The organism is Streptomyces sp. O3 (assembly GCF_054788135.1).
In genome coordinates, this window is the sequence record NZ_JBTVYK010000023.1 from 1 (window position 1) to 95,928 (window position 95,928).

Sequence of the window (95,928 nt, forward strand, 5' to 3'; positions counted from 1 at the left end):
GCACCGTCAAGGGCCTGACCGCCGAGATCGGCGCCTCCCTCACCTCCGGCGCCACGATCTGCGACATCAAGGACTGATTCCGTTGGCAGCACTCACCTACACCGACGCCGTGAGCGAGGCACTCCAGCGACTGCGCGGCGTGGGTTTCGAGCACGGCGGGTCCTTCGTGAACCACGCGCCGATGGCCGCGGAGGCGCTGGCGCACATGGGGTACGCCGACGAGGTGCCCGGCTGGGTCGACCACAATCTGCGCGCCCGGCAGTACCACGACGTCCCCGAGCGCCGCTGGGACATCGACCCGGCCGACGAGGCGGACTGGCGTGGCGCGCTCGGGAGCTTCTCCCGCGTCGCCGACTGGACCGCCCTGTTCGAGCGGGAGCTGGCCGGGGCGCCGTGGACCGAGGTGCTGGCCCGCTGGTGGCCCCGGCTGCTTCCCGGCATGTCGGGGATGCTGACGCACGGAGTGATCCGCACGGCGCACGCGGTGCGGGCCGTCGCCGCGGCAGGCGAGGAGCACACACTGCAACTCGCCGAGCTGGCGCAGGGGCTGGGCTACTGGGCCGCACGGCACTCCACCGGCGGGGTGCGCGTCGACGACGGGCCCGCGCCGGCCGTGCCGCGAGGGAGCGACGGACGCGAACCGGTCGCCCGAGCGCTGGACGACCTGGTCGCCGAGTACTCCGGGATCTACGCCACCGTCGCCCAGCGGCATCCGATCCCGCTGATCCACGCGGTCACCGGGCCGGCCGCCGTACGGCTGGTCATCGCGCACCTGCCCGAGGAACAGCGGCTGCCGTCGTACCAGACGGCCCGAGCCGTCAGCCGCACGATGCTCGACTGGTTCCACATCACGCCCCGGCCGACGGCGCCGCTGCCCGAGGCGCGGGGCGTGGCCGAGGTGTTCGCCCGAGCCGTCGAGATCGGCGACGAGCACGCCATCAAGCTCGCGGAGGTCGCGGTGCGGCACGAGGCGCTGGCCCCCGATCCGCGGCACGCCGCCGCCGCCCACGCGGCGAACGTGGGGATCGGCCGCTTCTCCCGCTGAAGTGCCCGCCGGTTCCTGAGGTTTCCGGGCTTTCCCCCCTCATGTCCTTTTCCGCTCATGTCCTTTCCCGCCCGGGCGGCGGGCTGTCCCGAGGAGTGTCATGGACACGCAAGTAATCATCGTGGGCGCCGGACCGGCCGGGATGATGCTGGCCGGCGAGCTGCGGCTCGCGGGCGTCGACGTCATCGTGCTGGAGAAGCTGGCCGCGCGCACCGGGGAGTCACGCGGCCTCGGCTTCACCGCCCGCACCATGGAGGTCTTCGACCAGCGGGGACTGCTCCCCCGGTTCGGCGACATCGAGGTCAGCAACATGGGCCACTTCGGCGGCCTGCCGGTCGACTTCGGCGTGCTCGACGGAGCCCACCAGGCCGCCAAGACCATTCCGCAGTCGGTCACCGAGACGGTCCTGGAGGAGTGGTCGACGCAGCTCGGCGCGGACATCCGCCGCCGCCACGAGGTGCTGTCCGTCAAGGAGAAGGAGGACAGCGTCGAGGTCGAGGCGCGCGGACCCGACGGGACGCACCGGCTGCGCGCCGAGTACCTCGTCGGCTGCGACGGCGGCCGGTCCACCATCCGCAAGGCCGCCGGGTTCGACTTCCCCGGCACGGCGGCCACGCTGGAGATGTTCCTCGCCGACGTCAAGGGCATCCAGCTGGAGCCCCGGATGATCGGCGAGACACTGCCCGGCGGCATGGTGATGGTCGGCCCGCTGCCCGGCGGGATCACCCGGCTGATCGTGTGCGAGCGGGGCACCCCGCCGCAGCGCCGGGAGACCCCGCCGACCTGGGAGGAGGTCGCCGCCGCCTGGCAGCGGCTGACCGGCGACGACATCTCGCACGCCGAGCCGGTGTGGGTGTCCTCGTTCGGCGACGCGACCCGGCAGGTCTCCGACTACCGACAGGGCCGGGTCTTCCTGGCCGGTGACTCCGCGCACATCCACCTGCCGGCCGGCGGGCAGGGCATGAACACCAGCATCCAGGACTCCGTCAACCTGGGCTGGAAGCTCGGCGCGGTGGTCCGGGGCCGAGCGCCTCAGACACTGCTCGACACCTACCACGCCGAGCGGCACCCGGTCGGCAAGCGACTGCTGATGAACACCCAGGCCCAGGGGCTGCTGTTCCTGTCCGGACCCGAGGTGCAGCCGCTGCGCGACGTGCTGTCCGAGCTGATCGAGTTCCCGGAGGTCAGCCGGCACTTCGCGGCGATGGTGTCGGGCCTGGAGATCCGCTACGACCTCGACGGCGGCACCCACCCGCTGCTCGGCCGCAGGCTCCCCGACGTCAGGCTGACCGGGCACCGCCTGGTCTCCTCCAGCACCGAGGCGCTGCACGCGGGCCGCGGCGTACTCCTCGACCTCGCGGACAACGCGCGGCTACGCGACCGCGCCTGGGCCTGGCAGGACCGCGTCGACCTCGTCACGGCCCGGCCCGACCTGCCCGAGGGCAGCGACCTCGCGGATACCACGGCCGTCCTCGTCCGCCCCGACGGCTATGTCGCCTGGGCGGCTCCGGGCAGCCATGCGGACCTCTCAATGGCCCTGGAGCGCTGGTTCGGCCCGGCCCGCTCGTGAACGTACCGCTGAATGGAGAGATCATGCACAGCACCTTGATCGTCGCCCGGATGGATCCGGGCCACGGCCCCGAGGTGGCCCGGATGTTCCAGGAGTTCGACGACACCGAGATGCCGCACCGGATGGGCACCCGTCGCCGTCAGCTCTTCGCCTACCGCGGCCTGTACTTCCACCTGCAGGACTTCGACACCGACAACGGCGGCGAACTGATCGAGGCCGCCAAGACCGACCCGCGCTTCATGCGGATCAGCGAGGACCTCAAGCCGTTCATCGAGGCCTACGACCCCGCGACCTGGCGGTCCCCCGCGGACGCGGTCGCCACGCGGTTCTATCACTGGGGGGGCCGGGAGTGAGCGCGCGGCGAGTCGTCATCACGGGGGTCGGCGTCACGGCCCCCGGCGGTGTCGGAACCAAGAACTTCTGGAACCTGCTCAGCGAGGGGCGCACCGCCACTCGCGGCATCACCTTCTTCGACCCCTCCTCCTTCCGCTCCCGCGTCGCCGCGGAAGTGGACTTCGACCCGGAGGAGCACGGTCTCGGCCCGCAGGAGACCCGCCGGATGGACCGCGCGGCCCAGCTCGCCGTGGTCACCGCGCGGGAGGCGCTCGCCGACAGCGGCCTGGACCTGACCGGCGCGGACCCGCACCGGGTCGGCGTCACCATCGGCAGCGCGGTCGGCGCCACCATGGGCCTGGACCAGGAGTACCGCGTCGTCAGCGACGGCGGCCGACTGGACCTGGTGGACCACTCCTACGCCGTACCGCATCTCTACGACTACCTGGTGCCCAGCTCCTTCGCCGCCGAGGTGGCCTGGGCGGTGGGCGCCGAGGGCCCCGCGACCGTGGTCTCCACCGGCTGCACCTCGGGCCTGGACTCGGTCGGCCACGCGGCCGAACTGATCCGCGAGGGCTCGGCCTGCGCGGTGGTGGCGGGCGCGACCGACGCCCCGATCTCCCCGATCACCCTGGCCTGCTTCGACGCCATCAAGGCCACCACCCCGCGCAACGACGACCCCGAGCACGCCTCGCGCCCCTTCGACGGCACCCGCAACGGCTTCGTCCTCGGCGAGGGATCCGCGGTGTTCGTCCTGGAGGAGCTGGAATCGGCCCGCAGGCGAGGCGCCCGTATCTACGCCGAGATCGCCGGCTACGCCTCGCGCTGCAACGCCTTCCACATGACGGGCCTGCGCCCGGACGGCGCGGAGATGGCCGAGGCCATCACGGTCGCCCTGGACGAGGCCCGGATGAACCCGGACGCCATCGACTACATCAACGCGCACGGCTCCGGCACCAAGCAGAACGACCGGCACGAGACGGCCGCGTTCAAGAAGAGCCTGGGCGAGCACGCCTACCGCACGCCGGTGTCCTCCATCAAGTCGATGGTCGGGCACTCGCTGGGCGCGATCGGCTCCGTCGAGATCGCCGCCTCAGTCCTCGCCATGGAGCACAGCGTGGTGCCCCCGACGGCCAACCTGCACACCCCGGACCCGGAGTGCGACCTGGACTATGTGCCCCTGACGGCCCGTGAGCACCGCACGGACGCGGTGCTGACCGTCGGCAGCGGCTTCGGCGGCTTCCAGAGCGCCATGGTGCTCGCCCGACCGGAGAGGAGCACGGCATGAGCACGGCCACCCCGCGGACCGTGGTGACGGGGCTCGGCGTCGCGGCCCCCAACGGTCTGGGCGCGGCGGACTACTGGGCGGCCACCCGCTCCGGTAAGAGCGGCATCGCCCGCGTCACCCGCTTCGACCCGTCCGGCTACCCGGCCAAGCTGGCCGGCCAGGTGCCCGGATTCACCGCCGAAGACCATCTGCCGAACCGGCTGCTCGCCCAGACCGACCACATGACCCGGCTCGCCCTCGTGGCCACCGACTGGGCGCTGGCCGACGCGGACGTGGCGCCCGCCGAACTGCCCGAGTACGACATGGGCGTGGTCACCGCCAGTTCCTCGGGCGGCTTCGAGTTCGGCCAGGGCGAGCTGCGGAAACTGTGGAGCCAGGGCAGCCAGTTCGTCTCCGCCTACCAGTCCTTCGCCTGGTTCTACGCCGTCAACAGCGGCCAGATCTCCATCCGCAACGGGATGAAGGGCCCGAGCGGAGTGCTCGTCTCCGACCAGGCGGGCGGGCTGGACGCGCTGGCCCACGCCCGCCGCCAGATCCGCAAGGGCACCCAGCTCATCGTCTCCGGGTCGATCGACGCCTCGATCTGCCCCTGGGGCTGGGCGGCCCAGCTGGCCAGCGGCCGGCTGGCCACGTCCGACGAGCCCGACCGGGCCTATCTGCCCTTCGACGCCGCGGCGGCCGGGCACGTACCCGGCGAGGGCGGCGCCATCCTCATCCTCGAATCGGAGGAGGCCGCGGCCCGCCGCGGCACCCGGGCGTACGGCGAGATCGCCGGCTACGGCTCGACCTTCGACCCCGCGCCCGGCACCGGACGCCCGCCCGGACTGCGCAAAGCGATCGAACTCGCCCTCGCCGACGCGGGCGTGGACGCCGGCGACGTCGATGTGGTCTTCGCCGACGCGGCGGCCGTGCCCGAACTCGACCGGGCCGAAGCCGACGCGCTGAACGACGTGTTCGGACCGCACGGCGTGCCCGTCACCGCACCCAAGACGATGACCGGACGCCTCTACTCGGGCGCCGCCCCCCTCGACGTGGCGACGGCCCTGCTCGCCATCCGGGACGGCGTCGTGCCGACCACCACCAACGTGGACGCCGACGGCTCCTACGACCTGGACCTGGTCACCGGTCAGCCGCGCGGCATGGAGGTCCGCACCGCCCTGGTCCTGGCCCGCGGCCACGCAGGCTTCAACTCGGCCCTCGTCGTCCGCACGCCCTGACCCGCCCCGCGCCCCGGAACGCGTCCGGGGCGCGGATCCCATCAGACGGAAAGGACCCACCGTGGCCACTCAGCCCTTCACCCTCGACGACCTCAAGCGAATCCTCCTGGCGGCAGCCGGGGCCGACGAGAACGTCGACCTCGACGGCGACATCCTCGACACCGACTTCGAGGAACTCAGCTACGAGTCGCTGGCCATCCTGGAGACCTGCGGCCGGATCGAGCGGGACTACGGGATATCGCTCGACGACACCGTGGTGACCGAGGCCAGGACGCCCCGCGCCCTGCTGGAGCTGGTCAACGCCCAGCTGACCGAGGTCGCCGCCGCGGCCTGATCCGCACCCCGCACCCCGCCCCGCGCACCAGCCGCCGGCGCCCGCCCCGAGCCGGGCGCCGGCGGCCCGTCGTCCGGGCCCCTCCCAGCCCAGCCGCAGACACACGGCCACAAGCGCCTACGAAGGAGCACCAGACATGTCCGACAAGCAGCAGCGGGTCGCCCTCGTCTCCGGGGCCACCAGCGGAATCGGCCTCGCGGTGGCGCGGTTGCTGGCCGAGCAAGGCCACCGGGTCTTCATCGGCTCCCGCGACCCCGACAACGTCGCCAGGACCGTCAAGGAGCTGCAAGCCGAGGGCCTGGAGGCCGACGGCACCACCCTCGACGTGCGCTCGGCGCTGTCGATCGAGAACTTCGTCCAGGCCGCCGTGGACCGCTACGGCACCGTCGACGTCCTGGTCAACAACGCGGGCCGGTCCGGCGGCGGCGTCACCGCCGACCTCGAGGACGAACTCTGGTACGACGTCGTCGAGACCAACCTCAACAGCGTCTTCCGGCTCACCCGCGCCGTCCTCACCACCGGCGGCATGCGCCACAAGGACCGCGGCCGGATCATCAACATCGCCTCCACCGCCGGCAAGCAGGGCGTGGTACTCGGCGCCCCGTACTCCGCCTCCAAGCACGGAGTCGTCGGCTTCACCAAGGCGCTGGGCAACGAACTCGCCCCCACCGGCATCACCGTCAACGCGGTCTGCCCCGGCTATGTCGAGACCCCGATGGCCCAGCGGGTACGCGCCGGGTACGCCGCCGCGTACGACACCACCGAGGACGCCATCCGCGACAAGTTCACGGCGAAGATCCCCCTCAGCCGCTACTCCACGCCCGAAGAGGTCGCCGGGCTCGTCGGCTACCTCGCCTCCGACACCGCCGCGTCCATCACCGCACAGGCCCTCAACGTCTGCGGCGGCCTCGGCAACTTCTGATCCCGCCGCCACCGCGCACCCTCCGAGGAGTTCACACATGTCCGCATCCGAGCTGCGGGAAGTCGAGCACGAGATCACGGTCTCGGCCCCGGCCGCCGAGGTCTACCGGCTGATCGCCGACGTGGCGAACTGGCCGCGGATCTTCCCGCCGACCATCTACGTCGACCACCTGGAGCGCTCCGGAGACGAGGAACTGATCCGGATCTGGGCGACGGCCAACGGCGAGGCCAAGAACTGGACCTCGCGCCGCGTCCTGGACCCCGAAGGCCTCAGGATCACCTTCCGGCAGCAGGTCTCCACCCCGCCGGTCGCGAGCATGGGCGGGACCTGGATCGCCGAGCCGCTCGACGAGCACACCTCGCGCGTGAGGCTGCTGCACGACTACACAGCCGTCGACGACGACCCCGCGGGCCTGGCCTGGATCGACGAGGCCGTGGACCGCAACTCCCGCTCGGAGCTCGCGGCCCTGAAGACCAACGTCGAACTCGCCGCCGGCTCCGCGGAACTCACCTTCTCCTTCGAGGACACGATCGAGGTCGCCGGGTCCGCCAAGGACCTCTACGACTTCGTCAACGAGGCCGGTCTGTGGTCCGAGCGGCTGCCGCACGTGGCGACCGTACGGCTCACCGAGGACACCCCCGGCCTGCAGACCCTGGAGATGGACACCCGCGCCAAGGACGGCTCCACCCACACCACGAAGTCGTACCGGGTGTGCCTGGAGGGCGAGAAGATCGCCTACAAGCAGACCACTCTGCCGGGCCTGATGAGCCTGCACACCGGCTACTGGACCTTCCGCGAGACGGAGACCGGCAGCACCGCCTCCTCGCAGCACACCGTCGTGCTCCGCCCCGAGAACATCCAGAAGTTCCTCGGGCCCGACGCGGGCGTGGCCGAGGCCAAGGAGTACGTACGCACCGCGCTGAGCACCAACAGCCGTGCCACCCTGGGCCACGCGAAGGACTACGCCGAAGCGGGGCGCTGACCCATGGCCGGCGCCGACGCTGTCGATACGCACGTCGTCGTGGTCGGCGCCGGACCCGTCGGGCTGATGCTCGCCGGGGAACTGCGGCTCGGCGGCGCCGATGTGACCGTACTGGAGCGGCTGGACGCCCCGACGACCGAGTCGCGGGCGTCCACGCTGCACGCGCGGACCATGGAGATCCTTGAGCAGCGCGGGCTGCTCGACGGGCCCGGCGGCTTCGGCGACCCCCCGCCGCCGCGCGAGCCGAAGGGGCACTTCGGCGGTCTCCCGATGGACCTCACGCTGGCGAGTTCCCACCCCGGCCAGTGGAAGGTGCCGCAGGTGCGCACCGAGGAGGCACTCGGCGCCTGGGCGGACCGGCTCGGGGCGCGGGTGCTGCGCGGCCACGAGGTCGTGTCCCTGACGCAACACCAGGACCATGTGGAGCTGGTGGCCGAGCACGCGGGGAAGCGGGCGGTGTTCACCGCCCGGTACGCCGTCGGCTGTGACGGCGAGCAGTCGGCCGTACGGCGGCTGGCGGGCATCGACTTCCCCGGCGGCGACGCGGAACGGGAGCTGATCCGCGCCGATGTCGAGGGCATCGACATACCGGCACGGCGTTTCCAGCGGCTGCCGAAGGGGCTGGCGATCGCCGCCCGGCGCGCCGACGGCGTCACCCGTGTGATGGTCCACCGGTTCGGCGACCCGCCGCGCGGCGCGAGCGAGGCGGACTTCGCGGACATCACGGCGGCCTGGCGGGAGGTCACCGGCGAGGACATCAGCGGGGGCACCCCGCTGTGGGTCAACTCCTTCGGCGACGCGTCCCGGCAGGCCGTCCGCTACCGCGACCGGCGGGTGCTGCTCGCCGGCGACGCGGCGCACCAGCAGATGCCGATCGGCGGCCAGGCGCTCAACCTCGGCCTCCAGGACGCGGTCAACCTGGGCTGGAAACTGGCGGCGACGGTGCGCGGGCGCGCCCCCGACGGGCTGCTGGACACCTACCACGAGGAACGGCACACGGTCGGACGCCGGGTGCTGTCCCACATCCGGGCGCAGGCCCGGCTGCTGCTGGGCGGGCCCGAGGTGGAGGCCCTGCGCTCGGTGGTCGGCGAGCTGACGTCGTACGAGCGGGTGCGGGCGCATCTGGCCGGGACGATCAGCGGGCTGGATGTGCGGTACGGGGCGGGAGAAGGACCGGAGCTGGTGGGGGCGCGACTGCCCGAGGTGCGACTGGACTCGGGTACGACCGCCTCGCGACTGCTGCGGGACGCACGGGGTCTGCTGCTCGTGACGGCCCGCGACGAGGCACTGCGCGGGCGCGTCGCCCGGTCGGCCCGGCCCTGGTCCGGTGTCGTCGACACGGTGACGGCACGCCCCGCCGACGACGGCCCCCTGCGGGACCTGGCCGCCGTCCTCGTCCGCCCGGACGGCTATGTCGCCTGGGCGGGCGGCTCGCCGGACGGCCTTGAGGCGGCGCTCGCCCGCTGGTTCGCCCCCGACGAGCCAGCCGAGCGCCAGGCACCCGCCCCCGCCGACCGGCCACGCGCCGCCACGGACCACCGCGCCACACAGCACCGCGTCCCGCACCACCACGTCAGCACACACAACGGCTGGAGAAAGCACATGGGTAACCTGACCGGGAAGACCGCGCTCGTGACGGGCGCCAGCCGGGGCATGGGCCGGGCCACCGCCGAGCGGCTCGCACGGGACGGCGCGCTCGTCGCCGTGCACTACGGCACCAGCGAGGAGGCGGCGGCCGAGGTCGTCGCCGGGATCGAGAAGGACGGCGGGCGGGCGTTCGCCGTACGGGCCGAACTCGGCACGGCAGGCGATGTGCACGAGCTTTTCCTCGCACTGGAGGAGGGCCTGAAGGAGCGCACCGGCTCCACCGAGCTGAACATCCTGGTCAACAACGCCGGTGTGATGGGCGGGGTCAAGCCGGAGGACACCACGCCGGAGCAGTTCGACCGGATCGTCGCGGTGAACGCCAAGGCGCCGTTCTTCATCATCCAGCGGGCGCTCGCCAACATGCCCGACGGCGGGCGGATCGTGAACACCTCCTCGGGGCTGACCCGGTTCGCCAACCCCGACGAGGTCGCGTACGCGATGAGCAAGGGCGCCGTCGAGCAGCTCGCGCTGCACTTCGCCAAGGCGCTCGGCCCGCGGGGCATCACCGTCAACAGCGTCGCGCCGGGCATCACCCGGAACGGCAACCCGCTGTTCGACGTTCCCGAGGCCGTCGAGGCCATGGCCGCGCTGTCCACGTTCAACCGGGTCGGGGAGCCGCAGGACGTCGCCGACGTCATCGCCTTCCTGGTCTCCGACGACGCCCGCTGGATCACCGGTTCCTTCGTGGACGCCAGCGGCGGCACCCTCCTGGGATGACGCCGTGACCAGGACGCTTCCGACGCAGGTGGCCGACACCGCGAGCGGGCGGTGGAGCCTTCGGCTGTGGGGACTGCTGCTCGTCCTCGCCGGGAACATGCTCATCGACGCGCTCGAGGTGTCCGTGGCGGTCGTGGCGCTGCCCGCGATCGCCACGGACCTCGGGCTGCCGCTGACCGGCGCGCACTGGGCGATGACGGGCTTCGCCATCGGCTTCGGCGGGCTGATGCTCTTCGGCACCCGGCTGGTGAGCCTGCTCGGGCGACGCCGGGTCTATCTGGCGGCGCTCATCGGGTTCGCCGCGACCTCCGTGCTGAGCGCGCTCGCCCAGGAGCCGGGGCTGCTCGTCGCCACCCGGCTGGTCAAAGGTTTCTGCGCGGCCCTGACCGCGCCCACCGGGCTCGCCATCATCTCCACCGCCTTCCCGGAAGGACGCCCCCGCGCGCGTGCGGTGTCCGTCTACACCCTCTTCGGGGCCGGCGGCTTCACCGCGGGCCTGCTGCTGTCCGGCTGGCTGACCGCCTACTCCTGGCGGCTGGCCTTCGCCTTCACGGCTCCGGCGGTCCTGCTGCTCTTCGTCTTCGGACTGCGGCTCATCCCCGGCGAGGAGAGCACGGCGGGGAGCGCGCCCCCGGCCGCGCCCCGCCGCTTCGACGTCGCGGGCGCCGTCACCTTCGCGGGCGCGCTGCTCGCCCTCGTGTACGGCGTCAGCGCGCTGCCCGGACACGGCTGGGGCGACCCGCGGGCCGTCGGCGGCCTGGCCGCGGCGGCTGTGCTGTTCGGGCTGTTCTGGGCCGTGGAACGCGCCGCGGCCGAGCCGCTGGTGCGCGTCCGGCTGCTGCGCAGCGGGGCGCTGAGCCGCTCGGCGCTCGGCGCGGCCTGCTTCAACGGCTCCTATCTCGGGCTGCTGTTCGTGCTGATGTACCAGATGCAGACGGTCGCCGGCTGGTCGCCGCTGGCGTCCGCGGCGGCCCTCGTGCCCGCCGCGCTCCCGCCCGCGCTGACCGCGCTCAGCTCCGGTCGCATGGTCGCCCGGTTCGGCGCCCGCCGTCTCATCCCGGCCGGCGCCGCCTGCGCCTTCGCCGGCTACCTGCTGCAACTGGGCCCGTCCTGGCCGCTCGACTATCCGGGCCGGGTGCTGCCGACGCTCCTGCTGGTGGGGGCGGGCTTCGTGCTGTCCTTCGCCGCGCTGAACACCCAGGCCACGTCGGAGCTTCAGCCCGCCGACCGCGCTGCGGGCAGCGGGCTGTACCAGACGGCCGTCCAGGTGGCCGCGGCCGTCGTGGTCGCGCTCGTCGCCGCGCTGCTCGCCGGGGCGGACCCCGGCGCCGGCCCGGTCGCGGCGGTCGACGCCTGCCGACCCGCCCTGACGCTGGTGGCCGTACTCGGCGGGCTCGGACTCCTCGTCGGGCTCACCGGACTCACCCGGTCCGCCGCCATCGCCGCGGACGGCCCCTCCGTACCACGCACGTGATCCCCGTTCCTCCCTTTGTTCCCCTCCTTCTCTTCCCCTTACTCCCACTCCACGACGGGCACGATCATGGACCAGACGACGAAGAACTGGATCTTCGATGACCTGGACGAACTCGACGATCTGGACTACGAGTTCGAGCGCGACCAGGTCGTCGAGGTGGTCCCGCCGAGCCTCGCGCACCTGGCCTCCTGCGACCTGGCCGAGCGCACCCGGCTCATCGACGCGTACGTACGGGCCGAACTAGCCCGAGTGCTGCGCGTGTCGCCGGACACCATCGACACCGCGGGCCGTCCGATGAACAGCCTGGGCATCGGGTCGATCACCGGCCTCGAACTCCAGCAGCGGATGGAGGCCGCCCTGAAGGTCGACGTCAATCTCAACCGGCTGCTGCGCGCCAACAGCGCCGCCGAGCTCGTCGCCTGTCTGGCCGGTCAGCTCGGCCCGGAGGACGACGGCCCGCACACCTACGCCGGACAGGGTGGCCACCTGGTCTCGCACGACGTCCCGAGCGCGACGTGATCGGGGAGTTGCTCGTCGACGAGGAGCGCGGGACCGCCGCTCCGCGGCCGCCCGCACACGGGCGGCTCGATGTGTGGCTGGTGCGCCGCCCCCGGCTGGAGACGGCGGCCGAACTGCTGGACCTCTCCGAGCTGAGCGACGCGGAACGCCGGCGCACCGCCTCCTTCGTGCGCCCCGCGGACGCGGTCACCTACGCGTCCGCCCATGTCGCGCTGCGCCGGCTGCTCGGCGCTTATCTGGGGCTGCCCGCACGGGACGTGCCGTTCGTGCGGGAGCCCTGCCCCGAGTGCGTCGAGCCGCACGGCCGGCCGGCCGTCGCCCACCCCGACCCGCCGCTGCACTTCTCCCTGGCGCACAGCCACGGCATGGCCGTCGTGGCCGTCTCGCACACCGTCGTCGGCGTCGACGTGGAGCGGCTGCCGCGGGCCGAGACCGTCGAGGTGTGCGCTCCCTCGCTGCACGCGGGGGAGCAGACGGAGCTGCGGGGCCTGGCCACCGAGGAGCGGCGTGCGGTCTTCGGGCGGATGTGGACCCGTAAGGAGGCGTATCTCAAGGCGCTGGGCACCGGTCTGTCCCGCGACCCGGCCAAGGACTACCTGGGGTCCGATCCGCGCCGTCGGCCGGGCGGCTGGACACTGCTGGACCTGCACTGCGGCCCCCGGCACAACGCGGCCGTCGCCGTGCGCGGCGGGACGCCGGAGCGGGTCGCTGTGCGCTGGCTGCCGCCCGCCGGGCTGTACGCCGGCGGGACGGTGGACCTGGACGCCGACGGCACGACCATCCGAGCATCGGACGAGGGAGCGTGACTCACCCATGTCGATCGAGCAACAGACCGAACCAAAAGCCGATCATGTCGACCACGTCGATCATAGGGCTGACCGGCCGACTCCGCGCGAACGCGAGCACCGCGGCCAGTGGTCCGCCGCGGAGCGCGCCGAGGAACTCAGCCTGATCAAGCAGGCCGCCCGGCACGGCGATCCGCTGGCCACCCGACGCCAGCACGGCAAGGGCAAGCTCACCGCCCACGAACGGATCGAACTACTGCTCGACGAGGGCTCGTTCACCGAGGTCGAGATGTTGCGCCGACACCGGGCCACCGGCTTCGGACTGGAGGCCAAACGCCCCTACACCGACGGTGTGATCACCGGCTGGGGCACGGTCCACGGCCGTACCGTCTTCGTGTACGCGCATGACTTCCGCATCTTCGGCGGCGCCCTCGGCGAGGCCCACGCCCAGAAGATCCACAAGATCATGGACATGGCCATGGCGGCCGGCGCGCCGCTGGTGTCCCTCAACGACGGCGCGGGCGCCCGTATCCAGGAGGGCGTCTCCGCGCTCGCCGGCTACGGCGGGATCTTCCAGCGCAACACCCGAGCGTCCGGCGTCATTCCGCAGATCAGCGTGATGCTCGGGCCGTGCGCGGGCGGCGCCGCCTACTCGCCGGCCCTGACCGACTTCGTCTTCATGGTCCGCGACATCGCGCAGATGTTCATCACCGGCCCCGACGTGGTCAAGGCGGTGACGGGGGAGGAGATCAGCCAGAACGACCTCGGCGGCGCGGACGTGCACGCCACCACCTCCGGCGTCGCCCACTTCGCCTACGACGATGTGCGCACCTGTATGGAGGACGTACGCCACCTGCTGTCCCTGCTGCCGTCCAACAACCGCGACCTGCCGCCCAAGGACCCCGGCTCGGACCCGGCCGACCGGCGCACCGACCGGCTGCTGGAACTCGTCCCCGAGGACCCCAGCCGGATCTACGACATCCGCGCCGTCATCGAGGAGATCGTCGACGACGGCGACTACTTCGAGGTCCACCCGGACTGGGCGGCGAATGTGGTGTGCGTGCTGTCCCGGCTCGACGGCGAGGTGGTCGGCATCGTCGCCAACCAACCCGCGGCCTTCGCCGGGGTCCTGGACATCGACGCCAGCGAAAAGGCGGCGCGGTTCGTGCAGTTCTGCGACGCCTTCAACATTCCGCTGGTCACGCTGATCGACGTGCCCGGCTTCCTGCCGGGCGTGGACCAGGAGCACAACGGGATCATCCGGCGCGGCGCCAAACTCCTGTACGCGTACTGCAACGCCACCGTGCCGCGCGTCTCCCTGGTGCTGCGCAAGGCCTACGGCGGCGCGTACATCGTGATGGACTCGCGCTCCATCGGCACCGACCTGGCGCTGGCCTGGCCGTCCAACGAGATCGCGGTCATGGGCGCCGAGGGCGCGGCGAACGTCGTCTTCCGCCGGGAGATCGCCGCCGCGGACGACCCGGAGGCCGTCCGGTCGCAGAAGATCAAGGAGTACCAGGCGGAGCTGATGCATCCGTACTACGCGGCCGAGCGCGGTCTCATCGACGACGTGATCGACCCGCGGGACACCCGCAGCGCACTCGTCCGCGCGCTGGCGATGCTGCGCAGCAAGCAGGCCGACCTGCCGTGCCGCAAGCACGGCAACCCGCCGCAGTGAGCGGGGCCGACGGCGCGGGCGAGGCCCTGGTCATCCGGGTCGTGAAGGGCCAGGCCGACCCCGCCGAGATCGCCGCGCTGACCAGTGTGCTGCTCGCCCGCGCCGCCGCGCTCGCCGCGGCGGGCCCCGGCCTGCAGGAGCAGCAGCCCACCGCCCCCTGGCGTCGCCCGGAGCGCGTCCTGCGGCATCGCGACCCCCGCGGCTGGCGTATCGCGGGCAGCCGCGGGGCGTAGGCGTCGCTGGAGTCACGCACCGGACTCTCCCCAGAAACGGAGCCTCCCCCCATGACCTCCCCGCCCGCTGAACGCACCGCCACCGGCTCGGAGACCGTCACCGGTCTGGACACTGCCACCGGTCTGGACACCGTCACCGGTCCGGACATCGCCACCGGTCTGGACACCGTCACCGTCGCGCGGGACGAACTCGACGCCCTGCGCGCCCAGGTCCGCCTTCTCGCCGACCGGGCCGAGATCTCCGAACTGATAGACCGGTACATCACCTTGCTCGACACCCAGGACGACCACGGCTTCGAGGACACTTGGCCCCGCGCGGTCTTCACCGAGGACTGCCGCCTGGAGTTCCCCGTCGGCACGGTCGAGGGACTCGACAAGACCGCCGCGTTCCACTTCGACCGGAAGTCGCGCTTCGCCCGCACCCACCATCTGGCCTCCAACTACGGCATTCAGACGGACGGTGACACGGCCCGCGTCCGCATCCACCTCGTCGCCTCGCATGTGCACCACGACGACGGCCCCGATCCGGGCGGCCGCTTCGACATCGGCGGCTACAGCGAGGGGGAGGCGGTGCGCACCCCGGCCGGCTGGCGGATCCGCCGCTGGCGGTTCCACCTGATGTGGTCGGACGGGGCCGGACCGCGTCCGGGCCCCGACGCCCGCGCGCTGCGCGGCTCCCAGCCCCGCCCCCGCACGCGCCCCTGGCGCCCCTGACGGCCGGTCCACACACGCTCGACGAAGGGATGAGACATGTCAGGAACCCCAGCCACCCTCGACCCCGGTACGTTGCGTGACACACACGGCGATGCCCGCCTGCGGCTCCTTGAGACGTTCCTGTGCCGCCACCTGGCGAGCAGCCTCGACATTCCGCCGGCCCACCGGATCTCCCAGAGTCGGCCGCTGTACACCCAGGGGATCGACTCGCTGACCGCGCTGGTCCTCCAGCGCCGCCTGGAGTCCGTGCTCCAGATCCCCGTTCCGGCCCACCACCTGCTGCAAGAGCAGACGGTCGGCGAACTGGTCGCCACGCTCAGCGAGCTGATCGACCGGAACCGTGCCGCGTAGCCGTTCCGGCCTCGAACCCGCTGCCCGGACACAAGGGAGAACGGCATGCCCCACGCGGAGTGGATCACTGTGACGGCCGTCGGCTGCCTCGCCCTGATCTTCGCCGTCACCACCGCGTTCGTCCTGGTGCTGCGGCGCTTCGGGCAGCCCGCTGTGATCGGCGAGATCACGGCGGGCATCTGCCTAGGGCCGAGTGTGCTCGGGCTGCTGCCCGGCGGCCTGCCCGAGCGGATCTTCCCGACGGAGGTACGCCCGCACCTGGGCGTCGTCGCCCAGATCGGTCTGCTGCTGTTCATGTTCGTCATCGGCTGGGAGTTCGACGGCCGTGCCCTCAAGGGCCGGTTCCGGTCCGCCGGCGCCATCTGGATCAGCGCTCTGACGCTGTCCATGGCGCTCGGCGTCGGGCTCGCCGCGCTCCTGTACGGCACGCACGGCGTCGCCGCGGGCCGCGGCGTGCCGTTCGCCGGGTTCGCGCTGTTCCTCGGCGCGGCCATGTCCATCACCGCCTTCCCCGTGCTGGCCCGCATCATCGCCGAGCACCGGCTGCAGTACACCCGAGTGGGGGCGCTCGCGCTGTGCCTCGCGGCCGCCGACGACGTACTCGCCTGGTGCCTGCTCGCGGTCGTGGTCGCCCTCGCGGCCGCCGGCGGCGCGGGCGGCTTCGTCTCGGTGCTGGCCTGGTCCGCCGGCTATCTCGCGGTGATGATCTGGGGCGTACGGCCGCTGCTCGCCGCGGCGTTCCGGCGGCTGCCGGACGCCCTGAGGCCCTACGCGGCGATCCTGGCGGCCGCCGGGGCCTTCGGCTCGGCGTTCGCCACCTCGTACATCGGCATCCACGCCCTCTTCGGCGCGTTCGTGTTCGGCATGGTGATGCCCCGCGACAGTGGGCTGGTCCGGTTGGCGCTGCCGCCTCTCGAACACGTCGGCAAGCTGCTGCTCCCGGTGTTCTTCGTCCTCACCGGGCTCTCGGTGGACCTCACCTCGCTCTCCGGCGACAGCGTCCTGGTCCTGCTCGCCGTCATCGCGGCGGCCTGCCTCGGCAAGCTCGGCGCGGTGGCCGTCTCGGCCCGCGCCACAGGCCTGGCCTGGCGTGACGCCACCACGCTCGGAGTGCTGATGAACACCCGAGGCCTGACCGAACTGGTGTTGCTGAACGTCGGGTTGAGCCTGGGCCTGATCAGTGTGCAGCTCTACAGCTCGCTGGTGGTGATGGCTCTGGTGACCACCGCCATGGCGGCGCCGCTGCTCACCCGGCTGCTCGCCGCACCGCCCGGCGAGCCGCCCCCCTCCACGCCCCGCCGCGGGTCCCAGAGCACCGTGGTGGCCTCCGGCGGACCGTGAGCCGCCCCGGCGCGGCTGCCCCGGCGCGGCCCGCGGGACCGGCCGTGCGGGACCGGCCCGCTCAGGGCATCGGCCTGGTGAGGACGTGCAGGGTGCGGAGCACCACCGCGGCGGACAGGACGAGCAGGTGGTAGCCGAGCAGGCCGTACAGGGTCAGGGTGTCGGTGACGTCCGGGCCGCCTTCGGTGCCGAGCAGCTGGACGCCCAGGACGCCGAAGAAGATGCCGAGGCCGGTCAGGACGACGCGGCTGAGCAGTTCGCCGATGACGCGGCGCTCGCGCGGGTCCGAGAGGAGGCGTACGTTCACGGCGAGCCGTCCCTCCTCCAGAGCGCCGCCGATCCGGTCGATGCGCCGGGGGAGGCGCCGGAGCACCGGCAGCAGGGTCAGCAGCTCGTCGCGCGCGGCGTCCCGTACGGTGTCGGGCTCCAGCTGGCGCGCGAACCGGGTCGAGGCGTACGAGCGCGATGCGGCCAGGATGTCGAAACCGGCCGACATCCGGCCGAGCGTGCCCTCCATGGTGGCCAGCGCGCGGAACACCGCCGCGATCTCGGGCGGGATCGCCAGCCGGAAGTCGGCCACGAGCCGGAACAGGTCGGTGAACATCCGCACGTCGGGAGTCGAGCCGCGGCCGAGGTGGCGGCCGCTGAACTGGCCGAGCGCCCGCTGGAGCCGCTGTTCGTCCACGTCCTCGGGACGGTCGGTCACCTCTAGCAGGGCGTCGCGCAGCGCGGCCGGGTCGCCGCTGTCCACGGCGAGGAACAGCTCGGCCATCGCGGAGCGCAGGCCGCCGTCCAGACGGCCCACCGAGCCGAAGTCGAGCAGTGCGGGCCGCCCGTCGGGCGACAGCAGGATGTTCCCCGGATGCGGGTCCGCGTGGAAGACGCCGTCGTACATGATCTGGTCGAGGAGCGCGGTGAGCAGCGTCCGCGCCAGGTCCGCGCCCTGTTCGGGGCTGTCCGGGCGGGCCTGGCCCAGGGGGGTGCCGTCGATGCGGTCCATGACCAGGACCTGTTCGCCGCTGAGCTGCTCGTGCGGGGCGGGCAGGATGACGCTGTCGTCGCGGCGGGCCTCGGCGGCCTTGCGTACGGCCGTCAGATTACGCGCCTCCACCTGGAAGTCCAGTTCCTCGCGCAGCGCCACGGCGAAGCCGTCGGCCAGGTCGGTCAGGCCGAGGGTACGGCCCCACTCGGTGCGGTTCTCCAAGGTGCGGGCCAGCCGGGCGACGATGTCCAGGTCGCGCTCGACGGTCTCGCGGATGCCGGGGCGGCGCACCTTGACGATGACCCGCGTGCCGTCGCGCAGCTCGGCGGCGTGCGCCTGGGCGACGGACGCGGCGGCGAGCGGCTCGCGGTCGAACGCGGCGAACACCTCGTGCGGCGGCGCGCCGAGACTCGCCGTCAGCACGGTCTCGACCTGCGGCCAGGGCACCGGCGGCACCCGGTCCTGGAGCTCGCTGAGCTCGGTGATGTACGCCTCGGGCAGCAAGTCGCGGCGGGTGGACATCAGCTGACCCAGTTTCACGAACGTGGTGCCGCCCGCCTGGAGCGCCTCGCGCAGCTCGCGGGCGAGCTGGGTGTGCCGGGTGTACGGGGTGTGCGGGGTGGGCGAGACGCGTCCGGGGCCGCCGCTTCTGGCCCGGCCGGTGACGTACGGGCCCAGGCCGTGCCGTCCGAGGATCGACACGATCTGGGAGTAGCGGCGGGCGCGGGCTATCCGGCCCCGCACCGCACGCGCCCAGGCCAGCGGGCGGACCCGGACCGAGGGCACCAGCATGTCGAGGACGAACAGGCAGACCATCGCGGTGAGCAGTCCGACGCCGAGCATCAGCGAGAGCAGCACCGGACCGTTTCCGGAGCTCTGCAGCTGGGGGCCGATCAGCGTGCCCGACACCGAGACGCCGACCAGCGCGGCGAGCAGTACCCGCAGGACACCGGCGTCCATGCCGAGCAGTCGTCGTCCGAGCAGCGCGGGAAGAACGATGATGACGAAAGCGCCGATAACCCCTACAAGCCACATAATCCCGCAGGATAGTGAAGTCCGGTGTCAGGGGAGCGGGTTGCCCTCGAAGGTTACTTGAGGCGCTGGAGTGCGCCCTGAGCGCCTCTCGGATTCTTGAGCGCTTCTTGAGCTGTCGTCGAACGTGCGGTGTGAGCCTCCCCGTGCTCTGAGCCCAGCCCCTCGACGTCCCACGGAGAAGCCATGGCCGTCCCGACGCGACCGCCCACCGCCGCCGCCGACCAGCCGCCCGTCGACCCGCCCGTGACCACCGCCCCGCACACGGACGGCCCTGGCCCCGGACCCGGACCCGGTCCCGCTGGTGGCAGGCGACCCGGCCTGCTGGGGCGCCCGCGCTGGTTCACCACTCTGTTCGCCACGGACGTCTGGGAGCGGTTCAGCTTCTACGGGATGACCGCGATCCTCGTCCTGTACGCGACGGAGGACACCAGCCAGGGCGGGCTCGGCATGGCGTCGGGCGACGCCGCGCTGCTGTACGGCCTGTATATGGCCTCGGTGTTCCTGGCCTCCGTGCCCGGCGGCTGGCTCGGCGACCGGGTGCTCGGCGCCCGCCGCGCCGTGCTGTACGGCGGCGTACTGATCGCCGCCGGGCATGTGTCGATGGCGGTGCCCGTCGCCGGGGCCCTGTATCCCGGACTGGCCCTGATCGCCCTCGGCACCGGCCTGCTCAAGCCCAATATGGCCAGCTTGCTCAGCGCGTTCTACGACCGCGACGACCGGGCGGGGCGCGACGCGGGCTTCGCGGTGTTCTATATGAGCGTCCAGGTCAGCGCCCTGGTCGCGCCGATCGTGGTGGGCGTGCTCGGCGAGGCGGTCAACTGGCACATCGGCTTCGGCGCGGCCGCCGTCGGCATGGGCCTCGGCCTCGTCCAGTACGTGCGCGGCACCCGGCACTTCGGCGGCGTCGGCAGCGCGCCCGAGCGGTCCGCCACGCCCGTCGAGCGCGGGCGGGTGACCCGCGGCACCCTCGCCGCGCTCGCCGTGGTGGTCGTGGTGTACGGCGTCGACGCCGCGCTCGGGACCTTCCAGATCGTCCATCTGATGATGCTGGTAGGGCTGTTGTGCGTGGTGCTGCCGGTGGTCTGCTTCTGGCGGCTGCTGCGGAATCCCGTGCTGACCGCGGCCGAGCGGCTGCGGGTGCGGACCTATATCTGGCTGTTCTTCGCCTCGGCCGTGTTCTGGGCGCTGTTCCTGCAAGGGGGTTCGGCCTTCGCGCTGTTCGCCAAGCACGCGACCGACCGCGAGGTGCTGGGGCAGACCGTGCCCGCCAGCTGGTTCCAGGCGGCGATCCCGCTGTTTGTGCTGGTGGTCGCGCCGCTGTGCGCCTGGCTGTGGAACCGCGCGGGCGACCGGGTGCCGACGGCGGTCAAGTATGCGGTCGGCATGGGCGCCACCGCCGCCGCCTACCTGCTGATGGCCGTCGCCGCGACCCTCGCGGCCGACGGCGGGCGGGTCTCGCCGCTGTGGCTGCTGGGCTCGTTCCTGCTGCTGGCCGCCGGTGAGGTCGCGTTCGCGCCGGTGGGCATGAGCGCCACCACCGCGATCGCCCCGGCCACCTTCGTCAGCCAGATGGTGGCCCTGTTCTGGCTGGCCGGAGCGCTCGGCGGCGGCGTCGGCGGCAACGCCCTGAAGGTCTCGGGCGACCAAGTGCCCGGATCCGGCTACTTCCTGGCGCTGGGGGCCGTCGCGCTGGCCACCGGCGTGGCCCTGCTGCTGGGCCGCCAGGCCCTGACCCGCCGCCTGGGCGTCTGAGACCGGCTCACACGCGTCAGGCCGTACGAGTCACGCGTCGGATCGTACCCGTCGGACCGCACGAGTCGGACCGCATGAGTCGGACCGTACGTGTCAGACCGCACGAGTCAGACACGAGGCACAGATGTTGCACTCGGCCTGCGCCACCACCGCTTTTCCCGCCAATACCCGGCGCGTATCAGTCACATATCAGTAGTAGGAGGAACGATGGTCACCCGACGCCGCGTGCTCGGCACAGGACTCGCCGCCACGGGTGTGGGGCTCAGCGGGGCCTCGCTGCTGCCCGTACTGCACACCCAGCGCGCCGCCGCGCAACCCGCATCGAGCCAGGCCGCGGCGGTGCCGCGGTTCGAGGTGCCGATGCCCGTGGTGCCGGTGCTCGACCCGGTCTCCACCTGGGGCGGCATCGACCTGTACGAGGTCACCATGCGAACCGCGCGCAAGGAGATCCTGCCGGGCCTGCAGACCGAACTGCGCACCTTCGACGGGCAGTTCCCCGGCCCGACCATCAAGGCCCGCCGAGGTCGGCCCGTCATCGTCCACCAGAACAACCACCTGGACGTGGACACCTCCGTGCACCTGCACGGCGGCGAGGTGCCCCCGAACCACGACGGCGCCCCGATGGACACCATCGCGCCCGGCGACGACCGCTTCTACGTGTACCCCAACACGCAGCCGCACGCCTCGCTCTGGTACCACGACCACGCCCACCACCTGGAGTCCGAGAACGTCTACCGCGGACTGCACGGCAGCTATCTGCTCACCGACGACGAGGAGGAGGCGCTGCCGCTGCCCAAGGACGAATACGACGTCCTGATCGGGATACGTGACGCGCACTTCAACACCGACACCGGCGAACTCATCTACCAACAGGGCGACCGGGCCCGCACCACCCTGCTCGTCAACGGCGCGCCCTACCCGTACTTCCAGGTCGCCGCCCGCTCCTACCGGCTGCGCCTGGCGAACCACTCCAACATGTGCTTCTTCGAGCTGCGGCTGGAAGACGACAGCGACATGGTGCAGATCGGCTCCGACGGCGGACTCCTGGAGCGCCCGCACACCACCAAGTCGGTCTATCTGTCCTCCGGTGAACGCGCCGACGTCGTCATCGACTTCTCCCGCTACCCGGTGGGCACCAAGCTCGTCCTGAAGAACACCGGCTTCGGCCCCGTCGAGGACATCGGCGAGGTGCTGCGGTTCGACGTGGTGCGCACCGCCGAGGACGACAGCTCCGTGCCGTCCGTCCTGCGCACCCTGCCGCGGCTGCCCGAGCCCACCGCCGAACGCAGCGTCACGCTGCGGATGGACGAGGACGGGCGCGACAACCCGAAGGCGTACGTGGACGAGAAGGTGTACGACCACGAGCGGGTCGACGCGCGCGTCCGCTTCGGCGCCAGCGAGGTCTGGACGGTCACCAACGCCAACAAGTTCGTGCCGCACAACTTCCATATGCACCTGGTGCAGTTCCGGGTTCTGGAGCGCAACGGGGAGGCGCCGGGGCCCAGCGAGCAGGGCCTGAACGACACGGTGCGGCTGATGCCCGGCGACACGATCAAGGTCCAGGCCACCTTCGACACATACAAGGGCGCGTATGTGTACCACTGCCACATGCTCGACCACTCGGCCATGGGCATGATGGCGACGATGAAGATCGTCTGACCTCGGAGCGTCTCGGCGGCGAGTGCAGGGGGCGGGCGCACCGCGACACGGGGGTGCGCCCGCCCCTCCGCGCGCCTGGGCCGACCCGCCGGGCGGGGCGGGTCGGCCCAGGCGCGCGGATCCCTCGGGCGGGAGGTCTGGCCTCGGCGTTTCGAGCCGGTCTTGAGCAAGTTTCACGCGCCTCGACCGAGCCTGATCATGCCCTTTGGCTACCCCTTCGCCTACCGTCCGCTGACGGCTGCCGACCCGAGCGAGGCCACCATGACGCCCCCCGCCCGCACCGCCGCCCAGTCGGCCCTGCTGCCCGCCGACCCGAGGCCCGACGCCTGGCGCGCCCAGCCAGCCGCGCAACAGCCCGACTGGCCCGACCCCGTCGCGCTGCGCGCCGTCGCCGACGAACTGACCGTCCGGCCGCCGCTGGTGACCGCTCGGGAGTGCGACCGGCTGCGCGCCCGCCTCGCGGCCGTCGCCCGCGGCGAAGCGTTCCTGCTCCAGGGCGGCGACTGCGCCGAGACCTTCGACGCCGTCACCGCCGACCAGCTCGACGGCAAGCTCCGTACCCTCGGCGAGATGGCCGACGTGCTGGCCGCGGGCCTCCGGCGGCCGGTCGTCACCGTCGGCCGGATCGCTGGCCAGTACGCCAAGCCCCGCTCGCGGGACACCGAGACCCACGGAACGGTCACCCTGCCCGCGTACCGCGGCGACGCCGTCAACGGCCGCGCCTTCACGGCGGCCGCCCGCACCCCCGACCCTCGACGCCTCGGCCGCGTCTACGACGCGTCGGCCGCCACCTTGAACTTCCTGCGCTCGCGCGCCGCGAGCGGCGGCGGCCCCGGACCCGACGGCCGTGACGAGGAGCTGTTCACCAGCCACGAGGCGCTGATCCTGGAGTACGAGAGCGCCCTGGCCCGGCTCGACGACCGCACCGGCGGGCTGTACGCCACCTCCGGGCACCTGCTCTGGATCGGCGAGCGCACCCGCCAGCTCGACGGCGCGCACGTCGATTTCGCCCGCCAGGTGCGCAACCCGGTCGGCGTCAAGATCGGCCCGACCGCGACGCCCGACGAGGTGCTCGCGCTCGTCGACCGGCTCGACCCACACCGCGAGCCGGGCCGCCTCACCCTCGTCGCCCGGATGGGCGCGGCCGCCGTACGCGAGGTGCTGCCGCCCCTGGTAGAGCGGGTCACCGCGGCCGGGGTGCGGCCCGTGTGGGTCTGCGACCCCATGCACGGCAACACGGTCCGGGCCGCCAGCGGGCACAAGACCCGCCATGTCGACGCCGTACTCGACGAGATCGACGGCTTCTTCGCGGTCCACCGCGAGCTGGGCAGCCACCCCGGCGGCGTCCATCTCGAACTCACCGGCAGCGCCGTCACCGAGTGCGTCGGCGGTCGCGTCGCCCCGGTCGCCGACGCCGATCTCGCGCTGCGGTACGAGACCGCCTGCGACCCGCGCCTCAACCGTGACCAGTCCCTGGAAGTGGCCCGGCACCTGGCGCGGTCGGCGGCGTAGGAGCCGGCGGCGTAGGAGCCGGCGGCGTAGGAGCCGGCGGTGTAGGAGTCAGCGGCGTAAGAGCCGGCGGCGTAGGAGAGGAACCGGCACTGGTCGCGCCGCCAGCAGACCGGTAAAATAACGGCTGTTCGCTTTGTTACCGCGAGATGGCGTGAGGCGGTCATGGCTACCGAGCCGAAACAGGAACGAGCGGTACGCACCAGAAGAGTGATCATCTCCGCCGCCGCGGAAGTGTTCGACCAGCACGGTTACCGCGGCGCCAGCATGCGGGAGATCATGAAGCGGGCCGGAGTCACGCTGGGCGCCGTGTACTTCCACTTCCCGAACAAGGAAGACCTCGCCCGCGCGGTCATGTGCTCGCAGACCGAGACGATCAACCCCCGGCTGGCGTCCAGCGGTCTGCAGCGCCTCGTGGACGTCACGCTGGTCTGGTCCCATCAGCTTCAGGCCGACGCCGTGCTGCGGGCCGCCCTGCGGCTGGCCACGGAACGGGGCGGTTTCGACGGCCAGGACGTGACGTCCTCCCACCGGGAGTGGGAGGACGTCATGGCGCGCTATCTGGAAGACGCCCGCGACCAGGGGGAGTTGCAGGGCCATGTGGAGCCGCGCGCGGTCGCGGAGTTCGTGGTCGGCGCCTGTACGGGCATGCAGCTGCAGTCCGAGCTGGCCTGCGCCCGCCGCGACCTGCCGCGCCGCACGGTCGGCATGTGGCGGCTGCTCGTGCCGAGCATCGCGGTCGCCGACACGGCGAAGTCGATCGAGGTCAGCCAGGAGCGGGCGGCGGCGCTGGTCGCGTAAGCCGACAGGTACCTGTCTCTGCCCCTGCCCCTGTCCCCGTCTCTTTCCCCGTCTCTTTCCCCGTCTCTTTCCCCGTCCCCTCAGCCGTCCGTGAGCGCTTCTCAAGGGTCCGGCGCGACGATGGGCCGATCTGGAGGAGGCGACATGGACGAGAATGCCACGTTCACGACACTACTCACGGTCTGTGAGGACTTCGAGCCGTCCAGGCCCAAGGCGTGCCAGTTCCGGGACATCCCGCCGAACGCCCCGGTCCTGCTTCTGGCGGGCGCCGACGAGGACGAGATCCTCGAACCGCAGCTGGTGCGCGGCATCGACTGAGCGGCGCGCACCGGCCGCGTGACACACCGGCCGCGTGACACACAGCGCACGTGAGAAGAACGACCAGGGCGGCGCACTCCCTACGCTCGACCGCAGCCGCGCGGGAACGCCCGCGCGGCACGGCGGAACCGGGCGGCGGAAGGGGCCTGCCATGGCACGAACGGACGCGTTACCCAAGACCAGCGACCCCCAGGACGCCGAGCCGGTATCCCGTACTGCCGCTACCGCCGTGCCGCGCCGTGGGCGGATCCTGCTGCTCAGCGCACTCGCGGGATTCCTGCTCACCGTGGTGTGGTCGGCGCGGTTCGTGGACCGGACCATCGGCGGGACCATCACGGACACGGTCCTGGGCGAGGGAGCCGCGGAGGGCCCGCTGACCGGCGTGCTGTCCGGGATCGTCTTCGCCTTCACCACGGGGCTCGCCGGTACGTTCACGGCCTGCAACATCGCGGCCTTCGGGACCGTGGCCCCGCTGCTCGGCACCGTCGGCACCCGCTGGGGCAGGGTCGCGGCGGCGCTGAAGCCGCTGGGGTGGCTGTCGCTCGGCATGATCGTGGTCTCCGCCCTGTACGGCGCGGTCGTCGGCCTGGTGGGCACGTCGATGCCGCAGTTCTCGCAGGGCCGCTCCGCGCCGGGCGAGCTGTCCGGGCGCATCCTGCAGGCGATGGTCGTGTACGGGATCGTCGGACTGGCCATGCTCTGGATGGGGCTGGCCGCGCTGGGCTACGTCCGGGACCCCTTCGCCCGCGTCTCCCGGCGCTTCCCGCACGCCCGGATGGTGTTCATGGGCGCCCTCGTCGGCGGCTTCCTGATCGGGCGGCCCTTCTCGCTGTTCCGCCATCTCTTCCGGGACGCGGCGGAGAGCGGCAACCCCCTCTACGGGGCGGGGGCGTTCGTACTCCAGTCGCTCGGCAACATCGCGATCATGTCGGTGATCTTCCTCGCCGTCGTCTACTTCGCTGGCCACCGGCTGCACGCGTGGCTGACCGGCAGGCCCGGACGGATCGCGGCGTTCACCGCCGTGACGCTCATCGTCGCCGGGGTGTTCCTGTTCCTGTACTGGGACGTACGGCTGCTCGCGCGCAAGGACATCATCCCCTGGTACCCGATGGCGCCCTGGGTGTGATGACGCGACTCGTTGCCAGGGAGGAAATCGGGTATCCCCCTGTCAGGGAGACAACGGGTACTCCCTGACAGGTAGCTGCACAGGGAACCAGGGATTAACATAGCGAGTGTTCGGTTTGTTTTACGGAGAGGACGCTGTCGGCGCATGGTCGAGCTGAGGCAACAACGGGCCGTGAGGACGCGCGAGGTGATCCTCCAGGCTGCCGCCGAGGTCTTCGACGAACTGGGCTACAGCGGCGCCAGTATCAGCAAGATCATGGACCGGGCCGGGGTCACGCACGGCAGCATGTACTTCCACTTCAAGTCGAAGCAGGCGCTGGCGCTGGCCGTCATGGTCAACGACTGGCTCGCGGGCGCCGAGCTGCCGCCGGGCGACGACGGACTCGGCCGTCTGGTCCGGATCACCTTTCACCTCTCCGAGCAGCTGCAGACGAATGTCGCTTTTCGGTCGACCTTCCGACTGGCCGTGGAACAGGGGGAGTTCGGTCTGCGGCAAGAAGGCGCCGCCCACGAGCGGTGGGCGGAGGTGTTCCACCAGCAGCTCGTCGCCGCCAGACGGCGCGGTGAGCTGCTCGACGGCGTGGACGAACGGGAGTTCGCGCAGGTCCTGGTGGGCGCCTGCACGGGCACGCAGACGCTGTCGCGGATCGCCGTGGAGCAGACGGCCGACCTGCCCGACCGCATCGCGGCGCTCTGGCGCTACTTCCTGCCGGGCCTCGCCACGGACCGCGCGCTGGCCGAACTGCGGGAGCTGCCCGAACTGGGCAAGGCGCTCGTACGCGCGGCGAGTTGAACACCGTTGCGCGCGGGGGGCGGACGCGGGGTGCGCGGAGACGGACGAGAGGGTGCGCGAAGGCCGGGCACCGCGCTGACGCCCCGCGCGGCTCATCCCCGTACACGCGCCACACGCGCCCCGCCCCACCCGTGATGTCCGCTGGTCAACGGGGTGGCAAGGGGCTCGCCCGGCACCGGCGCGGTGGCGGACTCCTGTGCTTGGGTACACGTCGGACAGGCATGCTACTTGCCTAAGTCGCGCTGTCGCGGTGCTCTGGAGGAACAGTCCGGCTCGATGCCATGAAACAAAGAGGACGTTCGCTATTCTTTCTGGGTGGCCAACCGTAAGCCCGGCACAAGGAGGGAACGCACCATGGCACACCGCGACGTGACCCATCCTCAGGCGTCGGTCCCGATGTTCGTCGAGCGGCTCTTCGGTCACCTGCCTCGGGCCGACCAGCGCTACTGGGCGCAGGCGTATCTCACGGGTCTGCTCACCGCGGAAGGCAAGAAGTCGGTGCGGCGGCTGGCCGCGGCCGTCTCCGACTCGCCGACCGCCTCGCAGTCGATGCACCAGTTCATCAACGCCAGCCCCTGGGACTGGGGGCCCGCGCGGGCCGAACTGCTGCGCTGGGCCGAGGAGCGCCTCACCCCGCGTGCCTGGGCGCTGGACGTGGCCGTGCTGCGCAAGCGCGGCGACTACTCCTGCGGTGTGCACCGCCGCTTCGTCCCGGCCACCGGCAGGTCGGTCAACTGCCAGGTGGGCGTCGGCGCCTTCCTGGTCACCGAATCCGAAGCGGTGCCGGTCGACTGGCAGTTGCTGCTGCCCGGATCCTGGGTCAACGACGAGGAGCGCAGGGCTCGGGCCCGTATCCCGGACGGCGTGAGCACACGGGCCATCGACCACCACGCCCTGGACCTGGTGGACGCGCTGGGGTCCAGGACCAGCCTCCGCGACGTCCCCGTCATCGCCGACCTGAGCGCGTACGCCGCCACCAGCGCGCTGGTGCGCGGGCTCACCCGGCAGGGCAGGGCCTTCGTCGTCGCGGTGCCCGGCCGGATGCCGGTGGTTCCGGGAGGACCGCGCGCGATGGGCCGCCAGCTCCGCCAACTCCCGGCTCGGGGAGCGATGGCATCGGGATTCTCGGCGTACGGCACCGAATTACCAGCCCCCGTCGAGGCGCGGCGATTCTTCGAGCTGAAGCACCACGGCCAGCCGTCGTACGCCACAGAGATGCGCGAGGGCCAGCCGGGCCACGCCCCGGTGCTGACCGAACTGGTGCGGCTGCCCGAGGTGCGACGCGGCCGCCAGGAGTCCTACCGCACCTACCGGCTGTTCGCCGTGCGGCACAGCGCGGGACGGCGCTCGACCAAGCTGTGGCTCACCAACATGGTGCAGCGGCGCACCGACGAACTCCTCGCGCTCACCCAGCTGCGGCGCGGGGCGCGGGCCACCGTGCAGGGGATGGAACGGGACTTCGGACTGCTGGACTTCGAGGGCCGCTCCTATCCGGGCTGGCACCACCACATGACCCTGGTCTCGGCCGCACACGCCTTCAGCCGCCTGGAACACCCCGGCGCGCAGGCCCTCGCGGTGCCGGGGACGGCCTGACCCGGCCGCGTGCCGCGCCGCCGTGCCCCGCCCCTCCTCGGATAGCAGAACGCTCTGTGGCCACCGGATGTGAGGCGGGGCCGTTGACTTGACGCACCCGATTTCAGCCATCCTTGTTGAAGTGCGTGGGTCTACCCGCCTGGGTATGGTCACTTGCACTTATATTGTTTCTGCTGCGTGCGGCACGCAGAGGGGGGCAGCCAGTGACCCGGACGCTCTCCCGCTCGCTCCATTTGATCAGTGGGGCGCATATGAAAACGGACCACATGCTTCAGGGTCGGTCGCACACATGGGGGAGCGGGAATTGGACTCGCCTTCAGACGAATGCACCGTGGCACAGAGTCGTAGAGGGGCTTGTTGCGTTCTTCCTCATATACCGCGATGGGTGCATGAGGCAGACCTGTCCCTCCTGACCTTACGTGAACGTGAAGTCCTCGCTGCGCTTGGCGACTTCCTGACGAACATGGACATAGCCGCCCAGTGGTGTATTGCGGAGCGGACAGTAAAGAAGCACATCGCCAACGTGTTCATCAAGCTGGACATCTCCTCGCGGGCAGAGGCTGCCGTCATCGCGACGTACCGGAAGTGTGAGCTTCTTGTCGCAGAGTGTCCTTGCGGACACTAGAACCGTTTAGCAAGGGCCTGGCATCGTCTTCGGCGTCAACAGCAAACCGAAAGGGAGAACGACTGTGTCTGCGTCAACTCTGGTACGGGAACCTGGCACTGCTGTCGAGCCGGCCGAGGAAAAGACCGTGAGTGCGTTTACGTCCGCGTCCATCAACGCGTACACAGCCGCGACTACGGCACCCGCACGCGCTGCCCACTCGATCCAAGCGAAGATCGACAAGGGTCTTGTCCGCTACGACGGATGGTTCCTGGCGTTCACCGCAGTCATCCTTGCCCTGGGTGCCACTATCATCGCCGGGCTGTCTGTCTGGTGTGTGGTGAAGCAGAACAAGACCTTCAGCGGAAGCTGGTCCTTCAGGAACTTCGGCCTGAAGGTCCGCTTTGAATGTGTGTAGAGCCCTCCGGTAAATAGCCTTCTGACGGCTATGTTTCCAGGTGCTCAGGTAGTCCGCATCCCCCGATCATATCGGCGGGCTGCCTGAGCGCCACCGTCTGATTGGCGGAGTCGATAAAGGAACAGGCGATAGTGACCCTCTTGGATGTCAATGGCGTCAGCTATTCCTATGACGGAATCGTAAACGTTCTCCTGGACGTGTCCTTCACCGTCGAAGAAGGGACGATCGTCGGTCTCGTTGGCCCCAACGGATCTGGAAAATCTACACTGATCAGAAGTATTTTCGATCTCGTGCGCCTTCAGTCTGGGTCCATCAGTATCGGCGGTTACGAACACGCCCTATCTCAGGCCAAGCAGTTGGGTATGTATCTGTCCAGCAATGACTACCTGCCTGAGTTTCTCACAGCCCGCGAATACCTCACGACGATTGGCAAACTGTTTGACCTCGATGTCGACCACAATAGAGCTATGGTTCTGTTCCGCAAGTTCTCGATGGAGGGCCGCTATGATCATCTCATCGAGGACTTCTCGCACGGCATGCGCAAGAAGACGCAACTGGTGTCCGCGCTTATTATGCGACGGCCGCTGACCGTCATCGACGAGACCCTCAACGGCATTGATCTTGAGGCGCTGCACCTCAGTGAGAAGGAGTTTCGTCGGATCCGCGACGAAGGCCGCTCGATCCTGCTGTGTACACACGACTTCACCACACTGGAACGTCTGGCCGACCGGGTCGTATTTCTCGACCTAGGCCACGTGGTGTACGACGAGCCGACGAAGGATCTGGTCGATGAGCACGGGTCGGTGGCCTCCATGGTGTTCGACTATCTTGAATCGGCTCAGCGATGACTAGGCTGAAGCATTCCGCAGTCCTGGCACGGATGCTCCTGGTTTTTTTCCGGCGCAGAGTCTTGCGAGTCGGTGTGCTGAGGTCCACTCCAGTCAGAGTGTTTGTCGCCACGGCGACTGCTCTGCTTCTGGGGACTATGTGCGCCGCCGCCTACTTCTTCTTGCGGCCGCTCTCCGACGAAGCGGCCGTGTGGCGCCTCTTGTTCAACACTTCGACGGTTTCTCTTCTGCTGTGGGTGCAGATTGCGTTCCTCCTGGTGAAGGTATTGTTCATCAATGCTGAAGGGATGCTCCAGTTCAGCTATCAGCTTCCGGTCACCAACCGGGAACGCTCGGCGGCGTTCCTCATATATGAGGCGGCGATGACCGCCGTCGTGGCTGCCGCTGGAATAATCTCCCTCGCGGTCAGCGCGCTGATCATCCTGGGTCCGTCTGCGGTCGGGTACATCACAGCATCGGTCATCCTGCCAGTGGTCCTGGCCTATCTTTTACTGTCTGTCCTCTACCAGATACTGACCCGTATGTGGGGGCTGGTGGGGCTTAGTCGGATGGCAGGTATCCTGAATGTGCTGACCCTGTTTGCGGTGCTCGCGTACTATTCCGCGCAGATGACGCCGATGATTCGGGACATCTCCGACGCGTATCTGAAAAGGCGGACCGAGTACACGTGGGTCACGTCGATGTCCTGGGTGTGGAACGAACATGGTGCCTGGCTGGCTCTCACCGTCGTGATGGTGGCAGCGGCCGTGCTCATGATTCTCGCATTCGTGCTTGCTCCGAACCAGCATGTGCGCCAGTCCCGCTATCTGAAACTTCCGGGAAGCCTGCGGTTGCGTAACGTTCTGGGACCGTATGACTGGTGTCTGTTGCGCAGTGCGCAGACCGTGGCTGCCGCCGCTATGACGGTTGCTTTGTTCGTTTACCTGCTGGCCAAGCCCTCGGTGAACCCGATGTGGAGCTTCGCCGCCTTGTCCTTCGGCGGCCTATACCAGTTCACTGCCACCCAGCCGTTGCGGCTACTGCCCGGCGCACGAGTATCGGCCTGGCGGGTCTACGGCCGTCTCATGAGGGCGCAACTCGTTCTGCTTACTGTGTTCGCTGCGCCGGGCCTCGTTATCACAGTTGCGATCTACCCGAACCAGTTCCTTGCTAGTGGCACGGCCCTAGTGAGTTGCCTGGGCGGGGCAGTTATGACGACGTGCATTAGCATCGTGTTCCCGGCAGAGAAGGACAATCCGGTCTCCGTGTTCCTGGGGCTATCGGTGGTCGGGATCGTTCTAGGCTTGTCAATGATCGGGCTGGGCATGCTCAGCCTTCCGGCCTGGGCAATGATGGTATGCCTTGCAGGAGTGGCCGTTCTGTTCATCTGGTATGCAGTGCAAGGAATTCACACGAGTGAGTCGAGGAGAAGGAATGATCAAGGCGCGGTCGGTCGTGAAGTCCGCTCTAGGGGCAGCTCTGCTGACGCTGGTGACCGCGACGGTGATATTGCTCGCTCTCATGTTCTCAACGGGAACTGATGAGATAGTCGAACGGAAAGCCTTCTTTGGATCGTTGGTCTTCGAGACAGTGAAGAAGGATAGTGGGGCGCTGGGCATCACCATGGGTGTCGGGAACCCGACCGCACTCATTGTCTTTTTTTTCATACTCACCATCGTCCTGACAATGATCCAGGTCATCTACCGGGGGTTGAAGCAGCGCCGTGAGCACCTCCTCAAAGAGATGTCCGGCAACTGACCTGAAGATCCGCACCGTTATCTGGGCGGTGGTCACTCAGGTGTGGCCACTGCTGGTTGTCCTCGTTGCCTTCTTTGCTATGGCTCTGGTCTGGTCCGCACGCTCCGGTGACTGGGTGCTGACCGAGATGATCTGGGTATTGTTGGTCAAACCGACTTCCTTGGGTTTGGTAGCCTCGTTCGCTCTGCACGAGTCGACACATGTGATCGCCCTCAAAAAGATCCGTACCGTCACTCACATCGCGATAGAGCGGACAGTGTGGCGCACGTCGGTGATCCCGGAAGGGGTCATGACCGGGTGGCAGACGGTTGTGGTGGCCCTGGCCGGGCCGTCTTCCTGTGTCGCATTGGGCACCCTTCTATGGCTCCCCAATCTTGACCGTTCCCTGGCTTGGTGGTACTTCGCGCACATCGTGTTCCTCCTGCCGTTCTTCGGTGACGGCCGGAGCGTTCTCGAAGGCGTCCGAGCTGTACAGAAAGAACCACCGCAGCCTTCCTCTTGACTTGTCACACATTTCCTTGTGCTCAGGGTCTTTGCGTGATCGTGGTCTGTCCGGATCCATCACCGGTGAGGCCGAGAGCTGACATGAATGGTCGAGCTGGATGCCCAAGGCGTCGATCAGGGTGCGTAGGGTGACCGGGGTGTGGCGGCCGGTGCAACCGTCTACGTCGACCGCGAGATACGGGTACCGGCCGGTCAGTTCTGCGTCGGCGCCCATTCCGTCGAGATGATCAGCGGTCACGTCCCTGGACGTGGTGTACCAACCTCGGGTGTCGGATCGCCGACACCCGAGCGGACGTGCACGGAGGTCGGGACCCGCTCAGCGCCGTACACCACGTCCGTGGACGTGACCTGATCAGCCACCCATCGACTGTGCGCCGCCCGGTCACCGCTCGTAGCCGTTGGCCGGTGGCAGGATCACCGAGTACGGGTTGCCCTCAGCGGGGTCGGTCCGCCAGTACGTTTCGGTGGTCAGCTTGTACTCCCGGTGATCGGGGTGCTGACCGGTGTGGGATAGGGCCCAGTCCTGTTGCACCGTAGTCGAGTTGTCGGTGACCGGGGATTCCTGATGGCACGTCATGCACGCCAGTTGGAAGACTCCGGCCGGGACTCCGGGGCGGGTGTCGGCCGATACCGTCCACACTGCATACGCGAACCGTCTGCGCGGGCTCACCGGCCCCTCCTTCTGGCCGAGCAACGGGGACAGCGGCACGGGGGCCATGCCATCGACTCAGCGAGGCGTTCGGGGTCTGGGCTCCTGGTGACCGTACGGGGCTCGGAGACGCTCACCTGCCTGCCGTCGGGCGTGAGCCGGTAAGTGTGCAGCGTCATGCGTGAGGTGCCGCTAGGCGGGGTTCCGGCGTTCACCGAGCCCTCCGCTCTCCGGCGTTCGGCAACAGGGCCGACACGTCGGGCAGGGCCGGGAAGTGTCCCGCGCAGTCGGGGCAGGCGTACACGCTGAAACCGGGCCCGGAGTTCTGGTGCACCTCGGACACGAGTACCGGCTGGTCCGTCAGTTCGTTACAGCGGGTGCACGTGCATTGCCGTGCTCCCGCTGTTTGGCTGCTGGCCGTGTCCATCAGGCCACCCCCGCCGCGCCGACGAGATGCCGGTCAAGGTCGATGCCGAAGTCGGCCGCGAGCACCAGGGCGAGCCTCCGCCGACGCTGCTGGGCGCGTTCCTGGCGCTGCTCATGCTCCACCAGGTACGGGCGAACGAGTGCGGTGTCTTCGCCGTCCAGCGGCACATCCAGCCCGTACGGCGAGCGAGGCGTCATGCGAACTGGAGCGGAGTGCGAGGGAGCCTGGTCGGGCGTAGGCAGCGCGGCGGGTCGGGCACGGTGACGACCGCACCCCCGCAAGCCAAAGATCAGGCTCGCCCAGAGGATGAGCACGCGGATAAGGTCTGTCATGTTGACGCTCCTACTCAGCGTTGGCCACGCCCCCGGACGTTGGCTCGTCGCGGGGGTCTTACGTGCCAATTCAGAGTGCCAACATGCGATGGCCGGAACTATCAGACATCGCTGATAGTTCCAGCCATTGGTTAACACTACGTTACATGTGTAGCCAGGCACCGTAGTTGCTGAATGTGTCGGGCATCCGGCGCTTTGCTGCTTCCAGCCCGGCGTACGTCTCGCGCACCGTCGCGTGGTAGCGCGTCTGCTGCGGGGCGAGTTTGCGCGCCTTTAGCAGGCTCTTGAACGCAGCGTCTGTACGGCCCGTCCACATCTGGGCCCGTGCTACCTCTGAGTGATGGTGCGCGAGCCGGGACGCGGGCCAGTCGTCAGGAGTGTCGATCCCCTGCGCTTCTTGGACGGCTTCGGGATACAGGTCGAGCTCTGCCAGCACACTGACACGGTGCGCTCCGACGTTGGTCGGCCCGAACGACAGCCAATGGACCTTCTCGGCTGGGCCCGTTCGCTCAGCGATGCGTGCTGCTTCGCTGAGGTGCCCCTCGGCAGCGTCCTGGTCCTTGTCTCGTCCCGCCAGTACGGCGGCCCCGAGGTGCAGCTGCCCGGTGATGACGTCGAGTACCCGCCCAGCCTCTGCCTGCTTCAAGGTAGACATGCCCAGACTGACCAGGCGCTTGCCCGTCTTATAGTCGCTCGCCCGGAGGTAAGCGAGAGCCCGCAGATACTGACGCATCCCGCCGAGTAGTGGATCGGATGCCCGCTGCGCCGCCCAGTCCATACGGTCGAGCGCCACCGTGCACAGATCGGGAAACCCGAGCTTCGTCGTCACGTCATAAGCCGTCCGGTATGTACTCGCGAGCAACCGCCAGTTGCGGTCGACAGGATTCGTGTGCGCCGTCGCCGTGGCCTCATGGACCAGGCCGGGAAGGTCAGCGGCAACTTGCTTGATGCTCGTCGCGCGGACCATGGCACACAGCTTCTCCGCGTGCTCTTCCAGTTCGTCAACCGGGCGTGGGGCCACATCCGGATCGGGACCTAGGTCGTAGACGTTCAGAGCCTCACGAATCGGGTTGATCAGGCCGTCAAGCTGGTCTTGCCGTAGCTCATCAAGGTAGGGCTGTCCGGTCAGCTCTGTGACTGGCACCGACAGGGCTCGGGCGAGTGCCCCAATGACCGAAGGGCTCGCGGGCATGACGCCCTGCTCCAACTTGGTCACCGTGCTGTACGAGACATGTGAGAGATCCGCCAACTCGCGTTGCGTCAAATGGCGGACTTTGCGCGCATGCGCGATGCGTGCGCCTGCGTGCTTTTCAGCGTGCGGGGGCATACTGAGCTCCGTTCTGCTTCGACACCAGAACGGTACCCCTGGCTAGTTACGGGGGAACGGCGTCGGCCCCTGCCGTCGTCGGGGGCCGACACCGACGAACCCCGAGCAAGCGCCACCGAGGCACGCCACGCCGTCACCGCGTCTGCCGACATGACCGGCGAACGCACCGCCGACCGCTCCCGCCCCGTGCTGCGCTGGCTGCTCGACTAGGCCGACGTACCCGAGGTTCGGGAACTGCTCGCCGACCATGGACACCTACTGACCGAGGCCGGTGACCTGCGCACGGCTGGGTTCGCCTCAGCTACTTCACTCACAAGGCCACGAATCGCCTGCACACATCACGCTCCGTCTCCAGCTCACGGATGAGTTTGTCCTTCTCCTTGGCCTTGGCCCGCAGCCGATCCGCTCAGCGCACTCGCTCTCCCGTAGCCGACCGCCGGGAGACGGTTCGGCCGCCGGTCGGTCCGAAGACGGCGACCCTTGTGCCGCGCCCCGCGCCAGGATCTCCACCGTCTCGGCCTCGGCCAGCAGAGCTTTGGGCGGCAGATCAGCTGCGAGTTGCCTGACCCGTACGCGCCTTGCGCCGAGTGAACGACGATGATCTAGTACGGCCTAGATCGTTAACTCCAGCCCTTGGGGGGCCTTTTGCGTACGAAGCAGCGCACACTGCGTACCGGAGTCGTTGTCGTCACCGCTCTGGTGAGCCTGGCGGGCGTCACCCAGGCCCAGGCGGCATCGCCGGGAGCCACGACCGCGGCGGACTCGGCACAGAGCGAGACGGGCGGGGTTTCGACGAAGAGCGAGGGAGTCCTCGCAGCGGCACTCGGCACTGACTGGTGCTGCTAGGACGACCCGGCAGCAATAGGGGGAACCGCCCCGCACCATACGAGGCTAGAGCGGACCTGTGTCAGGGCGGAGTCGCCTCTCGTCAGCGCTCCGCGTTCCTTGTTTCGCAGTGCCTCGCGCTTTCAGCAGCTCGAACACGCTGGAGAAGCTGTCCTGCCCGTGGCCGTCGGCCGACCGCCTGTCGAGCAGGGCCTTCAGCGGCTCATGGACGTCGGTGGCGATGCCGCTGGCTCTGCTGAGCTGGATGAGACTGTCGACCCCGGCCCGGTTGAGGTCGACTGTGGAGACCCCGCCCGCATACGCCGATTTTCCTGCCTGGTGCGCCAGTTCAGGCAGGAACTCGGCCATCCCGTGCAGCCATCGGGCCGCCAGCGGGGCGAACACTTCAGGGGTGGTACCGACCGGGTCGAGCAGTGCCGCGGCGTGCAGAAACCCGGTGAGGGCCGCGTATCCCGTACCCAGCAGGGCTAGGTCGTGGACCTCCGCGGAGCCGGGGTCGGTGCCGAAGTAGTGTGCCGGCGCCATCACTTCCAGCTCGCGCCGGTACGTGGTGAACGCACGCGGGGAACCGCTGTAGAGGAAGAAGCCCTCGGGGGTGGCGACGGTCTCGGGGAGGGCCATCATGGCGCCGTCGAGGTAGTCGGCGCCGTGCTCGGCGGCCCAGGCGGCCAGTTCACGGGCGTGGTCGGGGGTGCTGTTGGCCAGGTTGACCAGGGTGCGGCCCTGCAAGTCGGAGGCGGTGGGACCGAGGGCCTGTCGGACCGCGGCATGGTCGAGGAGCGGGGCGATCACCAGTGAGCCGGCCGCGACCGCCTCGGCGGCGGTGGTCGCGCGGATCGCGCCTTGTGCGACGAGTGCGTCGGCTTTGGCCGCGGTGCGGTTCCATACGGTGATCGAGTAGCCGGCGTCGAGGAACGCGGAGGCGATCGGGGTGCCCATGCGGCCGAGGCCCAGGACCGTGACGTGGGGCTTCGTCTGTTCAGGCATTCCGCTCGCCCTTCGTGATCGTCTCGATGACGCTGGCGATGCCGCTGGAGCCGTGTCCGGTGGCCGCCGCCCGATCCAGCAGGCTCCCGATCAGTTCCGGCACGTCGGTGCCGAGGCCGCGGGCCCGGCTGGTGTCTAGGAGGTGCTCCATCGCTGCGGCGTGCACCTCCACGGTGCCGTCGTCGTCTGGGAAGTTGCCGTTCTCGATCTGGCGGGAGTGGTCGGCCATCAGCGAGGTGACGAACGGCATGTGTTCCGTCGCCACCGCCGCGAAGGCTGCCGGGCCGACGCCTGCCGAGCCCACCAGGGCGACAGCGTGGTAGAAGCCCGCCAGCGCACCCCAGGCCATGCCGAACAGCGCGGTGTCGTACACCGGGGCCAGTGCCGGATCGGCGCCGAGGTGGACAGAGTTGCCCAGACTCGCCAGCACCGTCCGGTGGGAGGCGAAAGCCTCCGGGGAACCGCTGAAGACGAACAGCGCCTCGGGCCGCCCGACAAGACGTGTACCGCTCATGGCCGCGCCGTCGAGGTAGTCGGCGCCGTGCCCGGCCGCCCAGGCGGCCATCCCGGCGGCATCCTCCGGAGTGCCGGAGGTCAGGTTCACCAGGACCCGGCCGCGCAGGCGCGGCGCCACCGGCCCAAGCAGATCGCTCACGGTTGCGTAGGCCGGCAGGCAGACCACGACCAGGGGACTCGCGGCGACCGCCTCTTCGACGACCGCCGCACGGACGGCGCCCTGGGCGACGAGTGCGTCGGCCTTCGCGGCGGAGCGGTTCCATACGGTCGTGGTGTAGCCGGCGGTGAGGAATGCTTGGGCGAGCCGGGTACCCATCTGTCCCAGGCCGATCACCGACACCATGGACTGCTCGTGGTTCTCGTTCTCCGACATGAAGTGACTCCTGGTTCTCTGCTTCTTCCGCTGACCGCACCGGACGGTTCGTTCGGTGTGTCCTCACTGTGCCGACCAGCGCTGGCGGAACCCTGTCGGTGCGCTGTCGGTCCCCGGACGGCGGCTGTCGGCCGGCCGGATACCGTGCAGCCATGTACTTCTCGGTGCTCGGCCCGCTGACTACCCGGACGACGGCCGGCCATGCGGTCGACGTCCCGGAGGCGAAGGTGCGCGCCTTGCTGGCCGCTCTGCTCGTCCACGCGGGACAGCCGGTCTCGGCCGACCGGCTTATAGACGATCTTTGGGGCGAGCGGACGCCGGAAAATCCTGCCGGTGCCCTGCAGACGAAAGTCTCACGACTGCGCCGCGCCCTGGCGCAGGCCGAACCCGGGGCCGAGACGCTGGTGGAGTCGAGACCTCCGGGATATCTGCTGCGTATCGGCCCCGGAGATGTGGACTCCCACCGGTTCACCGACCTGACCGCCACCGCGTACAGCACCGAGGACCCACGCACCAGGGCGGATCTGCTGACTGAAGCGTTGGAGCTGTGGACGGGGGAAGCCTTCGCCGGCCTGGGCGACCTGGAGTTCCTGGGCACCGCGGTCGAACGCCTTGAGGAGCAGCGCCTCACCGCCCTGGAAGCGCTCGCCGAGACCCGCCTTGAACTGGGCCAACATCACACGCTCATCGGAGAGTTGGGTGAGCTGGCGGTCCGTCACCCACTGCGGGAGCGGCTGCGCGCGGTCCAACTGCGCGCGCTGTACCGGGCCGGACGGCAGTCCGAAGCGCTGTACGTGTACGACGAGCTGCGCAAGCAGCTGGCCGACGAACTAGGAGTGGACCCGGGGCCGGAACTGACCGCCCTGCACCAGGCGATCCTCGCACACGACACGGCCCTCGACGCGCCCCCCGCCTCCCCGAAGAGAAGGTACGGCGACCTGGCGGCTCCGCTCACCGATCTCGTCGGCAGGAAGGAAGCGGTGTCCGCGCTGGGTGAACTGCTCGCCGCCCACCGGCTGGTGACGCTGACCGGCCCCGGCGGGGTGGGCAAGACCCGCCTGGCGGAGGAGGCAGCCGGCCGTGCGGCCGAGGGCTATCCCGACGGCGTACGGATGGTCGGGCTCGCCGGATCCACCGAAGTGGCCGAACAGCTCAGCGCCGCCCTGGGCATACGGGAAGAGGGAGCGATAGGCCTGGAGGACGCACTGCGTTCGAGGCGACTCCTCCTGCTCCTCGACAACTGCGAGCACGTCATCGACTCGGCGGCCGACGTCGTACGCCGGGTCCTGGCCGCCGCACCCGGACTGAGCATCCTGGCCACCAGCAGGGAACCTCTCGGCCTGGCCGCAGAGGTGGTGTGGGGACCGTACCACCGCTGCCGCAGGCCGACGCCGAGGAACTGTTTGCCGCGCGAGCAGCGGCCGCCGCACACGGATTTGCCGTCACGGAAGACAACGCGGAGGCCATCGCGACGATCTGCCGCCGCCTCGACCGCATACCCCTGGCCCTGGAACTGGCCGCCACTCGGGTCCGCGCGCTGGGAGTACATGAACTCTGCGCCCGCCTCGACGACAGGTTTCGCCTCCTCGCCGGCGGCCGGCGCGACGTGCCACCGCGCCAACGCACCCTCCGAGCGGTGATCGACTGGAGCTGGGAGCTGCTCAGCGACGACGAACGAAAGCTCCTGCGCCGTCTGGCCGTATTCGCCGACGGCTGCACCCTCGAAGCGGCCGAAGCGGTGTGCGGCAGCAATGGCCAGGACGTCCTCGACCCCCTGATCCGCCTGATGGACCGCTCACTCGTCACCGCGACCGACGGCCGTCGTTACCGGCTGCCGGAATCGATCGCGGCCTACGCCCATGAACGCCTGACGGAGACAGGCGAGTCCGGCGCGCTCGAACAGCGCCACCAGGCCTACTACACCGAGCTCACCGAACAGGCGGCAGCCCGACTCCACGGGCCCGAGCAGCAGAGCCGGCTGACCCGCCTCGACCACGAAAGCGCCAACCTGCGTACGGCCCTGGAACGCGCCGTGCGGCGGAAGGATGCCACCGGGGCCCTGCGCATGGCGCTCGCCTCGACCTGGTACTGGTTCCTGCGCGGTCGGCTGAGCGAGGCCCGACGATCGCTCGGGGAAGTCCTGCACATCAGCGGTCACGCAGACACGGCCCTCCGGTCCCGAGCTGCCGTCTGGTACGCCGGATTCACCCTGCTGGCCGGGGAGGGACAGAACAACACGGTCCATCCGCCCGACGTGACAGTCGGCAGCCAAGCGGGTGGCGCACGTGCCACATGGTTCCTCGGCTACGCCGCGCTCAACGCGGGTGACGATCTGGCCCGCAGCGAGACTCTGGTGGACCGCGCCCTGGCCGACTTCCGCACAGCGGACGACCGTTGGGGCATCGCCGCTGCACAGAGCATCCGGGCCACCCAGGCCCTGCTGCGCGGCGACCTCGCCGCACTGCGCCACAGCGCCGAGGACGGCCACGCGCTCTTCACGGAACTCGGCGATCGCTGGGGACAGTTGCAGACCACTTATCCACTGGCAGCACTGGCCGCGATCACCGGCGACTACACGCGCGCCGCACAACTACACCAGGACGGTCTCCACCTGGCCGAGGAACTGGGCTTCTGGACAGACGCCGCCGACCGGCTCACCGGGCTGGGCAGGGTCGCCCTTCTGACCGGTGACTTCCCTCAGGCCACCGAGCTCCACCGCAAGGCGATGAACCTGGCTGCCGAACACGGCTACGCGGCGGGCGAGATCCACGCCGAAATCGGCATCGCCCTCACGGCCCGACGCGAGGGCGACTTCGACCGCGCCGAGAAACACCTCCGCAGAACCCTCTCATGGCACCGTGAAGTCGACTTCGGCCCCGGCCCCGCACTCCTCCTCGCCGAACTCGGCTTCCTCGCCGAACAACGCGGTGACGCGTCTGCGGCCCTGTCCCTGCACCACCAGGGCCTCTCCGTCGCCCGTGACAGCGGCGACCCCCGGGCGCTGGCTCTCGCCCACGAGGGCCTCGCCGGGGCGTACGCCCTCGCGGACCAACCCGTGCAGGCCGCCCGCCTCCTGGGCACAGCTACCCGGGCCCGGGAGTCCTCCGGCGCCGCACTCCCGGAGGCCGAACGCGGCGACGTCGAACGCATCACCACCAAGGCCCTCGCAGCGCTGGGCAGAGAGAAGTTCGCCGCAGAGTTCTCTGCCGGCATCGATGACGCTCCCAACCCGCCGCCCTGACCGGGGCGACGAGTAGAGAGGGCTAGAGGGCTAGAGGGCTGAGGAGAACCTCGGCCGCGCGGCGGGGTGCCGGGCGGGTGCGGCCCCGGTCTCCGTACGGGCGGGACATGCCGCTCGACGGCGGCGGCTTCTTGCCCTTCGCGAGTCTGCCCGAGACGACCGTCTAGACAGTGCGGATGACAGGGACGGGTTTGGTTTTCTGGGTGCCGATGAGGGTGCGGATGCCGTTCGGGTCCGAGGTCCAGATGATCGCGCCGACGGACGGGACGTGGATGTCCCGGCCGTCTTCCAGGGCCAGGCTGTGGCGGGCCCACATGCGTCGGTCGTCGTTGTCGATGGCGATGAGTACCCCGGCGTCGTACAGGTAGGGGATGTTCACGCGGCCGAGGCTCCCGAGCTCCTGAGGTACTCGGCGTCGGCGGCGGCCAGATCCGCGCGGGCGGCGGCGAGCTCTTCCGGGGTGAAGGCACCGTGCTGGGTCGGTGCGCCGCGAGGCCGTGGCGACGCGGGGGCGCGACGGCGGGGCGGCCGACCGGGGGCGCGTCCGGTCGGCTGGCGTGGCGGCATCAGGTGGCGGAGGGCGAGCCAGGCGATGAGGCCGTATCCGGCGAGGAGCAGCAGGGGTGTGAAGATCCAGCGTACGGAGCCGCCGGGGCCGTAGACGCGGCCTGCCAGGCCGACGTCCACCGCGGGGGTCTCGTCGCCCTTGTCGAGGGCTTCGCGGTCGCTGCCGTACAGGGTGGTCGCCGTGCGCCGGACCGTGCCGTCGTCGGACTCGAAGGCGCCGCTCCACTCACAGACCTCGTGTCCGGGGTGGTGGCTGACACAGGTGAGCTGGCGCGCGGTGAACACCCCTGGTACGGCGTCGAAGAGGGCGGCCCGCGCCGCGTTGCCCACGTTCGGCAGGGCCACGTACAGCAGGAGGCAGGCCAGGGCGAGCAGCAGGCTTCCCACGAAGCCTGAGGGCCTGCGGGGCCTGCGGGGCCGGCGGGCTCGCGGCGTCGCGGGCATGAGGCTCACCCCCGGCGCTCAGTCGTCGGCGTGCTCGGCGCAGGCGCAGCGCACGGCCGGGTCGTCGGCCTTGGTGATCCGCGCGTGCAGGACCATGGCCACCACCATCGGCACGGTGACCAGGGTGTTGTAGAACAGGTGCAACTCCACGCGTGGCATGACCAGTTCGATCAGGCTCGTCGGCTTGTCCTCGCCCGGCAGGTAGGTGTCCGTGAGCGCCTGGATGAGGAGCAGGAAGTGTTCCAGGTGGTGCCACATCTGGATGCCGTAGGCGATGTTCCACCAGGTGCGGGACGTGCCCGTGAAGCCGGGCCGCAGCAGGGCGAATCCCAGCAGCATGATCAGGGCGTAGCCGTAGTGCATCCACTCCGATGTGACCAGCCAGGGGAAGGGGACGCCGAGCACGCCGCGCGCCTCGGGCAGCGGCCAGCCCAGGAGGTAGAGCTGCGCCGCCTGGGTGAGGTGCTCCGCCCAGTGGGCGAGGACGATCACCAGGAAGATCCTGAGCGCGTTCCTGTGCAGGGCGCTGTTCAGGGCGTCGACTCTGCCGCCGAGTCCTCGTCGGCGCTGGCGTTCCGGTTCCGCGCTGACCGCCATGGATATCCTCCCGATGGATGCCAGGGGCAGGCAGTCATTCCAGCGGTTCTCCGGCGTGCGGGCATCTCCTGAATTGCTTTTCCGGGACTTTCTGAGGGATTCCTGGTGTGACATCCCGAAGTCGTCGTGAGGGGTGCCCTGTTGGTTGTTTCACGCAACTCGAATTCGCTACGGTGAGGGCATGCTGCCAAACACATACGAGGGGCAGGATTGCAATCTCGCCCGGTCCCTGGAACTGATAGGCGAGCGCTGGACGCTCCTGATCGTGCGTAACGCGCTGCTCGGCGTGCGGCGCTTCGACGGCTTCCTGGGCAATCTGGGCATCGCCCGGAACGTCCTCACCAACCGCCTCGGCCGCCTCACCGACATGGGGATCATGGAGAAGGTCCCGTACCAGGACAGGCCGGTGCGCTACGAGTACCGCCTCACGCCCATGGGCCGGGACCTGACCCGCGCTGTCATCGCCCTGATGCAGTGGGGCGACCGCAATCTGCCGTCCGAGCAGGGGCCGCCGCGCCGCGCCGAGCACATCGGCTGCGAGGGCCATGTCCATGTGCACCTGGGCTGCGACAAGTGCGAACGGCCCATCCACGACGAGGAAGTGGCGGTACGCCGCATCCGCTGACCGGCGGCGTCCGGCCGCGGCGTCCGGTCCGCGTTCGACCGGCTCGACCCGCCGCGTTCAACGTCCGCCGCCCCGGCCAGCTGCGCATCGCGGAAGATGCCCGCCGCTTTCGCGCCGCCCGACGATGAGCCTCCGTACCCCCCACCACCACCACGGTGTTCGGCCAAGGAGGCGATTGTGGCGACGGCGATGGGCGCGCTGCGCAGACTGGTCATGGCTCCCTCTCTGAAGTCGGTCAGCTTCGCCGCGCGCGGCTTCCCGGTCAGCGAGACGGAGGCCACCCGGCAACTGGAGGCCATCCCGCAGGCGGTCGTCTGCGGCTTCGAGTGGGGCATCGACACGTCCGGACTGTGGGAACTCGAACGCAGACTGTCGATGGTCGACGCCGAGCTGCGGGGCTTCGCCTACGAGGGCGCCACCATGGCCTGCACCGTCCGCGACGTGATGGGGCCGCGCACCGGCACCCGTACCGCCGAGCTGCTGACCGGACACGGCAGCAGGCATATCTTCCTCAACTACATCGGCATCGGCTTCGCCATGGCCCGGCTGCCCCGCCCGCTGTGGAAGAAGGTCATCCCGCGTATCGAAGGCGACGCGCACTACCCGCAGATGAGCTGGCTCGCCGTGGACGGCTACGGCTTCGACCGCGCCTACTTCGACACCGGACGCTGGGTCGACGGCCAGTACAGGGACCGCCGCTACGCCTGGGAGGGCGACGCGGACTATTTCCCGCGCGCGCTCGACCAGGGCGTCGGCCGCGCCCTGTGGTTCATCCACGGCGCGCGCGTCGACCACGTCGACGCGGCGGTGCGCGCCTTCGCCGCCGACCGGCACGCCGACCTGTGGGCCGGGGTCGGCCTCGCCGCCGCCTTCGCGGGCTGTAGCACCGCCGCCGACCTCGGCGCGCTCAGGCTGGCCGCCGGGGAGCTGCGCGGCCACCTCGCCCAGGGCGCGGTGTTCGCGGCCAAGGCCCGCCACCACTCGGGCACGATCCCCGAGCACACCCGCACCGCGGCCGAGGCACTCGCCGGGCTGACCGTCGAGTCCGCGGCCGCCCTCGCCGACGACTTCTCCGCGCCCGCCGCGCCCGCCGCGTCCTCCAGCACCGGGCCCACCTATGAGCTCTGGCGCCGCCACGTACGTGAACATCTGCTCGTCAACTACCCAACGCTCTAAAGTGCTGGGCTTGCGCAACGGGCACCACTGGCGGTGGTGCTGCGTTCGCATCCAGCCCCGCCCCGCTTGCGCGGCGGTGGGGCTGGGGCCGTTGACAGGGCCCCGCGTCGCCACAACTCCCACGCTCTGGCGCGGATGTTGCGAGAGCTGTTGCGGTCTGCGTGATCAACGAATCCGCAGGACCGGCACGCGAACCAGGCCTGCGAGACCCGGTTCGCCTTGTCGATGTGCCCGCACTCGGCGCAGGTGTCGACGCCGAGAAAGTCATGTGGATCGGTGTTCGGCGCGCCCTCGGGAACCTCGCAGGTCGCCAGCAGGAACCACATGCCGTCCCGCACCAGCAGATCCGACTCTCCCCCCCGGCTCCCCCGGAGACGACACCCGGCCGCTCCGCGACCACGCACCCAGCAGCGATACCACCTTGAACACCGGCTCCTGAGCATTTCGGAAGTAGACGCTGACGCCCACACTTTGGCACCTTCCAAGTGTTCCCAGTGGTATGCGAAAACCGAAGTCCAGGAATTGCAGGTATTTCCGACGAGGGGTTAGCCACGTGTCCATGTTGCGTGCACTGAGGCGTCGAATCCTCACACCGAACGTCCGCGAAACACAGCTGGCGCGGCGCGGCTTCCACGTGAAGAACGAAGAGGCGAAAAACCAGCTGGAAACCGTGGGCGTGTCCTTTCTCCAGGGATACGCCTATGCGGTCGAGGCACGCTCGGCGGCCGAGGCCGAGGAGTGGCTGGAGACCCTTCCCACGGCCTACCGCGGCTTCGCCTACGAAGGCGCCGGGATGGGCGCGGTCATGCTCGACACCCTCACCGGCAGCCAGAAGCGGCTCACCGGCCTGCTGTCCGGCGAGGGCCGCCACCACGAGTACATGATCCTGGTCGGCGTGGGCTGGGCGATGGCCCGCCTGCCGCGCTTCCTGTGGCCGGACGTCAGCGCGTACGACCCGCTGCTGCGCTGGCTGATCCTGGACGGCTACGGCTTCCACCAGGCCTACTTCCGCACCGACGCCTATGTGCGCGACCCCGCGCGCGAGCACCCCTTCACCTGGGACGCGGGCTACGACCACTACAGCCCGCGCGCCGTCGACCAGGGCATCGGCCGCGCCCTGTGGTTCGTCGGCGGCACCGACCCGGACGTCGTCGCGGACCTCATCGCCGCCTACCCCGACCACCGGCACCCCGACCTGTACGCCGGTGCGGGCCTGGCCTGCACCTACGCGGGCGCCGCCGACGAGAGCGAACTGCGGCGCTTCGCCGAGCACGCCGGAGCGCACTTCCCGCAGCTGGCCCAGGGCTCCGCGTTCGCCTGCGAGGCCCGGCAGATGGCCGGGCTGACCGTCGAGCACACCCATGTCGCCGCGCGCGTGCTGTGCGGCGGCCGCACCCCCGAGGAGGCGGCGCGGGTGTGCACCGAGCTGGTCCCCGCCATCCGCGAGCGCGGAGACCAGGGCGACGTTCCGGCGTTCGAGACCTGGCGACAGCGGATCGCCGCCGGTATTTCCGCCACCCCATACGTCCCGTACAGCCAGAACGCCGAGAAAGGTGCCGTGGCATGACGCACCCCCTTGCCTGGCTTCGCAAGCAGGCTCCCGGAGTTGTCGCACTCGCGCTGATGGTGACCACCTTCTACGTGGTCAAGCCCGCCGACTCGTCCGCCGCCGACAACGCGGAACTCGCGACGAGTTACGGCTTCGAGCCGATGTCGATCTCGATGCCCGAGGGATACCGCCAGCAGACCGTCCGCGAGGTGAACAAGGCCTACAAGCACATCGAGGCCTGGATCTCGTCGGTCGGCGCCGGTATCGCCATGAACGACGTCGACGGCGACGGCCTGCCCAACGACCTGTGCGTCACCGACCCGCGCATCGACCAGGTCTATGTGACCCCGGCCCCGGTGGCGAACCGGCCCAGCGAGTCCTACAAGCCGTTCGTCCTCGACCCGGCGCCGCTGCCCAAGAGCGAGACCTCGGCGCCGATCGGCTGTATGCCCGGCGACTTCAACGAGGACGGCGCGCTCGACCTGCTCGTCTACTACTGGGGCCGCACCCCCGTCATCTTCCAGGCCGAGAAGGAGCAGCGAGACCAGCCGTTGACCGCCGACCGCTTCACGCCCGTCGAGTTGGTGCCGGGCCAGGGCGGCGACGTCTACTCCGGGCCGCTGTGGAACTCCAACGCCGCCGCCTTCGCGGACTTCGACGGAGACGGCCACAACGACCTCTACATCGGCAACTACTTCCCCGACAGCCCCGTCCTCGACTCCTCCAAGGACGGCGGCGTCGAGATGAACGACTCGCTGTCGCAGGCCCGCAACGGCGGCGGCGGCCACCTCTTCCGCTGGACCCCGAACGGGTTCGAGGAGCAGAAGAACGCGCTGCCCAAGAACCTGTCGAAGGGCTGGACCCTCGCGGTCTCCGCCAACGACCTGGACGGCGACCAGCGCCCCGAGCTGTACCTCGCGCACGACTTCGGCACCTCGGCGCTGCTCTACAACGAGTCCCGCCCCGGCACGTTCAAGTTCTCCGAGGTCAAGGCCAAGCACTCGCCGTTCGTCCCCAAGTCCAAGGAAATGGGCCGCAGTTCCTTCAAGGGCATGGGCGTGGACTTCGGCGACCTCGACAACGACGGGATGTACGACGCCTTCGTCTCCAACATCACCACGTCCTTCGGCATCCAGGAGTCCAACTTCGCCTTCATCAGCACCGCCGATGACAAGGCCGACCTGCGGGCCCGGTTCAAGAAGGGCGAGGCCCCCTACAAGGACCGCAGCGCCCCGCTGCGCGTCGCCTGGTCCGGCTGGGGCTGGGACGCCAAGATGGCCGACTTCAACAACAGCGGCACCCTGGAGATCGCCCAGGCCACCGGCTTCGTCAAGGGCAAGCGCAACCGCTGGCCGCAGTTGCAGGAACTCGCCACCGCCAACGATGAACTGATCAAGCACCCCTCCTTCTGGCCCAAGGTCGAAGAGGGCGACGACCTCGCGGGCGACCAGCGCCTGCGCCTGTTCGCCAAGGACGCCGACGACCGCGGCGACGCCTACAGCAACCTCGCGAAGAACCTCGGCCTCGACGTGCCCGTGCCCACCCGCGGCATCGCCACCGGCGACGCCGACGGCGACGGCCTGCTCGAACTGGCCGTGGCCCGGCAGTGGGACGCCCCCGTCTTCTACCGCAACACCGCCGAGGACCCCGGCGCCTACCTGGGGCTGAAGCTCTGCGACGAGAACGGGTCCGACGTGGTCGGCGCGCAGGTCACGGTGACCCTCTCCGACGGGAGCACCCGTATCGGACGCGTGGACGGCGGCGGCGGCCACTCCGGCAAGCGCAGCACCGACGTGCACATCGGCCTCGGCCACGACACCGACGGACCGGTGGCGGTCCGCCTGACCTGGCGGGACCGGTCCGGCCAGGTGCGCAATGAGGATCTTCAGCTGAGCCCCGGCTGGCACACGCTCCAGCTCGGCACCGAAGCCAAGGAGAAGTGACCGTGTCCACCACCCAGCAGCCCCCGGCGGGCTCGCCCGACAAGACCGCGGCCGCGCCGAAGGCGGCCGCACCGCCCCGGCACAACGCCAAGGTCATCACGGCCCTGCGCCGCTTCGCGATCTCGATCAGCGTCCTGAACATCGCCGGATACACCTTCCTCGGCTTTGAACAGCCCTGGCTGTGGCCCCTCATCGCCATCGCCACCGCGTACGTCGTGGAGATCGGCCTGGAGGCGATCGCGGCCCGGACGGAGAAGCGGGCGCCCCGCTACGCGGGCAACGGCCCGCGCGGCATGGTGGAGTTCCTCTACCCCGCGCACATCACCGGACTCGCGGTGAACATGCTCACCTACGTCAACGACCGCGTCTGGGTCATGATGTTCGGGGTGGTCGTCGCCGTCGGCACCAAGTGGGTGCTGCGCGCCCCGCTCAAGGGCCGGATGCGGCACTACATGAACCCGTCGAACTTCGGCATCGCGATCATCCTGCTGCTGTTCCCCTGGGCCAGCATCGCGCCGCCCTACCACTTCACCGAGCACCTGCACGGACCGGGCGACTGGGTGCTCCCGGCGATCATCATCGTCCTCGGCACGATGCTCAACGCCAAGCTGACCAACCGCATGTGGCTGATCGGCGCCTGGCTCGTCGGCTTCGCCCTCCAGGCCGTCATCCGGGGCCTGTTCCTGGACACCTCGATTCCCGCCGCGCTGGGCATGATGACCGGCGTCGCCTTCGTGCTCTTCACCAACTACATGGTCACCGACCCCGGCACCTCGCCCTCCAAGCGCTCCTCGCAGATCGCCTTCGGCGGCGGCGTCGCCGCCATGTACGGGCTGATCACCGGCCTGGGCATCGCGTACGGCATCTTCTTCGCCACCGCCCTGGTCTGCCTGATCCGCGGCGGCTACCTGTGGCTGCTGCACTACCTGGAGAAGCAGCGCGCGGCCGAGGCCAAGACGGCCACGGCGGCCCCGGTCACCCTGAGCGCCGTCACCGACAAGCCCGCGCCCCAGTCGCCCGCGCCCGTCAAGCCCGTCACCGCCTGTGAGGCCGGAGCCTGCGGCCACGGCAAGTGCGCCGCGGACCGGGCCGCCGCGCAGAAGAAGGCCAAGGAGAAGGTGGCGATGCCCGTATGAGCCGGATAGCCATCGTCGGGATGGCGTGCCGCTATCCCGACGCCGCCACCCCACGCGAACTGTGGGAGAACGCCGTGGCCGGACGCCGCGCGTTCCGGCGGCTGCCCGACGTCCGGATGCGCCTGGAGGACTACTGGGACCCGGACCCGGCGGCCCCCGACCGCTTCTACGCCCGCAACGCGGCCGTACTGGAGGGCTACGCGTTCGACCGCGTCGCCCACCGCATCGCGGGCAGCACCTACCGCTCCACCGACCTCACCCACTGGCTTGCGCTGGACACCGCGGGCCGGGCCCTGGCCGACGCCGGGTTCCCGGTGGCCGACGGGCTGCCGAAGGAACGTACCGGCGTCGTCGTCGGCAACACCCTCACCGGCGAGTTCTCCCGCGCCAACGTGATGCGGCTGCGCTGGCCCTACGTACGCAGGGTGCTCGCCGGGGCCCTCAAGACCCAGGACTGGGACGACGACCGCACCGCCGAGTTCCTCGCCGGAGTCGAGGAGGCGTACAAGCAGCCCTTCCCGCCCATCGACGAGGACACCCTCGCGGGCGGCCTGGCCAACACCATCGCCGGGCGGATCTGCAACCACTTCGACCTCAACGGCGGCGGCTACACCGTGGACGGCGCCTGCTCGTCCTCGCTCCTGTCGGTCACCACGGCCGCCACCTCGCTGCTCAACGGCGACCTCGACGTCGCCGTCGCCGGCGGCGTCGACCTGTCCATCGACCCGTTCGAGATCATCGGCTTCGCCAAGACCAGGGCGCTCGCCCAGCGCGAGATGCGGCTCTACGACCGCGGCTCCAACGGCTTCTGGCCGGGCGAGGGCTGCGGCATGGTCGTCCTGATGCGCGAGGAGGACGCCGTCGCCGCCGGGCACCGCGTCTACGCGAGCGTCGCGGGCTGGGGCGTGGCGTCCGACGGCCAGGGCGGCATCACCCGCCCCGAGGTCAGCGGCTACCAGCTCGCCCTCACCCGCGCCTACGACCGGGCCGGGTTCGGCATCGGCACCGTCCCGCTGTTCGAGGGCCACGGCACCGGCACCCAGGTCGGCGACGCCACCGAACTCCAGGCCATCATGGGCGCCCGCGCCGAGGCCGCTCCCGACGCGCCCACGGCCGCCATCAGCTCCATCAAGGGCATGATCGGCCACACCAAGGCCGCCGCCGGGGTCGCCGGACTCATCAAGGCCGCCATGGCCGTGGACGCCGGAATGCTGCCGCCCGCGATCGGCTGCGTCGACCCGCACGAACTGCTCACCGACGACCAGGCCACCCTGCGGGTGCTGCGCAAGGCCGAAGCCTGGCCCAAGAACGAGGCCCGCCGCGCTGGGATCACCGCCATGGGCTTCGGCGGCATCAACACCCACGTCGTCCTCGACAAACAGCTGCCGGGCAAGCGACGCACCCCGCTCAGCCGCCGCGCCACCACCCTGGCCAGCTCCCTCCAGGACAGCGAACTGCTCCTGCTGGACGGCGAGTCGCCCGCCGCGCTGCGCGAGCGGATCAGCCAGGTCGCCGACTACGCCGAGCAGCTGTCGTACGCGCAGATCTCCGACCTCGCCGCCGTACTCCAGCGCGAACTGCGGGACCTGCCGCACCGCGCGGCCGCCGTGGTGACCTCACCCCAGGACGCCGTGACGCGGCTGCGCCAGCTGACCGACGCCATCGACGCGGACGAAACCGCCCCGCTCACCGCCGGCTCGCTCACCGCCGACGGGCGCGTGTTCCTCGGCACCGCCGAGCGGGAGGCCAGGATCGGCTTCCTGTTCCCCGGCCAGGGCTCGGGACAGGGCACCGGAGGCGGCGCGCTGCGCCGCCGCTTCACCGAAGCCGCCGAGGTGTACGACCGCGCCGGGCTGCCCACGACCGGCGACATGGTCGCCACCGACGTGGCCCAGCCGCGGATCGTCACCGGCTCGACGGCGGGCCTCGCGGTCCTGCGGGACCTGGGCCTGGAGGCGGACGTCGCCGTCGGCCACAGCCTCGGCGAACTCTCCGCCCTGCACTGGGCGGGCGCGCTGGACGCCACGACCCTGCTGGAGGCCGCCCGCGAACGCGGCCGGGCCATGGCCGAGCACAGCGCATCCGGCACCATGGCGTCCCTCGCGGCAGGGCCCGAACGGGTCACCGCGCTCACCGACGGGCTGCCCGTCGTCATCGCCGGATACAACGGCCCCGAACAGACCGTGGTGGCCGGACCCGTCGACGACATCGAGACGGTGACGGCCAGGGCCGCGCGGGCGGGCGTCACCTGCACCCGGCTCGCGGTCTCGCACGCCTTCCACTCCCCGCTGGTCGCACCGGCGGCCGACTCCTTCGGCCAGTGGCTCGCCGACACGGACTTCCAGACCGTGGAGCGCCGGGTGCTGTCCACGGTCACCGGCGCCGAGCTACCGGACGACGCGGACCTGCCCAAGGTGCTGCGCCAGCAGATCACCGACCCGGTCCTGTTCACCCAGGCCGTCCAGGAAGCGGCCGCCGACGTCGACCTGTTCGTCGAGGTCGGCCCCGGCCGGGTGCTCACCGCACTCGCCGCCGCCTCCGCCGACGTACCGGCCGTCGCACTCAATTCCGATGATGAGTCGCTTCGGTCGCTGCTCGGTGTGGTAGGAGCCGCCTACGTCATCGGCGCACCGCTGATGCACGAGCGGCTGTTCCGCGACCGGCTGACCCGGCCGCTGGAGATCGGCGCCGAACTGAGCTTCCTGGCCAGCCCCTGCGAGTCGGCCCCGACCGTCGACCTGCCCGCCGCACGGCCGCGGACCGCCGACGCCGACGCCACCGCGGACCCGGACGCCGGGGGGCAGACCGCGGGCGACTCGGCGGACGGCTCGCCGCTCGACGTGCTGCGGGCCCTGGTCGCCGAGCGCGCCGAACTGCCGCCCGAGCTGGTCTCCGTCGACAGCAGCCTCCTGGACGACCTGCACATGAGCTCCATCACGGTCGGCCAGATCGTCAACCAGGCCGCGACCAAGCTCGGCCTGGGCGCCGCGCATGTACCGACCAACTTCGCCACCGCCACGGTCGCCCAGCTCGCCGAGGCCCTGGAGTCGCTGGCCGACACCGGCCAGCCGGGAGGCTCAGCGCCCGCCCTGGTCACCGGGGCCGCCGCCTGGGCGCGCGCCTTCTCCGTCGACCACGACGAACTGCCCGTCGGACCGGCCGCGGGAGGCCAGGACAACGGCGGCTGGGAGCTGTTCGCCGACGCCGCCCACCCGTTCGCACAGGACCTCAAGCAGGCCCTGGAGAGCGCGCGGGTCGGCTCCGGCGTGCTGGTCTGCCTCGCCGCCGACTGCCCGGCGGACCACATCGAGCGGGCCCTCAGCGGCGCCAAGGACGCCCTCTCCGGCGACCGCGACCGCCGCTTCGTCCTCGTCCAGTCCGGCCGCGGCGCGGCCGGACTCGCCAAGACCCTGCACCAGGAGGCACCCCACCTGAAGACGACCATCGTGCACACCCCGGCGTCCGCTGACGCCGTCGGCCGGGTCGTCGCCGAGGTCGCCGCGACCACCCGCTTCACCGAGACCCGCTACGACGCGGACGGCGTGCGCACCGTGCCGACCCTGCGGGCGCTGCCGGTGGCCGCCGCGCGCACCGAACGCGCCATCGGCGCCGACGACGTCCTGCTCGTCACCGGCGGCGGCAAGGGCATCACCGCCGAGTGCGCGCTCGCCGTCGCCCGCGACAGCGGCGCGCGCCTCGCCGTCATCGGCCGCTCCGACCCCGACCGGGACGCCGACCTCGCCGCGAACCTCACGCGCATGGCCGACAGCGGCGTCACGGTCGCCTACGCCAGCGCCGACGTCACCGACCCCGACCGGGTACGCTCGGCCGTCGCCGAACTCACCGACCGGCTCGGCCCGGTCACCGCGCTGCTGCACGGCGCGGGCCGCAACGAGCCAGCCGCGCTCACCGGCCTCGGCATGGACACCGTCCGCGCCACCTTCGCCCCGAAGGTCGACGGGCTGCGCACCGTACTCGACGCCGTCGGCGAGGACCGGCTGAAGCTGCTCGTCACCTTCGGGTCCATCATCGGCCGCGCCGGACTGCGCGGCGAGGCGCACTACGCCACCGCCAACGAGTGGCTGGCCGACCTCACCGAACGCGTCGCCCGCGACAACCCCGGCTGCCGTGCCCTGTGCATGGAGTGGTCGGTCTGGTCCGGCGTCGGCATGGGCGAGAAGCTCTCCGTCGTCGAGTCGCTGTCCCGCGAAGGCATCGTCCCCGTCACCCCCGACCAGGGCGTCGACATCCTGCTGCGCCTGGTCAACGACCCGGACGCGCCGGTGATCTCGGTCATCAGCGGCCGTACGGAAGGCATCGAGACCGTACGCCGCGACCTGCCGCCGCTGCCGCTGCTGCGCTTCACCGGCACCCCGCTGGTGCGCTACCACGGCGTCGAACTGGTCACCGAGGTCGAGCTGAACTCCGGCACCGACCCCTACCTGGCCGACCACCTCCTGGACGGCAACCTGCTGCTGCCCGCGGTGGTCGGCATGGAGGCGATGACCCAGGTCGCGTCCGCCGCCACCGGCTGGAGCGGCGTGCCCGTACTCGAAGGCGTCGAGTTCCTGCGACCCATCGTCGTACCGCCGGGCGGCACCACCCGCGTCCGGGTGGCCGCCGCCGTCACCGGCCCCGACACCGTGGACGTGGCCCTGCACGCCGAAGAGACCGGGTTCGTCGCCGAGCACTTCCGGGCCCGCCTCGTCTACGGCGAGACCGCCGTCCCCGACGGCCCGCCCGAGCAGGTCGACCCCGCCGTCCCGGCCGCCCCGCTGGATCCGGCGACCGACCTCTACGGCGGCGTCAACTTCCAGGGCGACCGCTTCCACCGGCTGCGCCGCTTCCACCGGGCCGCCGCCCGGCACGTGGACGCGGACGTGACGCTGAAGGCCCCCGACGGCTGGTTCGCGGGCTTCCTGCCCGGCACGCTGCTGCTCGCCGATCCGGGCATGCGCGACGCCCTGATGCACGGCAACCAGGTGTGCGTGCCCGACGCCACCCTGCTGCCGTCGGGCATCGAGCGGCTCTACCCGCTCGGCGCGGACGCCGCGGCCGGTGACGAGCTGCGCTACTGCGCCACCGAGCGCTCCCGCGACGGCGACACCTATGTGTACGACATCGTGGTACGCACCCCCGACGGCACCCCCGTCGAACGCTGGGACGGCCTCACCCTGCACGCCGTACGCAAGACCGACGGCGCGGGGCCGTGGGTGCCGCCGCTGCTCGGCTCCTACCTGGAGCGCGCCGTCGAGGAGGTGCTCGGCGCGCACGTCTCGGTGGCCGTCGAGCCCTACGAGGGCGAGAGCGCCGAGGAACGCCGGGCCAGCACCCTGGCCGCCGTACAGCGCGCCATCGGGCAGCCCGACCAGATCCGCTACCGCCCCGACGGGCGTCCCGAACTGGCGGGCGGCCGACCGATGTCGGCGGCCCACGGCCTGGGCGTCACGCTCGCGACCGTCGCGGACACCGCCGAGCGGACCGTGGCCTGCGACGTCGAGGCGGTCAACATCCGCGCCGAAGCCGACTGGGCGGGCCTGCTCGGCGAACACGCCCCGCTCGCCGCGCTCGTCGCGCAGGAGACCGGAGAGACGCCGGACACCGCCGCGACCCGCGTGTGGAGCGCCGTCGAATGCCTGAAGAAGGCCGGACTCACCACCGGGACGCCGCTCACCCTCGCCCCAGGGGGCAAGGCCAACTGGGTGGTCCTCACCGCCGGCGAGCTGCGGATCGCGACGTTCGTCACCGCGCTGCGCAGCGCACTGGAACCGGCCGTGTTCGCCGTACTCGCCGACGACGGTACGACGACCTCGGCGAGGCGGGAGTAACCATGGCGGACTACACGGACCGCGCGGAATGCGCGGGAAACGCGAACTCCGGCAACTCCACAGGCCACGCGGACTACTTCGAGTACCGGCACCAGGTGTCCTTCGCGGAGACCGACCTGACCGGCGCGGCCGACTACGTGGACTGCCTGAGCTGGCAGGAGCGTTGCCAGGAGCTGTTCCTCAGCCGCCTGGAACCCGGCGCGCTCGACGCCCCGCAGGGCGGGCTGAACCTGCTCACGCTCCAGGTCGAGTGCGAGCTTTTCGCCGAAGTCACCGCACTCGACGAGTTGTCCGTCCGGATGCGTGTGGACCACCTGGGCCACACCGAACTCAGCCTCACGTTCGACTACGTGAAGGTCACGGACGGCGAAGAGACGCTGGTGGCGCGGGGCGGACAGCGGCTCGCCTGTATGCGCGGTCCGGAGTCGTCCGCCGTACCGGCCCTGATCCCCGACGCGCTGGCGCGGGCGCTGGCGCCCTACACAGCGGCCGGACCCCGGCCGCTGGCAGGGAGGCAGACATGACCCTACTGATCGCCCCGGCGACACATACCGTCGACCTGGAGGACAAGAAGCAACTGCGCGCGGCGTTCGGGACGTTCCCCACCGGGGTCACCGTGGTGACCGTCGGCGGGGGCGCCCCGCGGGGCATGACCGCGAACTCGTTCACCTCGGTCTCACTCGAACCGCCGCTGATCCTCATCTGCGTCGGCAAGGACGCCATCATGCACAGCAGCCTCGACCAGTCGCCCACCTTCTCGGTGTCGGTGCTGGCCGCCGGACAGGAGTACGTGGCACGGCACTTCGCCGACCGCTCACGCCCCATGGGCGCGGAGCAGTTCGACGCCGTCGGCTGGCTGCCGGGACGCGCGGGCGACGCACCGCTGATCGCAGGCGCCGTCACCCACTTCGAGTGCGAGCGGTGGCAGTCGTACGACGGCGGCGACCACACCCTGTTCCTCGGCAAGGTGCTGGCCGCCGACTACCAGCCGAAGCGCGACTCCGTGCTGTTCCACAAGGGCACGTTCCGGCAGGCGCCGCCCGAACCGGCCAAGGGCACGGCGGCATGACGGCGCACCCGCCGGGACCCCCGGCCAGGGCCCTGCCCGGACTGCTCAGGAAACTGGCGACGGACCGGCTGGCGCTGATGCGGGACGCGGCCGCGCTGGGCGACGCGGTGCGGGTCTCCATGGGGCCGAAGAAGCTCTACGTCTTCAACCGCCCCGACTACGCCAAGCACATACTCGCCGACCACGCCGCCGACTACCACAAGGGCATCGGCCTGGCGGAGTCGCGGCGAGTGCTCGGCGACGGACTGCTGACCAGCGAGGGCGAACTGTGGCGGGCCCAACGCCGCGCCGTGCAGCCCGCGTTCAAACCCGGCCGGATCAACCGGCAGGCCGACGTGGTGGCCGAGGAGGCGGCCAAGCTGGTCGCCCTGCTGCGCCGCTGCGAAGGCGGCGGCCCGGTCGACGTCCTGCACGAGGTCACCGGACTCACCCTCGGCGTGCTCGGCCGCTCGCTGCTCGACAGCGACCTCGGCGCGTACGACTCGATCGCCCACTCCTTCGAGGTCGTACAGGACCACGCCATGTTCGAGATGGTCACCCAGGGCCTGGTGCCGAGCGCGCTGCCCACGCCGGGACAGCGGCGCTTCAGGCGGGCGCGCCGGGAGCTGCACGCCGTCGCCGACCGGCTGGTGTCCGACCGGGCCGCGCGCCTGGCCGACGGCGCGCCCGGCGACGACGACGCCCTGGCCCTGATGATCCTCCGGTCGCGCGAACTGCCGGACCCCCGGCTGGCCCGCCAGCGGCTGCGCGAGGAGCTGATCACCCTGCTGCTCGCCGGGCACGAGACGACGGCGAGCACCCTGGGCTGGGTGCTGCACCTGCTCGACCGGCACCCCGAGGCGCGGGCGCGGGTCCGCGCGGAGGCCGTGGCCGTACTGGGCGAGCGCACCCCCGGCCTGGCGGACCTGCACGGGCTGACCTACACCACGAGGGTGGTGCAGGAGGCCATGCGGCTCTACCCGCCGGTGTGGGTGCTGCCGCGGGTCGCGCAGGTCGACGACGAGGTCGGCGGCTACCACGTGGCGGCCGGGGCGGACGTCCTGGTCTGCCCCTACGTCCTGCACCGCAACCCCGCGCTGTGGGACGACCCCGAGCGGTTCGACCCCGACCGGTTCGAGCCCGACCGGGTCGCCGACCGGCCGCGGTACGCCTATATCCCCTTCGGCGCGGGGCCGCGGTTCTGCGTGGGCAGCAACCTCGGCATGATGGAGGCCGTCTTCGTGACCGCCCTGCTCACCCGCGACCTGGAGCTGCGCACGGTACCGGGCCATGACGCGGTCGCGGAGCCGATGCTGTCGCTGCGGATGCGCGGGGGGCTGCCCATGACGGTGGCCCCGGTGACCTGACGGCCTGACTGACCGGGCCGACCACGCTGCTCCGTGGTCGGCCCTCGCCGTGCGCCGGGCGCGTCACCGTGTGAACTGGTCCCTCTGGTTCCTCTGATACCTCTGGTTCCTCTGGTTCTTCGCCGTGGCGGCGTCCACGTCCAGGAGGGCCAGCAGTACGGGCGGGTCCAGCGCGTCCTGGGGGCGCAGCGAGATCTCGGCGGGCTTCAGGAGCGCGCCGGGGCGGACCGTGACCGGACCACAGCGGCCGACGGACAGGACATCGGCGGTGCCCCGGCCGAAAAGCCCGCCCTCATGCCCGTCCTCGTGCCCGTACGGAACGGAGTGCGCCAGGATGTGCCAGGTGCCGTTCGGGGCGTCGCGCAGTTCAAAGGGTCCGGGGCCGTCGAGCACCGTCCAGCGCACCGGCCTGCCCTGGCGCACACAGCTCGGGAACAGGCCGACGAAGACCCGGCCGGGCGCCGTCTCGGGCGGCAACACGATCCGGCCGCGCAGCGAGAGACTCTGGGCCACCGCGGTGGACCCGGTGGACCCCACGGGGAAGCGCTGGGTGACGCCGCCGCGTTCGCGATAGGCGCTAGGGGAGAGACCGACGCACGCCTTGAAGCGGGAACTGAAGGTGCCGACGCTGCTGTAGCCGACCTGGCTGCTGATATCGGCGACGCTGAACTCCGTCTCGATCAACAGCCTTTTCGCTTCCTGGATGCGCAACGCGGAAAGAAAACGCCCCGGAGACGTTCCCGTCGTCTCCCGGAAGAATCGAGTGAAGTGAAATTTGCTGAACATGGCGGTGCGGGCCATGTCGTCGATCGTCAGATCCTGCCCGAGGTTGACGTGCATATAACGGATGACTCGGCGGACAGCATGCTCGATCGTGTTCGTGGTCACCGTATCTCCCTATCTCCCTGGGACGGCGGGGTGTCAACGCCGAGTTGGCTGAGTCGCCTCGATTTCGGTGAACTGGGCCGAGTCCGCGTGCTTGCGCCGGGCCATGTCGTCGGCGAACCGCCGCCAGGCGTCGGCGCAGTGCCGGGCGAGGTCGGCGACGGACTCGGTGGCGTGCGGGGGGACGGCGGCCACGCGTTTCTGCCAGGCCTCGTCGACGATGAAGTGGGTGTGGAACCAGCGGATGAAGTCCCGCCCGGAGTCGCTGTGCCGTAGCGAGGGGTCGTTGGCGAGGCGGCGCAGCGTGTCCAACGGCCCACGCGACCGCGGCAGCCCGGCCCCTCGAACCCGCCCACCTGCGCTCGCGTCGCCTGCGCCCGCACCGCGTACGCCCGCGCCGCCTATGCGGCCTGGGGAGGCCTGGGGGTCGGGTGCGCCGGGGGTGCCAGGGGCATCCGGTGCACCAGGGGCACTAGGAGCACCGAGGGAGCCGGGGGTACCGGGGGTGCCGGGGGTGCCGGGGGAGCCAGGAACACCAGGAGCGCCAGGGGAGCCGGGGACGCCAGGGGAGTCCGGGGAGCCGGGAGCGCCAGAGACCCCAGGTCCACCGTGGGCACTGGGAGCGCCAGGTACACCGCAGGCACCGGGCGCGCCGGGAGCGCCGGGCGCGCCGGGAGCGCCGGGAGCGCCGTGGGTACCGGGTGCCCCCGACGCTCCGGGTGCCCCCGACGTCCCGGCGCCCGCCGACCGCGCGGCACGCTCCGCGCGCCCCGCGTCGCGGTGCCGACTGGGCGGAACCGGGTCCTCACCACGCCTCAGCCGCCGCCGCACATCGTGCGCGGTGCCGAGCGAGAGCCCGGTCTCCCGCACCACAGCGCGCAGCGGCAGATCGGGGTTCCGCGTCATCAGCTCGGCCGCGTGCATCCGCTCGGCGGTGCGGTCCAGGGGATGCACCCTGCCGTCCGCCCCCTTACGGGCGTTCAGAGGGGGAGATCCCGCGGCTGAACACACCCGTACCGAGGCGACGGTCTTCGCGTCGATCCCCACATACGAGGCCACCGCCCGATCCGACAGCTCCGGCTGAGAGGCGAGGATGCGCCCCGCGGCCGTCTTCCGCTCGGCCACCGAAAGCGGCAGGCCATGCGTGATGTTCGCGGTCACCGAACGCAGAAACGCCTGCTCGTCGGTGCCGTCGAAGAACTGGACCTCGACCGTGTCGGCGCCCAGCAGCTGCGCGGCCCGGACGCGGTGCATGCCGTCGACCACGCGCAGCGTGGAGCGGTGCACGAGCACCGGCGGCAGAGCCGTGTGCACGGCCGCGAGCCGCCGCACATGCGCCTTGTCGATGCCGTGCAGCCGCGGTGAGTCCGCGGGCATCAGCGCGTCGATGCGCACGCGCTGCGTGAAGTGCTGTGGCCCGGCCTGTGAATCGCCCTCGCTTTTCAAGATTCCCCCATGCGTGAGACCGAGATGAGCTTCCGCATACGGATGTGTCGAAGGAGCGTCGGAAGAAAGATCAGAAGGAAGATCAGAACGTCGCGTTCGACTGTGTGAAACGAGTTCGGATACCGAGCCTAACGGCGTTGTCGCGACAGCGGAGTACCTCCCGAAAGCGACGCTTCGACTCTGGATAGTTCATGCCGTTCGCATGCCGACCTAGGCCAGTTGCTTGAACACGACACTGCGCCATAACGTTCTTTCACGCCGCAAGGGCGCCCCGCTTCAAACCAGCCGAATGGAGGTCGAGTTGACTACTCACAAGGAAAATGTGGCGCTCGGCGGCGAACACCGCACCATGACCCTGGAGGCGTACGCGGACACCATCGTTCCCGGAGAGAAGCGCTGGCCCGAAGACCGCGCGATCGCCGGTGTCGCCACCGGCGGCGGCGCGGTCCAGGCAGGCGCGCTGGACCTCATCGCCTGGGACGCCACCGGCATCCACGACGGCCTCGACGAACTGGCCGAGCTGCTCAACGGCCACACCGAGACCTACGCGGAAGACAAGGGCCTCGCCCTCGACCCGCGGGTGCCGCCCTTCGTGGCCCTCGACTACCCCGACCGGGCGCAGCTCATCCAGCGGCTGACCGCGCCAGGACACCCGGAGAAGGAGTTCTGGGTGATGCTCGCGCTCTTCTGCAACATGGCCTTCGACTCGGCGGCCCACCTGCCGACCGTGCAGGCGCTTGAGGACGGCCACCCCGGTCTGACGGCCATGGGGATCAGCAAGCCCGATCCGGACGGCCTGTGGCGCTTCACGGACTTCGGCTACGGGCGTCAACTCGCCCGCGTGCACCCCGACACGACGCCCACTGGGAGCCCGGCATGAGCAGCACCGTGGAACGTACCGACGTCCTCGTCATCGGCAGTGGCTTCGGCGGCGCGATCGCCGCGTACCACCTGGCCGCCGGCGGCGCGAAGGTCACGATCCTAGAGCGCGGACCGTGGCTGGCCAGCGAGGACTTCGAGCACGACTACCAGCTTGGCTCGTCCTACACCCGAGCCTTCGACTTCACGGTCGGCGACGGGATGAGCGTTCTGGGCGGCAACTGCGTCGGCGGCGGCAGCGTCGTCTACTTCGCCGCCATGCCGAGAGCGCCGCGCTTCGTCTTCGAGCGGCACGGCAGCATCGGACGGCGGATGTGGCCGTCGTCGGTCAACCGCGACACCCTCGACCCCTGGTACGACCGGGTCGCCGAGTCCCTGAACATCACCCAGCAGGAATGGAGCGACGTCAGCTACTCCGGCGGCCTGTGGGCAGCGGCCTGCGACCACGCCGGACGCACCGCCAACCCCCTGCCAGCCGCCATCGACAACGCCAAGTGCGTCAACTGCAACTTCATGATGGCCGGTTGCCGCTTCGAGGCGAAGCAGTCCCTGCTGCTCAACTACCTTCCGGCGGCACTCGCCCACGGCGCGCGCATACGCCCGCTGCACGAGGTGCAGCACATCGCACGCACACCGGACGGCGACTACCGCGTGCACTACGACATCGTCCACGACGAGGACTACCGCATCCACCAGGGCAGCGGCACGATCGAGGCGAAGGTCGTCGTGATGGCGGCCGGAGCGGGCGCCACACCGGTGATCCTGCAACGCAGCGAGGCCGCGCTCGGCACCATGCCCCGCGCGGTGGGACGCTACTTCTCCGGCAACGGCGAACGGCTCAACACGGCCATCATCAACGAGGGCAAGGCCGCCGAACTCCTCGGCCTGGACCGCGGCAACGGACTGGCCTACGCCGCCAACGCGATCGGCAAGGGCCCCACGGTCGCCAGCTGGGACCGGCTCGACGGCTCGCTTCCCGAGTACTCCCGCTACTCCCTGGAACAGCTCTACTTCCCGCCCGGCCTGGGCACGATACTCGCCCAGGCGCCCGACGCCACCGGGCCGACCTGGTTCGGCCGCCAGAAGAAGGAGATCCTCGAACGCTGGACCTCCTGGCTCACGATCTTCACGATGATCGAGGACGACAACGAAGGCGTCTTCGGACCGCCCCCCGCCACCGGCAACGCCCACCGCATCTCACAGCAGATGCTCGGCCGCGGCAGCCTCAGATACGACCCGACCCCCAACACCTGGAGCGCCTGGCACAAGTCCGACGCCGAGGTCAAGGAGATCCTGGAGAAGGACGGCCTGGCCAGGGTGATGCCCTGGACCAACGACCTGGTGGGCGCCTACACGGTGCACCCGCTCGCCTCCTGCCGCATGGGAGACGACCCGCACACCTCCGCACTCGACGACCGCAACGAACTGCGCGGCCACCCCGGAATCTTCGTCACCGACGGTTCGTCCGTCCCCGGTGCCCTGACTGTCAACCCGGCCATGACCATCGCGGCACTCGCCGAACGCGCCATCCCCGGCATCGTGCGCGCCGCCCGCGACCGAGGCGTCCCCGTGACCTACGGGGCGCCCGCACCCGACGGCGCCCGCAGCGCCCGCAGGAACGTCCTGCCGCTGGTGCCCCAGCTCGCCGCCAAGTAACGCGTACGCCAGCACGTCAGCACGACACGCCCCAGGTGGTTCCGACTCCTCCGAGCGAGGAACCACTTCGGGCTGCTCTTCAGCCCAGTGAGTTGCTTCATGAAACCCCGACCGAGAGGTGAGTGTGATGTCTGACTACTTCGAGTACCGCCACTGTGTGGGTTTCGAGGAGACGAATCTGGTGGGGAATGTGTATTACGTGAACTATCTGCGGTGGCAGGGGCGTTGTCGGGAGTTGTTCTTGAAGGAGCAGGCTCCGGCGGTGCTGGCGGAGGTGCAGGACGATCTGAAGCTGTTCACGCTGAAGGTGGACTGTGAGTTCTTCGCGGAGATCACGGCGTTCGACGAGTTGTCGATCCGGATGCGGCTGTCGGAGCTGGGCCAGACGCAGCTGGAGTTCACGTTCGACTACGTGAAGATCGACGGGGACGGCGGGGGCGGCGGGGAGACGCTGGTGGCGCGGGGCAGGCAGCGGATCGCGTGTATGCGGGGCCCGAACACCGCGACGGTCCCGGCGATGATCCCCGACGCGCTGGCCCAGGCCCTGGAGCCGTACGCGACACGGGTGCGCTCCCTGGCCGGACACACCGCCTGACCCCCTCTTCCTTTTCACGCCCAGTGAGTTGCGTCAAACAACCCAACCTCTCGCACGAAACCAGCTGAAGGAGAATGTGATGACTGCTGTGAACGACGTCCTCAAGGACCTGGCCGCTGACATCGACGAGGTAGCCGCTCTGGTCGCCGATCTGGACGAGACGGCGTGGCAGAAGGCGACCCCGGCGCCGGGCTGGAGTGTGGCTGACCAGATCGCGCATCTGACGTTCATCTTCGAGCTGGCCCGCAGCGCGGCCGCCGAGCCGGAGAAGTTCCGGGCGGTCACCGCCTCAGCCGGGCAGGACTTCGACGGGGCTGTCGACGCGGCCCTGAAGCAGTTCAACGCCTTCCCGCCCAGGGAGCTGCTGGCGCGTTTCCGGGCGCTGGGGGAGGCGTCGGTGCGGGCGCTGGGGTCGGTGCCGGAGGGGCAGGTGGTGCCGTGGCTGGTGAACCCGCTGCCGCCGGTGGTCCTGGCCTGCGCGGGCATCATGGAACTGTTCGGCCACGGCCAGGACATCGCCGACGCCCTCGGCATACGCCGCGAGCCCACCGACCGGCTGCTGCACCTGGTGAACTTCGCCGCGCTGACCCGTGACTTCGGCTACGAAGCCCACGGCGTCACCCCGCCCCGCGAGCAGTTCCGCTACGAACTGACCGCGCCCTCCGGCGAGATCTGGACGATCGGCCCCGCCGACACCGACCAGGTCATCACCGGCCCCGCACACGACTTCTGCCTCCTGGTCACCCGCCGCCGTCACCGTGACGACCTCGCCCTGACCGCCACCGGCCAACACGCCGACGCCTGGCTCGACATCGCCCAGGCCTACCGCGGCCCCCACGGCGAAGGCCGCACCCCCGGCCAGTTCGACCACACCCGCTGATGAGCGCCCGCACATACCGCGTACCCCGCACCCCCCGCACCCCCGCCCGTACAGCCCCGCTGCCGCCGCGATCCAGAAGTCCACCAAGGGAGACGCCGTGAACGACACCCTCCTCCGCCGAGTGACCGTGATCGGCTGTGGCCTGATCGGCACGTCCATCGGCCTCGCCCTGACCCGCGCCGGCGTCGAGGTCTTCCTCATAGACCGTGACGCCGACGCCCTGGCGCAGGCCCGGCTGATGGGGGCGGGCCGTGAGCTGGACCCGCGTCAGCCGCCCGCGGACCTCGTGGTGATCGCCACCCCGCCGTCCTCCGTCGTGGACGCCCTGGCCGAGGCGCAGGCCCGCGGACTCGGCTACGTCTACACCGACGTGGCCGGGGTCAAGGACCTCATCTGGGCCGAGGCGGAGGTACGGGGCAGCGACCTCATGGGCTATGTGCCCGGACACCCCATGGCGGGCCGGGAGCAGTCCGGGCCCGCCGCCGCCGACGCGGACCTGTTCGTCGGGCGGCCCTGGATCCTGTGCCCGTACCCCACGGCTCAGCCGGGGGCGCTCGAAGCGGTCGGCGCGCTGGTGACGCTCTGCGGGGCGCGCCGCCGCGACATGACACCCGAGGAGCACGACACGGCGGTGGCCGCCGTCTCGCACGCCCCGCAGCTGGTCGCCTCCGCACTCGCCGCGCAGCTCACCAGGGTCGACGCGGACATCCTCGCTCTGGCGGGCGGCGGCCTGCGGGACACGACCCGTATCGCGGGCAGCGACGCGCGGCTGTGGAGCGACATCTTCACCCAGAACCCCGAGGCCGTGGCCGACGTCGTCGAGCGCGTCGCGAGTGAACTCGCCGCGGCCGCACGGGAGCTGCGCGACTACACCAGCGACGGTTCGGCGACGGCGGACCGGCTGCTGCGCCTCGGCAACGACGGCCGCGCGGCACTGCTCGCGGCCCAGGGCCGCGCCGACGAGTACGTACTGCTCGCAGGCCAGGAGTACGCGGAGGGCATGACGGCGGTCGAGGGGCTCATCGCGGCGGTCGAGTCCGGTGTGGACCTCGGCGGCGCCGCCGACCCGGAGTGATCCGCCGGGTGGGCGACGGGGTCAGCCGCTACGCCGGTTGACCCCGTTGGCCTGAGGCCTGGCCGCGGCCATCGGCGGCGAACCGGCCGCCCACGCACACGGCGGCCGAGAGCGCGGCCCAGGACGTCAGCTCGACCAGTTCCCGGTCGTCGGGGTGCCGCTCCCGGAAGGCCGCGATGTCCGGGTCCGTGACCTGGTACGGAGCGAACGCGGTCAGCAGGGCGATCCGCGCGGTCGGCCGGTCGGCGGGCGGCAGGTCCGCGAGTGCCCCGTCGAGCCAGGCCCGGCCGAGACCGGGCGGACGTCCGTCCCACCGGTCGAGGCGCGCCTCGACCGACTCCCGTACGCCCGTGGGCACCCAGCGCGCACCGTCGGACACCGTCGCCACCGCCCGGCCGAGCGCGTCGGCCACGTGAGGGTTGCCGCGCGCCCAGCCCAGCTCGGCGGGCAGCCGCGCGGGCGGCAGCAGCGCGAGCGACGCACCCGGCGACAGGGGGCCTTCGTCCGCGGGCCGCATGGCCTTGGCCGCCGTACGCAGGATCGTGCCGCGCAGGAATCCGGGCGCCTGGTCGGGCACCGGGGAGTCGGCGAGGTACAGGTGGACCATGCGGTTGATGTAGTGGAAGACGAGCGCCACACCGTAGATCTCGGGCGCGGCATCGGCCGCGAACGGCGGCGGCGCGCTCAGCCCCTGCCTCTGCCCCTGCTCCTGCCTCTGCTCCTGTCCCTGTCCCTGCCCCAGCCCCAGCCCCGGTTCTGCTTCCGGGCGCAGGCCGCTCGCGCGCGCCCAGGCCGCGATGTCGGCGGTGGCGGCCGTGGCGGCGCTGCCGGACGCGTGCCGGGGCGGCGGCAGCGTACCCAGCGTCGCCTGGTGGACGTCGACGCAGTACGGGCAGTCGTTGGCGCGGGACACCTCGGTGGCCACCACCTCCTTGGCCCGCCGTGCCACGCGGCCCTCGACCAGCAGGGTCTCGCGCAGCAGCATCCAGGCCGCGGCGAGCGCCGGGGGAGCGGGCGAGTGCAGGGCCACCGGCGGCGCGAGGACGCCGAAATCCCGCTCCAGCTGCGCGTACACCCGCGACACCAGGCCGTCGGCGGAGTCCGGGGGAACGGCCCGCACATGCCGTACGTCCTTCAGCGCGCCGCGCAGTACCGCTCTGACGACAGGCTTCACCGTCACACCCTCCTCAGGCCGCGCGTGCCGTCGACGCGGCCCCAAGGCCGCGCGACAGGGAACGCACCGACGCGGACGGCCCCGCCGAGCCGACGATGTCGCCCATCAGCCGCACACTGGTGACGTCCGGCTCCCTCGTCGCCGCGCCTGACGTACGGCGCCGCTCCGCCAGGGCCACCGCGGAACGGGCCCGCTCCCAGGTGGTCGGCTCGGGGACCTGCGTCGGCGCGACGACGGCACCGGCACCGGCACCGGAACCGGAACCGGAACCGGAACCGGCACGGGCCTCGGCATCGGCCTCGACGGCCTCCGCCGCGGTCAGCACGTCGAGCCCGAACACGCCCTGCTCCATGAACATCCGCACCAGCGCCGTCGCGGCGCTCTGCGCGGCGGCCGCCGTGTACGCGTGCGAGGCCGACGCCGCGCTGGCGAGCACCGCCGCGGTCGGCGTCGTCTCGATGGGCTTGATGGGCTTGATGGGCTCGGCGGGCTCGGCGGGCGCGCCGCCGTCGCCTCCCGGCCGTGGACCGTCGTCTGGCCATGGGTCCCGTCCTGGCCACGGGGCTTGTCGGCGTGCCTCGCTCATGCTCTGCCTCCCTTTACTCATCGCCGTACGCCTGCTGATCGCGGTACGCCTGCTCATTGCCGTACGCCTGCTCACCGAGGTACGACGCCCCCGTACTGGGCGACCGCGCGCAGGAGTTCGCCACGCGACAGGGCCGCCGCGATCAGCTCGATGTCCCCGGCCATGGAACGGTCCACGCCGAGCGGCGGCACCAGCGACCGCACCGCGTCACAGGCCGCCTGCGCCGAGGGGCTGAGCTCGTCGAACCGCCGCGCCGCGTCCACCGCCTGGGCCGCCGCGAGCAACTCCACGGCGAGAATCCGGTAGTTGTTCTCCAGCACCCTGCGCGCGCCGCGCACCGCGACGAGCCCCATGCTGACCACGTCCTGGCCAGCGCCGGAACCGCCCGCCTGCGTGCTCGCCGGACTGATGGTGCGGTTCTCGGCCACCAGCGCGGCCGCCGGGTACTGGGCCCCGGCGAACCCGTGGTGCAGTACGGGATCGGTGAGGACGAGCTGTTCGGGCAGCCCGGCGCCAGGTCCCACGGTGAGCACATGATGCAGCTGCCGCTCCGCCAGGACGCCCAGCTGGACCAGCGAGATCGTCACGAAGTCCATGGCGAAGGCGACCGGCTGGCCGTGCCCGTTCGCCCCGTGGAACACCTGCCGGTCCTCGAAGAACAACACGTCGTCGCAGGCGGAGTTCAGCTCGGTCTCCAAGGTGGACACCGCCTGGTAGAGGGTGTGCCGTACGGCGCCGACCACCTGCGGGATCGCCCGCAGCGAGTACGGCTCACCGGTGCGCCGCCCGGTCACCGCGCGATCCGCGGCGGCGCCGCCCCGCAGCAGGTCCCGCAGGTTCGCGGCCGTGTCGATCTGCCCCAGGTGCGGACGGGCCAGATCGTGCCCGGCGGCGAGGAACGGCCCGGCGCCCGCGCCGATCGCCTCGGTCACCAGCGCGGCCGTGACCTCCGCCTGCCGCACCTGGTCCAGGGCGCGCCCCACCACGAGCGCGCCGAGCCCGGTCATCGCGGACGTGGAGCCGAGCAGCGCCCGGCCCTCCTTGAAGCGCAGGCTCAGCGGCTCGACGCCGAGTTCCCGCAGCACCCGCGCGGTCGACACCCGCTTGCCGTCCCGCAGCACCTGCCCCTCTCCGATGAGGGCGGCCGCGATATGGGCGAGCGGCGCCATGTCGCCGCTCGCGCCCAGCGAGCCGATCTCCGGCACCACCGGAGTGACACCGTGGTTGAGGTAGTACCTGAGGCGTTCGAGGACCACGGGACGCACCGCGGCGTACCCCTTGGCGAGGGAACTCAGCAGGGCGGTGACCACCGCCCGTACCTCGTCCTCGCGGAACAGCGGGCCCACGCCCGTACTGTGACTGCGGATCAGATTCACTTGCAGCTCGGCCTCTTCGGCGCGCGAGACCCGCGTGGACCGGCCGCCGCCCTGGTCTACGGAGTTGACCCCGCTGACGGTCTGGCCACGGCGTACGAACTGGTCGAGCGTCGCTCTGCCACGCCGGGTCCGGTCCAGCGCGCCGCCGGTGAGCCGGACGCCCGCGCCCTGCTCGGCGACGGTGCGCAGCGCGTCGATGGTCAGGGTCTCGCCGTCGATGACCACGGGTGTGGTGCCGGTCTGGAACACGGTCACGGTCCCACTCCGTCCTTGCTGCGGCCGCCTGTGGAGAGACTCCATTGTTGGACCCGCGCGGGCCGGAACGCGTCTTCTGACGTGCGCTGACGGTGCGCTGTCGGTGCGCGGAGGTGCGTGGGCGGTGCGCTGGCGGTGCGTGGGCGGTGCGTGGGCGGTGCGTGGGCGGCGCACTGACGCCGAAACCCCGGATACCTAGGCACGTTTCCCTGCCGTAGTCGGCACGTCACTGCTTGTATGGGGCAAGAGCAATGGAACTCCTGTGGTGTCCCCCTGGGCAGGTCCGTGTCGCGGCCTCGCCACGGCGTAGCGGACACATCGACGCGATTTCCCAGAGGAGCCGCTCGCATGGCTGGCAGGTTGTTCACGTCCGAGGCCCTGCCTCCGCGCCCGCTGACCTGGGGGGCTCCCTTTGGCCCCCTGGAACTGCCAGGCCCCGTACCCCACTTGTGGCTGGCGGACGCGGCGGTCGCGCCCGACGTGGTGGAACGGCTCGCCGCCGACGTCCTGGACCAGCGGGAGCGGCGCCGCGCCGACGCGCTGCGCAGGACGTCGGACCGCAGGTGCTATCTGACCGCGCACGTCGCTCTGCGAATGCTGCTCGGCGCGCAGTTGGGTACGACGCCGGGCCGGGTGCGCTTCCGGCGTGAGCCCTGCCCGTGCTGCGGCGGGCCGCACGGCCGCCCCGCCGCCGACCCCGAAGTGCCGCTGCCCCCCGAGACGCCACTGCACTTCTCACTTTCGCACAGCGGCGATCTGGCGCTGCTCGCCTTCGCGGCCACCGCGGTCGGCGTGGACGTGCAGACGACCGGGTCCCCGGCCACCGTCGAGGAGATGCGCGGAGTACTGCACCCCCGTGAACAGGAGGAGTTGGCGTCCTGCGCCGACGCGGACCGCCCGGACGCGTTCTCCCGCGCCTGGGTGCGCAAGGAGGCCTACCTCAAGGGCCTCGGCACCGGCCTGGCCCGCAGCCCGGCTCTCGACTACCTGGGCACGGGAGCGGCCTCGGTGACCAGCCCGCCCGGCTGGCGCGTGTACGACGTCGAGGTGCCGCACGGATACGCGGCGGCCCTGGCCGCCCGCCAGCGGGCAGCGGGCAGCGGGGCCCGGTAGGCGTCCGGGTCCGGTGGGCAGCGGGGCCCGGTAGGCGTCCGGGCCCGGCAGCCGTCCGGGCCCGGTAGGCAGCCGGTCAGTAGGCGGCCTCGGCGGCGTACTCACGGTCCGTGCCGATGTCCGCCAGCGCGCTCAGCACCATCGGCGGATGCTCGGCCAGCCGCTGCAACAGATGCAGCCACCAGTTCACCCCGTACGTGGCGTAGATGCGGCACGGCCGCCCGGCGTCCCGGTACTCGCGCAGCAGCCGTGGCTGCACGCCGTGCAGCATCTCGACCTCGGCGGCCCGGTCCAGCAGCCCCCGTTCGTCCGCCGTGGCCAGGACCACCGCGTCCTGCGTTGCCAGACTGAGCCGTACGCCATGGTCCACGAGGCGCTGCGCCAGGTCGAGATACCGCTCGTCGAGCGCCGGCCCCCGGCGCAGGGCGATCTCCGGCGGCTCGGGGAAAGCGCCCTTGACGAGCCGGACCCGGCGACCGGGCCGGGCCACGCGCGCCACGTCCTGCTCCGTACGGTGCAGATGCGCCTGGAGCGTGACGCCCAGGCCCTCGTACTGGGACACCAGTTCCCGGTGCACGGCGAGCACGGCGTCGACGCCGGGGAAGCGGTCCATGCTCAGGACGACGTCGCTGCCGTGCGCCGCGGCGGCCGCGGCGATCCGTCCGGCGTTGGCCAGGGCGAGGTCGGGGGAGACCCGCAGGCCCACGCTCGACAGGTCGAGCCCCAACTGGTCAGGGCGAAGGTCTTGTTCGAGCAGGCTCAGATACTCGTCGACGACGCGACCGATCCGCGCGGGGTCGCCGTGGCCCTGGCCCTGGCCCTGGCCGGGCGTGGCGAACTCGTCGGGCGCGGTGAACTCCGCGGTGACCCGGTACCCCTTGACCCGCAGCTCCTTCACCCGCTGGAGGAAATCCGCCTGGTTCGTGGCGAGTACGTAGCGCCGTGCCGCGGGCGAGAGGACGTCACGCAGCACCGACCCGGAGGCGTCGAAGGCCCTGCGGCAGCGCGGATCGGTGGCGATCTTGCGCAGGCCTTCCGCGGCCGCTTCGAGCAGGGCGCGCTGGGAGATCTCCTGGGTCATGTCCGCGCCTCGGCGATCTGCGCCCGCGGGGTGTCGACACTCCGTTTGGCAAAGGGGACGGGCAGCTGTCGGGCAGCGCCGTGGCACCCCGCGAGGACCGCCAAGGGCCGGACTCCGCTGGTCCGTTGGGTCATGGTCATCATCTCGCCCACCCCCTGGAGTCGGTCAACACAGCCTAGCCATAGTGCCAAACTTTCCAAATTCTGGCAAGAGATTGCCTACGTGCCGAGAATCCTGGCAACAAGACAGTCGTGCCACACCACTGCCGAAAACGGGAGAGCAGGGGAAGCCGGGCAAGCCGGGGGTGGGACGGGAGCTCTGGTCAGACCTGAGGATCGGGCGTCTTGCCGCGGGTCTTGAGCAGGGATTCGGTGGCGAGACGCCAGATCACCGCCGCCAGGTCGATGTTGAAGGACTCCTGGGCCTGCTGGGCCAGCTTCTGCAGCCCGGCCATGCCCTCGTCCTCCTTGCCCTCCAGGATGAGCAGCTGGTTGTCCAGGACGTCGAGGCGGATGCGGCTGCGGTAGGCCATCCGCAGCTCGGACCTGCCGAGCCGGTTCAGCAGAGCGCGAGCGTCCTGGAACCTGCCCTCATGGAAGGCGAGATGAGTCTTGAGCGAGGTCAGCTCCTGCTCCATCGACGGCGTGTCGGAGAACGGAAGCCCGGTCTCGGCGGCCTCGATATAGCGCTGGGCCGCCTCCGGCTCCGGCGGGAACATCTGGAGGTGCAGGTCGGCCGCGGTCAGCCGGAGACGCATCCACAGCGCGAGGTTCTCGCGGCTGCTGAACCGCTTCAGGGCCTGGTCCAGCAGTTCGAGAGCGGACCTGAAGTCGCCCTGACGCACCCGCACCACGGCCGCGGTCCACATGGCCTCGGCCCACAGGGTGTCGCCGCGCCCGTCGACCAGGTCGGTCAGTTCGTCGGCGTGCCGACGCGCGTCCGGCAGCCGCCCCGCCTCCGCCTCGACGGACACCAGCACCAGCAGCGCGTCCGCGGTGTCCTGTGCGGACAGGCCGTGCCGCCGGGCCATCTCGTACGCGGTGGTCGCGGCCTCCACGGCCGGGGCCATCTGGCCCGCGGTCCGCAACGAACGGGCCAGATGGGTCAGCGACCTGGAGCGCAGCTCGGGCAGGCCGATCTCCTCGCTGAGCGGGACCAGTTCGTCGAGGTAGGCGCGCTCGGCGGCGTGCTCGCCGTTACGGCGCTTGCGCTGGGCGAGCAGCCACAGCGCCTGCCAGCGCAGCATCGGGTCCGGGGCGTGCGCCGCCTCAAGGGCCTTGGCCAGCTGGTCACTGGTCTCGTCCGAATCGAGTGAGGCGGCCAGGGACAGGCTCTGCGCCAGAGATGTGGCCCTGGACTCCTCGAACTCGGCGGGGCTGATGGCGAGTTGGCTGGCCAGATGGGCCACCGCGCGCTCAGTGGGCTGCCGGGCGCCCGACTCCAGGCGCGACAGATAGCCGGTCGACATGCCGTCACCGGCGAGTGCGGCCTGCGACAGGCCCCGCTCGGTTCTCAGCTGCTTGAGCCGACGACCGAATGATGGCTGCTCCAGCACGTGATCGCCCCAACCGTTGCCAGCCGAACTGTTTGCCATCCGTTGTGTCAGATGTTCGCTTCTCCTGTGTCAGCAGTATAGCGAGCGCTCGAGTAGCTTGGCAAACCCCTATAGGGGTATAGCAGCGCCATGACCTGCACCTTCCAGCCAACGACGTGGCAAGCACAGAGGGTTGAGCTTGCCTCATGGGTTGGCAATGTATTGCCATATGAGTGTGGCCTGCCCTACGCTGCTGGTGGTAACGCACTGCGTAGCCCGCCTTCGCAGACCGTATTCGCACTTCGCCGATGCCCAGGAGTGGCGTACATGACCAGTGACCGCGCTGACGCCGTCCCCGGAACGTCCGCCCGGAACTCCGGGGTCGACGGCGCTCCCGTTTCGGACGCGGCGGACCAGCTCCGCGAGGTGCGGCAGTTCCTGCTGCGGGCGTGGGGCGAGCTGCTGCGCTGCTCCGGCCTCACCGACCACTCGGACTTTTTCACGCGCGGCGGCGACTCGCTTCTGATGGCGCGACTCGTGCGGCGTATCGGTGAGGAGTTCGGCGTCACCGTGTCGCTGTACGCGATGTCACGCAGAAGCCTCGGCGACCAGGCGCTCTTGGTCCACCAGCTGCGCTCCCGGATGCGGGCGCGCGACGCGACGCCGCTGGCCGCGACGCGGAACGTGGGGGCCTTCGTGCGGGCCACCTGGAGCGAGGTCCTGGGGTGCGCCACGCTCACGCGCACCTCGGACTTCTTCGCGCTGGGCGGCGACTCGCTGCTCATGGCGCGGGTGGTGCGGCGTCTTGAGCACGAGTTCGGGGTGAAGATGCCGGTGCACGACCTGCTGGCCGCGCCCACGCTGGGCGAGCAGACGCTACTCGTCAGGGCTCACGTCGAGGCGACCGCGCGCGGCGCGGCCCGCAGGCGCGGCCGTGCCGCCTGAACGTTTCATCTGACCCCTCCCGCGCGGCTTCGGCCGCGCATCTCTCATGCCCGCGTGTCGGTGTGCCCGCGTGCCCGCGTGTCGGGGTGCGGGCATACGGGCACACCCCCTGACCGGCACGGATGCCCCCACGTAAGCAAGTTGCCAAAGTCTGGCAATTGTTTGCCACCTGCCCGTCAGTCCCGCTAACTTCGTCGTGTGGCAACGGACGACAGCAAGCCCACCACCGCCCAACGCCACCCAACCCACGCTTCAGAGGAGACGCCATGCGCACCGCCACGCGTACCGCCCTGCGCTCGACCATAGGAGTCGCTCTGGGACTCGTCGCGACGCTCGCCGTCGTGACGCCTGCCGTCGCCGCGGTGCCCGGCAATGACTGGCCGCCGAAGACCGCCCAGACCAGCACGCTGACCGTGGCGCCTGACACCGACTGGCCGCCGAAGACCGCCTGACCGGGCGTCACCGGCCGCACCGCCCGCCCGCGAACCGCCGCGCCCGCCCGCGAACCCCGCCCGCCTCCCCGAGGAGCCCCCCGATGGGACCACAGCAGCAGTGGACGGAGGACCAGACCCCGGACCAGACCGGGCGTACCGCCGTCATCACCGGGGCGAGCTCCGGGCTCGGGCTCGCGACGGCCACGGCTCTCGCCCGCCGCGGCGCCCATGTCGTACTGGCCGTGCGCGACATGGACAAGGCCGCCGCGGCGGCGGCCCGGATCAAGGCCGCCGCCCCCACGGCCGACCTCGCGGTACAGCGACTCGACCTGTCCAGCCTGGCCTCGGTGCGCGAGGCGGCGGCGGAGCTCCGCGCCCGGTTCTCCGCCATTGACCTGCTGGTCAACAACGCCGGAGTGATGTGGACCCCGCAGCACCGCACCGCCGACGGCTTCGAGCTCCAACTCGCCGTCAACCACCTCGGCCACTTCGCGCTCACCGGGCTGCTGCTCGACCTGCTGCGCGCCGCACCCGGCGCTCGGGTCGTGACGATCAGCAGCTATGTGCACCGACTGGGCAGGATCGACTTCGACGACCTCAACTCCGAGCGCGGCTACAGCAGATACCGCGCGTACAACCAGTCGAAGCTCGCCAACCTGCTGTTCGCCCAGGAACTCCAGCACCGACTCACCGAGACCGGCGCGGACACCCTCTCCGTCGCCGCCCACCCCGGCATCGCCGCCACGGACCTCGCCCGGAACTTCCCCGCGGCCTTCCACAAGGCCGCCCCTGTGCTCGCGCCGGTCCTCGTACCGCTGTTCGTACAGAGCGCCGACATGGGCATGCTGCCGGGACTGCGCGCCGCCACCGACCCCGCCGTACGCGGCGGCGAGTTCTACGGCCCGCTCGGCCTGACCGAGACCAGGGGACACCCCGGCACGGTCCGCCCCGGCCGCCCCGCCCGCGACCCGCGGGTACGGCGTCGCCTGTGGCAGGAGTCCGAGCGCCTCACCGGGGTTCACTACGCCCTGGCTTCGCCAGCCCGCGCCGCGTAGTGCGCCCGATACGTTGTTCTGGGTGTTCGACGCGGAATTTCCTGCGGCTGAACACTCCGCACTCTTTTAGGCTTTCAGGCACCCACCTCAGGTCCATTGCTTGAACATCTCACTCCGGCATAACTTTCATTCCACGCCGCAAGAGCGGCCCGCTCCGAACAGCCGGAACGGCTCCAGCTCTTGGGCTGTTTCTCGTCAGAGTGAGTTGCTTCATAGGACCCGGATCGAAAGGTGAGCGTCATGTCTGACTACTTCGAGTACACCCACACCGTCGGTTTCGAGGAGACGAATCTGGTGGGGAATGTGTATTACGTGAACTATCTGCGGTGGCAGGGGCGTTGTCGGGAGTTGTTCTTGAAGGAGCAGGCTCCGGCGGTGCTGGCGGAGGTGCAGGACGATCTGAAGCTGTTCACGCTGAAGGTGGACTGTGAGTTCTTCGCGGAGATCACAGCGTTCGACGAGTTGTCGATCCGGATGCGGCTGTCGGAGCTGGGCCAGACGCAGCTGGAGTTCACGTTCGACTACGTGAAGATCGACGGGGACGGCGGGGGCGGCGGGGAGACGCTGGTGGCGCGGGGCAGGCAGCGGATCGCGTGCATGCGGGGCCCGAACACCGCGACGGTCCCGGCGATGATCCCCGACGCGCTGGCCCAGGCCCTGGAGCCGTACGCGACACGGGTGCGCTCCCTGGCCGGACACACCGCCTAACCCCCGCCCGGCCTTTTTCGGCCCAGTGAGTTGCATCAAACAACCCAACCTCTCGCACGAAACCAGCTGAAGGAGAATGTGATGACTGCTGTGAACGACGTCCTCAAGGACCTGGCCGCTGACATCGACGAGGTAGCCGCTCTGGTCGCCGATCTGGACGAGGCGGCGTGGCAGAAGGCGACCCCGGCGCCGGGCTGGAGTGTGGCCGACCAGATCGCGCATCTGACGTTCATCTTCGAGCTGGCCCGCAGTGCGGCCGCCGAGCCGGAGAAGTTCCGGGCGGTCACCGCCTCGGCCGGGCAGGACTTCGACGGGGCTGTCGACGCGGCCCTGAAGCAGTTCAACGCCTTCCCGCCCAGGGAGCTGCTGGCGCGTTTCCGGGCGCTGGGGGAGGCGTCGGTGCGGGCGCTGGGGTCGGTGCCGGAGGGGCAGGTGGTGCCGTGGCTGGTGAACCCGCTGCCGCCGGTGGTCCTGGCCTGCGCGGGCATCATGGAACTGTTCGGCCATGGCCAGGACATCGCCGACGCCCTCGGCGTGCGCCGTGAGCCCACCGACCGGCTGTTGCACCTGGTGAACTTCGCCGCGCTGACACGGGACTTCGGCTACGAAGCCCACGGCATCACCCCGCCCCGCGAGCAGTTCCGCTACGAACTGACCGCGCCCTCCGGCGAGACCTGGACGATCGGCCCCGCCGACACCGACCAGGTCATCACCGGCCCCGCACACGACTTCTGCCTCCTGGTCACCCGCCGCCGTCACCGCGACGACCTCGCCCTGACCGCCACCGGCCAACACGCCGACGCCTGGCTCGACATCGCCCAGGCCTACCGCGGCCCCCACGGCGAAGGCCGCACCCCCGGCCAGTTCACCTGATAACCCCCATGAACTCCCGCGATTCCCCGAACCGCCGGTCAGCCTGAAGCGTCCCCCGTGTCCACACTCCGGGGGACGCTGTCGGCGTACGCCCGAACGTCCCCAGGCAGCCCAAGATGAGAAAACCCCGGTCAGCGGTTGCTTTACCCGGCGCCGTCGAGTATCTCCCGCAGTCGATGAGCGAACTCGTCCGGCTTACCCGGATATCCGAACTCCCCGTCGAGGAACCCGCCGTGATGGCTCGGGAACACGGTCACCCGCAGCCCCAGGAGCTCGGCGACCGCGAGGGACGTACGTTCGGTCAGCACATTCTTGGATTCCTCGCCCACCGCGATCACCACGCGGGTCGGCGCGGCGGCGATCGCGTCGACGTCCGGCCGGTAGTCGGTGATCGCCCACGACCGGTCGGACAGCAGCGGATCGTCACGCGAACCGTCGTCCTCTACAGGCAGCCCGAACGCGGCGGGATCGGCCTGCGGCTGTGCGAAGTACGCGTCGGTGAACTCCCCTTCCCACGAGGCCATGGCGAGGAACGCGGCCATCCCCGCCCCCCACCCCCGTTTCTCGTACGCGTCCCGGACCGCGGCCCGCGCCCGCACGGCCGCCGAGCCGTCCGGTGTGAGGGTGATCAGCGGCGGCTCGTGCGCGACCAAGGTGGTCACGTCCGCGGGATACTTCGCCACGACCGCGAGCGCGGTGATCGCTCCGCCACTGCTGGCGAAGATCTCGACCGGCCCGGCCCCGAGCGCCTCGACGACCGCGTGCACATCGTCGGCCTGGGTCTGCGGTGTGTGGTCGACCCGCCCGTCCTTACGCGTGCTGCGACCGAGCCCGCGCGGGTCATAGGTGGCGACGGTCCGGTCGGGGAAGCGCGCGGCGAGCGCGGCGAAGCCAGCGGCGTCCATAGGCTGCCCGATCATGAGCAACGGCGGGCGTCCGTCTGCGGTCGGCAGCGACCCGCGAACGTCATAGACGAGGTCCGCGTCAGCTGTCTTGAGCGTGTGAGTCTCCATACCCATACAGACCGGCCCCATCCCGGAAACTCATCGGTGACCGAGGCCGCGCTGGCGAAACGGACTTCCAGTGGCCGTCGGGGCGCTGAGGGCGCGGCGCGGTCGCCGCGCCCCGCGGTCATGCGATGCCTCGCGGATCCGGTGTCGAGCCGTAGTCCTCGTGGTGGTCCTGGGTCAGTGCGGCCAGCAGCTCGGGATCGGAGTAGACCTCGGCGGTGTGCTGCCAGGCGATGAGCAACTGGGCGACGGACGCGCTGTTGCCGACTGAGTCGGCTGCGCGCATGGTGTCGACCAGTTCGACGGCGAAGGCGTGAAGATCGGGCTCGGGCAGGGGAGGAACTCGTGTCCTTGCAGTCGAGGCCGCCCGCTTCGGCCGTTCCGGTGACATCTGCTCGTTGAGCCTATGCGCGCAGTCCCTTCAGGCGACGCGGTGTTCCCACCGCAAGGCGGTTTCGCCGTCGATCCAGTAGGTGTGTCCCTTCGGGGTGACGTTCAGGCGGATGGTGCTGATGTCGGGGTCGTCGGCTTCGTGCCATGCGGTGATCGCGTTCTCGATGGCGTCCCAGACGGCGGTAGGGCCTCCCTGGCGGACGGTCCAGGTGTCGCCGTCCGGAGTGAGTGCGGCGAACGACTCGCGGTCGGCGTCGAACAGGTACACCGTTTCCCGGCCGCCGCTTGTGGTGCGTAGGAGCTGAGCTCCGGGGGATGCGAGTTGGGCGAGGAAGGCGGGCACCCACTTGTCCAGTTCAGTCGGTGAGATCGTCGCCTTCCGTTCGGTGTCGGCGTAGGCGGCACGGGCCGTGAGATCCCCTGTCAGAGGCATCACGGCCTCGGCGCGGGCGGGCATGAACGAGGCTCGGTCGATGATGCGGCCCTGCGCGGTGCCGTCCTCGTTCACGGTGAGTTTGGCCAGGCCGGTTCCGTAGGGCCAGGCGCTGGGCCCGACGGTGGCGAGGATGATGCCGCCAGGCGCGGTCTGTCTGACCCATGCGTACGGAATGCGGCGTACCGCGCATGTGGCGATGACGCGATCGTAGGGGGCGCGGTAGGGGTGGCCGAGCAGTCCGTCACCGGTGACGGTCCACGTCGAGTACCCGGCCGTCTCCAGGGCCGTGTCGGCCCGCCTGGCGACCTCGGGGTCGACTTCCACGCTGGTGATGTTGTCCTCTCCCAGGCGGTGGCACATGAGCGCGGTGGAGTAGCCGGTGCCGGTGCCGATCTCCAGCACGTTCATGCCGTCGGTGACATCGAGGGCTTCGAGCATCCCGACGACGGTCGAGGGCATCGTGGAGGACGAGGTGGGGAAAGCACCGATTACCGGAGCGTCGGCGTTCTCGGGGGTCAGGCGGCCGTCGAGCTGGGTCACCCTGGTGTCGTTCTCGTAGACCAGCCGCAGCCACTCGCCGGGCTCTCCGGTGTCTCGGCTGACCGGCACGTAGCGAGTGACTCCCTGCGGGCCGGGCTCATCCCTGAAGAACGCGGGGATGAACGTCTCGCGGGGGACGCCTTCGACGGCGGCCCGCCATGCGGGTGTCCTCAGGACGCCTTCGGAAGCGAGGCGCTCGGCCAGGGCCCGGCGGTGGCCAGTGGTGTCGGGGGGCGGGTTCAAGGTGTTGCTCCTCGCTCCAGGAGATCGGCGAATGCGGCGGTGATCGGAAGGCCGGTTTCTTCCTCGAGCCACCCCCATTGGCCGTTCGGGTTCAGCTCAAGGAAGTGCAGAGACTCGTCGCGGCCGATGGCGAAGTCGAAGCTACCGGTGCAGAGGCCGAAGTACTCCAGGTAGCGGGCGAGAGTGGTCGCGATGCTGTCGGGCAGGCTGACCACCTTGTAGGCGAGCGCGCTGTAGTCGGTGCGCCAGTCCAGCAGGCCGGAGTCGATGCGTACGGAGAACAGACGGTCGCCGACCACGACGACGCGCAGATCGGCGGCCTTGTCCACGCGGGCCTGAAACAGGTGTGGCGTCACTCGTACGCTGTCGTCGATCTCGGTGGCGGTGACCGGTTCTGTCCATGTCGTCAGGCCCACACCGTCCGGGCGGCGGTAAGGGGTCCAGCGCAGTGCTTTGTAGATCACCTGCTCGTGTGCGGCGATGAACTCTTGGGCGACGTGTGGGTGGTTGGAGATCAGCGTTGGAGGCACGGTGAGCCCGAACTGTTCGGCGGCGGCAAGCTGTAGCGGCTTGTGTTCGGCCCGGTGGTTGTGCAGAGGGTGGTTGACGTAGCGGCAGTTTGGCAGGGTGTAGAGGATGCCGCCGAGACCGTGGCGTACCTGTGCGACGGCGAAACGGGCGTCGGGACCGTCCAGGTGCTCGAAGTGGGGCCAGGTGGGGCGGCGCCAGTACACCGCCCGCACGCACTCCAAGCTGGAGTTTCTGGAGGGCGTGCGGAGGTGCCCGGTCGGTGAGGTGGCCGATGCGGTGCCGAACCAGGCCGAGACCGACAGGTACTCCCCGATGTCAGAGGGGTCGAACCGTACGACGGGAACGCTTCGCGTGTTCAGTTCGGTGATCACCATGTCGGAGGTGACATCGTCGGTCTCGGTGACGACCGCGACCGGTCCAGCAGGGGGCATCAGTCCTGCTCGCTGTCCTGGTCGTGGTCACTGTCGTTGCGGCTGTCCAGGTTGGTGGACTGCGGGGATGTCTCGGTGCCCTTGCTGGTGCCGTGCTTGCCCATCTCCACGACGCCGCCGCGCTCATCGCGGAAGACGGTGGTCTGGGTGGCGGGGTCGAGTTCGGCGGTGGCGTAGCCGGGCTGGTGCACGCTTGGGTAGGGGCGCATCCTGTCGATTCCCCAGGGGCGGCGCTGAGTTCCTGGTGCGGTGGCCTGCATGACTCTCCTCTGGGTTGGTGTGTCGGGTGAGAACAGGGACAGTGGTGTGTTGGGTGACACGCCGCGGCGGCCTCCCGCCCGCCCGGCGCTGAGTCTTGGTGCGGGGTGGGCGTCTTTATGCTCGTGGGGCGCGGCTTGCGTAGAGGGCGGTGTAGTGCACGGCCTTCGCCAGCATCCGCAGGTTCATGGCCGGGTCGGGGCCGGTTTCGGTCCTCCCAGCCAGGGCACGGGCGCGCCGGACCGTGTCCGTAGCGATGTCCTTGGGCCGCCCGTCGGCCAGGGCGGCGGTGTAGGCGTCGGCAGCCGGGGCCAGGATGACGATGTACCCGCGTAGCCGTCCGCGTAAGGCGTCGGCGGTCTCGCCGGTCGGCTGCCCGCCGCCGAGGACCAGGGCGAGCCGTACGTCACGTTCGATATCCGTCCAGGTCAGGGCATCCACGGTCTGGTCCGTATCGCCGGGTTGGTGGCGATCGCCGAGTGCGAGAGTGCACAAGCGTTCTGTCTTCTGCGAGTTGATGGGTCTGTTGCTCTGTGGCACCGTGCACGCTCCCCTTCAGCACGCCCAGGGCGGGGCGGGCGATCACTCCATTCGATGTGTATGCAGTAAGTAACCGTCAGTGCGCAGGTGCGGGCCATGTCGAAGACGCCGCATATTGCTTGCGTCCAACCTGTCGAGTTGACCCGCCCTTTGCCGAGGAGGGGAGGGGGGACGGTTCTACCGTGTACGTATGGAGCGCGAACGCAACGAAGCGCTGATCCAGTGGATGACCGAGTACAAGATGAAGACCCGTGAGTTCGCCGAGGCTCTCAACGAGTACATCGGTGAACTGACCGGCCGCTATGGACTCGTCACCGAGCGAACCGTACTCAAATGGCGTGCAGGCGAGACTCGTTGGCCCCAGGCCGTCCAACGTGCCGCGCTCCAGGCCGTCACCGGGCGCACCCCCGCCGACTTAGGGTTCACCGCCTCCCGACGGCGCACGACCAGCACCAAGGAGGAGCTTCCTGTGCAGCGCCGCCGCTTCCTTACCGCCGCCTCAGGAACCGCGATAGCCGCCGTCACCCCGCCAACCACTCAAGGCCCGCCCCCACGGGTCGGTATGAGCGACGTGCAGCGACTCACCAGCAAGCTCGCTCAGGTCGTGGCCTCTGACGACCGGCACGGCGGCACACAGAAAGTCGAGCAGCGCGCCCTCCAACTCGCCCGCCAAACCCTCGCTCTCCAGCAGAGCGGCACCGTCACCTCACGGGTACGCGGACAGCTTTACTCCCTCGCGGCGTCGTTCACCTCATCGGCCATGTGGGCCGCCATCGACGGTCACCGCTTGGACGACGCGCAGCGGCACATGCAGGAGGCCGTCACTCTCGCTGGCCTCAGCGGCGACCCTGCCGTCCAGTTCCGTGTCTGGGGTCACGCTGGAGCCCTCTACCGGCACCTCGGCCGTCGCACCGACGCCCTGGCTGCCCACGATGTAGCCCGGTCCACCAGCATCTTTCGCCGGGACCCTCTGTACGCCTCCCTCGCCCACGCCCGTGCCGCCGTCCACCATGGTGACCTCGACGACCACAAAGCCGTACGCCGTAGCATCGACCACGCCCACGACGCCCTCACCCGCGCCGACCTGACCGGCCCTCGCCCGCCGTGGATGCGGTTCTACGATCAGGCCGAACTCGAACTCCTTGCGCTGATCGCGCATTCCGCGCTCGGTGGATGGGCGGACGCCGAAGCCCACGCTCACCGCAACCTTGCCCTGCTCCGCCCCGACCTGGCCCGCAACCGCTCGCTTGCCCTGGCGCACCTGGCCCGAGCCCAAGCCGAACAGGGCGCTCTGGAATCGGCCGTCGCCTCGGCTGAGGAGATTCCTCCGGATGCCCGGCACGGACGCACCGGACGCCTACTGAGAGGCTTCACCATGCGTCTAAGCATTCTTGCTCCGAACAACTCATCGACTCGAGCATGGGTCGAATCCGTCCGAGAGAAAGGCACGCTCGCGTGACCGTTGAAATGCGTCACTACCGCGACGCCGAGGAAACCCGGCAGACCATCGTCGATATCCATGTCGAGGTACGACAGCGGGACTTCGGGCTCGTCGGTGACTTCTACAGTGCTGAGCGGTTCAACCAACGGCTCACCTCACACAGCGCGGCCTCGGGCTGGGAAACGGTCGTCGCCTATGTGGACGAGCAGGCGGTGGGTTTCGCCTACTGCGTTCCGCTCGGCCCCAACACTCGCTGGTGGAACGCGATGAGCACCCCGCTGCCCGACGGCTACACGGACGAGAACGGCGGCCGTACCCTCGCGCTCAACGAGATCGTCGTACGCCGTGCCTGGCGTGGAACGGGACTTGCCCACCGCATCCACGAAGACCTTCTGAAGGGTCGCACCGAGGAGCGTGTGACACTCCTCGTCAACCCGAAGGCCGGTGACGGCAAGGTCCAGGCCGTCTACGAACGGTGGGGGTACGAGAAGATCGGCGAGCAGCAGCCCTTCCCCGACTCACCCGTCTTCGCCTCCATGATGCGGCCCCTCCGCCTCGCCAGTGCCTAGCCCGCCCCATGACTGCACTGCGACATCGCCGCGAGAACACCGCACCAGGGGAGGCGCGTGTGTCCTTGGAGTCGACACCGCCCGTTCCGGCCGTTCCGGGGTACGTTCTGGAGCGTTCGTCGGTGCGAGTAGTTGAGAAGGCCGCTCGTCTGTGGGAGAGCGCCAACGCCTTGCGGGAGGGCCGTTCTGCGCCGGAGACTCCTGATCCGGAGCTCGTCTCCCTGCTGCGTGCCCGGATCGGCGGGGATGGCGCGGTCTTTCTGTGCGCACGGCTGGCGGGGGATGGCGAGCAGCGCATGGTGGGCATGGTTCTGGGGGAGCCGTCACGCGGCGATGGCGGCAGGGGGCCGGCCGTCGCTGGTCGGGCGCATGTGTCCTTTATGGCGGTCGAGCCGTCGTCGTGGGGGCGCGGACTGGGTGGGGCGTTGCTGTGCGGGATCACGGCGGCGCTGGCCGAAGCCGGGTTCGACAGGCTGGGCCTCGCCGTCGTCGCCGGAAACGACCGCGCGGCCGGGCTCTACCGACGCCGCGGCTGGCTGCCCGAAGGGCCGCCCCGGCGGGACTCGCGCAACGGCCTTCTGCTCCAGGACTATATGAAAGAGCTGGTCACATCCGCTCGTTGAAGGCCGCCGTCCCGCCCAGTGCGTGCTCCGCCCTGTTACGGCGTTCCAGGCGCACCTGCTCGATGAGTTGCAGCGCGCTGACCGACACCGTGGACCCGGCGCGAGCCCCGGCCGACACCAGCTCAGAGTCCGGGATGTCGCAGGACAGGCTGACGCTCGCGGTACCGTCGGTCAGCTGTACGGTGTACGGATCGCTGGTGCACTCTTCGGCGGCCTCGCCGTCGAAGAGTACGGTCGCTGTCAGGATGGCGGTGACGATGCCGTTGGTAATGCGGGAGTCGGCCCCCACGGCCGTGTCTCTGATGAACGTCTGTGTGACGGAGCAGCTGTCGACACCGCAGTCCACCTCTGCGGCGCCGTCCCCGACGAACACGACGCTCTCTTTCGCCACACGGTCGAAGCCATGGGCATACTTTTCCATGTGGCTGTACATTGCGTCGGCCCGCTCCTCGGCGATCGGGGTGAGCTTTATGCCTGGCGAATCCCCCAGGGAGAGGGGCCCCTTGGCCACCTTGTAGGGATCTTCGTATGGTTCCAGGCGCAGCACCCGGTAGGGTGCCTGCCTGGTGACTACCAGACGGCCTGCCATGGTGTCGGTGCGCAGTGCCTTGCCCTCGTCCACGATGAGCGGGTCATTGGAGTCCGGCAGCCTGTCCAAACTCCTGAGCGCGCTGCTGAGATGAGGGGCGAGGGCCCTCGGGGGCAGGTACTGGTCGAGTACCTGGTCCAGGGCGCGATGCGCACCCTGGAAGGGCTGCTTCGGCCCCGTGGAGTGTTGCGTTGGTCCCGGCGAGTGCTGCGGGGCGGCGTTCCCCCACGTAGAAGTGTCGTCACCGATGTGCAGTACGTTGAGCCTCTGCTCCTCCTCGTACTCGCCGTCGCCGTACGCCACGCTGCCGAACTTCGTGCCGAACTCGGTGACAGTGATTTCCTGGCTGGCCATTCCGGACAGCGTCGTGTACCGGATTCCGGCCGCCTTTTCCAGCTCCGCTACTGCGCGCTCGAACGGCTCACGGTTGTCTTCGGTCTGCGCACCGGGGGGCCTGGGATCGGGTCCGGGCTCCGGCTCGGACCCGCTGCCGAAGAGGACCAAGCGACCGGTCAGCAGGGCGAGTGCGAGGACGGTCGCACCGCCGAGGAGGAATAGAGCTCCCCATGAGTACGGCTGACGACCGCGGTCGGGCAACCGCTCCGGTGGCGGCGGAGGCGGTGCCGGTGGAGCCGTGGACGGAGGTTGCGGGGATCGTGCCGATGCCGTTTGCCGGGACGGCGAACGGCGCGTCCGTTGTGTACGTCTGATGGGTGCCTGTGCCGCAGCCTTACCTCTGCGGGACGGAGTCGGCGACTCGGGTGGGCGTCCCAACGGCGGAGGCACAGCGCGCGGAGTGTTCCGCCAAAGGGGCAATTCCGGCTTGCTGGATCTGTGCTTCCCGTAATGTGCGCCCACAGTGAATCCCCCGAACCGCTTTCGCCAGCCCCTGCACTTTGCGAAAATACGCCACCAGGATGAACATCCCCAGGGGTATAGGCGGGTTTCAGCCATTTGAGACGCGGTGAAGCCACTCGGGGCACGACACGCCGCTTAAGGCACGGAGCGAAACGGGGAGATGAGCTGACATGGCGGATACGAAGGGTGTGTTGCTGCCGGCCTATGTGCTGGCAGATGAATCGGCTTCGATGGGGCCGTATCGGGACGAACTCTCGGATGGGCTCATCTCGTTGTGTGAAGGCCTGCGGGCCGAGCCGATGGTGGCGGCGAAGCTGCGCCTGGCTGTCCTCGGATTCTCGGACGATGTGGAGGTCCGTCTTGCGGTGGCCGATATGCGTACCGAGACTACTCTGCCCCAGTTGACCATCCGGGGTATAACCAACTACGGGGCGGCTTTTGACGACCTGCTCAGCCGCATCCCGACCGATGTGCAGTGGCTGCGTGGCCAGGGGTACAAGGTGCACCGTCCCGTGGTGTTCTTCCTCAGTGACGGACAGCCCACGGATGGCCAGGTATGGCGTAATCCGCACGCTCAGCTGACCGACAAGGCACGGACGCCGACTGCCCCGAACATCATCGCCTGCGGCATCGGTGACGCCCAGGCCGCGACCATGGTCGAGGTGGCGACCCGGCAGGAGTTCGCCTTCGTGGCTAAGGAGGGAACCGACCTCGGCCGGGCGATCTCCGAGTTCTTTCACGCCCTCACAGCGAGCCTGGTGGCCTCAAGCCATGCGCTGAACTCGGACAATCCGCAACTCGTGGTCAACCGGCCCGATCAGTTCACCATGGCGATCGACGAGGTCTGACCGTGAGTCCACTGCACGGGGATACCTCCCCGACGACACCGCTCACCCCCGACCCGCCCGAAGCCGAGCCCTGGCGGCCGGTCACCGTGGGGACGCCAGGGCCTGAGTTCGAGGCCGGGCCGCCGGACCAGTACGCGTTCGACTTTCCGGACAGCGAGTGCGACGGCTGGTCGACGTCGGCGCTCACGCTGCGGTTCGCCTCGGTGCGCGGGGCCAAGCACCGCTACTACCGACAGCCGCGCCAGGACGCCGCTCGAGCGGCGGCGCACGAGGCCACCGGCAGCGTCGTGTTCGCCGTCGCCGACGGTGTGTCCAGCGCCGTGAACGCCGAGCTCGGGGCCGTCGAGGCGTGCCGCGCGGCCCTGGAGCGGATGCTCCACCTGCTGACCAAGGGGCAAGAGCAGCTGGACTTCCAGGATGTGGCTCAGCATGCCGCTCAACGACTGGGGCAGCTGGCGCGGTGGCGGCTGAGCGGTCGGATTCCCGAGGTGGGTGAGGTGGCCGCCCTGTATGCCACCACGCTGGTGGCTGGTGTCGTACGCCCCCACCCCGCCGGAAATGTGGTCGAGCTCTGCCGGATCGGGGACTCGGGGGCCTGGTCACTGGACCTGACAACCCGCCGATACCGGCCATTGTTCGGTCTCAAGACAGCCTCGGACGAGGTCCTGGTGTCCAACGAGGTGGCACCGCTGCCCCACGTACCCGAGCGTCTCGAAGCCACCGGCACGAGCCTTCCGCTCGATCAGGTATTGCTCGTCGGTACGGACGGCTTCGGAGACCCGCTCGGCGACGGCGATGGCCAGGTCGGTGCCCTGTTCGCCGGTCAACTCGGCGTGCCGCCGACACCGTTGTGGTTTGCACACCTACTCGACTTCTCCAGGGAGACCTTCGACGACGACCGGTCGCTGCTGGCGGTCTGGCCCCGAGACGCGTCCGGTCCGTCATGACGGCGGGCAATATACGGCGGGTCTCGTACGACTCGCTCAACCGGGGCAGCCAGCTCGGCCGAGGAGGTCAGGGCACGGTGTACCAGGTCACCAACAAGAAGATCAACGAGGCCGACGGCGGCGGCTGGGAGGTGGCCTACAAGGAGTACAGCACAGCCGTGCTGTCCCTACTCGACGCGGACGTACTGGCGTCCAGCGTAGCTCTGCCCGGCACCCTGAGCGCCGTCGACGGCCGGTGGCTGTGTGAGAAGACCGCCTGGCCGGCGGCTGTGGTCGAGAGCCAGGGCAGCATCCGCGGGTTCCTCATGCGCGCGGTGCCCGACCGCTTCCGGTTCACCTTCCAAAGTCTGGCCGGGGCGTCGACGGGAACCAAGCGCCTCGCAAATCTGGAGTACCTGCTCAACGAAGACTCCTACGTCGCCGGTGTCGGCCTGTCGATCAGCGACAGCGAACGGCTCGTTCTCCTTGCCGACATAGCGAGTACGCTCTCCCGACTGCACCGGATCGGCGTCACGGTCGGCGATCTCTCCCCGAAGAACCTCCTGTTCACCACCACGCCACGGCCTGAGTGCTTCCTGCTCGACTGTGACGCCATGCGGCTGGCGGGTGCCACCGCGCTGCCCCAAGCGGAGACACCCGACTGGGAGATCCCGGTGGGCGAGGAGCGGGCGACCGGCGCGAGCGATGTGTACAAGCTCGCGCTCCTCGCCATCCGGCTCATGGGCCGCGATCAGAGCGTCCGCGACCCCGCCGTTCTGGGCACATTCGGCGTGGCACTGGAGGGTCTGGCCAGCGCCAGCCTCGACACGGACCCATCCCGCAGGCCCTCGCCGACGGTGTGGGCCGAGCAGCTCAGAACGGCTAGTCATACGGCCTCCACCACCCGCATCACGGCGGCCCGACCCCGACCGGCGCACACGACAGCGGCATCGGGCGGCAGTGCCGGTACGCGAAGCCCCATGAGCAACGCCGCTCCGGCACAGCGCACCGCCCCAGGACAGCAGTCGACCACGACCGGGGTCCTAGTCGCCGCCGCCATCGTGGCCCTACTCCTTGTGGCCGCGCTCTGGCCCGACGGCAACTCGTCCGACACCGCGTCCGGCGACACCGTGTCCCGATCCTCCCCCACGGCGACCGATACCGAATGGACGCCCGACGAGACCACCGACGAACCGACGGACGACGATCCGGACGACGACTACAGGGACGAGCCTGACGACGACTACAGGGACGACGAGCCCACCGAGGAGGAGCCCACCGAGGAGGAGCCCACCGAGGAGGAAGATTCCCTGCCCCAGAGCCCGACGCCCACCCCGGATGCCACCGAGCGGGCCTTCAAGCGGGTCTCGCCCGGCGACTGCCTCCCGGTGTACGACACCGGCTACGGAGGCGAAGACGTCGTCAGTTGGAGCACCGAGGTGCCGCCAGCCCCGGTGTCCTGCGGCAGTGTCCGGGCCCTCGTGCAGGTCAGCCGGACCAATGCGAGCAGCTGTCCCATCGAGACCGGGAAGTCCTCTTGGAGCTACACATCCGTCAGTACCGGCGGCGACACCAGGAAGCTCTGCCTCACCCGCATCTACCACGTCAACTATTGCATGCTCGGCGAGCAGTCGGCCGACTTGATCTCGCTGGGCTCGCTGACCAGAGTGGACTGCGACCGGAACCAGAAGGTGCCCGCCCCGTACAACCAGATCATGCACATCACTGGTGTCTACAACACGAGTAAAGGCACCGACGCCAGCCTCTGCAGGCGCGTGCAGGGGGATCGGACGCGATACTGGGCTTGGGTGGTGGACGGCGGCCAGACCCTGCTGTGCACCACGATCTACCGGGGTGACTGACCGGCCTGGCGTGCGGGCCAGCGCACCTTGGCTGGGAGGCGCTCGGCCTGGAACTCCTGACCGATGAACGGCCGGGCTGTCGCCGGACTGTGCGGATTTCTTGTTCCCGTGTCGTTGCCCCCTACAACCCGCGGATCGCCTCGTCGATCGTCGCCGCCAGCGATGCCAGAGCCGCGAAGCCCGGTACCGCCTCCATGAGGCCCCTGGCGAACAGTTTCAGCTTGCCCTTGCGCGGCGCCTCAGCGGTGACCTCTTCGCGCGCATCCTCCGCGGCCTCGATCAGGTCGCTGCGGTCAGGGTGATCGGACCGGCCGAGTTCCTCGATCAGCCGGGCGAGCAGATCGCCGATTTCCTCGGGCGACAGTTGACTGCCGCCACTACTGTGGTCCGACTCGCTGTAGTGCACCTCGGCCTTCGCGTTCTGGCCGCTGGCGACAGCGTTGCCCGCGACGTGTGAGCCACCTGACGCGGTGATCCCGTAGTTGCTCGGCATGTGCTCTCCCTCATTCCGTTCCGTCGTCCGTCCAGTTTCACCAGGGGATCTTGTTGAGGATATTCATTGAGATCCGAGATTTCTCGCCGGTGGCGACCGAGCTGGATTCCACCTTTGCTCCATGGGTCGCAATGATGCCATTGTTGATGATGACCTCCTGGCGCTGAATCAGTTCGCTCACGTCGATGTCACGCGCCACAGCGAATTCCACGAGCGCGTCCAGTACCCGCTTCTCTACAGTCTTCAGGGCCATTCCGCTGTCGGCCTTCTGGAAGAAGCGGTGGTGTTTTCCGTCCGCCGCCCGCTGGCGCACGCTTTGCCGTGCCCCGTAATCGAACCTGCGTACCTGGTTGATGAGTTCGTGCTGTCGGCGCAGGCGCCAGAACAGACCATAGTCGGGGAAGAATCCCCTGACCGCGCGTACGGGCGAGGCCGCCAGCACGAACAGGGTACTGGCCAGTGTCTGCACGAACAGCCCCAGGACGTCACGTATCGGAGGGCGGGGCATGAGCGTGTCGACCATCCGGTAGCGGTCGAGCAGCGGACACAGCACTGTCTGGACGGCCTCCACGGAAAGGTTGGAGTCCGAACGAAAGAAGCGGAGGAAGAGTGAGGTGACCAACTCGCCGCCCCAGCCGCTGGAATGCACGACAAGATAGGGGCGGGCCCCCTCTTCGGGCGCCCGCTTCAGGTCGTCCATCCGGTCCGTCGAAATCGAGTCGACGGGTCGGCCGAGCGGATTCGGAAGGAATCGCTTGTCATCCAGAATGGTCGTACCATCCACGAAGACACGTTCTTCGATTTCCAGGCAAGGCAACGACAGTGCGCTGACTCGCTGGGATATATGGGCGTAGAGCTCCGTCACGTCAAAATCCTGCGCCTTCACTCCCGCCCCGCTCGAAGTCGTGACGTCGAACGACAAGGACCACGATTCGAGTTCGTTTCCGTACCCGATGAACGGTGAATAGCCGCTGTATGTCGTGACGTTCCCGTTGGCGTACCGGCCGATCTGCTGCAGGCGATCACGGATCTGGGGGCTGGGCGGCGGGGGCGCTGCTGCGGGGTCGAACTTATCTGGATGGAGACTCTGCAGGTGACGTCCGTACTTCGTCGAGAGCTCGAAGGAGAACGCCGTCACCCAGGCGAGGAGCAGTATCAGCAGGGTGATGGACGAGTTGCCGGCTGAGAAGGTGAAGATGAGCAGCAGGAACAGTGCGGCGAGCAGTAGATCTCGGCTGTGGCGGCGGGAGTTGGCCAGGTAGGCGTGCCGGAGGATGACGGGTATGTCGCATGCCGGGGCCGTCGCCACACCCAGATGGGGCTCGGCGGCGATCTCCTTGATGAGCGACTTGGCGTAGTCGCGATCGAGATACACGGCAGCGCACAGGTACCGGGTCAGATCCCGGCCACCGCCCCAGCGCGGCACGGTGGTGGCGCGGCGGACAGTGCTCGGCGCGAAGGTCGCCCCCTTGGACTGCGTGGTGGCGGGGCGATTCCCGCTGGCGGGGCTGAAAGTGGATCCCCCAGGCGGCCTCGGGGCGGCGGGGGCACCGCTCGCGGGGGCGTTTGCGGTGGGACTCGCGAATGTCGGTCGCCTCGCCAGGTGTGATGCCGGAGGAGCTGGGCCGGGTGACGGCGGCGGCGTTGCGGCTGGTCCGCCGGTCGCCATGGCCGTACCGCAGGTGCCGCAGAACGCGGAGCCATACGTCGCGCCCCCGCCGCATGAGGGGCATGTAGTCGAACGCGTCATCATTCCCCCGTACATGAGGCGGACTCGCGTGCCCCAAGTGCATCACAGGCGTGCCCTGAGGGAGCGTCAGAGTGGTCTTCGAGGCTGGACCGTTACATGGAGGCTTTTCACCTCAGGGAATTCCCTCGTGAGCCCCCGTCGAGAGGGGCGTGGTCGCGTGGCGAGGCGGCACTTCGGCGCAGGTCGCCCTCGACGCGGGGAAGCAAGTTGCCTAAGTATGGCAAAGCTTTGCCAAGCGTCGGCGGGCTTCGCTAGCTTCGCAGGACGAGGCAACTGGCCGCGGCTCCACCTGGTGCCCTACCGATCCACGCCGCAGAGGAGACATCATGCGTACGGCCACGCGCACCACCCCAGGTACCTCCCCACTGGCCGCCGCCCCGGCCGTCGTCGCGGTCGGGCCCGACGAGGACTGGCCCCCGGTCGCCCCCGCCCCCGTCGCCGCCTAGCACAGCACGCGCGGAGATGTGCCGGGAGCGGCGGCGGGCCGACCCTGGGGCCATGGATGACGTACTGGCCGACCCGGCGGGCATTGGCAGGCACTACGACGAGCGCTCGCCCATCGGCGGCGAGCTGCGCGACGGCCAACTGCACATGTGGTACTGGTATGACCGCGAGGACGACGCGTCGTTGCCCGAGGCCGTGCACCGCACCACCCGCAAGGTCACCGAAACCCTCGGTCTGCGCCCCGGTGAGCGGGTGCTGGACGCCGGATGCGGACCCGGCGAGACCGCGGTGTACCTCGCGCGGCAGTACGGGGCGCGGGTCACCGGCGTCACGGTGAGCGAGTTCGAGATCGAGACGGCGACCGGCCGGGCCGCCGACGCCGGGGTGGGCGACCGGGTGGGCTTCCAGTACGGCGACTACATGGAACTGCCGTTCCCAGACGGTTCGTTCGACGCCGTACTGGCCCTGGAGTCGCTCCAGAACGCCCCCGAACTGGACACGGTCCTCAAGGAGTTGCACCGGGTGCTCAGACCGGGCGGGCGGATCTCGTTCTCGGACTTCAGTCTGGAGTCGGACGCCGCACCCGAGCGGCTCGCGACGTTCATGACGACGCTGAAGCTGCCCGTGCTGCCGACTCTGCCGGAGTGGCTCGCGCACGTGCGCCGCGCCGGCTTCGACGTCGAGGAGTACACGCAGTGCGGCCCGCGGGTGTTCGGGATGAAGTCGAAGTACCTCGAAGTCGCCCTGCGGCAACGGGAGGAGATCGCCGACAAGTTCGGCGAGAGCGAGCTGGCGGAGTTCTCGCGGCTGCACCGCGGCTTCTTCGCGCCGCGGAAGGACCAGATCGGCTACGTGATCGTGGCGGCGCGCAAGGCGGCGCCGAGGAGAAGCGTGAGGGAGATGGCATGAAGCAGCGCACCACCATCGACGTCTGGGTCCCCGACTTCACCTTCCGGGGGATATACGAGCGGTGGCTCAAGCTGGGCGAGGAGTTCGAGAAGGCCCACCCGGAGTACCGCGTCAACATCGAGCAGTACGACTTCTGGTCCTTCCCGCACAAGGCGGCCGAGGTCATCGCCCAGGGACGCACCCCGGCGCTCGCCGAGTACTACTTCTACGTCGGCGAGGCGGCGCGCGACGCCCGCACCCGCGAGGGCGCGCCGGTGTTCACCTCGGTGGAGAAGGCCATCGCGGGCCGCACCGAGATCCTCGGCGAGCCCGTCGTCACCGACGACATCCTCTCCGCCTACCGCGACTACTACACGGTCGACGGGACGCTGGCCTCGATGCCGTACGTCGCCACCACGATGCTGCTGTACGGGAACGCGGAGCTGCTGGAGGCGGCCGGCGTCACCGAGATGCCGGAGACCTGGGACGAGGTCGAGGCCGCCTGCGCGAAGGTCACCGCGCACCAGGGCGGGCCCGAGCACGCCATCACCTGGTCCAACCACGGCCTGTTCTTCCAGCAGGCGGTCGCCAGCCAGGGCGGCCAGCTCGTCGACCAGGACGACGGCCGGTCGGGGCGGGCCACGACGATCGATCTCGCGTCCAAGGAGATCCTCGCCTGGGTCGAGTGGTGGCGCCGGCTGCACGCGGACGGCCACTACCTCTACACCGGCTCCATCCCGGACTGGGCGGGCACCCTGCGGGCCTACGCCGAGAAGGACGTGGCGTTCCGTATCTCCTCCTCCAACGACGTCAACTTCATGTTCCAGGCGGCGGAGAAGGGCGGCTTCACCATGAAGGCCGGCCGCTTCCCGCACAACGACCAGGTTCCGTTCGCGGGCAACTGCATCGCGGGCAGCTCCCTGTGGCTGGCTGACGGGCTCGACGAGGTCACCCAGGACGGCGCGCTCGCCTTCCTGCAGTTCCTGAACAACCCGCGCAACGTCGTCCAGCGGCACAAGGAGAGCAGCTTCGTCCCGCTCACGCACACCGCTCACCGGATGCTGGAGGACGAGGGCTGGTTCGACGCCCACCCGCACCACCGGGTGGCGTCCGACCAGCTCAGCTCGTACCCGAAGCGGGCGAAGGGCCAGCCTGCCGGCACACCGCCCGCGCACGGGGCGCTGTTCGGCAACTTCGCGGCCGTGCAGGACGTCATGACGCGCGCCATGCACGACGTGCTGGCCGACGGCGCCGACCCGGCCGGGCGGTTCACCGAGGCCACCGCCGAGGCGCAGGCGCTGCTCGACGCGTACCGGGCGGACTGCGCCAAGCCCACCGGGCCGAGCGACCCCGAGATGCTGCGGGTGGAGTTCTTCACCGGCCGCGCGGCGGGCCGGGACTACACCGGCGCCGACCTGGAGGACGTGGTGCGGGCCGACTCCTGAGCCGTGGCGCATAGGGCTGTTCACGGGTCAGCTCGTAGACGGTTGACGAAATCCCGCCCGATCACTTCGATCGGGCGGGATTTCGTCGTTTCTGGGGGTCGGGAGGCCGGGCCACCACCGCTGCCCTGCGCGCCCGTGCCGCGTCAGCCGTTCCGGTGGGCGGGGCGCGGGCCCGGCTCCATTCCGTGGCGGATCGCGTGGGCCGCGTCGATGCCGTAGAACACCTCGCGGAAGAAGCGCTTCAGTGCACGCATGTCCGTCCCTGCCTTTCTCGTCCCTGCGGTCTCACGTCGTGTCCGTGTCCGCGTTTCCGTGTCTTCAGAATGGCGCAGGAAGCCCTGCCGAAATAGTGGCGGTGATGACACTCTTCGCTAAGATTCCGCCATAGAGTGCCGATGGGTTCCCAGGGCCTGAAAGAAGAGGAGCGAGGGATGAGTCAGCGGCAGGAGCAGCCTCCGTACCGCGTCGCCGTGCTGGTGACCGACAGGACCTCGTCGTTCGAGGTCGGCATGGCCACGGCGGTCTTCGGCCCGTATCTGAGCGATCTCACGCCCGTGCGCTACGACCTGCGGCTCTGCGCGGAGCAGCCGTCGACGGTGCCCCTCGCGGGAGGCGCCGTGCTGACCACGCGATACGGGCTGCGGCAGCTGCGGACGGCGCACACGGTCATCGTGCCCAGCAGCACCGACCTGGACGCGCCGCCCTCCGACGCGCTCATCGAGGCGCTGCGGGCGGCGCACCGGGCCGGGGTGCGCATCGTCTCCACCTGCACGGGCGCCTTCACCCTGGCGGCGGCCGGACTGCTCGACGGGCGCCGGGCCACCACGCACTGGCGCTGGGCGGGTCTGCTGCGCAGCCGCCATCCCGAGGTCGCGGTGGATCCCAGTCCGCTGTACGTCGACAACGGGGACGTGCTGACGGGGGCGGGCAGCGCCGCCAGCATGGATCTGTTTCTGCATCTGGTGCGCAAGGACTTCGGCACGGAGTCGGCCAACGCGGTGGCGCGCCGTCTGGTGATCCAGCCGCACCGGGACGGCGGCCAGGCGCAGTACATCGAGGCGCCGGTGGCGGCGCCCGAGGAGGACGACGGGGTGTCGCGCAGCATGGTGTGGGCGCTGGAGCACCTGGCGGAGCCGGTCACGGTGGCGGCGCTGGCGCAGCGGGCCCGGATGTCCGAGCGCAGCTATCTGCGGCACTTCGCGAAGACTACGGGGAGTTCACCGATGCGCTGGCTGATCTCGCAGCGCGTACGGGCGAGTCTGCCGCTGCTGGAGACGTCGCAGGCGTCGGTGGAGGAGGTCTCGGCAGCTGTCGGCTTCGAGTCGCCGGTGACCTACCGGCACCACTTCGCCAAGATCATGCGGACCTCTCCGTCGGCCTACCGTCGGGGGTTCCGTACGGTTCAGGTCGCGCGGGAGGCAGCGCGTAGCATCGGCCGGGCGTCGTGACCTGTGCGGGTGCTCCGGGGCCCGCCGGGTGCACCCGCACCCGGCGGGCCCCGGAGCACCCGCACGGCGGTGACGTCAGCCCGAGTTCCTTGAGGAAGGCGAACACCGTGGCCGCCAGTTCCGCGGGCGCGTCCTCCTGCACCAAGTGGCCCGCACCCGCGAGCGTTCAGCCTATGACGGCCCTCCCGCCGCCTTCGGGTGCGGTGGCCATGGCGGCGGTGAGTGTCGTGCCGTCCGAGGGGTCGATGAGCAGGAAGGAGCCGGTGCGCCGGGAGTCCGCGTAGGCGTCGACCGCGAGGGGTTCGGCAGTGCGGACGACGATGCGGCCGATGTCGTTGGCGACCAGCTGTCCGGGATCTGGATGCTGGGACAGGTCGTCGAGGGCGAGCCGTGAGGGGATGTCTTTCACGATGGCCCTGACGGTGCGGGTGGCGTGTTTGAGGAGCACCCGCTGGCCGACCGAGAGCGGCTGGTCGGCGACATGGCAGGCGGTCGCCTCGATGTCCCGGTGCGCCGCGGGCGCGTCGGTCGCGGTGGCGATCAGGTCACCGCGAGAGACGTCCAGGTCGTCGGCGAGGCGCACGGTCACCGACTGCGGTGCGAACGCCTCCTGGACCGGCTGCCCCAGGACGTCGATGGCCTCGACGGTGCTGCGGCGGCCGGACGGAAGGACCGTGACCTGGTCGCCGACGCGCAGCACGCCGGCCGCGATCTGGCCCGCGTAGCCGCGGTAGTCGGGGTGCTCGGCGGTCTGCGGGCGGATCACGTACTGCACCGGGAAGCGGACCGGGCCGTGGGCGGGGGCATCGCGTAGGTGCAGGGTTTCGAGGTGCTCCAGGACGGTGGGGCCCGCGTACCAGTCCATGTACGCCGAGACGTCCACGACGTTGTCTCCGGCGAGCGCCGAGATCGGGATCGCGGTGATCTCTGGGACGCCGAGCGAGGCGGCGTAGGCGGTGAACTCCTCGGCGATCGCGGCGAAGACGGACTCCCGGTAGTCGACCAG

Annotated in this window: 86 protein-coding genes and 2 pseudogenes; 61 read left to right on the forward strand and 27 right to left on the reverse strand. The window is 70.2% G+C overall.

From position 1 onward, the window contains the following. Positions 1-82 precede the first annotated feature (82 nt). The 17 genes from ACX6XY_RS13610 (at position 83) to ACX6XY_RS13690 (ending at position 17,150) form a co-directional block, all read left to right on the forward strand. Positions 83-1,045, forward strand: coding sequence for a hypothetical protein (locus ACX6XY_RS13610; RefSeq protein WP_460329798.1), 963 nt, complete (start codon positions 83-85; stop codon positions 1,043-1,045). A 100-nt stretch (positions 1,046-1,145) separates the two neighbouring features. Then, positions 1,146-2,615, forward strand: a complete 1,470-nt coding sequence (locus ACX6XY_RS13615; protein ID WP_460329800.1) for an FAD-dependent monooxygenase — start codon at positions 1,146-1,148, stop codon at positions 2,613-2,615. Between the two features lie 23 nt (positions 2,616-2,638). Beyond that, positions 2,639-2,968, forward strand: a complete 330-nt coding sequence (locus ACX6XY_RS13620) for a TcmI family type II polyketide cyclase (RefSeq protein WP_460329802.1) — start codon at positions 2,639-2,641, stop codon at positions 2,966-2,968. Beyond that, positions 2,965-4,236, forward strand: coding sequence for a beta-ketoacyl-[acyl-carrier-protein] synthase family protein (locus ACX6XY_RS13625; RefSeq protein WP_460329804.1), 1,272 nt, complete (start codon positions 2,965-2,967; stop codon positions 4,234-4,236). Before ACX6XY_RS13620 ends, ACX6XY_RS13625 begins: the two co-directional genes overlap by 4 nt. After that, the gene (locus tag ACX6XY_RS13630; RefSeq protein WP_460329807.1) at positions 4,233-5,453 is read left to right on the forward strand and encodes a ketosynthase chain-length factor; all 1,221 of its coding nucleotides are present in this window, start codon (positions 4,233-4,235) and stop codon (positions 5,451-5,453) included. Before ACX6XY_RS13625 ends, ACX6XY_RS13630 begins: the two co-directional genes overlap by 4 nt. A gap of 61 nt (positions 5,454-5,514) precedes the next feature. Then, positions 5,515-5,787, forward strand: a complete 273-nt coding sequence (locus ACX6XY_RS13635; protein WP_460329809.1) for an acyl carrier protein — start codon at positions 5,515-5,517, stop codon at positions 5,785-5,787. A gap of 136 nt (positions 5,788-5,923) precedes the next feature. Next, positions 5,924-6,709 carry a 3-oxoacyl-ACP reductase FabG gene (gene fabG, locus ACX6XY_RS13640; RefSeq protein ID WP_460329811.1) on the forward strand — a complete coding sequence of 262 codons (786 nt, stop codon included), beginning with the start codon at positions 5,924-5,926 and terminating at the stop codon, positions 6,707-6,709. 37 nt (positions 6,710-6,746) lie between these two features. Further along, on the forward strand, positions 6,747-7,691 hold the full coding sequence (locus ACX6XY_RS13645; RefSeq protein WP_460329813.1) for an aromatase/cyclase: 945 nt from the start codon (positions 6,747-6,749) through the stop codon (positions 7,689-7,691). 3 nt (positions 7,692-7,694) lie between these two features. Further along, positions 7,695-10,055 (forward strand): SDR family oxidoreductase, encoded by a 2,361-nt coding sequence (locus tag ACX6XY_RS13650; protein WP_460329815.1) that lies wholly within the window; start codon positions 7,695-7,697, stop codon positions 10,053-10,055. Positions 10,056-10,059: 4 nt separating this feature from the next. Beyond that, complete coding sequence (locus tag ACX6XY_RS13655) at positions 10,060-11,529, forward strand: MFS transporter (protein ID WP_460329817.1); 1,470 nt, start codon at positions 10,060-10,062, stop codon at positions 11,527-11,529. Positions 11,530-11,595: 66 nt separating this feature from the next. Further along, a complete protein-coding gene (locus ACX6XY_RS13660) occupies positions 11,596-12,048 on the forward strand; it encodes an acyl carrier protein (RefSeq protein WP_460329819.1) in 453 nt (150 codons plus the stop codon). Next, the gene (locus ACX6XY_RS13665) at positions 12,045-12,854 is read left to right on the forward strand and encodes a 4'-phosphopantetheinyl transferase family protein (protein ID WP_460329822.1); all 810 of its coding nucleotides are present in this window, start codon (positions 12,045-12,047) and stop codon (positions 12,852-12,854) included. Before ACX6XY_RS13660 ends, ACX6XY_RS13665 begins: the two co-directional genes overlap by 4 nt. Before the next feature lie 7 nt (positions 12,855-12,861). Next, the gene (locus ACX6XY_RS13670; protein WP_460329824.1) at positions 12,862-14,511 is read left to right on the forward strand and encodes an acyl-CoA carboxylase subunit beta; all 1,650 of its coding nucleotides are present in this window, start codon (positions 12,862-12,864) and stop codon (positions 14,509-14,511) included. Then, positions 14,508-14,744 (forward strand): acyl-CoA carboxylase subunit epsilon, encoded by a 237-nt coding sequence (locus ACX6XY_RS13675; RefSeq protein ID WP_460329826.1) that lies wholly within the window; start codon positions 14,508-14,510, stop codon positions 14,742-14,744. Before ACX6XY_RS13670 ends, ACX6XY_RS13675 begins: the two co-directional genes overlap by 4 nt. Positions 14,745-14,795: 51 nt before the next feature. Beyond that, positions 14,796-15,458 carry a nuclear transport factor 2 family protein gene (locus ACX6XY_RS13680; protein WP_460329828.1) on the forward strand — a complete coding sequence of 221 codons (663 nt, stop codon included), beginning with the start codon at positions 14,796-14,798 and terminating at the stop codon, positions 15,456-15,458. Between the two features lie 36 nt (positions 15,459-15,494). Then, positions 15,495-15,809 (forward strand): acyl carrier protein, encoded by a 315-nt coding sequence (locus tag ACX6XY_RS13685; RefSeq protein ID WP_460329830.1) that lies wholly within the window; start codon positions 15,495-15,497, stop codon positions 15,807-15,809. Between the two features lie 45 nt (positions 15,810-15,854). Next, on the forward strand, positions 15,855-17,150 hold the full coding sequence (locus tag ACX6XY_RS13690; RefSeq protein ID WP_460329832.1) for a cation:proton antiporter domain-containing protein: 1,296 nt from the start codon (positions 15,855-15,857) through the stop codon (positions 17,148-17,150). 61 nt (positions 17,151-17,211) lie between these two features. Here the strand turns inward: ACX6XY_RS13690 and ACX6XY_RS13695 are convergent, their stop codons facing one another. Then, a complete protein-coding gene (locus tag ACX6XY_RS13695; RefSeq protein WP_460329834.1) occupies positions 17,212-19,167 on the reverse strand; it encodes an ABC1 kinase family protein in 1,956 nt (651 codons plus the stop codon). A gap of 183 nt (positions 19,168-19,350) precedes the next feature. On the opposite strand from ACX6XY_RS13695, the gene ACX6XY_RS13700 reads away from it, so the two are divergent. From ACX6XY_RS13700 to ACX6XY_RS13765, 14 genes are all read left to right on the forward strand, one after another. Beyond that, complete coding sequence (locus tag ACX6XY_RS13700) at positions 19,351-20,919, forward strand: peptide MFS transporter (protein ID WP_460329836.1); 1,569 nt, start codon at positions 19,351-19,353, stop codon at positions 20,917-20,919. Positions 20,920-21,126: 207 nt separating this feature from the next. Beyond that, entirely contained in the window at positions 21,127-22,578 is a 1,452-nt protein-coding gene (locus tag ACX6XY_RS13705) for a multicopper oxidase family protein (RefSeq protein WP_460329838.1), read from the forward strand. 261 nt (positions 22,579-22,839) lie between these two features. Further along, a complete protein-coding gene (locus tag ACX6XY_RS13710) occupies positions 22,840-24,090 on the forward strand; it encodes a 3-deoxy-7-phosphoheptulonate synthase (protein WP_460329966.1) in 1,251 nt (416 codons plus the stop codon). Between the two features lie 162 nt (positions 24,091-24,252). Next, on the forward strand, positions 24,253-24,888 hold the full coding sequence (locus ACX6XY_RS13715) for a ScbR family autoregulator-binding transcription factor (RefSeq protein ID WP_460329840.1): 636 nt from the start codon (positions 24,253-24,255) through the stop codon (positions 24,886-24,888). A gap of 144 nt (positions 24,889-25,032) precedes the next feature. Beyond that, on the forward strand, positions 25,033-25,206 hold the full coding sequence (locus ACX6XY_RS13720; protein ID WP_460329842.1) for a hypothetical protein: 174 nt from the start codon (positions 25,033-25,035) through the stop codon (positions 25,204-25,206). Positions 25,207-25,357: 151 nt separating this feature from the next. Beyond that, positions 25,358-26,332: a hypothetical protein gene (locus tag ACX6XY_RS13725; protein WP_460329844.1), complete on the forward strand. Its 975-nt coding sequence runs from the start codon at positions 25,358-25,360 to the stop codon at positions 26,330-26,332. Between the two features lie 144 nt (positions 26,333-26,476). Further along, the gene (locus tag ACX6XY_RS13730) at positions 26,477-27,124 is read left to right on the forward strand and encodes a ScbR family autoregulator-binding transcription factor (RefSeq protein ID WP_460329846.1); all 648 of its coding nucleotides are present in this window, start codon (positions 26,477-26,479) and stop codon (positions 27,122-27,124) included. Between the two features lie 354 nt (positions 27,125-27,478). Next, complete coding sequence (locus tag ACX6XY_RS13735; protein WP_460329848.1) at positions 27,479-28,717, forward strand: IS701 family transposase; 1,239 nt, start codon at positions 27,479-27,481, stop codon at positions 28,715-28,717. 385 nt (positions 28,718-29,102) lie between these two features. Continuing rightward, a complete protein-coding gene (locus ACX6XY_RS13740) occupies positions 29,103-29,342 on the forward strand; it encodes a helix-turn-helix domain-containing protein (RefSeq protein WP_460329850.1) in 240 nt (79 codons plus the stop codon). A gap of 64 nt (positions 29,343-29,406) precedes the next feature. After that, positions 29,407-29,739 (forward strand): hypothetical protein, encoded by a 333-nt coding sequence (locus ACX6XY_RS13745; protein WP_460329852.1) that lies wholly within the window; start codon positions 29,407-29,409, stop codon positions 29,737-29,739. Between the two features lie 131 nt (positions 29,740-29,870). Beyond that, positions 29,871-30,587 (forward strand): ATP-binding cassette domain-containing protein, encoded by a 717-nt coding sequence (locus tag ACX6XY_RS13750; protein ID WP_460329854.1) that lies wholly within the window; start codon positions 29,871-29,873, stop codon positions 30,585-30,587. A 98-nt stretch (positions 30,588-30,685) separates the two neighbouring features. Further along, positions 30,686-32,107, forward strand: a complete 1,422-nt coding sequence (locus ACX6XY_RS13755) for a hypothetical protein (protein ID WP_460329856.1) — start codon at positions 30,686-30,688, stop codon at positions 32,105-32,107. Next, positions 32,058-32,324, forward strand: a complete 267-nt coding sequence (locus ACX6XY_RS13760; RefSeq protein WP_460329858.1) for a hypothetical protein — start codon at positions 32,058-32,060, stop codon at positions 32,322-32,324. The genes ACX6XY_RS13755 and ACX6XY_RS13760 overlap by 50 nt, the downstream gene beginning before the upstream one ends. After that, positions 32,290-32,826, forward strand: coding sequence for a hypothetical protein (locus tag ACX6XY_RS13765; protein ID WP_460329860.1), 537 nt, complete (start codon positions 32,290-32,292; stop codon positions 32,824-32,826). The genes ACX6XY_RS13760 and ACX6XY_RS13765 overlap by 35 nt, the downstream gene beginning before the upstream one ends. Positions 32,827-33,210: 384 nt before the next feature. On the opposite strand, the gene ACX6XY_RS13770 is transcribed toward ACX6XY_RS13765, so the two are convergent. From ACX6XY_RS13770 to ACX6XY_RS13790, 5 genes and pseudogenes are all read right to left on the reverse strand, one after another. Further along, positions 33,211-33,498, reverse strand: coding sequence for a DUF7848 domain-containing protein (locus tag ACX6XY_RS13770; protein WP_460329862.1), 288 nt, complete (start codon positions 33,496-33,498; stop codon positions 33,211-33,213). A 405-nt stretch (positions 33,499-33,903) separates the two neighbouring features. Then, entirely contained in the window at positions 33,904-34,101 is a 198-nt protein-coding gene (locus ACX6XY_RS13775) for a hypothetical protein (RefSeq protein ID WP_460329864.1), read from the reverse strand. Positions 34,102-34,378: 277 nt separating this feature from the next. After that, positions 34,379-35,563, reverse strand: coding sequence for a helix-turn-helix domain-containing protein (locus tag ACX6XY_RS13780; protein WP_460329866.1), 1,185 nt, complete (start codon positions 35,561-35,563; stop codon positions 34,379-34,381). A gap of 891 nt (positions 35,564-36,454) precedes the next feature. Beyond that, positions 36,455-37,396, reverse strand: coding sequence for an NAD(P)-dependent oxidoreductase (locus ACX6XY_RS13785; protein WP_460329868.1), 942 nt, complete (start codon positions 37,394-37,396; stop codon positions 36,455-36,457). Continuing rightward, a pseudogene (locus ACX6XY_RS13790) lies at positions 37,389-38,297 on the reverse strand (NAD(P)-dependent oxidoreductase); the annotation flags it as partial. The gene ACX6XY_RS13785 and the pseudogene ACX6XY_RS13790, both read right to left, overlap by 8 nt. 140 nt (positions 38,298-38,437) lie before the next feature. On the opposite strand from ACX6XY_RS13790, the pseudogene ACX6XY_RS13795 reads away from it, so the two are divergent. After that, positions 38,438-41,552 (forward strand): annotated as a pseudogene (locus ACX6XY_RS13795) (BTAD domain-containing putative transcriptional regulator). A 137-nt stretch (positions 41,553-41,689) separates the two neighbouring features. Here the strand turns inward: ACX6XY_RS13795 and ACX6XY_RS13800 are convergent. From ACX6XY_RS13800 to ACX6XY_RS13810, 3 genes are all read right to left on the reverse strand, one after another. Beyond that, positions 41,690-41,905, reverse strand: a complete 216-nt coding sequence (locus tag ACX6XY_RS13800; protein WP_460329870.1) for a hypothetical protein — start codon at positions 41,903-41,905, stop codon at positions 41,690-41,692. Then, positions 41,902-42,480 carry a hypothetical protein gene (locus ACX6XY_RS13805; protein ID WP_460329872.1) on the reverse strand — a complete coding sequence of 193 codons (579 nt, stop codon included), beginning with the start codon at positions 42,478-42,480 and terminating at the stop codon, positions 41,902-41,904. Before ACX6XY_RS13805 ends, ACX6XY_RS13800 begins: the two co-directional genes overlap by 4 nt. A 75-nt stretch (positions 42,481-42,555) precedes the next feature. After that, positions 42,556-43,134, reverse strand: coding sequence for a hypothetical protein (locus ACX6XY_RS13810; protein ID WP_460329874.1), 579 nt, complete (start codon positions 43,132-43,134; stop codon positions 42,556-42,558). Between the two features lie 181 nt (positions 43,135-43,315). Between ACX6XY_RS13810 and ACX6XY_RS13815 the strand changes: the two genes are divergently transcribed. Together ACX6XY_RS13815 and ACX6XY_RS13820 are read left to right on the forward strand one after the other, a co-directional pair. Further along, positions 43,316-43,759, forward strand: coding sequence for a winged helix-turn-helix transcriptional regulator (locus ACX6XY_RS13815; protein WP_460329876.1), 444 nt, complete (start codon positions 43,316-43,318; stop codon positions 43,757-43,759). Between the two features lie 177 nt (positions 43,760-43,936). Beyond that, positions 43,937-44,935, forward strand: a complete 999-nt coding sequence (locus tag ACX6XY_RS13820; protein ID WP_460329878.1) for a DUF1702 family protein — start codon at positions 43,937-43,939, stop codon at positions 44,933-44,935. Here the strand turns inward: ACX6XY_RS13820 and ACX6XY_RS13825 are convergent. Next, a complete protein-coding gene (locus ACX6XY_RS13825) occupies positions 44,932-45,378 on the reverse strand; it encodes a zinc ribbon domain-containing protein (protein ID WP_460329880.1) in 447 nt (148 codons plus the stop codon). The two genes, ACX6XY_RS13820 and ACX6XY_RS13825, sit on opposite strands and share 4 nt — an antisense overlap. Before the next feature lie 116 nt (positions 45,379-45,494). Between ACX6XY_RS13825 and ACX6XY_RS13830 the strand changes: the two genes are divergently transcribed. From ACX6XY_RS13830 to ACX6XY_RS13860, 7 genes are read left to right on the forward strand one after another with little or no spacing between them, the layout of a single operon-like run. After that, positions 45,495-46,502 carry a DUF1702 family protein gene (locus ACX6XY_RS13830; protein ID WP_460329882.1) on the forward strand — a complete coding sequence of 336 codons (1,008 nt, stop codon included), beginning with the start codon at positions 45,495-45,497 and terminating at the stop codon, positions 46,500-46,502. After that, complete coding sequence (locus ACX6XY_RS13835; protein WP_460329884.1) at positions 46,499-48,427, forward strand: CRTAC1 family protein; 1,929 nt, start codon at positions 46,499-46,501, stop codon at positions 48,425-48,427. The genes ACX6XY_RS13830 and ACX6XY_RS13835 overlap by 4 nt, the downstream gene beginning before the upstream one ends. A 2-nt stretch (positions 48,428-48,429) precedes the next feature. Then, entirely contained in the window at positions 48,430-49,563 is a 1,134-nt protein-coding gene (locus ACX6XY_RS13840) for an enediyne biosynthesis protein (protein ID WP_460329886.1), read from the forward strand. After that, a complete protein-coding gene (locus ACX6XY_RS13845) occupies positions 49,560-55,391 on the forward strand; it encodes a type I polyketide synthase (RefSeq protein ID WP_460329888.1) in 5,832 nt (1,943 codons plus the stop codon). Before ACX6XY_RS13840 ends, ACX6XY_RS13845 begins: the two co-directional genes overlap by 4 nt. Before the next feature lie 2 nt (positions 55,392-55,393). Then, entirely contained in the window at positions 55,394-55,915 is a 522-nt protein-coding gene (locus ACX6XY_RS13850; RefSeq protein ID WP_460329890.1) for an acyl-CoA thioesterase, read from the forward strand. Continuing rightward, positions 55,912-56,460, forward strand: a complete 549-nt coding sequence (locus tag ACX6XY_RS13855; RefSeq protein ID WP_460329892.1) for a flavin reductase family protein — start codon at positions 55,912-55,914, stop codon at positions 56,458-56,460. The genes ACX6XY_RS13850 and ACX6XY_RS13855 overlap by 4 nt, the downstream gene beginning before the upstream one ends. Beyond that, positions 56,457-57,806, forward strand: coding sequence for a cytochrome P450 (locus ACX6XY_RS13860; protein WP_460329894.1), 1,350 nt, complete (start codon positions 56,457-56,459; stop codon positions 57,804-57,806). The genes ACX6XY_RS13855 and ACX6XY_RS13860 overlap by 4 nt, the downstream gene beginning before the upstream one ends. A 63-nt stretch (positions 57,807-57,869) precedes the next feature. On the opposite strand, the gene ACX6XY_RS13865 is transcribed toward ACX6XY_RS13860, so the two are convergent. Both ACX6XY_RS13865 and ACX6XY_RS13870 read right to left on the reverse strand, forming a co-directional pair. After that, positions 57,870-58,694: a helix-turn-helix domain-containing protein gene (locus tag ACX6XY_RS13865; RefSeq protein ID WP_460329896.1), complete on the reverse strand. Its 825-nt coding sequence runs from the start codon at positions 58,692-58,694 to the stop codon at positions 57,870-57,872. Between the two features lie 33 nt (positions 58,695-58,727). Next, on the reverse strand, positions 58,728-60,086 hold the full coding sequence (locus tag ACX6XY_RS13870; protein WP_460329898.1) for a ParB/RepB/Spo0J family partition protein: 1,359 nt from the start codon (positions 60,084-60,086) through the stop codon (positions 58,728-58,730). Positions 60,087-60,426: 340 nt separating this feature from the next. Between ACX6XY_RS13870 and ACX6XY_RS13875 the strand changes: the two genes are divergently transcribed. The 5 genes from ACX6XY_RS13875 to ACX6XY_RS13895 all read left to right on the forward strand — a co-directional run bounded on the left by ACX6XY_RS13875 (position 60,427) and on the right by ACX6XY_RS13895 (position 65,222). Next, positions 60,427-61,017 carry a DUF5987 family protein gene (locus tag ACX6XY_RS13875; protein ID WP_460329900.1) on the forward strand — a complete coding sequence of 197 codons (591 nt, stop codon included), beginning with the start codon at positions 60,427-60,429 and terminating at the stop codon, positions 61,015-61,017. Next, positions 61,014-62,672, forward strand: a complete 1,659-nt coding sequence (locus ACX6XY_RS13880; protein WP_460329902.1) for an FAD-dependent oxidoreductase — start codon at positions 61,014-61,016, stop codon at positions 62,670-62,672. The genes ACX6XY_RS13875 and ACX6XY_RS13880 overlap by 4 nt, the downstream gene beginning before the upstream one ends. A gap of 127 nt (positions 62,673-62,799) precedes the next feature. Next, positions 62,800-63,267: an acyl-CoA thioesterase gene (locus ACX6XY_RS13885; RefSeq protein ID WP_460329904.1), complete on the forward strand. Its 468-nt coding sequence runs from the start codon at positions 62,800-62,802 to the stop codon at positions 63,265-63,267. A 79-nt stretch (positions 63,268-63,346) separates the two neighbouring features. After that, entirely contained in the window at positions 63,347-64,147 is an 801-nt protein-coding gene (locus tag ACX6XY_RS13890; RefSeq protein WP_460329906.1) for a TIGR03084 family metal-binding protein, read from the forward strand. A 97-nt stretch (positions 64,148-64,244) separates the two neighbouring features. After that, a complete protein-coding gene (locus ACX6XY_RS13895; RefSeq protein WP_460329908.1) occupies positions 64,245-65,222 on the forward strand; it encodes a prephenate dehydrogenase in 978 nt (325 codons plus the stop codon). Positions 65,223-65,250: 28 nt separating this feature from the next. On the opposite strand, the gene ACX6XY_RS13900 is transcribed toward ACX6XY_RS13895, so the two are convergent. The 3 genes from ACX6XY_RS13900 to cmdF all read right to left on the reverse strand — a co-directional run bounded on the left by ACX6XY_RS13900 (position 65,251) and on the right by cmdF (position 68,613). Continuing rightward, positions 65,251-66,396: a carboxymuconolactone decarboxylase family protein gene (locus tag ACX6XY_RS13900; protein WP_460329910.1), complete on the reverse strand. Its 1,146-nt coding sequence runs from the start codon at positions 66,394-66,396 to the stop codon at positions 65,251-65,253. Positions 66,397-66,409: 13 nt separating this feature from the next. After that, entirely contained in the window at positions 66,410-66,982 is a 573-nt protein-coding gene (locus tag ACX6XY_RS13905) for a hypothetical protein (RefSeq protein WP_460329912.1), read from the reverse strand. Positions 66,983-67,053: 71 nt separating this feature from the next. After that, a complete protein-coding gene (gene cmdF / locus ACX6XY_RS13910; protein WP_460329914.1) occupies positions 67,054-68,613 on the reverse strand; it encodes a tyrosine 2,3-aminomutase in 1,560 nt (519 codons plus the stop codon). Positions 68,614-68,961: 348 nt separating this feature from the next. Between cmdF and ACX6XY_RS13915 the strand changes: the two genes are divergently transcribed. Next, a complete protein-coding gene (locus ACX6XY_RS13915; RefSeq protein ID WP_460329916.1) occupies positions 68,962-69,726 on the forward strand; it encodes a 4'-phosphopantetheinyl transferase family protein in 765 nt (254 codons plus the stop codon). Positions 69,727-69,802: 76 nt separating this feature from the next. On the opposite strand, the gene ACX6XY_RS13920 is transcribed toward ACX6XY_RS13915, so the two are convergent. Continuing rightward, the gene (locus ACX6XY_RS13920; protein ID WP_460329918.1) at positions 69,803-70,807 is read right to left on the reverse strand and encodes a proline dehydrogenase family protein; all 1,005 of its coding nucleotides are present in this window, start codon (positions 70,805-70,807) and stop codon (positions 69,803-69,805) included. A gap of 322 nt (positions 70,808-71,129) precedes the next feature. Continuing rightward, positions 71,130-72,362, reverse strand: a complete 1,233-nt coding sequence (locus ACX6XY_RS13925) for a helix-turn-helix domain-containing protein (protein WP_460329920.1) — start codon at positions 72,360-72,362, stop codon at positions 71,130-71,132. Positions 72,363-72,668: 306 nt separating this feature from the next. Here ACX6XY_RS13925 and ACX6XY_RS13930 point away from each other — a divergent pair, with 306 nt between their 5' ends. The 5 genes from ACX6XY_RS13930 to ACX6XY_RS13950 all read left to right on the forward strand — a co-directional run bounded on the left by ACX6XY_RS13930 (position 72,669) and on the right by ACX6XY_RS13950 (position 76,356). Further along, complete coding sequence (locus ACX6XY_RS13930; RefSeq protein ID WP_460329922.1) at positions 72,669-73,286, forward strand: acyl carrier protein; 618 nt, start codon at positions 72,669-72,671, stop codon at positions 73,284-73,286. Positions 73,287-73,552: 266 nt separating this feature from the next. Next, entirely contained in the window at positions 73,553-73,738 is a 186-nt protein-coding gene (locus tag ACX6XY_RS13935; protein ID WP_460329924.1) for a hypothetical protein, read from the forward strand. An 83-nt stretch (positions 73,739-73,821) separates the two neighbouring features. Next, complete coding sequence (locus ACX6XY_RS13940; RefSeq protein WP_460329926.1) at positions 73,822-74,775, forward strand: oxidoreductase; 954 nt, start codon at positions 73,822-73,824, stop codon at positions 74,773-74,775. A 240-nt stretch (positions 74,776-75,015) separates the two neighbouring features. Continuing rightward, complete coding sequence (locus tag ACX6XY_RS13945) at positions 75,016-75,483, forward strand: acyl-CoA thioesterase (RefSeq protein ID WP_460329928.1); 468 nt, start codon at positions 75,016-75,018, stop codon at positions 75,481-75,483. Positions 75,484-75,564: 81 nt separating this feature from the next. Then, positions 75,565-76,356 (forward strand): TIGR03084 family metal-binding protein, encoded by a 792-nt coding sequence (locus ACX6XY_RS13950; RefSeq protein WP_460329930.1) that lies wholly within the window; start codon positions 75,565-75,567, stop codon positions 76,354-76,356. 143 nt (positions 76,357-76,499) lie between these two features. Here ACX6XY_RS13950 and ACX6XY_RS13955 read toward each other — a convergent pair whose 3' ends face one another. From ACX6XY_RS13955 to ACX6XY_RS13980, 6 genes are all read right to left on the reverse strand, one after another. After that, positions 76,500-77,369 carry an alpha/beta fold hydrolase gene (locus ACX6XY_RS13955; RefSeq protein ID WP_460329968.1) on the reverse strand — a complete coding sequence of 290 codons (870 nt, stop codon included), beginning with the start codon at positions 77,367-77,369 and terminating at the stop codon, positions 76,500-76,502. A 118-nt stretch (positions 77,370-77,487) separates the two neighbouring features. Continuing rightward, positions 77,488-77,652: a hypothetical protein gene (locus ACX6XY_RS13960; RefSeq protein WP_460329932.1), complete on the reverse strand. Its 165-nt coding sequence runs from the start codon at positions 77,650-77,652 to the stop codon at positions 77,488-77,490. 135 nt (positions 77,653-77,787) lie between these two features. Next, complete coding sequence (gene tgmC / locus ACX6XY_RS13965; RefSeq protein ID WP_460329934.1) at positions 77,788-78,978, reverse strand: ATP-grasp peptide maturase system methyltransferase; 1,191 nt, start codon at positions 78,976-78,978, stop codon at positions 77,788-77,790. Then, complete coding sequence (gene tgmB, locus ACX6XY_RS13970) at positions 78,975-79,940, reverse strand: ATP-grasp ribosomal peptide maturase (RefSeq protein WP_460329935.1); 966 nt, start codon at positions 79,938-79,940, stop codon at positions 78,975-78,977. The genes tgmC and tgmB overlap by 4 nt, the downstream gene beginning before the upstream one ends. After that, complete coding sequence (tgmA, locus tag ACX6XY_RS13975) at positions 79,940-80,200, reverse strand: putative ATP-grasp-modified RiPP (protein WP_460329937.1); 261 nt, start codon at positions 80,198-80,200, stop codon at positions 79,940-79,942. The genes tgmB and tgmA overlap by 1 nt, the downstream gene beginning before the upstream one ends. Before the next feature lie 115 nt (positions 80,201-80,315). Next, positions 80,316-80,639, reverse strand: coding sequence for a DUF6415 family natural product biosynthesis protein (locus tag ACX6XY_RS13980; protein ID WP_460329938.1), 324 nt, complete (start codon positions 80,637-80,639; stop codon positions 80,316-80,318). 289 nt (positions 80,640-80,928) lie between these two features. On the opposite strand from ACX6XY_RS13980, the gene ACX6XY_RS13985 reads away from it, so the two are divergent. The 3 genes from ACX6XY_RS13985 to ACX6XY_RS13995 are packed head-to-tail and all read left to right on the forward strand — an operon-like array spanning position 80,929 to position 83,371. Then, entirely contained in the window at positions 80,929-82,197 is a 1,269-nt protein-coding gene (locus tag ACX6XY_RS13985; RefSeq protein ID WP_460329940.1) for a Tat pathway signal protein, read from the forward strand. Beyond that, positions 82,194-82,748, forward strand: coding sequence for a GNAT family N-acetyltransferase (locus ACX6XY_RS13990; RefSeq protein WP_460329942.1), 555 nt, complete (start codon positions 82,194-82,196; stop codon positions 82,746-82,748). Before ACX6XY_RS13985 ends, ACX6XY_RS13990 begins: the two co-directional genes overlap by 4 nt. 59 nt (positions 82,749-82,807) lie before the next feature. Then, positions 82,808-83,371, forward strand: a complete 564-nt coding sequence (locus ACX6XY_RS13995) for a GNAT family N-acetyltransferase (RefSeq protein WP_460329944.1) — start codon at positions 82,808-82,810, stop codon at positions 83,369-83,371. Here ACX6XY_RS13995 and ACX6XY_RS14000 read toward each other — a convergent pair. Beyond that, positions 83,355-84,557 (reverse strand): hypothetical protein, encoded by a 1,203-nt coding sequence (locus ACX6XY_RS14000; protein WP_460329946.1) that lies wholly within the window; start codon positions 84,555-84,557, stop codon positions 83,355-83,357. The two genes, ACX6XY_RS13995 and ACX6XY_RS14000, sit on opposite strands and share 17 nt — an antisense overlap. 431 nt (positions 84,558-84,988) lie before the next feature. On the opposite strand from ACX6XY_RS14000, the gene ACX6XY_RS14005 reads away from it, so the two are divergent. Genes ACX6XY_RS14005 through ACX6XY_RS14015 form a run of 3 tightly spaced genes read left to right on the forward strand, consistent with a single transcriptional unit; the run spans position 84,989 to position 88,454 of the window. After that, positions 84,989-85,666 carry a vWA domain-containing protein gene (locus ACX6XY_RS14005; RefSeq protein WP_460329948.1) on the forward strand — a complete coding sequence of 226 codons (678 nt, stop codon included), beginning with the start codon at positions 84,989-84,991 and terminating at the stop codon, positions 85,664-85,666. Positions 85,667-85,668: 2 nt separating this feature from the next. Beyond that, the gene (locus ACX6XY_RS14010) at positions 85,669-86,613 is read left to right on the forward strand and encodes a protein phosphatase 2C domain-containing protein (protein ID WP_460329950.1); all 945 of its coding nucleotides are present in this window, start codon (positions 85,669-85,671) and stop codon (positions 86,611-86,613) included. Continuing rightward, positions 86,610-88,454 (forward strand): serine/threonine-protein kinase, encoded by a 1,845-nt coding sequence (locus ACX6XY_RS14015; protein ID WP_460329952.1) that lies wholly within the window; start codon positions 86,610-86,612, stop codon positions 88,452-88,454. The genes ACX6XY_RS14010 and ACX6XY_RS14015 overlap by 4 nt, the downstream gene beginning before the upstream one ends. 121 nt (positions 88,455-88,575) lie before the next feature. On the opposite strand, the gene ACX6XY_RS14020 is transcribed toward ACX6XY_RS14015, so the two are convergent. Together ACX6XY_RS14020 and ACX6XY_RS14025 are read right to left on the reverse strand one after the other, a co-directional pair. Further along, on the reverse strand, positions 88,576-88,947 hold the full coding sequence (locus ACX6XY_RS14020) for a hypothetical protein (protein WP_460329954.1): 372 nt from the start codon (positions 88,945-88,947) through the stop codon (positions 88,576-88,578). Between the two features lie 37 nt (positions 88,948-88,984). Continuing rightward, positions 88,985-90,322 carry a zinc ribbon domain-containing protein gene (locus ACX6XY_RS14025; protein ID WP_460329956.1) on the reverse strand — a complete coding sequence of 446 codons (1,338 nt, stop codon included), beginning with the start codon at positions 90,320-90,322 and terminating at the stop codon, positions 88,985-88,987. An 873-nt stretch (positions 90,323-91,195) separates the two neighbouring features. On the opposite strand from ACX6XY_RS14025, the gene ACX6XY_RS14030 reads away from it, so the two are divergent. The 3 genes from ACX6XY_RS14030 to ACX6XY_RS14040 all read left to right on the forward strand — a co-directional run bounded on the left by ACX6XY_RS14030 (position 91,196) and on the right by ACX6XY_RS14040 (position 94,922). Beyond that, complete coding sequence (locus ACX6XY_RS14030; RefSeq protein ID WP_460329958.1) at positions 91,196-92,050, forward strand: methyltransferase domain-containing protein; 855 nt, start codon at positions 91,196-91,198, stop codon at positions 92,048-92,050. Further along, positions 92,047-93,474, forward strand: coding sequence for an extracellular solute-binding protein (locus ACX6XY_RS14035; RefSeq protein ID WP_460329960.1), 1,428 nt, complete (start codon positions 92,047-92,049; stop codon positions 93,472-93,474). Before ACX6XY_RS14030 ends, ACX6XY_RS14035 begins: the two co-directional genes overlap by 4 nt. A 431-nt stretch (positions 93,475-93,905) precedes the next feature. Next, positions 93,906-94,922, forward strand: coding sequence for a helix-turn-helix domain-containing protein (locus tag ACX6XY_RS14040; protein WP_460329962.1), 1,017 nt, complete (start codon positions 93,906-93,908; stop codon positions 94,920-94,922). A 166-nt stretch (positions 94,923-95,088) separates the two neighbouring features. On the opposite strand, the gene ACX6XY_RS14045 is transcribed toward ACX6XY_RS14040, so the two are convergent. Next, positions 95,089-95,928, reverse strand: an 840-nt coding sequence (locus ACX6XY_RS14045; protein WP_460329964.1) for an elongation factor 1-alpha C-terminal domain-related protein, incomplete at its 5' end; no start/stop codon positions are given.

What these genes read in the sequence shown, in the direction of transcription:
- ACX6XY_RS13695 (WP_460329834.1), bottom strand. Translation starts at nt 19,167, where the DNA reads ATGTGGCTTGTAGGGGTTATCGGCGCTTTCGTCATCATCGTTCTTCCC.
- ACX6XY_RS13935 (WP_460329924.1), top strand. Translation starts at nt 73,553, where the DNA reads ATGCGCACCGCCACGCGTACCGCCCTGCGCTCGACCATAGGAGTCGCT.
- ACX6XY_RS13880 (WP_460329902.1), top strand. Translation starts at nt 61,014, where the DNA reads ATGAGCAGCACCGTGGAACGTACCGACGTCCTCGTCATCGGCAGTGGC.
- ACX6XY_RS13620 (WP_460329802.1), top strand. Translation starts at nt 2,639, where the DNA reads ATGCACAGCACCTTGATCGTCGCCCGGATGGATCCGGGCCACGGCCCC.
- ACX6XY_RS13715 (WP_460329840.1), top strand. Translation starts at nt 24,253, where the DNA reads ATGGCTACCGAGCCGAAACAGGAACGAGCGGTACGCACCAGAAGAGTG.
- ACX6XY_RS13960 (WP_460329932.1), bottom strand. Translation starts at nt 77,652, where the DNA reads ATGCGCGCAGCCGACTCAGTCGGCAACAGCGCGTCCGTCGCCCAGTTG.
- ACX6XY_RS14040 (WP_460329962.1), top strand. Translation starts at nt 93,906, where the DNA reads ATGAGTCAGCGGCAGGAGCAGCCTCCGTACCGCGTCGCCGTGCTGGTG.
- ACX6XY_RS14030 (WP_460329958.1), top strand. Translation starts at nt 91,196, where the DNA reads ATGGATGACGTACTGGCCGACCCGGCGGGCATTGGCAGGCACTACGAC.
- ACX6XY_RS13955 (WP_460329968.1), bottom strand. Translation starts at nt 77,369, where the DNA reads ATGGAGACTCACACGCTCAAGACAGCTGACGCGGACCTCGTCTATGAC.
- ACX6XY_RS13710 (WP_460329966.1), top strand. Translation starts at nt 22,840, where the DNA reads ATGACGCCCCCCGCCCGCACCGCCGCCCAGTCGGCCCTGCTGCCCGCC.
- ACX6XY_RS13845 (WP_460329888.1), top strand. Translation starts at nt 49,560, where the DNA reads ATGAGCCGGATAGCCATCGTCGGGATGGCGTGCCGCTATCCCGACGCC.
- ACX6XY_RS13660 (WP_460329819.1), top strand. Translation starts at nt 11,596, where the DNA reads ATGGACCAGACGACGAAGAACTGGATCTTCGATGACCTGGACGAACTC.
- ACX6XY_RS13780 (WP_460329866.1), bottom strand. Translation starts at nt 35,563, where the DNA reads ATGCCCCCGCACGCTGAAAAGCACGCAGGCGCACGCATCGCGCATGCG.
- ACX6XY_RS13930 (WP_460329922.1), top strand. Translation starts at nt 72,669, where the DNA reads ATGACCAGTGACCGCGCTGACGCCGTCCCCGGAACGTCCGCCCGGAAC.
- ACX6XY_RS13945 (WP_460329928.1), top strand. Translation starts at nt 75,016, where the DNA reads ATGTCTGACTACTTCGAGTACACCCACACCGTCGGTTTCGAGGAGACG.
- ACX6XY_RS13685 (WP_460329830.1), top strand. Translation starts at nt 15,495, where the DNA reads ATGTCAGGAACCCCAGCCACCCTCGACCCCGGTACGTTGCGTGACACA.
- ACX6XY_RS13885 (WP_460329904.1), top strand. Translation starts at nt 62,800, where the DNA reads ATGTCTGACTACTTCGAGTACCGCCACTGTGTGGGTTTCGAGGAGACG.
- ACX6XY_RS13630 (WP_460329807.1), top strand. Translation starts at nt 4,233, where the DNA reads ATGAGCACGGCCACCCCGCGGACCGTGGTGACGGGGCTCGGCGTCGCG.
- tgmB (WP_460329935.1), bottom strand. Translation starts at nt 79,940, where the DNA reads ATGCCCCCTGCTGGACCGGTCGCGGTCGTCACCGAGACCGACGATGTC.
- ACX6XY_RS13700 (WP_460329836.1), top strand. Translation starts at nt 19,351, where the DNA reads ATGGCCGTCCCGACGCGACCGCCCACCGCCGCCGCCGACCAGCCGCCC.
- ACX6XY_RS13850 (WP_460329890.1), top strand. Translation starts at nt 55,394, where the DNA reads ATGGCGGACTACACGGACCGCGCGGAATGCGCGGGAAACGCGAACTCC.
- ACX6XY_RS13920 (WP_460329918.1), bottom strand. Translation starts at nt 70,807, where the DNA reads ATGACCCAGGAGATCTCCCAGCGCGCCCTGCTCGAAGCGGCCGCGGAA.
- ACX6XY_RS13775 (WP_460329864.1), bottom strand. Translation starts at nt 34,101, where the DNA reads ATGACGCCTCGCTCGCCGTACGGGCTGGATGTGCCGCTGGACGGCGAA.
- ACX6XY_RS14035 (WP_460329960.1), top strand. Translation starts at nt 92,047, where the DNA reads ATGAAGCAGCGCACCACCATCGACGTCTGGGTCCCCGACTTCACCTTC.
- ACX6XY_RS13860 (WP_460329894.1), top strand. Translation starts at nt 56,457, where the DNA reads ATGACGGCGCACCCGCCGGGACCCCCGGCCAGGGCCCTGCCCGGACTG.
- ACX6XY_RS13725 (WP_460329844.1), top strand. Translation starts at nt 25,358, where the DNA reads ATGGCACGAACGGACGCGTTACCCAAGACCAGCGACCCCCAGGACGCC.
- tgmA (WP_460329937.1), bottom strand. Translation starts at nt 80,200, where the DNA reads ATGCAGGCCACCGCACCAGGAACTCAGCGCCGCCCCTGGGGAATCGAC.
- ACX6XY_RS13670 (WP_460329824.1), top strand. Translation starts at nt 12,862, where the DNA reads ATGTCGATCGAGCAACAGACCGAACCAAAAGCCGATCATGTCGACCAC.
- ACX6XY_RS13985 (WP_460329940.1), top strand. Translation starts at nt 80,929, where the DNA reads ATGGAGCGCGAACGCAACGAAGCGCTGATCCAGTGGATGACCGAGTAC.
- ACX6XY_RS13650 (WP_460329815.1), top strand. Translation starts at nt 7,695, where the DNA reads ATGGCCGGCGCCGACGCTGTCGATACGCACGTCGTCGTGGTCGGCGCC.
- ACX6XY_RS13615 (WP_460329800.1), top strand. Translation starts at nt 1,146, where the DNA reads ATGGACACGCAAGTAATCATCGTGGGCGCCGGACCGGCCGGGATGATG.
- ACX6XY_RS13830 (WP_460329882.1), top strand. Translation starts at nt 45,495, where the DNA reads ATGTTGCGTGCACTGAGGCGTCGAATCCTCACACCGAACGTCCGCGAA.
- ACX6XY_RS13680 (WP_460329828.1), top strand. Translation starts at nt 14,796, where the DNA reads ATGACCTCCCCGCCCGCTGAACGCACCGCCACCGGCTCGGAGACCGTC.
- ACX6XY_RS13810 (WP_460329874.1), bottom strand. Translation starts at nt 43,134, where the DNA reads ATGGCGGTCAGCGCGGAACCGGAACGCCAGCGCCGACGAGGACTCGGC.
- ACX6XY_RS13855 (WP_460329892.1), top strand. Translation starts at nt 55,912, where the DNA reads ATGACCCTACTGATCGCCCCGGCGACACATACCGTCGACCTGGAGGAC.
- ACX6XY_RS13835 (WP_460329884.1), top strand. Translation starts at nt 46,499, where the DNA reads ATGACGCACCCCCTTGCCTGGCTTCGCAAGCAGGCTCCCGGAGTTGTC.
- ACX6XY_RS13915 (WP_460329916.1), top strand. Translation starts at nt 68,962, where the DNA reads ATGGCTGGCAGGTTGTTCACGTCCGAGGCCCTGCCTCCGCGCCCGCTG.
- ACX6XY_RS13950 (WP_460329930.1), top strand. Translation starts at nt 75,565, where the DNA reads ATGACTGCTGTGAACGACGTCCTCAAGGACCTGGCCGCTGACATCGAC.
- ACX6XY_RS13905 (WP_460329912.1), bottom strand. Translation starts at nt 66,982, where the DNA reads ATGAGCGAGGCACGCCGACAAGCCCCGTGGCCAGGACGGGACCCATGG.
- ACX6XY_RS13825 (WP_460329880.1), bottom strand. Translation starts at nt 45,378, where the DNA reads ATGCTCAGGAGCCGGTGTTCAAGGTGGTATCGCTGCTGGGTGCGTGGT.
- ACX6XY_RS13890 (WP_460329906.1), top strand. Translation starts at nt 63,347, where the DNA reads ATGACTGCTGTGAACGACGTCCTCAAGGACCTGGCCGCTGACATCGAC.
- ACX6XY_RS13705 (WP_460329838.1), top strand. Translation starts at nt 21,127, where the DNA reads ATGGTCACCCGACGCCGCGTGCTCGGCACAGGACTCGCCGCCACGGGT.
- ACX6XY_RS13815 (WP_460329876.1), top strand. Translation starts at nt 43,316, where the DNA reads ATGCTGCCAAACACATACGAGGGGCAGGATTGCAATCTCGCCCGGTCC.
- ACX6XY_RS13645 (WP_460329813.1), top strand. Translation starts at nt 6,747, where the DNA reads ATGTCCGCATCCGAGCTGCGGGAAGTCGAGCACGAGATCACGGTCTCG.
- ACX6XY_RS13735 (WP_460329848.1), top strand. Translation starts at nt 27,479, where the DNA reads ATGGCACACCGCGACGTGACCCATCCTCAGGCGTCGGTCCCGATGTTC.
- ACX6XY_RS14005 (WP_460329948.1), top strand. Translation starts at nt 84,989, where the DNA reads ATGGCGGATACGAAGGGTGTGTTGCTGCCGGCCTATGTGCTGGCAGAT.
- ACX6XY_RS13875 (WP_460329900.1), top strand. Translation starts at nt 60,427, where the DNA reads ATGGAGGTCGAGTTGACTACTCACAAGGAAAATGTGGCGCTCGGCGGC.
- ACX6XY_RS13940 (WP_460329926.1), top strand. Translation starts at nt 73,822, where the DNA reads ATGGGACCACAGCAGCAGTGGACGGAGGACCAGACCCCGGACCAGACC.
- ACX6XY_RS14015 (WP_460329952.1), top strand. Translation starts at nt 86,610, where the DNA reads ATGACGGCGGGCAATATACGGCGGGTCTCGTACGACTCGCTCAACCGG.
- fabG (WP_460329811.1), top strand. Translation starts at nt 5,924, where the DNA reads ATGTCCGACAAGCAGCAGCGGGTCGCCCTCGTCTCCGGGGCCACCAGC.
- ACX6XY_RS13690 (WP_460329832.1), top strand. Translation starts at nt 15,855, where the DNA reads ATGCCCCACGCGGAGTGGATCACTGTGACGGCCGTCGGCTGCCTCGCC.
- ACX6XY_RS13730 (WP_460329846.1), top strand. Translation starts at nt 26,477, where the DNA reads ATGGTCGAGCTGAGGCAACAACGGGCCGTGAGGACGCGCGAGGTGATC.
- ACX6XY_RS13785 (WP_460329868.1), bottom strand. Translation starts at nt 37,396, where the DNA reads ATGCCTGAACAGACGAAGCCCCACGTCACGGTCCTGGGCCTCGGCCGC.
- ACX6XY_RS13720 (WP_460329842.1), top strand. Translation starts at nt 25,033, where the DNA reads ATGGACGAGAATGCCACGTTCACGACACTACTCACGGTCTGTGAGGAC.
- ACX6XY_RS14020 (WP_460329954.1), bottom strand. Translation starts at nt 88,947, where the DNA reads ATGCCGAGCAACTACGGGATCACCGCGTCAGGTGGCTCACACGTCGCG.